At 64.0% G+C, this 87,044-nt stretch carries 66 protein-coding genes and 1 pseudogene; 43 read left to right on the top strand and 24 right to left on the bottom strand.

Annotation, left to right across the window (positions count from 1 at the left end; translation table 11 throughout):
• Positions 1-98: pseudogene (locus tag ACTU46_RS14145) on the bottom strand (superoxide dismutase); the annotation flags it as partial.
• A 272-nt stretch (positions 99-370) separates the two neighbouring features.
• On the opposite strand from ACTU46_RS14145, the gene msrA reads away from it, so the two are divergent.
• Positions 371-1,045, top strand: coding sequence for a peptide-methionine (S)-S-oxide reductase MsrA (gene msrA, locus ACTU46_RS14140; protein WP_443382884.1), 675 nt, complete (start codon positions 371-373; stop codon positions 1,043-1,045).
• A gap of 117 nt (positions 1,046-1,162) precedes the next feature.
• Positions 1,163-2,863 (top strand): alkaline phosphatase D family protein, encoded by a 1,701-nt coding sequence (locus ACTU46_RS14135; RefSeq protein ID WP_443382881.1) that lies wholly within the window; start codon positions 1,163-1,165, stop codon positions 2,861-2,863.
• On the opposite strand, the gene ACTU46_RS14130 is transcribed toward ACTU46_RS14135, so the two are convergent.
• Both ACTU46_RS14130 and ACTU46_RS14125 read right to left on the bottom strand, forming a co-directional pair.
• Entirely contained in the window at positions 2,860-4,713 is a 1,854-nt protein-coding gene (locus ACTU46_RS14130; RefSeq protein WP_443382879.1) for an alpha/beta-hydrolase family protein, read from the bottom strand. The genes ACTU46_RS14135 and ACTU46_RS14130 overlap by 4 nt on opposite strands.
• Positions 4,714-4,911: 198 nt before the next feature.
• Complete coding sequence (locus ACTU46_RS14125) at positions 4,912-5,853, bottom strand: GmrSD restriction endonuclease domain-containing protein (RefSeq protein WP_443382876.1); 942 nt, start codon at positions 5,851-5,853, stop codon at positions 4,912-4,914.
• A gap of 246 nt (positions 5,854-6,099) precedes the next feature.
• Between ACTU46_RS14125 and ACTU46_RS14120 the strand changes: the two genes are divergently transcribed.
• The 4 genes from ACTU46_RS14120 (at position 6,100) to ACTU46_RS14105 (ending at position 10,689) form a co-directional block, all read left to right on the top strand.
• The gene (locus ACTU46_RS14120) at positions 6,100-7,056 is read left to right on the top strand and encodes an L-lactate dehydrogenase (protein ID WP_443382874.1); all 957 of its coding nucleotides are present in this window, start codon (positions 6,100-6,102) and stop codon (positions 7,054-7,056) included.
• 116 nt (positions 7,057-7,172) lie between these two features.
• Complete coding sequence (locus tag ACTU46_RS14115; RefSeq protein ID WP_443382871.1) at positions 7,173-9,026, top strand: pyruvate kinase; 1,854 nt, start codon at positions 7,173-7,175, stop codon at positions 9,024-9,026.
• Positions 9,023-9,742 (top strand): glycerophosphodiester phosphodiesterase, encoded by a 720-nt coding sequence (locus ACTU46_RS14110; protein ID WP_443382868.1) that lies wholly within the window; start codon positions 9,023-9,025, stop codon positions 9,740-9,742. The genes ACTU46_RS14115 and ACTU46_RS14110 overlap by 4 nt, the downstream gene beginning before the upstream one ends.
• A gap of 26 nt (positions 9,743-9,768) precedes the next feature.
• Positions 9,769-10,689, top strand: a complete 921-nt coding sequence (locus ACTU46_RS14105; RefSeq protein WP_443382866.1) for a DUF5926 family protein — start codon at positions 9,769-9,771, stop codon at positions 10,687-10,689.
• A gap of 172 nt (positions 10,690-10,861) precedes the next feature.
• Here ACTU46_RS14105 and ACTU46_RS14100 read toward each other — a convergent pair whose 3' ends face one another.
• From ACTU46_RS14100 to ACTU46_RS14090, 3 genes are all read right to left on the bottom strand, one after another.
• A complete protein-coding gene (locus ACTU46_RS14100) occupies positions 10,862-12,190 on the bottom strand; it encodes an LCP family glycopolymer transferase (RefSeq protein WP_443382863.1) in 1,329 nt (442 codons plus the stop codon).
• Positions 12,191-12,271: 81 nt separating this feature from the next.
• Positions 12,272-13,045: a CPBP family intramembrane glutamic endopeptidase gene (locus ACTU46_RS14095; RefSeq protein WP_443382861.1), complete on the bottom strand. Its 774-nt coding sequence runs from the start codon at positions 13,043-13,045 to the stop codon at positions 12,272-12,274.
• Complete coding sequence (locus tag ACTU46_RS14090; RefSeq protein WP_443382858.1) at positions 13,042-14,271, bottom strand: amidase; 1,230 nt, start codon at positions 14,269-14,271, stop codon at positions 13,042-13,044. Before ACTU46_RS14090 ends, ACTU46_RS14095 begins: the two co-directional genes overlap by 4 nt.
• Positions 14,272-14,328: 57 nt before the next feature.
• Here ACTU46_RS14090 and pheA point away from each other — a divergent pair, with 57 nt between their 5' ends.
• Together pheA and ACTU46_RS14080 are read left to right on the top strand one after the other, a co-directional pair.
• Positions 14,329-15,270: a prephenate dehydratase gene (gene pheA / locus ACTU46_RS14085; RefSeq protein WP_443382855.1), complete on the top strand. Its 942-nt coding sequence runs from the start codon at positions 14,329-14,331 to the stop codon at positions 15,268-15,270.
• A 3-nt stretch (positions 15,271-15,273) separates the two neighbouring features.
• A complete protein-coding gene (locus ACTU46_RS14080) occupies positions 15,274-15,954 on the top strand; it encodes a histidine phosphatase family protein (protein ID WP_443382852.1) in 681 nt (226 codons plus the stop codon).
• A 12-nt stretch (positions 15,955-15,966) separates the two neighbouring features.
• On the opposite strand, the gene ACTU46_RS14075 is transcribed toward ACTU46_RS14080, so the two are convergent.
• The 4 genes from ACTU46_RS14075 to ACTU46_RS14060 all read right to left on the bottom strand — a co-directional run bounded on the left by ACTU46_RS14075 (position 15,967) and on the right by ACTU46_RS14060 (position 18,997).
• Entirely contained in the window at positions 15,967-16,125 is a 159-nt protein-coding gene (locus tag ACTU46_RS14075; protein ID WP_443382850.1) for a hypothetical protein, read from the bottom strand.
• Positions 16,126-16,624: 499 nt separating this feature from the next.
• Entirely contained in the window at positions 16,625-16,939 is a 315-nt protein-coding gene (locus ACTU46_RS14070) for a metallopeptidase family protein (RefSeq protein WP_443382890.1), read from the bottom strand.
• A gap of 51 nt (positions 16,940-16,990) precedes the next feature.
• Entirely contained in the window at positions 16,991-18,073 is a 1,083-nt protein-coding gene (locus ACTU46_RS14065) for a septum formation family protein (RefSeq protein ID WP_443382848.1), read from the bottom strand.
• A gap of 165 nt (positions 18,074-18,238) precedes the next feature.
• Positions 18,239-18,997: a GntR family transcriptional regulator gene (locus ACTU46_RS14060; RefSeq protein ID WP_443382846.1), complete on the bottom strand. Its 759-nt coding sequence runs from the start codon at positions 18,995-18,997 to the stop codon at positions 18,239-18,241.
• A gap of 128 nt (positions 18,998-19,125) precedes the next feature.
• Here ACTU46_RS14060 and serS point away from each other — a divergent pair, with 128 nt between their 5' ends.
• From serS to glpK, 4 genes are all read left to right on the top strand, one after another.
• Positions 19,126-20,385 carry a serine--tRNA ligase gene (gene serS, locus ACTU46_RS14055; RefSeq protein WP_443382843.1) on the top strand — a complete coding sequence of 420 codons (1,260 nt, stop codon included), beginning with the start codon at positions 19,126-19,128 and terminating at the stop codon, positions 20,383-20,385.
• A gap of 6 nt (positions 20,386-20,391) precedes the next feature.
• Entirely contained in the window at positions 20,392-21,399 is a 1,008-nt protein-coding gene (locus ACTU46_RS14050; protein ID WP_443382840.1) for a lysophospholipid acyltransferase family protein, read from the top strand.
• Positions 21,400-21,401: 2 nt separating this feature from the next.
• Complete coding sequence (locus ACTU46_RS14045; protein ID WP_443382838.1) at positions 21,402-22,229, top strand: HAD family hydrolase; 828 nt, start codon at positions 21,402-21,404, stop codon at positions 22,227-22,229.
• 215 nt (positions 22,230-22,444) lie between these two features.
• A complete protein-coding gene (gene glpK / locus ACTU46_RS14040; RefSeq protein ID WP_443382835.1) occupies positions 22,445-23,971 on the top strand; it encodes a glycerol kinase GlpK in 1,527 nt (508 codons plus the stop codon).
• Between the two features lie 96 nt (positions 23,972-24,067).
• On the opposite strand, the gene ACTU46_RS14035 is transcribed toward glpK, so the two are convergent.
• The gene (locus ACTU46_RS14035) at positions 24,068-26,194 is read right to left on the bottom strand and encodes an N-acetylmuramoyl-L-alanine amidase (protein ID WP_443382832.1); all 2,127 of its coding nucleotides are present in this window, start codon (positions 26,192-26,194) and stop codon (positions 24,068-24,070) included.
• Between the two features lie 322 nt (positions 26,195-26,516).
• Between ACTU46_RS14035 and glf the strand changes: the two genes are divergently transcribed.
• From glf to ACTU46_RS14010, 5 genes are all read left to right on the top strand, one after another.
• On the top strand, positions 26,517-27,686 hold the full coding sequence (gene glf, locus ACTU46_RS14030) for a UDP-galactopyranose mutase (RefSeq protein WP_443382830.1): 1,170 nt from the start codon (positions 26,517-26,519) through the stop codon (positions 27,684-27,686).
• 308 nt (positions 27,687-27,994) lie between these two features.
• On the top strand, positions 27,995-28,615 hold the full coding sequence (locus ACTU46_RS14025) for an arsenate-mycothiol transferase ArsC (protein WP_443382827.1): 621 nt from the start codon (positions 27,995-27,997) through the stop codon (positions 28,613-28,615).
• A gap of 212 nt (positions 28,616-28,827) precedes the next feature.
• Positions 28,828-29,085 (top strand): three-helix bundle dimerization domain-containing protein, encoded by a 258-nt coding sequence (locus ACTU46_RS14020; protein WP_443382824.1) that lies wholly within the window; start codon positions 28,828-28,830, stop codon positions 29,083-29,085.
• 125 nt (positions 29,086-29,210) lie between these two features.
• Positions 29,211-29,768 carry a phosphatase PAP2 family protein gene (locus ACTU46_RS14015; RefSeq protein ID WP_443382823.1) on the top strand — a complete coding sequence of 186 codons (558 nt, stop codon included), beginning with the start codon at positions 29,211-29,213 and terminating at the stop codon, positions 29,766-29,768.
• Between the two features lie 300 nt (positions 29,769-30,068).
• Positions 30,069-30,713 carry a three-helix bundle dimerization domain-containing protein gene (locus tag ACTU46_RS14010; protein ID WP_443382821.1) on the top strand — a complete coding sequence of 215 codons (645 nt, stop codon included), beginning with the start codon at positions 30,069-30,071 and terminating at the stop codon, positions 30,711-30,713.
• Between the two features lie 105 nt (positions 30,714-30,818).
• Here ACTU46_RS14010 and ACTU46_RS14005 read toward each other — a convergent pair whose 3' ends face one another.
• Positions 30,819-32,309, bottom strand: coding sequence for a DUF5129 domain-containing protein (locus tag ACTU46_RS14005; protein WP_443382818.1), 1,491 nt, complete (start codon positions 32,307-32,309; stop codon positions 30,819-30,821).
• A 235-nt stretch (positions 32,310-32,544) separates the two neighbouring features.
• Between ACTU46_RS14005 and ACTU46_RS14000 the strand changes: the two genes are divergently transcribed.
• The 5 genes from ACTU46_RS14000 (at position 32,545) to ACTU46_RS13980 (ending at position 39,413) form a co-directional block, all read left to right on the top strand.
• Complete coding sequence (locus tag ACTU46_RS14000; protein ID WP_443382816.1) at positions 32,545-34,536, top strand: glycosyltransferase; 1,992 nt, start codon at positions 32,545-32,547, stop codon at positions 34,534-34,536.
• Positions 34,533-35,039, top strand: coding sequence for a phosphatase PAP2 family protein (locus tag ACTU46_RS13995; protein WP_443382813.1), 507 nt, complete (start codon positions 34,533-34,535; stop codon positions 35,037-35,039). Before ACTU46_RS14000 ends, ACTU46_RS13995 begins: the two co-directional genes overlap by 4 nt.
• A complete protein-coding gene (locus ACTU46_RS13990) occupies positions 35,036-36,022 on the top strand; it encodes a decaprenyl-phosphate phosphoribosyltransferase (RefSeq protein WP_443382810.1) in 987 nt (328 codons plus the stop codon). The genes ACTU46_RS13995 and ACTU46_RS13990 overlap by 4 nt, the downstream gene beginning before the upstream one ends.
• 152 nt (positions 36,023-36,174) lie before the next feature.
• Positions 36,175-38,136 carry a flagellar motor control protein ZomB gene (gene zomB / locus ACTU46_RS13985; protein WP_443382808.1) on the top strand — a complete coding sequence of 654 codons (1,962 nt, stop codon included), beginning with the start codon at positions 36,175-36,177 and terminating at the stop codon, positions 38,134-38,136.
• A 251-nt stretch (positions 38,137-38,387) separates the two neighbouring features.
• Positions 38,388-39,413 (top strand): alpha/beta hydrolase, encoded by a 1,026-nt coding sequence (locus tag ACTU46_RS13980; protein ID WP_443382805.1) that lies wholly within the window; start codon positions 38,388-38,390, stop codon positions 39,411-39,413.
• 120 nt (positions 39,414-39,533) lie between these two features.
• Here ACTU46_RS13980 and ACTU46_RS13975 read toward each other — a convergent pair whose 3' ends face one another.
• Entirely contained in the window at positions 39,534-40,910 is a 1,377-nt protein-coding gene (locus tag ACTU46_RS13975) for an HNH endonuclease (RefSeq protein WP_443382803.1), read from the bottom strand.
• A gap of 577 nt (positions 40,911-41,487) precedes the next feature.
• Here ACTU46_RS13975 and ACTU46_RS13970 point away from each other — a divergent pair.
• The 13 genes from ACTU46_RS13970 (at position 41,488) to ACTU46_RS13910 (ending at position 62,354) form a co-directional block, all read left to right on the top strand.
• A complete protein-coding gene (locus ACTU46_RS13970; RefSeq protein ID WP_443382800.1) occupies positions 41,488-43,431 on the top strand; it encodes an alpha/beta hydrolase-fold protein in 1,944 nt (647 codons plus the stop codon).
• Positions 43,431-43,964: a DUF732 domain-containing protein gene (locus ACTU46_RS13965; RefSeq protein ID WP_443382797.1), complete on the top strand. Its 534-nt coding sequence runs from the start codon at positions 43,431-43,433 to the stop codon at positions 43,962-43,964. Before ACTU46_RS13970 ends, ACTU46_RS13965 begins: the two co-directional genes overlap by 1 nt.
• Before the next feature lie 4 nt (positions 43,965-43,968).
• Positions 43,969-44,877, top strand: coding sequence for a cutinase family protein (locus ACTU46_RS13960; RefSeq protein ID WP_443382794.1), 909 nt, complete (start codon positions 43,969-43,971; stop codon positions 44,875-44,877).
• 150 nt (positions 44,878-45,027) lie between these two features.
• Entirely contained in the window at positions 45,028-46,878 is a 1,851-nt protein-coding gene (locus ACTU46_RS13955) for a FadD32-like long-chain-fatty-acid--AMP ligase (protein WP_443382791.1), read from the top strand.
• 405 nt (positions 46,879-47,283) lie between these two features.
• Positions 47,284-52,092 carry a polyketide synthase Pks13 gene (gene pks13, locus ACTU46_RS13950; protein WP_443382887.1) on the top strand — a complete coding sequence of 1,603 codons (4,809 nt, stop codon included), beginning with the start codon at positions 47,284-47,286 and terminating at the stop codon, positions 52,090-52,092.
• 104 nt (positions 52,093-52,196) lie between these two features.
• Positions 52,197-53,747 carry an acyl-CoA carboxylase subunit beta gene (locus ACTU46_RS13945; protein WP_443382788.1) on the top strand — a complete coding sequence of 517 codons (1,551 nt, stop codon included), beginning with the start codon at positions 52,197-52,199 and terminating at the stop codon, positions 53,745-53,747.
• 10 nt (positions 53,748-53,757) lie between these two features.
• Positions 53,758-54,009 carry a hypothetical protein gene (locus ACTU46_RS13940; RefSeq protein ID WP_443382786.1) on the top strand — a complete coding sequence of 84 codons (252 nt, stop codon included), beginning with the start codon at positions 53,758-53,760 and terminating at the stop codon, positions 54,007-54,009.
• 152 nt (positions 54,010-54,161) lie between these two features.
• On the top strand, positions 54,162-56,429 hold the full coding sequence (locus ACTU46_RS13935; protein ID WP_443382783.1) for a GNAT family N-acetyltransferase: 2,268 nt from the start codon (positions 54,162-54,164) through the stop codon (positions 56,427-56,429).
• Positions 56,426-57,970 (top strand): flippase, encoded by a 1,545-nt coding sequence (locus tag ACTU46_RS13930; RefSeq protein WP_443382780.1) that lies wholly within the window; start codon positions 56,426-56,428, stop codon positions 57,968-57,970. Before ACTU46_RS13935 ends, ACTU46_RS13930 begins: the two co-directional genes overlap by 4 nt.
• Positions 57,954-58,748, top strand: a complete 795-nt coding sequence (locus tag ACTU46_RS13925) for a polysaccharide deacetylase family protein (protein WP_443382778.1) — start codon at positions 57,954-57,956, stop codon at positions 58,746-58,748. The genes ACTU46_RS13930 and ACTU46_RS13925 overlap by 17 nt, the downstream gene beginning before the upstream one ends.
• Positions 58,745-60,106: an O-antigen ligase family protein gene (locus ACTU46_RS13920; protein WP_443382776.1), complete on the top strand. Its 1,362-nt coding sequence runs from the start codon at positions 58,745-58,747 to the stop codon at positions 60,104-60,106. The genes ACTU46_RS13925 and ACTU46_RS13920 overlap by 4 nt, the downstream gene beginning before the upstream one ends.
• Before the next feature lie 2 nt (positions 60,107-60,108).
• Positions 60,109-61,248, top strand: a complete 1,140-nt coding sequence (locus ACTU46_RS13915) for a hypothetical protein (RefSeq protein WP_443382773.1) — start codon at positions 60,109-60,111, stop codon at positions 61,246-61,248.
• Positions 61,245-62,354 (top strand): glycosyltransferase, encoded by a 1,110-nt coding sequence (locus tag ACTU46_RS13910; protein WP_443382770.1) that lies wholly within the window; start codon positions 61,245-61,247, stop codon positions 62,352-62,354. The genes ACTU46_RS13915 and ACTU46_RS13910 overlap by 4 nt, the downstream gene beginning before the upstream one ends.
• Positions 62,355-62,359: 5 nt before the next feature.
• Here the strand turns inward: ACTU46_RS13910 and ACTU46_RS13905 are convergent, their stop codons facing one another.
• The gene (locus ACTU46_RS13905) at positions 62,360-63,391 is read right to left on the bottom strand and encodes a glycosyltransferase family 4 protein (protein ID WP_443382767.1); all 1,032 of its coding nucleotides are present in this window, start codon (positions 63,389-63,391) and stop codon (positions 62,360-62,362) included.
• Positions 63,391-64,767 (bottom strand): sugar transferase, encoded by a 1,377-nt coding sequence (locus tag ACTU46_RS13900; protein ID WP_443382764.1) that lies wholly within the window; start codon positions 64,765-64,767, stop codon positions 63,391-63,393. Before ACTU46_RS13900 ends, ACTU46_RS13905 begins: the two co-directional genes overlap by 1 nt.
• Positions 64,768-65,724: 957 nt before the next feature.
• Here ACTU46_RS13900 and ACTU46_RS13895 point away from each other — a divergent pair.
• From ACTU46_RS13895 to ACTU46_RS13885, 3 genes are all read left to right on the top strand, one after another.
• Positions 65,725-66,852: a glycosyltransferase family 4 protein gene (locus ACTU46_RS13895; RefSeq protein ID WP_443382761.1), complete on the top strand. Its 1,128-nt coding sequence runs from the start codon at positions 65,725-65,727 to the stop codon at positions 66,850-66,852.
• Positions 66,845-68,062: a cellulase family glycosylhydrolase gene (locus ACTU46_RS13890; protein ID WP_443382758.1), complete on the top strand. Its 1,218-nt coding sequence runs from the start codon at positions 66,845-66,847 to the stop codon at positions 68,060-68,062. The genes ACTU46_RS13895 and ACTU46_RS13890 overlap by 8 nt, the downstream gene beginning before the upstream one ends.
• Positions 68,063-68,647: 585 nt before the next feature.
• Positions 68,648-69,736, top strand: a complete 1,089-nt coding sequence (locus ACTU46_RS13885) for a cellulase family glycosylhydrolase (RefSeq protein ID WP_443382755.1) — start codon at positions 68,648-68,650, stop codon at positions 69,734-69,736.
• A gap of 376 nt (positions 69,737-70,112) precedes the next feature.
• Here the strand turns inward: ACTU46_RS13885 and ACTU46_RS13880 are convergent, their stop codons facing one another.
• The 5 genes from ACTU46_RS13880 to trmB all read right to left on the bottom strand — a co-directional run bounded on the left by ACTU46_RS13880 (position 70,113) and on the right by trmB (position 75,743).
• Positions 70,113-70,490, bottom strand: coding sequence for a DUF3054 domain-containing protein (locus tag ACTU46_RS13880; protein ID WP_443382752.1), 378 nt, complete (start codon positions 70,488-70,490; stop codon positions 70,113-70,115).
• The gene (locus tag ACTU46_RS13875) at positions 70,487-71,641 is read right to left on the bottom strand and encodes a lysylphosphatidylglycerol synthase transmembrane domain-containing protein (protein ID WP_443382749.1); all 1,155 of its coding nucleotides are present in this window, start codon (positions 71,639-71,641) and stop codon (positions 70,487-70,489) included. The genes ACTU46_RS13880 and ACTU46_RS13875 overlap by 4 nt, the downstream gene beginning before the upstream one ends.
• The gene (locus ACTU46_RS13870; protein ID WP_443382746.1) at positions 71,641-74,145 is read right to left on the bottom strand and encodes an MMPL family transporter; all 2,505 of its coding nucleotides are present in this window, start codon (positions 74,143-74,145) and stop codon (positions 71,641-71,643) included. Before ACTU46_RS13870 ends, ACTU46_RS13875 begins: the two co-directional genes overlap by 1 nt.
• Positions 74,146-74,156: 11 nt before the next feature.
• A complete protein-coding gene (locus ACTU46_RS13865) occupies positions 74,157-74,834 on the bottom strand; it encodes an NYN domain-containing protein (RefSeq protein WP_443382744.1) in 678 nt (225 codons plus the stop codon).
• Between the two features lie 144 nt (positions 74,835-74,978).
• Positions 74,979-75,743, bottom strand: coding sequence for a tRNA (guanosine(46)-N7)-methyltransferase TrmB (trmB, locus tag ACTU46_RS13860; protein WP_443382741.1), 765 nt, complete (start codon positions 75,741-75,743; stop codon positions 74,979-74,981).
• A gap of 113 nt (positions 75,744-75,856) precedes the next feature.
• On the opposite strand from trmB, the gene ACTU46_RS13855 reads away from it, so the two are divergent.
• The 3 genes from ACTU46_RS13855 (at position 75,857) to ACTU46_RS13845 (ending at position 79,459) form a co-directional block, all read left to right on the top strand.
• A complete protein-coding gene (locus tag ACTU46_RS13855; RefSeq protein WP_443382738.1) occupies positions 75,857-77,053 on the top strand; it encodes a hypothetical protein in 1,197 nt (398 codons plus the stop codon).
• Complete coding sequence (locus tag ACTU46_RS13850; protein ID WP_443382735.1) at positions 76,936-77,511, top strand: DUF6802 family protein; 576 nt, start codon at positions 76,936-76,938, stop codon at positions 77,509-77,511. Before ACTU46_RS13855 ends, ACTU46_RS13850 begins: the two co-directional genes overlap by 118 nt.
• A 118-nt stretch (positions 77,512-77,629) precedes the next feature.
• The gene (locus tag ACTU46_RS13845; protein WP_443382732.1) at positions 77,630-79,459 is read left to right on the top strand and encodes a phosphoenolpyruvate carboxykinase (GTP); all 1,830 of its coding nucleotides are present in this window, start codon (positions 77,630-77,632) and stop codon (positions 79,457-79,459) included.
• Positions 79,460-79,807: 348 nt separating this feature from the next.
• On the opposite strand, the gene ACTU46_RS13840 is transcribed toward ACTU46_RS13845, so the two are convergent.
• Positions 79,808-80,692, bottom strand: coding sequence for a hypothetical protein (locus tag ACTU46_RS13840; protein WP_443382729.1), 885 nt, complete (start codon positions 80,690-80,692; stop codon positions 79,808-79,810).
• A 603-nt stretch (positions 80,693-81,295) separates the two neighbouring features.
• Between ACTU46_RS13840 and ACTU46_RS13835 the strand changes: the two genes are divergently transcribed.
• Complete coding sequence (locus ACTU46_RS13835) at positions 81,296-82,813, top strand: MFS transporter (RefSeq protein ID WP_443382726.1); 1,518 nt, start codon at positions 81,296-81,298, stop codon at positions 82,811-82,813.
• A 23-nt stretch (positions 82,814-82,836) separates the two neighbouring features.
• Here ACTU46_RS13835 and sucD read toward each other — a convergent pair whose 3' ends face one another.
• The 3 genes from sucD to ACTU46_RS13820 all read right to left on the bottom strand — a co-directional run bounded on the left by sucD (position 82,837) and on the right by ACTU46_RS13820 (position 85,773).
• Positions 82,837-83,721, bottom strand: coding sequence for a succinate--CoA ligase subunit alpha (gene sucD / locus ACTU46_RS13830; RefSeq protein WP_443382723.1), 885 nt, complete (start codon positions 83,719-83,721; stop codon positions 82,837-82,839).
• Complete coding sequence (sucC, locus tag ACTU46_RS13825) at positions 83,702-84,889, bottom strand: ADP-forming succinate--CoA ligase subunit beta (RefSeq protein ID WP_443382720.1); 1,188 nt, start codon at positions 84,887-84,889, stop codon at positions 83,702-83,704. The genes sucD and sucC overlap by 20 nt, the downstream gene beginning before the upstream one ends.
• A gap of 104 nt (positions 84,890-84,993) precedes the next feature.
• On the bottom strand, positions 84,994-85,773 hold the full coding sequence (locus ACTU46_RS13820; RefSeq protein ID WP_443382717.1) for a class I SAM-dependent methyltransferase: 780 nt from the start codon (positions 85,771-85,773) through the stop codon (positions 84,994-84,996).
• Positions 85,774-85,849: 76 nt separating this feature from the next.
• On the opposite strand from ACTU46_RS13820, the gene ACTU46_RS13815 reads away from it, so the two are divergent.
• Entirely contained in the window at positions 85,850-86,959 is a 1,110-nt protein-coding gene (locus ACTU46_RS13815) for a glycosyltransferase family 4 protein (RefSeq protein WP_443382714.1), read from the top strand.
• Positions 86,960-87,044 lie beyond the last annotated feature (85 nt).

Below are 87,044 nucleotides of genomic sequence, written 5' to 3'. Positions count from 1 at the left end.
TGGTGCTTGGTGTGGTGCAGCTCCATGATTTCGGCAGCGATGTGCGGCTCGAGAGCGTCATAAGCGTAATCAAGTTCCGGAAGCTCGTAAACAGCCATGTGTGGAAGTTCCTCTCATCGAAAGTTCCGCAGCCGAGGATCCGGGGACCCTCACCGCGCTTGATCCCCATGATAGGCAAGTTCGGGGATTCGGCAATGAAATAGATCCAGGAGCCATTCAATGCTTCCCCCTGCTGCCTTCTGTTCGCGATGCGCCCGCTTGGCGAGGTCTGTCGGAAGTCCGGGGAAGTGGAATAAAGTCGGGTGGGAAAGCGTTGCAACAGGGGAGAAACCGCTGTACAACAGTCCCCGGAGAATCAGGAGTCGATCACATGGGTTGGATGTTTGCCCAAATCCCCGAACTCGTCCCGGCAGAGGACGCCCTCAAGGGCGGATCTCACCCGGTGCTGCCACAACCGCAGCCTCATACCGTGCTGGGTACCCCCATCACCGGTCCCTGGCTGCCGCACCAGAAATCCGTGATCATCGGCATCGGCTGCTTCTGGGGTGTGGAGAAGATCTACTGGGAGACCGAGGGAGTGGAGGGGACCTCCGTGGGTTACGCCGGCGGCGTTACCCCGAATCCCACCTACCGTGCGGTCTGCAGCGGTCGGACCAACCACACCGAAGTGGTGGAGGTGGTCTATGACCCGGCCAAGGTCTCCCTGGAGGAGCTGGTGGTCACCGCCATGGAGGCCCATGACCCCACCCAGGGCTACCGCCAGGGCAATGATGTGGGGACCCAGTATCGTTCCGCGATCTTCACCCAAGGTGAGAATGCCGCGGAAGAGGCTGAGCAGGTCTCCCGGATCGTCGCGCATTATGGCAGGCGCCTGGCGGAGAGTGGTTTCGGCCAGATCACCACTGAGGTCAAGCAACTCAGCGAGACCCCCTCGGGAAAGTACTTCCTGGCTGAGGATGAGCACCAGCAGTATCTGCACAAGGTGCCTAACGGTTATTGTCCGCACCACTCCACCGGAGTCGCCTGCGGCCCGGTCCCAGCCTGAGTCCACGCAGGTGAGCGCCCGGCAACGGGTATGAAGACTGCGTGAATCCTCCATGAAATAGCTGTTCCACGCGTGGCAGAAGGTGCGGGGCGGGGTGAGAATCAAGGCGTGCCTGCGATGATCCGCCCTTCCTGGTTCAACCGACGCGCCCTGCTGCGAAGCACACTCGCGCTCGGGGTGACCGCCGCGATACCCAGCTCCATGAGCCGGGTGGACGCCACCGGGTTCGGAAATAACCACCCGGAACTCGAGTCGCACCACGAACCCGTGCCCTATGACCCGCGGGAACATTCGATGTTCATGCACGGGGTAGCTTCCGGGGACCCACTGCCCACTTCAGTGATGCTCTGGACCAGGGTCACACCCTCCCCGGAAGCTGTCCCGGGTTCCGGGATCGGCCCGGACGTGCCATTGACCTGGGAGATCTCCACCAATCCGGAGTTTCTGGGGGACTTCTTCCAGGGGCAGGTCACCGCCACCGCCGCTCGGGACCACACCGTCCATGTGGACGCCTGGGGGCTGGAGCCAGCACAGGTGTACTACTACCGTTTCCTGAGCGCTGCGGGGATGTCCTCCCGGGTCGGTCGGACCCAGACCGCACCCCTGCCGGAGAGCTCGCCCGATCAGCTGCGGTTGGCGGTGACCTCCTGCGCGAACTATGAGTCCGGTTATTTCGCCGCCTACTCCGATATCGCTGAACGGGCTTGGGCCGGGGAATTGGATGTGGTGGTTCATCTCGGGGATTATCTCTATGAATACGCGAGTGGGAAATACGTCGGTAAGAACGGTGTCACCCGGCCACACCAGCCGACCTGGGGACTGCGGACCCTGGCGGATTACCGTTCCCGCTATGGCCATTACCGCCGGGATCACGGACTGCAGGCCGCGCATTCGGCGCTGCCCTGGGTGGTGACCTGGGATGACCATGAGATTGCCAATGATGCCTGGGAAGGTGGGGCCGAGAACCACGGCCAGCTGGACGGCGACTGGTCAGAGCGTCGAGACGCCGCGATGCAGGCCTACCTGGAATGGTTGCCGATCCGCGGCACCAGCCCCACCCGGGGCGGCCATATTTACCGCAGCCTGCGCTTCGGCACGCTGGCGGAACTGCAGATGCTGGACCTGCGGAGCTACCGCAGCGCGCCCGGCACTCTGAACACCCAGGTCCGCACTGATACCGAGCGCACCATCATGGGCTCGGAACAGTTCACCTGGCTCTCAACTCGACTGACCACCACCACCGCCCGCTGGAACCTCATCGGCACCTCGGTGATGATCTCCCCGCTCAACCTCATTGATCTGGATGCCACCGTCAAACCTCCGCTGCTGGGCATGACCGGGGCAGTCCCGGCGGGTACCCCGTTCAACGCTGACCAGTGGGACGGTTTTGCCGCAGACCGGGCCCGCCTGCTCGACCAGCTGGCCATCCAGCATGATCACGGCCGCACGGTCTTTCTCACCGGAGACATCCACTCCGAATGGGCGATGACGGTGCACCACCGGGGTGGGGTGATCGGTGCGGAAATGGTGTGTAGCTCCGTCAACGCCCCGAATGTCGACGATGTGCTCAACCTGCCGGTGGACAGCCCCCTCAGCCAGATCGCCGAGGCACACCTGCGCCGCCATAACCCACAGATCAGCCACGTCGATCTTGATGCCCATGGCTACAGCACGCTGCACATCACGGCCGCGGGCGTGGAGATGCTCTGGCATCGGGTGGTGGATATAGCGGAGGCGGGTTCCGCGGTGACACCCGGCCACCGGCTGCGCTATGACGGCGCTGAGCTCAGGGAACTGCAGTCGGCGCCGGTTTCCTAGCGTTTGATCCGGTTCTCCTGGATCCAGGTCACCGCCCGACGCTCCATCGCCGGGTTCAGCTTCACCGGTGTTCCCGGGCGGGTTCCCAGCACCGCCGCCCAATAAGACATGAATTCGCCGTGATAGTTATGGCCGTGCAGGCCCGGGGCCTTGATCGACATCGCCAGATCCAGGCCCACCTGCCAACCGGTGACGAAGGGGAACCACCGAAACCCCGGCAGGACATCCAGGTGCTGGGCGGCCGGCGCAGAGACCCCACGGGAGCCGGCCTCCCGCAACCAATCCGGACGCTTGTAGAGCAGGGATCTATCCCACCACACCACCGGATCTGAGGCATGCTGGCCGATGATCACCCGCGGATGCTGCCAGGCGTTGCGGTAGGGCAGGCCCGCGAAGTCCTGGGACAGATGCGCCGGATGTGCCACAAAGCGGACATGACGGCCACCATCGATCACCGGAAGCCGCTCCGGAGAGCCCGGGTCGCGGTCGGCGGTCAGCCGTCGCATCAGCTCGGTGAACCGGGGGGCGCCGGTGAGTACCGCGCCGTCGGTACGCGCGAGCAGATCCGCCAGGTCCTCGAAGGCTGACGCAGTGCCATAGGCCCCGAGCGACTCACCGGCGACAAAGACCTTCGGTGGGTTCGGCATGCCGTCCACCCGTGCCAGGATCTTCTCGATCAGGATTTTCCCCGCCTGGATCGCGATGTCCTTGTCGAGGTGGTAACTGACCGCGCTGGTGATGAAGGAATACTGCATCGACATGGTGGCGCAGTTGCCGCCGGTGAGAAATTCCGCTGCGGCCATTCCCCAGTCGGTGACCCAGCCGGTGCCAGCGGAGGTGTTGATGATCAGGCTGTCCCGGTGGAAGGCACCGGTACGGTCCATTTCCGCGAGCACCACATTGGCGGTGTTCGCCAGGCTGCGGCCGCGGACCATGCCGGCGAAAATGCGGATCGGCTCGTGCACCTGGGTGCGGGGCAGCCTGGTGACCTCGGCGATATCCCTCGCTCGCGGTCCACCCGAGAGGAGGGCACGACCCTGGGAACCCACTGCATGCCAGGGCTCCAGCGACCAGGGGCTGCCGGAGCGTTCCGGCTCCCAGGGCTGACTGGTGCCGGGGAACACCGCCTCATTGAGTTCCTCAGCCTTGCGGGTGATGTCCGCGATCAAACTTCGGAGCACCACCCGGTTACTGAGGAGAATCAGGGCATAGGTTGCCGCCCCGGCGGCGATCGGCCAGCCCAGCCAGCCAGGTAACCAGCGGTTTAAGAGGGCGCTGAAGCGATCTGTGGTGAACTGCGCGGTCTCGCCGATCAACAGTAAGGCGCCATATCCAGCGGTGCCCACCGCAATGCCGAGGGCCCCTTCACGGTAGCCACGATGGTGTGGATCATTGATCAACTTGGCCTGCTGCTGTTGTCCCTGCAGGCTGCGGACCGTGATCAGGGCGGTGAGGGCGGCGATCCCGATATGGGTGCCACTGCGGGAAGCGACGGTCAGTCCGGTGTTCAGGTTCTGCCGGTAGGGTGCGGGAATCTGACCAACTGACCAGCTCAAGCCGGATAGTGCGGCGTGCCCCACGGCCTGGCAGACCGCGATATTTGCGGCTGTCTGCCACCACCGGCGGGGCAGTAGGGAGGGTGAGAGTGCCACCCAGGAGGTGATCTCTGCGCCGAGGATTCCGGCACCCAGGATTTTGGGGATCCGGCGGCGGCGGGTAATTCGCAGCCCGGGGGAGATATCCGCGGCGATGTCGAGCACCGCCACCGTTGCTTTCAGTCCGCCAATGCTGGCACGCAGTGCCCCGTTGCGTAGTACCCGGAAAAGCTCTTCACGGCGGAGTGTAGCCATAAGGGTGATCTTGGCAGAACTCGGGCAGGTCTGCAGGGTGGCCACGGCTCTGCGGGGCGGAGAGTATGCCCAATATGTGTGGTTTCACGTGAAACCTTGCCTGCTTTGCCCCGAGATCCTGCTCAACCGCAGACTCAAGGAGCCGGAGGGGCCTAAGCCGGGACAGGGGCCGCTGAACAGCTGATCCCCCCGACCCGGTTACTCGCAGCTGATGCCGTCGTTGTCGCTGTCGCGGTACCAGTCGTATTCCGCATCAATTCCGGCGATGTAGGGGCCGTAACCTGCGTCCTTGGCCATCGTGCAGTTGCTGAACTGGGGATCGGTGCCGGACTGCGGATCCACAATGGACTGCGGGAGAACTTCCGGTTGCGGGGCCGGATCTTCGACGACCGGGGCCGGGGTGGCGGTGGTATCGGCCGCATCAGAGGTGGCGGCGGACTGCTCGGAGGGGAGGGGATGTCCGGAGCAGGTGCTCAGCTCCCGGGCCATGGCGTCCTTCTCTGCGCTGGTGACCCATAGGTGATAGCGCGCCTTGACCGCGATCTGCCGGGCGACGTAGTCACAGCGGAAGGCGTTATTTGGTGGTAGCCAGGTCGCGGCATCGCCGTCGCCCTTCTGCGAGTTGCTGGGGCCGTCCACGGCGAGGAGATTCAGGGGGTCATTGGCGAACAGGGTGCGTGTCTCCTTGTCGAGCTGCTGGGCACCCTTCTGCCAGGCATCGGAGAGCGCGACGACATGGTCGATCTGGACGGCGGTGGAGGTGTCCTGACCACGGAGGAAATGGATTTCGGTGGCGGTGAAGGGATCGGCGAGCACTCCGCTGAGCACGATGCAGTCATGGGTCCCCGGCCGGAAGGTCTCCTGTTCCAGGTCCCGGGCGAGGATGTCATTGCGGGTGTCGCAGCCGTTGTGGTCGGTATCGGACCAGGCGGGGCCGAACTGCTCGCGCTCGTAACCGGTCTTCGGGGCCCGACCCTTGACCGCCAGGGTCTCCAGCGTGGCTGCCGCACTCCCGAAGTCAACCCCGGTGGTGGTGTCCGATGCGGTGTCCGCCGCCGGATCCGGTGGCACACAGCTGGTGATGGCCATCGCCATGGCCAGCACCGCTCCGGAAACGGTGATCCAACGCCGCAACGTCATGGTGGTTCCTCCTACACAGTGGTGATCTGATCCCCATGATTCTTTCATGCGGAAAAATCCATCTAGCCAGCAGGTATGACTCACTCTTGCAGTCTGATCACCCGCCGCGTTTAGGAGTTCCCACGGTCCGCCCACCCCGCCCGTCCCAGAGGCCCTGCGGAACCTCCAGGAATCAGTGATACTTGGGCTGGAAACACGGAACATCGGAATGCAGCTTCAGTAACGGTCCACCGGAGGTCCGGGAACATGAAACAAAATGTCGGCAACAAGATTGTCCTCATCGGCGCCGGTGATGTGGGCGTGGCCTACGCCTATGCACTGGTCAACCAGGGAACCGTGGACCATCTGGTGATCATCGATATCGATGAGGCCAAGCTCGAGGGCAATGTCATGGACCTCAACCACGGGGTGGTGTGGGCGAGCTCCCGGACCCGGGTCACCGCCGGTACCTATGAGGACTGTGCGGATGCCGCCATCATTGTCCTCTGCGCCGGTGCCGCCCAGAAACCGGGGGAGACCAGACTGCAGCTGGTGGACAAGAATGTCGCCATCACCAGGTCCATCGTGGAACAGGCCATGGCCACCGGTTTTGACGGGATCTTCCTCGTGGCCTCGAACCCGGTGGACATCCTCACCTATGTCACCCTCAAGTCCTCCGGGCTGAAACCACACCGGATCATCGGCTCCGGGACCGTGCTGGATTCCGCCCGCTTCCGCTATATGTTGGGCGAGCTTTATGAGGTGGCACCCAGCTCGGTTCACGCTTATATCATCGGTGAGCACGGTGACACCGAGCTGCCGGTGCTCTCCTCGGCGACGATCGCGGGCATCTCCATGCGCCGGATGCTGGAGAAGGATCCGGCCCTGGAGGCACGTCTGGAGAAGATCTTCGAGGAGACCAGGGACGCCGCCTACCGGATCATCGACGCCAAGGGTTCCACCTCCTACGGCATCGGCATGGGCCTGGCCCGGATCACCAAGGCGATCATCCAGAACCAGGATGTGGCACTCCCGGTCTCGGCGCTGCTGCAGGGCGAATATGGGCAGGCGGATATCTGTCTGGGAACCCCGGCGATCATCAACCGGAATGGCATCCGGCGGGTGGTGGAACTCGAACTCACCGAGCATGAGATGGCGCGATTCACCCACTCCGCGGACACCCTCCGAGAGATCCGAGACCGCATTTTCCCCGACGGAGCATGAGGCTGAGTGTGAGCTGAATATTTCGGCCTGCCGATTAGTGTCGATGGGGGCAGAATGGGTGGGAGGAACGGCAGAAATTCCTTGAGGCCGTCAAACTGAAGGGCGTTGAAGATATCGTGGACTCCCGGCTTGAAGAGATGATCACGCAGGTGGACAGCCTGCTGGCTGCCTTGGACGAGGAGGCGGACCGGCATGCCGCAGAAATTGAGGCGGTCGCGTCAACGCATCGGGCCGGGGCGGTAAACCTGGTGCATTATGCCTACCTGCGCACCCAGGATGTCCGCGAGCTGCAGGCCGGCCTCGCCCAGATTGGCGCTACCCGGCTGACCACCACTGAGCCAGCGGTCAAGGCTCGGCTGGAGGCCGCGCGTGCCGTCATCGCTGCCCTGTCCGGTGAGGCCGAGACGAACCCGTGGGATATGACCGGGGATGCCTTCGTCCAGGCGGATGAGATCCTGGAGGAACATGCCAGCACCCTGCTCGGTGAGACCGAGGAGGACACCCACTCCCGCATCATGGTGACCCTGCCGACCGAGGCCGCCACCGACGTGGAGCTGGTCCGCGGGTTTGTCACCGCTGGCATGGAAATTGCCCGCATCAACTGCGCCCACGATGGGGAGCAGGCCTGGCAGGCCATGATCGACCATGTTCACACTGCCGCTCACGAAGCTGGCCGCGAGGTCCGGATCGCCATGGATCTGGCTGGCCCGAAGGTCCGCACCGGTGAGATCGCCGTTGGCCCGGCGGTGGGTCGCGCGCGGGTCACCCGAACCTTGGCCGGTGAGGTGATCTCCCCGGCGAAGTTGTGGCTTTCCCCGGCCGGGCAGGACGTCCCCGAGGTCCCTGAAACCCCAGGCCGTCCCACGCTGTCCCTGCAGGTGGATCTGGGCTGGTTCGATAAATTGGGGGAGGGCTCCGTGATCTCCCTGGTGGATAACCGGGATGCCCGCCGCGAGTTCGTGGTCACCCAAGTCACCGAGGGGGCGGTGCTGGCCGAGGGGCGGCAGAACGTCTATATCTCCGCCAAGACCCTGCTCGAGCATGACTATGAGAAGAGCCGGGTCCAGGGCATTGCGCCGCTGGAGCAGTCCTTGCGTCTCAAGGTCGGCGATCACCTGGTGCTGAGCACCGACCAGACCCCCTGCGACCCGGCGCAGGTCCCGCCGCGCATCGGCTGCACCCTGCCGGAGGCCGTCGAGGCGATCCAGGTCGGGCAGGACGTGCTTTTCGACGACGGCGCCATCGCGGCCCGCGTCGTCGATAAGCGGGTCGGCGAACTCGGGCACCGCGAGGTCGAATTGGAGATCACCCGGTCCAGTCCCAACGGGACCAAGTTGGCGGCCTATAAGGGCATCAATCTGCCGCAGACGGATCTGCCGCTGCCCAGCCTGACCGCCGATGACATCACCCACCTGCGGTTTGTATCCAAGTTCGCCGATATCGCCGATGTCTCCTTCATCCGCAACGCCGATGATGTCCGCTTTCTGCTGGAAACCCTCGAGGAGATCGCGCAGGAGTCCGAGGACCCGGAGCGGGTGCGCAACCTCGGCATCGTGCTCAAGATCGAGACCATCCCGGCCTATGAGGGGCTGCCGGCGATCCTGCTCGAGGGGATGCGCCACGCGAACCTCGGCGTGATGATCGCCCGCGGTGACCTGGCCGTGGAACTCGGCTTCGAGCGCATGGCGGAGGTGCCGCGCCTGATCATGTCGATCGCGGAGGCGGCACATGTGCCCACCATCATGGCCACCCAGGTGCTGGAAAACCTCGCGAAGACCGGGCTGCCGGCCCGTGCGGAGATCACCGACGCCGCTTATGCGCTGCGCGCCGAGGCGGTGATGCTGAACAAGGGGCCGCACATCACCGATGCCATCCGCACCCTGAATTCCATGTCAGAGAAGCTGGGTGCCTCCCAGCGTAAGAACCGGATGCTGCTGCGTCGCATTAAGAGCTGGGATAACGAACGTTGAAGCTGATCGCCCACCGCGGCCTGTCCTCGCTCTACCCGGAGCTGACCGAGACGGCCTTCGCCAAAGCCCTGGAATTGGACATCCACGGGGTGGAGACTGATGTGCGGCTCAGCCGGGACGGCACCGTGGTGTGCATCCATGACCCGATCATCGACCGGGTCTCCAATGGTCGAGGTCGGGTCTCGGAACTCAGCCTGCAGCAGTTGCGGCGCTATAATTTCGGCACCCCGGCGTTGCGGCAGCAGGTGCTCACCCTTGATGAGCTGCTCGAGATGATTGTCGCCCACGATGACAAACACCTCTATATCGAGACCAAACATCCGGTCCGCTTCTCCCGGATGCTGGAGGAACAGGTGGTGCTGCGGCTGCGCTACCACGGGCTGCTCGAGGATCCGCGTATCCACATCATCAGCTTCTCCGCGGCTTCGATCACCTGGATGAAAGAGATGGCGCCGCAGATCGACCGTATTCACCTGCGCCGGACCTGGGAAAAGTGGCTGAACCCGGTGCCGAAGTTCGTCGGACAACCCACCGGCCTGGGCATCTCGGTGGAACGGGCGAAGAAGAATCCGGAGTTCATCGGCAAGTGGGGTTTACCCACCTATGTGTGGACCGTGGACAATGCCACGGACATTCGCTGGGCCCGCGACATGGGGGTGGATATGCTCGCCACCAATGTTCCCGGCCGCGCTGCGGCACTGCTGTCCCGCAGCTGAGTTGTGAGACAGGTATCTTTGTATCCATGGCTAAGAAGAGCAAGAAGAATGAAGACCTGCCCGAGGGCATGAGCCGCCGTCAGGCCAAGCTCGCCGCCCGTGCCGCTGAGCGCGAGTCCCTAGAAAAGGACCCGCGCCCCTTCGGCGGCCTCGCGATGGAGACAGACCTGATCGCGCTCCAGGAGTTCGTTCCCGCTGCCTACGCGAAGCTGCCGGTGAAGGGGTTTGAACGCACCGTCTACGTGGCCACCGTGCTACCGGGCGCCGGCGCCGCACTGATCCGCGACACCGAGCACGGCGGCGAAGCCTTCGTCGCACTGCAGGCCAGCAGCCACTCCCAGAACCCCGGCCGTGACCTGGCCTATGCCCTGAACTGGGTCAAGCAGGCACAGCCGGGCCAGACCCTGTCCTCCACCATCGCTGACGGTACCCAGCCGGAGCTCGCTGAGCTGCTCGACGCTGAAGCCACCCTTGAGATCACCGAGGCCGATGACTTCAACTGGTGGATGCCGGAGGGCATGAGCATCGACCCGCAGATCACGGCCAGCCTGGAGGCCGCCAACGATGCCGTCGCTCCCTCCCGTCATATCGAGGCTGAGGTCCCCGGCTCCCTCTGGTGGGTCAACCCGGGTGGCGGCAAGGCCCATATCCGCTGGGTCCGTCCCGACACTGATGAGAACGCCCTGCTCAACGCCCTGGCACGCGTCGCTGCCCGTGGTGAGCTGAACCTGGGCGAGGAGACCAAGTTCGCCGGTGTCTTCCGCACCCACGGCAGCATCGTCCCGGTCTTCGACCTCGACCCGGCGCGCGCCGCCGATTCCTACGGTGCCGAGATCACCCGGGTCAGCCAGGCCCTCGAAGCGGAACTGGGCAATGACACCCAGCTGTCCACCGATGAGCACAAGCAGCTGCAGAACATCAAGTCCCGTCAGGTCACCATCCGCTAAGAGTTTTCTGCCTTCGGGCGTTGACACCCCCGCTCCGTCCGCATGGGTTGGCGGGGTCTTCGCCGTATTTAGCGCTTCGCGACGGAGCACCAACGGAAACACCAAACCCCCGGACTCTCAGTTGAGAGTCCGGGGGGTTAAGCTGCTGCTCAGCGGAAAACCGCTGCGGGGACTAACGCATCGAACTCCACAGCGCCTCGGCCCCGGCCTGATCCCAGAGCACCACATTGCCCACGTCATAGTCGGCGAAGCCGGCGAAGGGCACGGTCTCGGTCTCCACCCCGGTGCGCATCGCGAGTGCAACGCGGGCCAGGTGCCAGACATGGTCGTTCTCGCCGACGGTGAAGGTCGAGGCGGTGTCCGAGATCAGCGGGAACAGGCGGAAAGGGTTGGCGATGGTGCCGGGTGAGGTCACCTTATCCAGCAGGGCGGCGAAGAAGGCCCGCTGGCGTTCCACCCGGTCCAGATCGCCCAAGGCGGTGGCGCGGGTGCGCACATAACCCAGGGCGGTGGCGCCGTCGAACTCCTGGCAACCGGCCTGGATATCGAGGTTGGCCAAAGGATCCTGGATCGCCTCCGCGACACACATGTCGATCCCACCGACGGAGTTGACGATGTTGGCCAGCCCGCCCATGCCGATCTCGGCATAGTGGTCGATCTGCAGGTTGGTGTTCAGCTCCACGGTCTCGGTGAGCAGTTGCGGTCCACCGAAGGTGAAGGCGGCGTTGATCTTGTTCATGCCATAGCCCGGGATCTCCACATAGGAGTCACGGGGCAGGGACACCAGCCGGGCGGAGCCGGTCAGCGGGATATGCAGCAGCATGATCGTGTCAGTGCGGCCGATGCCGATATCACCGCCGGTACCCAGTTCCGCGATCTCCTCCTCGCTCAGCCCGGTGCGGGAGTCCGATCCGACGAGCAGCCAGTTGGTGCCGGCGGTATCCGAGATCTGGTTCTCCGGGGTGGACTGCACCCGGGTGAGCTTGGAGTCCGCCCACAGCGTGGTCACCACGCTCAGCACCAGGATGATGACGAGTAACCCGGCGATCGGGGTCAGGCAGCCCATCTTCGGCAGGCGGAAGTTCCGGCGCCGCTTCGGCGGCGCGGCGGCACGGGGTGCGGTCCGGCGGGGCGGGATCGAGGTGCCGGGGCGAGGACGAGCCGGCGGCTCCTGGTACTGGGGCTGTTGGTATGGGGACTGCTGCGGTGGCAGGTACTGCCGTGGGCGCTGCTGCTGGGGTGGCTGAGGAGTGCTCTCGAAGCGGGTCGGCTGTGGCTCCTGGCGAGGCCGCGGGGCGGCATCGCGACGGGGTGGGCGTCGGGTGGGGTCCGCATTGGGTCGGGGACGGTTGCGCACCGGGCGACCGAACCGGTCCACAATGGGACGCCCTTGATCGTCCCGGGCGAATTCGCCCTGATCCTGCCCATCCCGGGCGCTGGGGGACTGCTTCCCCCGGGGCGGTTGCCAGTTGCGCGGTTCGTCGCTGCCACGTGAATCCATGGGTCAAAGGATAACCTGCCCGCCTGATACTCCTGTGAGAAACCAGGGGTGTCCGTTTTAGCGGGCCCCTCGGCGGTAGCCCTAGAGACCCAGGAAGCTCAGGTCCCCACCGATCGCGGAGTAGCCGACAAAGGCGACCGCGTCGATGAGGAAGTGCGCCAGCACCAGTGGCCAGATGCGCCCGGTCCGGTGATAGAACCAGCAGAAGAGCACACCCATGGCAATATTGCCGAAGCCCGCGGAAGTCCCCTGGTAGAGGTGGTAACTTCCGCGCAGCAGGGCGGAGGCGAGGATGATCAGCGGCAGGGACCAGCCCAGCTGTTTCAGCCGGGTCATCAGCCAGGCGACCACCACCACCTCCTCGCCGAAGGCATTGGCCAGGGACCAGAGCAGCAGCACCGGAACCTCGAACCAGAGGTGCTCGAAGGCGCTCGGCACCACTTGACGGGACAGCCCCGTCTGCACCGCGAAAACATAGAGTCCCAGTCCCGGAATGCCGATCAACGCCGCCAGCCCGGCGCCGTAGAGCCAGTCCCGCCAGCGGGCCCCGGCGGTGCGGATGCCATCGCCGCTGAGCAGGAAGAGCGCCAGGGCACCGTAGCCGAAGAGCACCCCGGCGGAGCAGAGCTGCAGGCACAGATCCAGCCAGGGGAACTCGGACTGCGGTGCGTTGAGCACCACCTGCTGTTCATTGAGCGCGGCCTCCGCGAGCAGCCCATCGATCAGCCGGAGGATCGCCCGGACCCCGGAGATACCGAAGGTCACCAGCAGGACGACGCCGATCTCCTGCCGGAGTCGGCGGCGCTTCGCCGGGCTCAGCTTTTCCTGGAGACCTGCCATCACAGTGTTCATCATGCCTCCCAGGTGAGCTGCTCAAGCTGGGTGGCCAGGCCGAGAATCCGGGTGTTGTCGGTGCGGATGGCCCCGAGCTGAATGCTCACCGGCCGGGGGCCACCGACCTGCAGGGGCAAGCTGAGCGCCGCGCCGCCGCTCATGTTGAAGGTGGAACCCCAGGGGGACCAGCGGGTCTGGAACTCGAAGTCATCCGCTGGCCCCAACGCGCTGAAAGCGCCGATCTGGGGCGGTGCGAAAGCCAACATCGGGCTGAGCAGGACATCCACCTCCCAGGCACGGGCGAGTTCCCTCGCCGAGCCTTCCAGCCGTTCGATGGCCTCCACCGGGGTGTCGGTGCCGGCGGTCTCCCGGAACCAGGACACGATCTCACTGGCGGGATCAGAAACCCGGGATACCTTGTGGCTGAACACCTCCCGGAAACTCCGGAAGAGCCCCTCGGCATCCACCGCCGAGGCACGCAGCGGGACCAGATCATGCCCGGCGTCGGAAAGTACCCCGGCGGCCAGGTCCACCGCCTGGAGCGCGAGTGGATCCACGGGCGTGTCCGCCAGCAGCGGGTCGGTGAGTATCCCGATCTTCAACCGCTCGGGGGTGTGCAGCACGAGATTATGGGCAAAGGCCGTGTCCGCCAAGGTCCGGGTGATCATGCCCTGCACACTCAACGCCCCACCGACCGCCCGGTGGGAGGGCTTGAAACCGACCACGCCACAGGCCGCCGCCGGAATCCGGATCGAGCCGCCACCATCGGAGGCATGGGCGATATCCACCAGACCTCGGGCCACGGCGACGGCCGCCCCACCGGAGGAACCACCCGGGGTGCGGCGTTCTCCCGGCCACCGCGGATTCACCGGGGACGGCAGGCCCACCGGTTCGGTGTAGCCGGTCATCCCCAGCTCCGGGGTGGCGGTCTTGCCTGGGATGATCACGCCCTGGGCCAGCAGATACTCCACCAACTCCGAGGACTCGGTGGCCATCCGGGTGCGGTGCGCTGAACCGAAGGTGGTGGGCATCCCGGCGACATCCATCAGATCCTTGATCGGCACCAGCCGACCGTGCCAGGTCCCGCGCCGGGCGGCGGGGAGGGCGTCGAGAAGCTCGGCGCGCCGCAGTGCCCCCTCAATATCCAGGTGGCTGAAACCGTGTTCCGCCGGGCTGAGCCCGGCGATCGCCTCGGCGAAACGGCGGACGGTGGTGATCGCGCTTGCTGCCCCGGAAACTGCTGTCATGGCTACCACCCTAACCATTGCGCCGATGCCGGACGCTGCGGCGGATATGCTGGGAACATGAGCACAACCGTCGCCTATCTGGGCCCTGCCGGAACCTTCACCGAAGCCGCGCTGCTGAAGCTGGCCATGACCGGGGTCTTCGGTACCGAGGAAGTCAGCCCACTGCCGGTATCCAGCCCGGCGCAGGCGCTCGACGCCGTCCGTGAGGGGGCCGCGGACTTCGCCTGCGTGGCCATCGAGAACTCCGTCGACGGCCCGGTCACACCGACTTTCGACGCCCTCGCCGCCGAGGAAGGCGTCCAGATCTACCGCGAGATTGACCTCGACATCGCCTTCTCGATCATGGTCCGACCCGGCACCACCTTTGCCGAGATCAAGACGCTGGCTACCCACCCGGTGGGATACCAGCAGGTCAAGCAGTGGATGGCCGAGAATATCCCGGGAGCTGAGTTCGTCTCCGCCTCCTCGAACGCCGCCGGTGCCGAAGCCGTCGCGGAAGGACGGGTCGACGCCGCCGCCGCCCCGGATCGCGCCGCCATACTCTTCGGCCTGGAGACCATCGCCACCAATATCGCCGACTTCCACGGGGCCACCACCCGTTTCGTCGCGGTCGGCCCGCGCGGGGTGCCGACCCAGCGCACCGGCAATGACCGCACCTCCGTGGTCTTCAGCCTGCCGAATGAACCCGGCACCCTGGTCAACGCGCTCACCGAGTTCTCCCAGCGCGGCGTGGACCTCTCCCGCATCGAGTCCCGCCCCACCCGCAAGGAATTCGGCACCTATAACTTCCATATCGATCTGATCGGCCACATCGAGGACATCCCCGTGGCCGAGGCACTGCGTGCCCTGTGGCTGCGCGCCGAGGAACTGACCTTCCTGGGCTCCTGGCCCGCCGAGACAGGTGATGGCCGCGAGGATAGGCTGGCGGCGGACCTCGCACGACTTGAGCAGGCCACACAGTGGGTGAACAACGCCCGCGAAGGAAAGGACAATGGTTAAGCAATGAGCGGCAGAATTATCCTCCTCCGACACGGGCAGACCCACTCCAACGTCTCCCACATCCTGGACACCCGCCCGCCAGGTGCGGAACTGACCGAACTCGGCCGCGCCCAGGCCGGTGAAGTGGGCCGGGAACTCGCGGAACACCTCGGCGCCGGACACGGTAGCGAAGGCCGCCTCGGAGCAGTGATCAGCTCGGTGGCACTACGCGCCCAGCAGACCGCCGTCCTGGCCATGGCCGCCTATGAGCAGGCCGCGGCCAAGGGACCGGGCACCCTCCCCATCGAGGTACGCATGGGCCTGCACGAAGCCTTCGCCGGTGACTTCGAACTACGCAGCGATGAGGAGACCCACCAGGCTTATGCCCAGAACCTGCGCCGACAGCTGGAACGCGATGAAGCTGCCAGCCTGCCGAACGGCGAGACCTATCCTGAGGTGATCGCCCGGTTCCGGCCGACCCTGGATGTCCTGCGCGATGAAGTCACGGCACAGGACAAGGATGCGATCGTGGTCAGCCATGGCACCGCGATCCGTACGGTAGCCACCTACGCCACCGGAGTGGACGGCGATTTCGCCTTCGCCGGCTACCTGGCCAACTGCCGCTATATCGTCCTCGAGCCGGGTACCGCAGAGTTCGGCGCCTGGAAGCTGGTGCGCTGGGCGGATCTGGACCAGCAGATCTAGATTCGGATGCGCTCAGGGGGCCGAGGTCTGGTTGTGCCCCTTCGGGGCGTCGATCCGGCGATTGAGCTTGACCAGCGCCCTGATCCCCAGGCCAATGATAATGAGCACTCCTATTGCTGCTACCAGCATGAACAGCAGGATCGCGATCTCGAAGATGCCTATGGTCGGCATGGTGGGGGTTCTCCTTTGTCGGGGTTATTTTCAGGGTGTCGCGGGGCGTGTGGCGGCAACGAGTTCAAGTCGGAGGGTCACGGTGAATCGCTGCCTCCACTAGCTGAGCGTCTTCGTGACAGTGTTCTCAGTCGGTGTCAGTCGGTTTCAGCTCCTCCGCAGCGTGCAAGCACTGCAGCGGGGAGGAGAGAAGACTCTGACGCATCCTGTCACCCCTCGACTCACACACGTCACACAGGTGAGACTCACCCGGCAATCAGCTTAGGCCAGTGGTGTGACCCATGCTGGGGACGGTTGGTAGCTGCGGGTTTGCTGCGGGTTTTCCCATGTCGCCGGGTGAAGGGGAACGAAAGGTCCCCTGCTGTTGAGGGGCGGCCCTGGGGAGCCGCCCTGGGTAATCGACCAGGAATCCCGCATGTGGATACCGAGCCTAAGAAGGACTGCATCTAACTCGTGGCCTGGTCTTTCGCCGCAGCCAGATACCTGCGCCGCAGAGGAGCTAACCCCAGCCCAGGCTGTGCAGGTGCTCCTCGGACATCCCGAAGTAGTGCCCGATCTCATGGAGGACGGTGACACGCACCTCTGCGGCCAGGTGCTCTTCGGAGTGACAGATATCTTCCAGGGCTTCCTTGTAGATGGAGATCGCATCCGGCAGGAATCCGGTGTGGTCGAAGGTCCGCTCCGTCAGTGCCACCCCCTCGTAGAGACCGAGTAGCGAGGGTTCCTGTTGGTTGCGTTCGTGGATCAGGATCACGATATTGCGCATATGCGGCAGGAAGTGGTCGGGGATCTCATCGAGGGCATCATCGACCATCTCATCGAAGCGCTCCGCACTGACCGGGAATGCCACCTTAAATCACATGTCCTAGAGCTGGGGGATGGTGGCGTCGCCGGTGGTCTGCAGTGCACCCTCGCTGCCGGGGACGGCAGCTTCGGCGGGGGCTGCGCCCTCCGGGGAGGTCAGTGGGTCGCGCTCCGGCTGCGGTGCGGGGGCAGCCCCGTTAATGGTGAACTCGCCGGTGGCGGAGCCGTTGAGGACGGAGAACCCGCCCTCCGGGTGCGCGGACATCAGGGAGCAGTTCACCGAGTGGCTGCCACCGTTCCAGGAGGAGTCGGAGATCGTCGCCCAGTAGGGCTGGAGGGTCGACTGGTAGAGGATCTCCTCTTCGCCGAGGTAGTCGATCGCCGCCTGGGTGCACACCTCCGCCAGGTGCTGATCCTGTTCCTCAACGCTGGGGACCCGGTCCGGAAAGGTCTCCAGCAGGTTCACGATGGCGGTGGTCTCCAGGTGGTGATCCTCGGCGCAGTCGAAAATATGCGGGGCGCGGGCGTTATCGAAGAAGACGCACTCGCCGGGCTGGGCGACCCGGGCCTGGTCCTGTTCGGCGGCGACGCCGATGGTCAGGACCGGGTTGCCCACGCCATCGGTGGCCTGGACACCACAGAGCATGGTGCGGTCACCGGCCGCCCAGGCTTCCGCCGGCGGCAGGATCGGGGCGATGGAGTAGCGGCCCACCGGGTCAAAACGGCCATCCAGGTAGTGGATGGTGGCGGTCTGGCAGAGCTCCTCGCGGAGCTGCGCCTGGCGGGTCAGGTCAGGGGCGGCGGCTTCGGGGCCGAATTCGGAGGAGGGGTAGGTAGCCAGGTCCTCGCGGGCGGAGACCTCGAAGCGGTGCTCGCTATTGCAGGGGGTCTGCTCGAAGTTGCTGACATCCCCCTCGGCACTGATATCCCAGCTCATGCAGTCGCCGGAGTCGGCGGTGGTGAAGGGGGCGATGTCGACGACGGAGGTGGTGGTCGAGCCTGATGTGCCATTTTCGGTCCCGCCACCGGAATCAGCCATGCCATCGACATAACTGTAGGTTCCCACGGCGACGGTCGCGGCAAGCGCGGCGACCAGGCCGATGCGGAGGGCGGTGGCGGAACGCCAGGACTGCGAAGTTGACATGATGCACCTATCTTGCCGTCCGAGGTGCCAAAATGCACCTCCCAGGCCAGAACATAATGGAAATTAAGTGGAAATTAGGTTGTGTTCTTATACCTGGGACCACATGTGTCCCATGCGACACTCTGCTGTTCTTGGGTGACCCCGAAGGAGGGCGTGACCGAAGGCTCACTGGTCCAGCGCCCGGGTCACTTTGGTCTTCAGGTGGTAACGATCGGTGCGGTACACCGAATCACACCACTCGATCGGCCGGTCCCCGGAGCGGGAATGCCGCACGATCCGCAGCAGCGGCGCGCCGGGCGGAACCTCCAGAAGCGCGGCGGTGGTGTCATCTGCCGCAATGGCGGTGACGATTTGATCGGCATCAGAGATCGGTAGTCCGTAGCTGCGTTCCAGGATCGAATAGACGGAGTTGTAGACATCATTTTCCAGTAGGTCCGGCGCGAAATCGGCGTTGTACCAGGCATCGTCAATGGAATATGGGCGGCCGTCGCCCAGTCGCAGTCGACGCAGGTGAATGTGCTGCGACTGCGCCTCGCAGCCGAAGTACTCCTGCACCGGTGGCGGGGTGGCCGCGCGTTCAGAGAGCAGGATCTGGCTACTGGCGAAAACATCCTGCGCCTGCATCTCAGAGCTGAAGGATGCCAGGTGCAGCCGGGAGACCAGCGGGTTCGGGGCGACGAAGGTGCCTTTGCCGCGTTCCCTGGTCAACCTTCCACTGGCTACCAGGTCTCCGATGGCGCGGCGGACGGTGATCCGGCTGACGCCGTAGGTCTCTTCCAGGGCGCGTTCCCCGGGGAGGATATCTCCGGGGCTGAGGGAGGTGGTGCAGTATTCCTCGATGAGTTCCCGCAGCTGGGCGTGCTTGGGTTTCGGTCCGGCGCTCAGAGTCCGGGCGGGTAGTGCGGGACGGGCGGAATCGGGCATGTCCCAGATGATACCCCGGTGGTTATTACCAGTCTAGGGGTCCGGCAGGCACGGGCGTCGATAAGCGGGGGCAGGCTTGCCGGTGGTCCTCGGGACATCCGGGGGTGCCGCGCGGTAGGCTGCAGGGTGTGATTGATCTGAAATTCCTCCGCGAGAACCCCGACGTCGTCCGTGCTTCCCAGGAAACCCGTGGCGAAGACCCGCAGCTGGTGGACCAGCTGATTTCCGCCGACGAGTCCCGTCGCGAGGCGATCAAGGCCGCCGATGACCTGCGCTCCGAGCACAAGGCCTTCGGCAAGAAGATCGGCCAGGCCGCCCCCGAGGACCGCCCCGCACTACTTGCGGGCTCCAATGAGCTCAAGTCCAAGGTCAAGGCCGCCGAAGAAACCCAGAACGCCGCCGAAGCCGCTGTCAACGAGCTGCAGCTGAAGATCAGCAACATCGTTGCCGGTGCGCCCGCCGGTGGCGAGGATGACTTCGTCGTCCTCGAGCACGTCGGCGAGCCCCGTACCTTCGACTTTGAGCCCAAGGACCACCTTGAACTCGGCGAATCCCTCGGCCTGCTCGACATGAAGCGCGGCACCAAGGTCTCCGGCGCGCGCTTCTACTTCCTCACCGGCGACGGCGCATTCCTGCAGCTGGGCATGCTGACCCTGGCCGCCCAGAAGGCCCGCGCGGCCGGCTTCTCCCTGATGATTCCGCCGGTGCTGGTGCGCCCGGAGATCATGCAGGGCACCGGCTTCCTGGGGGAGCACTCCGATGAGATCTACTACCTCGAGCGCGATGACCTCTACCTGGTGGGCACCTCCGAGGTCGCGCTGGCGGGCTACCACTCCGATGAGATCATCGATCTTTCCAAGGGGCCCGCGAAGTACGCCGGCTGGTCCTCCTGCTTCCGTCGCGAAGCCGGCTCCTACGGCAAGGACACTCGCGGTATTCTGCGTGTCCACCAGTTCGACAAGCTCGAGATGTTCGTCTACTGCAAGCCGGAGGAGGCCGCTGCCCAGCACCAGGCCCTGCTGAACATGGAGCGCGAGATGCTCTCCGCCGTCGAGGTGCCCTACCGCATCATCGATGTTGCCGGTGGCGACCTCGGTTCCTCCGCCGCCCGCAAGTTCGACACCGAGGCCTGGGTCCCCACCCAGAACACCTACCGTGAGCTGACCTCCACCTCGAACTGCACCACCTTCCAGGGCCGTCGCCTGCAGACCCGCTACCGGGACGAGAACGGTAAGCCCCAGACCGTGGCCACCCTCAACGGCACGCTGGCCACCACCCGCTGGCTCGTCGCCATCCTGGAGAACAACCAGCAGGCCGACGGCTCCGTCATCGTCCCCGAAGCGCTGCGCCCCTTCGTGGGCAAGGACGTGCTGGAGCCGGTGAAGTAGCCCGCGATGTCCGAATACACCACCCGCGGCGGCATGTTCCGCGTACCGGCGGACCTGCCGAAGGTGCCCAAACACCCGGTCGAGTCGAAGGAACGCTTCTACAACGGCTTCATCATCAAGATGCTCAAGGGCATCATGCGTGCCCAAGGCATCAAGGTCACCATCTTTGGTGCGGAGAACCTGCCCACCGAGGGCGGCGCGCTGCTGGCGATGAACCACACCGGCTACTACGACTTCATCTTCGGTGAGGTGCCGGGCAATGTGCGTGGCAAACGCCTGGTCCGCTTCATGGCGAAGAAGGAGATCTTCGATATGCCGGTGGTGGGCACCCTCATGCGCGGCATGGACCATGTCTCCGTGGACCGCTCCGCCGGCCGCGGCTCCCTTGAGGAAGCCGTCAACCGGTTGCGCCAGGGCCAGATCGTGGGTATTTTCCCGGAAGCGACCATCTCCCGCAGCTTCGAGATCAAGGACCTGAAGACCGGGGCGGTGCGGATCGCCTCCCAGGCTGATGTGCCCCTGATCCCGATGGTCATCTGGGGCGGCCAACGGATCATCACCAAGGGACACCCGAAGCACCTCGGTCGGACGAACACTCCGGTGTTCCTCCGCCTGGGCGCGCCGGTGGATCCCGATGGATCCCCGGAGGAGGCCACACAGCGACTGCATGCCGCCCTGGTGGAACTGATGGACCAGACCCGCAGTGAATACGCCGCCGAGTATGGTCCCTTCCCGGCGGGGGAGTACTGGCTGCCGATCTCACTCGGTGGCACCGCGCCCACCCTCGAGGAGGCGCACCAGATAGACACCGCGGACAAGGCACAGAAAAAAGCCGCCAAGGAAGCCAAGCTGGCTGCCAAAGAAGAAAAGGAAGCCGCCAAGCTCAATGCGCGTGCCGACGCCGCGCTGCGCGGCCGGGACGGCAAGGGGCTACTGGCAACCGCCAGGCGCTATAGTGGCCGGGTCGCCGCTCGTATCAGCGGAATGATCAAAGGATTATCAGGAAGGAAGTAACGGTGGACACCGCCCCTAGGCTCGTGGCCAGCGATATCGACGGCACTCTGCTCAACTCGCAGGACCGTGTGATTCCACGACTCCGGGAGGTGATCACCCGGCTCGGTGGCACCGGTGCCCACCTGACCCTGGCCACCGGCCGACCCCACCGCTGGCTGGCCCCGGTGCTTGAGCAGCTTCCGGTCCGCCCGGTCTGCGTCTGCGCCAATGGGGCAGTCCTCTACGACTCCGCCTCTGACCGGGTACTGCGCTCCCACCTGGTGGAGCCTGCGGTGATGACGGCGGTGGTGGCCACCGCCAATGAGGCCCTCGCCGAGTTCGGCGGGGTCGGCGTCGCCGTGGAACGGGTCGGTGAAGGCGCCTTCGACCATGAGGCCAAATACTTCGCGGTCGCCCCCAACTACCTCCCGGCCTGGGAAGCCCCGGACTGCAGTGTCGAGGATGAGGAAGCGGTCCTGGCACAACCCGCCGTGAAACTATTGCTCCGCAATGAGAATCTCAACGCAGAGCAGATGTATGCCCTGGTCAGCCCAATGATTGATGAAGCCCAGGCGCATGTCACCTTCTCCATGTCCGAGGGCCTGTTGGAAGTCGCCGCCCCCGGCGTGACCAAGGCACTGGGCGTGGAGTTGCTCGGGGAGTACTACGACGTGCCGCAGGCGGAGACCATCTGCTTCGGCGATATGCCCAATGACATCGAGATGCTGCGTTGGGCCGGCATCGGTGTGGCCATGGGCAATGCCCGCCCGGAGGTCAAGGCCGCCGCGGATCACGTGACCACCACCAATGACGAGGGTGGCGTGGCGCAGGTGCTGGAACGCTGGTTTTAATTCCGGCTAAGCCCTGCCCGGCCCAGACTTAACCTCGGGGTTGCGTGGAGCTTGACGGGTAGGTCTCGAGGATCGGCCAGATTGTGCTCTGCGGTAGGTCATTGGCCTGATTCTCGAGACCTACCCTTCACCCTGGTTTTCTGGCCGAGGGCATGGGCCGGGACTCCTCGGCAATCCCTCCCCGGTAGCCCCGGCGACATGGCAGAATTTCAGGTGTGACTCATTCCGGTAGCCATATCGCAGCCATTGATCAGGGGACGACCTCCACGCGTTGCGTGATCGTCAATCATGAGGGCCAGGTGATCAGTTCCGCGCAATTCGAGCACCGGCAGATCATGCCCCAGCAGGGTTGGGTGGAGCATGACCCGATGGAGATCTGGGACAACACCCGCCGCGCCATGTCGATCGCGCTCTCTGATGCCGACCTCTCGGCGGATGACATCGCCGCCCTGGGGCTGACCAACCAGCGGGAGACCACCGTGGTCTGGGACCGGGCCACCGGTGAGCCGATCTATAACGCCATCGTCTGGCAGGACACCCGCACCACCGAACTCTGCCAGAAACTTGCTGGTGAAGGGGGAATCCGCCGCTGGCAGGACCGCACCGGACTGCTCATCAACTCCTATCCGGCAGGGCCGAAGATTTCCTGGATCCTCGACCACGTGGAGGGCGCCCGAAATCGGGCCGAGCGCGGTGAGCTACTCGCCGGAACCATTGACACCTGGTTGATCTGGAACATGACCGGTGGGCACGAGGGCGACCGCGGGGAACCTGCGTTGCACCTGACCGATATCACCAATGCCTCCCGCACCCTGCTGATGGATCTGCATAGCGGGCAGTGGGATGAGGAACTCTGCCGGGAGGTGGGAGTACCGCTGAACATGCTGCCGGAGATCCGGGCCTCAATCGGTGATTTCGGGGTGGTGCGCGAACGCGGCACTCTCCATGATGTGCCCTTGCGCGGGGTGCTCGGTGATCAGCAGGCCGCCATGTTCGGCCAGGGCTGCTTCCATGAGGGAAGCGCCAAGAACACCTATGGCACCGGGCTGTTCCTATTGCTCAATACCGGCGAGCAGCTCCGCTTCAGTGAACACGGATTGCTCAGCACCGTCTGCTACCAGATCGCGGGGCAGAAACCCGTCTATGCGCTCGAGGGCTCGGTGGCCATGGGAGGTGCCCTGGTGCAGTGGCTGCGCGATAGTCTGCAGATCATCCCGAATGCTGCCGCCATTGAGAAGCTGGCCCGGGAGGCCGGGGACAACGGTGGCGTCTATATCGTCCCAGCCTTCTCCGGGCTCTTCGCCCCACGCTGGCGTAGCGACGCCCGTGGCGTGATCGTCGGGCTGACCCGATTCGCCGACCGCCGCCACATCTGCCGGGCGGTGCTCGAGGCCACCGCCTTCCAGACCCGCGAGGTCGTCGAAGCCATGGTCGCCGACTCTGGGGTGGAGCTAGATTCCCTCCGGGTCGACGGAGGCATGGTCAACAATGAACTGGCCATGCAGATTCAGGCGGACATCCTCGGCACCGAGGTCACCCGACCGGAAAATATCGAGACCACCGCACTCGGAGCAGCCTTCGCAGCGGGCTATGGGGCTGGTTTCTGGGATTCGCTGGAGGAGCTTGCCGCCAAGTCCCAGGTGGATCGGCACTGGGAACCGAAGATGGAATCCACCGAGCGTGAACATCTTTATTCCGAGTGGAACCGGGCGGTGGAACGCTCCTACGACTGGGAAAAATAGTGCGCAGCTGCGCACCATGTTCAGGTTGTTTGCCGGCCCCGGAGACGTCGAAACCCGCATCGCCGAGGTGGCGATGCGGGTTCTGGTTCAGCCGTACTAGTTCTGCTGAATATCGACGGCGTTGGTGGCCGGATCGTAGGTGATGTAGCCGTTCTGGAAGTCCACCCGGGTCAGGTTCCCGGACTGGTACTCCTCACTGGTCGGCAAGCCCAGGGGGCCGAGATCATAACCCTGGCTGGCCCAAGCGTCACCGATCGCTCCCCAGAGGGCATGTGCACCGGTCTGATCGGAGTCGAGGATGATGCCGTTGTCGAAGAGGGCGTAGTTGATGCCGGAGTTGCCGTTGCGGTCGCCGGCGTACTGGACGCCACTGCGGGATTCGCCGAGCACGGGGCCGAGGACCGTGAGCAGGGTCTGTGCCAGCTGACCGATCTCGCTATCACCGCTGAGGGAAACCACGCCCTGCAGTACCGGCGGGATGTGTCCGAGCGTCAGGCCGCTGACTACTTCGACATCGCCGAGGTTGCCGATGCCGCCGACATCACCCTGGGAGAGGGCGAGTGAGAGTGCGACCACTGCGATGGTGCCGGCAGCGGCGATGATGGCGGACTGGTCGCCGTTGATCAGGCCCTCGATGTCGAGGCCACTGACGGAGGAGAGCTGGGCGGTGCCGGGCTCGTTATCCACCGGGGGAGTGACAATCGGCTCATCCGGGATCGGATCGGTGATCGGCGGGGTGGTGTTATCGTCCGGGATGCTGCCGCCACCGTTGCCGCCGGTGCCATTCTGGATGCCGTCGTAGGTGGTCTTGGCGATGCTGCGGATATTGCCCATCTGGGCATAACCCGCGTTACCCGGACAAGCGGTGTTGCCGACATCGCGGTGGGCGAAGATATTCGGCAGGGTCACCGCAGCGCCGTAGGGGTACTTGGCGTAGCTGGTTCCCTCGGAGTAGTGGACGTCGGAGCCGGTCGGATCGAACTGGGCGTCAGCGACGCTGGCCCGCCAGCCGGCGAGCTCGCCGACGGCCTGGATCGTCGCCGCGGAAGGCGTGACGTTGCTGTAATCACCCATCATCGAGATGGCCCAGGTGTTCTGGTTGAAGCCACCGGCGTGGGCGCCCTGGACCGCCTTGTTCAGGCCTCCGGCGCGTCCCTCGAAGATATTGCCGTACTTGTCCACCAGGGACTGGTAGCCGATATCGCACCAGCCCAGGGTCGAGGCATGGTACTTGTAGTAACCGCGCATCTGCGCGGCGGACCCCGCCTCGGTGTAGTTGTTGGAACCCGCGGTGTGGTGAATGGTGATGGCGGAGACGGAGTCATCGTAGGTGGGCGAGGAGCAGCGGAGGGATTCATCCGCACGCCAGCCCGCGCGGGAGATGACATTCGGCATGCCATAGGAATCGGACTCGGCAGCCAGAGCGATGCCGCCCTCTTCCTCGTTGCCGTCAATGAAGACTGCCTGAATATCGGCGGCATCAGAGACATCAGCGACAGGCTTGATATCGCCGTAGTTGGTGGGCAGCGGGGCAGTGCCGGCGCCAACCGGCGCCTCTGCGGCAGGAGCCGGTGCCTGCTCAACGGGAGCTTCGACTACGGGTGCCGGAGCCTCGACTACCGGTGCTTCCTCAGCGGGTGCTTCCTCAGCGGGTGCTTCAGCAACCGGAGCCTCAGCAGGAGCCTGCTCAGCTGCGGCTTCCTCGGCCGGAGCCTCGCCGGTTTCGGTGCCGATGATGTCCACGCCGGTCACGGAGACCTGGACTTTGGTGGTCGGCTCGATGTAGACCAGGTCGGTGCCGGACATGCCGGTGGGGCTGACTGCATCCATGGGCTCAGCGGCGTACCAGGGGCCCCAGCTGCCGTCGGCGGCTTCGGCGCGGACGAAGGGGGCGATATCGCGGTGGCCCTGCCAGGTCAGTGCGAACATGGAAAATTCCTGGTCGCGGGTGAATTCCTTCACCGTGCGAGCGGTCCCGCCGGCACTGGGTGCAGCTTCGCCTCCCTGGGCGGAGATGGCGGCATCTTCAACAACAATGTTTTCGCCCTCGGTGAGGGAGACGGATTCCTCAGAAGCGGAGACTGGTGCGGTACCGGCTTCCTGGGTCTTGAGGATGTCGTCGGTGTTGAGACCGACCACTACTGCGGCGACGATGACGATGGACATGATGATCGCCAGCGTGGGGCGCTGTCTGACCGCGGTGAGGCGTCGTCTTTGCTGCACTTATTTGCTCCCTGAATTTGATGGTGCGGCTGGGACTCCTTGAGTCGGAAGAAATGATAGTACAAGGATGTGGCCAATGATAGCCCTGAGGATACATCGCATGCATGTTATTGAATGAATCCACTGGGACGTGTGTGACTAATGGGAATAGTATTCCATGCTCCCACCTCGGGTGATGCTGTTCGGGGTGAAGAACTGGTGAATTTTTCCTGGGAGAGCGAGGTGTGACGGGGTCCGCGTCGGGGCCGCGGCGTCGATAAGCGGCACCTTGCGCGGGGTGTTGTCATGCTGCCTGCGACGGGGTCGATTAGGGTCAAGATTTATGACGGAAGCTAAGAATTATGATCTGATCGTCGTCGGCTCAGGGCTGTTCGGCCTGACCGTGGCTGAGCAGGCGGCCAGTGAACTGGGCAAGCGGGTGCTGATTGTGGAGCGCCGCAGCCATCTCGGCGGCAACGCCTACTCGGAGGCGGAGCCGGAAACCGGCATCGAAATCCACAAGTATGGCGCGCACCTGTTTCACACCTCCAATGAGCGGGTGTGGGAGTATGTCAACCGTTTCACCGGTTTCACCGGCTATCAGCACCGGGTCTTTGCGATGCATGATGGCACCGCGTACCAGTTCCCCATGGGCCTGGGCCTGATCAACCAGTTCTTCGGTAAGTATTACAGCCCCGAAGAGGCACGCGAGCTGATCAAGGAGCAGTCTGCGGAGATCAGTGCGGCCGATGCCACCAACCTTGAGGAGAAGGCGATCTCCCTGATCGGCCGCCCGCTCTACGAGGCCTTCATCCGTGATTACACGGCCAAGCAGTGGCAGACCGATCCGAAGAACCTGCCGGCCGGCAATATCACCCGCCTGCCGGTGCGCTACACCTTCAACAACCGCTACTTCAATGACACCTATGAGGGCCTGCCGGTTGATGGCTACGCCGCCTGGCTGAAGCGCATGGCTGATCATGAACTGATCGAGGTCCAGTTGGATACCGACTGGTTCGAGGTGCGCGATGAGATCCGGGCGGCGAACCCGGATGTTCCGGTGGTTTATACCGGGCCGCTGGACCGCTATTTCGATTACTCCGAGGGCAAGCTCGGCTGGCGGACCCTTGATTTCGAGACCGAGGTCCTGCCGACCGGTGATTTCCAGGGCACCCCGGTGATGAACTACAACGATGCGGATGTTCCTTTTACCCGTATCCATGAGTTCCGTCATTTCCATCCGGAGCGTGAGGACCGTTACCCGGCGGATAAGACCGTGATCATGCGTGAGTTCTCCCGCTTCGCCGATGATTCGGATGAGCCCTACTATCCGATCAACACCCCGGATGACCGCGAGATGCTCAAGAAGTACCGCGGGCGCGCCGAATCCGAGACCGCTGCTGCCAAGGTTTACTTCGGCGGCCGGCTGGGTACCTATCAGTACCTGGATATGCATATGGCGATCGCTTCGGCGCTGACCATGTTCGACAATAAGCTGCGCGAGGTTCTTTAGTACGCCGCTTATCGACGCCCCCGGGGGTCGAGCTCGCCGGAAGGGGGGTGGGGGGGGGGGGGGGGGGGGGGGGGNNNCCCCCCCCCCCCCCCCCCCCCCACCCCCCTTTGGCATGTCCGGTGTCGGGGTCGAAGATTTCCGGACCGAATCCACCAAGCTGTGACATTCTGCACATTAAGATAGGAATAGTGGGCTATCCAATTATTTCCGGCCAGCGTAATATGAACATCAAGTAAACGGTTTATGGACTGCAGGTGGCCTGCGAAAAGTGCTTCCGCGGGCGACGGCCATTGAGAGGAGTGGAAGAAATGAATAACGACCAATTCGACCTTGTTCGGAGCGATATGCACCGACGATTCGGCCAGATGTTCTCCCCTGAAACGATTGACCGGGTGCTTGATGAGGTCATCGATGAAAACGTCAGTCGCGCCAGGATCACCACTTTCGTGGCGGTCATGGTTGAGCGCGAAGCTTCGGAGCGCTTCGAGGAAATGGCTTCCGATGATCAGATTGCGGAGAAGCGCCGCAAGGAAATTCTCTTTGTCTGCCGTCGCAACGCCGGCCGCTCCCAGCTGGCCAGTGCGATCACCCGCGAGTTGGTCGGCAATCAGGTGCTCCATCGTTCGGTCGGGCTGGAGCCGGCTCCGGGGATCGATGAGACGGTCCTGGAGGTGCTGCGCGAGCGCGGCATCTCCACAGAGGGGTTGTATCAGAAGACGATCGTCCCGCGAACCATCCATGTCTCTGATGTTGTCGTCCTGATGGGCGTTGATGAGGTGCCGGGCGTGCCTGGTCATCGCTATCTGAGCTGGGATATTGAGGATCCTGAGGGGCAGCCCATTGGGAAGGTCCGCGAGATTGCGGATGAGGTAGAGCGCCACGTCCGTTCACTACTGAGTGATCTCAATCTTCTGGCGGCGGCTACATAGCTGCACTGCATGTCCGAATCTGGACGGGTACCCCTCCTGGTGGGGGTGCCCGTTCAATCTATTTTTCACCTCCCGACCTGGCCTTATGCAGGTTTCGTGATGCTCGACCTGGGGAAACGGGTTGCACATGACATGCCCATGACGCTAAAGTTAACGACAGGTTAACAGCAAGCACTTCAACATGAACCAGAATGAAAGAGGGGGTAACTGACATGTTCCCTATTAACAAGACCGCCGGCAATCGCAAGGACGTCCTGTGGAGCCTCCGTGAGGACCTCCAGGCACGTTTCGGTAACACTGTGGAGTCTCACCTGATCGATTCCCTGCTCGATTCCGTGGCAGCTGAGTTTGACCGCGAGGGTGGCATCGGCGCCTTCCGTAAGGTGCTCATCGAGCGCCGGGTCACCGCTGAGCTCGAGAGCGGCAGCGACCTGAACTACCTCTATGCGGACTTCGGTCACGCAGCATAAAACCTGCGCAGCATAAAACCTGCCATCTCCGCGCCTGGTTTCTGAACCTGGCAGCGTGAACATGGGGCCACCGGTATCAAGCCGGTGGCCCTTTGGCATGTCCGGGGGAGTTAATCTGGGCTGTCATGGATATCTCTGGCCTGGATGGCGCGGTGTGGGGCTCGGTCCTTGAGCTTCGGGCGGGACTGCCGCATGCCTGGGCCCTCTGGTGGGCCGAAATCTTCCGGCCCCGCTGGGTCGTGCTCTATGCGGCGGTCCTGAGTCTGTTTCTGTGGTGGCGGAGATCTTCCCGCTGGCTGTTCCCAGCCCTGGCGGTACTCTCTGCCACGGTGATCGGGCACCTGCTCAAGATGCTGATCGCCCGCCCGCGGCCGCCGGCGGAGTTCCGGCTGGCGGTGGAGGAGACCTTTGCGATGCCCTCGGGGCATGCCATTGCCGTCTTCTCCCTGGCCATGGTGATCACTCTCGGGTTCCGGGCTCCCGCCTGGCTGAGGTGGCTGGTCTGGCTCAATGCTTTTGGCGTCGCCTTCCTGCGACTCTATCTCGGGGTGCACTGGTTCAGTGATGTGCTGGTGGGTGCGGCGCTGGGGGTGTTGCTGTCCTGGTTGTGCTGGCGTTTATGTCGGGGGCTGGGCGTCGGGGGCGGGGTCTTGGGGGGTAGGGCCTCGGACATCTTTCGTTAACCTTGGCGGATTTCCCCTTCCGGGTCACTATTTCCATGGTTCCGGCAGGTCTGCGCGTTATTTGAGGGTGGGGTGGCACGGCTGAAGCTGGGTGAAAAAGTGCATTTCAGGCTGGTATTCTGGGGAAATTTTTGACCCTCAAGGTTGTGACCTGCGGAAATGACTTGCTTTTCCTGGAGGATCATGTAAAGTGAACATCAGGTTAACAAAGGGGAACCAAAAGAAGATATAGATTTGACGGGTTGGAATCACCGGCCCGTCAGCTTCCCCGTGCATTTCAGAAAGAGATAGGTGATCACCATGATGATCAACAAGTTCGACAATGTCCGCCTGGATCTTTACCGCCGTTTCGGCCACGTCTGCGACAGTCAGACCATCGATACCATTCTGGATGGTGTGATCGCAGAACGGACCGCCACCGCGAAGATCACGACGTACCTGCCGGTATTTGTCTTCCGCGATGCTGCAGAACTTATTCAGGACCACATCTGGGCCTCGGGAGATATCGGCACCCCGCGCAAGCGCATCCACTTCGTCAGTGGCGCCAACCCTGGCCAGTCCATCTTCGCTGCCGCCATCGCCCGCCACCTCAGTGACAACGGCGTCGTGGCCACCGCCGAAGCCGGCCATCCGGAAAATGATGCTGACCTCAAGGTTGAGTGGATTCTCTCCGAGCGCGAGCTGGACGCCCCGCGTCCCCGCCTGGCGGAGGTTGATGCCCGCGTTCTCGACGCCGCTGATGCCATTGTCCTGATGGGCGCGGAGGACACCCCGGATTTTGCGGGCCGTCGCTACGTCCGCTGGGATTTCAGCCATGACCCGGCTGCCAACCTGGCACAGGTCCGCACCCTCTGCGATGAGATCGAGATGCAGGTGTTCAATCTCCTCGTCGAGATGGGCGTGCCGATGACCGCACGCACCGCCGCGCAGGTGCTCGCCGCCTAGGCACGAGTCAGGCACAACACATATGAAGGGTGCGCCCGGAGGACGAGGAAGTCTCCGGGCGCACCCTTTATCCTTGCGGCACCCTTTCTTGCGGGAAGTCCTGAGTTAGAAGCTGCCGGATCCACCGCCACCGGAGAATCCGGAGGAGAAGCTGGTGTTGGCCGAGGGGCTGGAGCTCGAGGCGGCCGATTGTGCCGCACTGTAATCGGCCTGGTGCCAGGTGCTGAACAGCAGGAAGGGAACGTAATTGTGGTAGCCGATCCCCGGCTGCCAACCGCTCTGGTAGATCGTCGGCGCCTGGTGGGTGGTCGTCTGCTCCAGGTCGGCGTACATCTCCTGCTGCACCGCCTCGTTGAGCACCCGGGCGTCGGCCAGCAGGTCCGCGTAGCGGTCCATGAAATCGGTTGCGGCCAACTCGCCACGCAGCGCGAGCACCCGGCCGTCGAGCTCCCGTAGCCGTTGCGCCAGGGCACCATCGGAATCCTTGGCGGTGACCTCGGCTTCGAGGGTATCTTCGTGCAGCTGGGTCAGCTCCCGGCGGCGGGTGTCCTCATCGCCGTGTTCCATCTTCGCCAGTCGCTCGACATTCTCCTCGGCGGTCGCCATCTGGGTGACCGTCTCGTGGGCGGTCTCGATCTCCTTCGCCTTCTTCCGGAAGTCACTGTCCTTCGAGGAAGAGTCCAACCCGGAGAGCTGATCCATCTGCTCATGCAGGCCGAGGAAGCGGCCCTTCACATCCTCCCACTGGGTGCGCAGCGCATCATTGGCCAGGGGAGAGCTCAGGGAGTGGGCGCGAATGTCGATGGACTGCAGCTCCTGGGCCACCCGGCCGTAGTTGGCGGAGACATAATCAAAGCGTTCCCGGGCCTTTTCGCCCTTCTTCTTCTGGGAGTAACCCACCCCGGCGGCTGCTACGGCGCCACCGGCCACCGCCACGCCGCCGACGATCCCGGCCACCGCGCCACCGCTGAGACTGTTGTCCTCCCGAATCACGGTGGGATCTGCGGCAGCCTGGGTGCCGGCGAGCATGCCGGCGGCCCAGTTCCCCTGCCGCAGGGGCTCGCGCATCTGATCAAGGATCCCGTCAAGGCGGCTCTGGTCATAGATGCCGAGCTCATTGCAGACATCATCGCCGCAGTACACGCCCATGGCGTGTGGATCGAGCCCGACGGCCAGGATCAGATGCCCGGGGGCCCACTTCATATCCTCGTCCGGAAGTGAGGTGTCATTGAGAAGCTCCGGGGTAGTGGCCTTGGCGTACTCCAACACCGTGTCATTGAAGTTCTCGTCGTTCTCACTGAGGATCAGATAGTCCACGGTGGTCACTGAGGCTGGCAGCTCCACGCCTGCGGTGGACTCGGTGAGGAAGTCGATATCAGCCTCGGTGAGTTCCCCATCCGGGTTGTGGATGGCCACGGCCACCGCGGTGGTGGCGGGTGCTTGCGCGAGTACGCTCTCCGCGGCGGGGGCAGGGGCGGCACCGGAGATTCCCAGGCCGAGCAGGAGCGGTGCGGTGGTCAGTCCCGCGGCCGCGGCCAGGGCGAAAGCACGGCTGAATCGGGACCAGTGTGGGGCATTTCGGGTCGCGGGTTCCATGGTCCTGAGAGTACCGCCGGAACGGCCGTGGTCAGCGGATTTCGGCGGAACTTAACCGAAAGGAGATGCCTTTTCGGAGCGTGTTCTTCATCGCAGGTTGCGTGTCCGAAATGGCCCGCAGGTCTCAAGCAACTACGCTGATGGGTTGATACCGCCGTGATCACAACACTGCGGAATTTTAAGTGTCGGAACCCCCTGGGGTTCCGCAGATCTTTAGTCGACTCCTCGAAAGGCAATGGAACCAAACGTGAGCGACAGCGACCCGCAGTCACAGGCCGTGGAGCAGCTCCAGCGGATCCTGCTCCCCAAACGCGGCGAACCGCATGACGTGCGCATGCTCTACCTCATCGAGGCGGAGCATAACCGGGACCGGTTGTCCTGGGCGGACCGTTTCAGTGTGGATATCCCCGCCGGTGCGGAGGTGAGCTTCCAGACCTACTTCAACGCCTTCCCCGCCAGCTACTGGCGTCGCTGGTCCCAGCTGGAGAGCGTCATCCTGAAGCTGAAGATCAGCGGCACCGCCCGGGTGGAGGTCTACCGTTCCAAGATCGACGGCACCCGCGTCAACATCGAAGGCACCCTGGTCAGCGATGACACGGTCGAGTTCGATCTCTCGCTGGCCCCCTTCGAGGACGGCGGTTGGCTCTGGTTCGACCTGGCCGCCGAGACTGGCACAGTTGTGTCAGAGGCGGGTTGGTACGCGGACCGTGCCCCTGGTGTGCAGATCATGCCGGACGGCACCGAGGTCGGTCCCTTCGAGGCGCGTGCCACCATCGGCATCCCGACCTTCAACCGCCCGGCCGATGCGGTCGCCGCGCTGCAGGCACTGGGCTCTGACCCGACTGTCGACGCCGCGATCGACGCCGTGCTCATGCCCGACCAAGGCAATAAGCACCCGGCGGATGAGCCCGGCTATGAGGCGGCCGTCGCCCACTTCGGGGAGCGTTTCCATGAGTTCCGCCAGGGCAACCTGGGCGGTTCCGGCGGTTACTCCCGCATCATGTTCGAGGCCCTGGGCGGCGTCGACGGCAAGGGTGCGGCCGGTGCCGTGGAGAGCCCCTACATCCTCTACATGGATGATGACATCGCCATTGAGCCGGATTCGGTACTGCGCGCGATCCAGGTCGCCCGCTACGCCAAGTCCCCGATCATCGTCGGCGGGCAGATGCTCAACCTGCAGGACCGCGCCGAGCTGCGCTCCATGGGCGAGGTCATCGACGGTGCCGACTTCATGTGGTCCGCCGCCCCGCACTCGGACTACGACCACAACTTCGCCGAGTACCCGCTGTCCTACAAGGGCGCGAAGGGGGATGAGAAGGACCCGACCGCGAAGAACTCCCGTGACCTGCACCGCCGCATCGATGTTGATTACAACGGCTGGTGGATGTGCATGTTCCCGCGGGTGGTCGCCGAGCAGGTCGGCCAGCCGCTGCCGCTGTTCATCAAATGGGATGACACCGAGTACTCGCTGCGTGCCGGCAAGGCTGGTTTCCCCACCGCCACCTGGCCAGGCGTGGCCATCTGGCACATGTCCTGGGGCGACAAGGATGACGCCATCGACTGGCAGGCCTATTTCCACCTGCGCAACCGGCTGATTGTCGCCGCCCTGAACCATGATGGTCCGGTGGAGGGCCTGGTCAGGTCCATGCGCAAGTCCACCTTCAAGCACGTCATGTGCCTGGAGTACTCGACGCTGGCCATCCAGATCGAGGCGATGAAGGACTTCCTGGCCGGCCCGGATCAGCTCTTCGACATTCTCGAGTCCTCCCTGCCGCGGATCAATGCGATCCGCAAGGAATACTCCGATGCCCGGGTCATTCCCTCCGCGGCGAACCTGCCGAAGCCCTCGGGTGCGCCGGGCGTGCCCACCAAGGACATCGGTGGCCGCCTGGCCAAGATCAAGAAGGTGGCCTGGTTGGCCAAGGGGCTCAAGCACACCTTCTCCAAGGAAGACCCGGCGCACCATGAGGTGCCGCAGGTGAACCTCTCCCCGGCGGAGGCCCGCTGGTTCTCGCTCTCGCGTGTCGACGGCGCGACCGTGACCACCGCCGGCAACAACGGCGTGGTCTACCGCAAGCGCGACCGCGCCCAGGCCAAGGAACTGCTGGCGGAGACCCTGCGACTGCAGAAGGAGGTGGCGCAGCGCTTTGCTGAGATGCGCTCCGCCTACCGTGCCGCGCAGCCGCGACTGACCAGCCGTGAGTCCTGGGGGGAGATCTTCTCATGAGTGCCGCCGAGGTTAATGCCCTGGTGGGTATCCAGCAGGCGCTTCATGACGCCCCCGGCGTCCTTCCCACCGCGCGGGCGATGAGCCTGTTCGGTGAGCACGCCGCCGGCTGGCTCATCCTGGGCGCGGCCGGCGCGGTCGTCGATAAGCGTCGGCGTCGGCAGTGGGTGGCGCTGGGCGCGGCGGCCTTCACCAGCCATGCCGCCTCCGTGGTGCTCAAGCGGGTGGTGCGCCGGAAGCGTCCCCATGATCCGCGGATCCAGATCGGCGTGGGCACCCCCTCCCAACTTTCCTTCCCCTCATCCCATGCGACCTCCACCACCGCGGCGCTCGTCAGCCTGGCACACCTGAGTGGCAGCCCGCTGCCGCTGGCCGGTGTGCCGGTGATGATGGCCTCGCGTATGGTGCTGGGAGTTCACTACCCGACCGATGTCCTCGGCGGGGCGGCGCTGGGTGCCGCCACAGCCCAGGTCGTGCGAACCATAGAGAGGCGAAACGCGTGACATCGCAGAACCCCGGCTTCCTCGGCGGCCCTGAGCCGCATACCGAAGGAATCGACGACTCCAAGAAACGCAAGCCGCCGAAGAACCTTGCCGATGGCATGTTCAAGGCACTGCGCCCCAAACAATGGGTCAAGAACGCTCTTGTCCTCGCCGCCCCGCTGGCGGCCGGCGCTGACGCGCTCTTCCACACCCGCACCATGCTCGATGTGGTGCTGGCCTTCGTGGTCTTCTGCCTCGCAGCCTCCTCGATCTACCTGATCAACGACGCCCGCGATGTGGATGCCGACCGCGCCCACCCGACCAAGCGCTTCCGCCCGATCGCCGCCGGTGTGCTGCCGATCCAGCTGGCCTACGTCATGGCGGTGGTGCTCATCATCGCCGCCGTGGGACTGTCCTTCCTGGCATCCTCCGGTTTCGGCCTGGCGATCGTGGTGTCCGTCTACATCGCCCTGCAGCTGGGTTATTGCTTCGGCTGGAAGCACCAGCCGGTGATCGATATCGCCCTGGTCTCCTCCGGATTCATGCTCCGGGCGATGGCCGGTGGTGTCGCCGCCGGTATCGAACTGAGCCAGTGGTTCCTGCTGGTCGCGGCTTTTGGTTCGCTGTTCATGGCGGCCGGCAAGCGTTATGCGGAGATGCTGCTCGCGGAACGCACCGGCGCGAAGATCCGCCGTTCGCTGCAGGGCTACACCCCGACCTACCTGCGCTTTGTCTGGACGCTGGCCGCCACGGCCGTCGTCATGTCCTATGGGCTCTGGGGCTTCGAACTCTCCAATGAGTCCGGGGGCGCCGCCGCCATCTGGTACCAGGTCTCCATGGTTCCCTTCACCATCGCCATCCTGCGTTTCGCCGCGGATGTCGACCGTGGTCAAGGCGGTGCCCCAGATGAGCTGGCGCTGAGCGACCGGGTGCTGCAGATCCTGGCCCTGGCCTGGGTCGCCTGCATCGTCATGGCGGTCTACATCGTGCCGTCGTTGGGCTAGCTTCACTGTTCTTATCCGGCCCGTTCTCAGCGGGTGATTCACTGTGAACCTCCTCGAATCCCGGGGAGGTTCACAGCATTTCCGGGGTCTATCACGCAGGTCCCTGCGAGCCAGGAGTGCCACCGGAAACGCCGGTGCTAGCATTAACGCCCATGACGACAACGGTCTCCCGGGGGAAAACACCGGCTCGCCAGGGTATCTCTCTGACGCGGGCCACAGGTCTATTCAGCACCCTGGTGATCATCGTTCTCGCTTTTTGGGGCGGCTGGACCCGCCGCTGGATCTCCGATGACGGACTGATTGTCTTGCGCACCGTGCGCAACCTGCTGGCCGGCAATGGCCCCGTCTTCAACGCCGGGGAACGCGTCGAGGCGAACACCTCATCCCTCTGGCAGTACCTCATCTGGTTCCTGGCGCTGTTCACTGACGCCCGGCTCGAGATCATCGCGATGTGGTTGGGACTGCTGTTGACCACCGCTGCCCTGGCTATCGCGGTATGGGGATCGATGGTGATGTACCGCAGTAATAAGGCCCTGGTGGTGGTGCCCATCGGTGGCATCATCTACCTGACGCTTCCCCCCGCCCGGGACTTCGCCACCTCCGGGCTGGAGTGGGGCCTGTCCATCTTCTGGCTGGCGGTCCTCTGGTTGCTGCTGGCGCAGTGGTCCCAGCCGCGGCTCAAACCCGTCGGCCGGCATGCCCGTGGTGCGAGCTTTGACCGGGCGTTGTATTTCCTGGCGTTCTGGTGCGGCATCAGCTGGCTGGTCCGTCCGGAGCTGGCACTCTACGGTGGGTTGACCGGCATCCTGCTCATGGTCACCGCGAAGAATTGGAAGGTGATGCTCGGTATCCTGGCCTTCGCCCTGCCGGTGCCCGCCGCCTACCAGATCTTCCGGATGGGTTATTACGGTCTGATCACCCCACACACTGCGGTGGCCAAGTCCGCCTCGGATAGTGCCTGGGCCAGTGGCTGGGAGTACGTGCAGAACCTCACTGAGCCCTATGCCCTCTGGCTGGCGCTGGCCGTGGCGCTGCTCATCGGGGCGGTGGTGCTGTTGCGTGCCACCGAGCCCACGCGCCGCCCCTCCTTCGCGGAGGTGGGGGAGTTGCCGCAGGGGCGTTTCCGGGGCCGTTCCCGCCCGGTTGTGGTGGTGCTGGTCATCGTCTGCGCGCTGCTGCACTTCATCTATGTCATCCGGGTCGGAGGCGACTTCATGCACGGCCGGATGCTGCTGCTCCCACTCTTCGCGATCCTGCTGCCGCTCTCGCTGGTTCCGGTCTTCGACCTGACGCGGACCTCCCGCTGGCATGACCTGAGCCTCAGTGTCGGGGCACTGTTCATCGGCGGGTGGGCGATTTTCACCGTCCTCGGTGATTATGAGCACCCCATCGCCGATAGCGCCGGGGAACTGGGCATCGTCGATGAGCGTGGCTTCTGGACCCAGGCCACTGACCGTGAGCCGGGTGATCCGCCGCTGGTGGCCGCAGATTTCCTCGATGCCCCGATCATGCAGGACTACACCGATACCGTGGCCGCCGCCGATGCGGAGAACTCCGGCCTGATGCTGCAGATCGCTACCGGCAGTGACCCGGACACCTGGTCGTGGATCCATATTCCGCGCATGACGGAGGACTCTGATCTGCAGGACATTCCGCCGACGGTGTCCATGCTCAACCTCGGCATGACCGGGATGAATGCCCCGCTGGATATCCGCGTCATCGACAATGTCGGTCTGTCGAACCCGCTGGCAGCCCGCCAACCGCGGATCGACGATGGGCGTATCGGCCACGATAAGTGGCTCTCCCCGGCCTGGCAGGCCGCGGACTCCGCCACTGAGATTTCCGCCCTGCCGGGTTGGACCAAGCCGGAGGACGCCGAGCTGGCACGTGAGGCACTGCGCCATCCTGATTTCGTGGAGCTTTTCGAGACTTACCGGTCCCCGATGACGGTGGATCGTTTCTTCAGCAATATCAGGTTCTCCCTGACTACCGGGCGAACCCTGGAGTTCAGTGATGAACCTGAGGACTACCTGACGGGAATGCAAGACGGCCAGGTTTCTGAGGCTTCGCAGATTATGTGGCCAATATCAGTAAACCTGGATCAGCAGAGGTGAGAGGTTGGAAACCGCACCTTAAAGTCACGTTCCGATAACAAACGACTGAGTATTTTCTGCCTTAATGGTTTAGGCTGTCTCCCGACTGGCGAAAGGCTGGGTCGGGTACAGGCCTGATTGATTGGTTCGTCCGATCTGATTGATCATGTAACGCTCGCCTTTTGTCGCCCGATTAGGGGACAGTGTGAAAGTCGTGTCTGCCACCGAAGGCGGACAGGAGATGGAAGTAGTGAATTGAGTCGAGGAGAAGCATGACAACGTGGACCGATATGCGTTCCCTGGGACGCAAGAGCATCGCAGCCCTCGTGGCTGTGGTGATCGCCCTGGGCCTCATGGTGGTATCGGCCGGTGAAGCCTCCGCAAACCGCGGTTGGCTGCGCCCGGATGCCAACGGCGCCTGCGAGTGGGATGCGCACCAGTGGTGGGTGCAGCGCTGTGATGTCTGGTCCGAGGCGACCGGTCACAACATCACCGTTCAGATCCAGCCGGCCGCCCGCGGCGGCAACGCCGGCTTCTACCTGCTGGACGGACTGCGCGCGACCAACAACGCCAACGCCTGGACCGTCGACCGGTCCGCGCCGGCCACCTACGCCGACCACAACATCACCCTGGTGATGCCCGTCGGCGGCGCAGCTTCCTTCTACGCTGACTGGGAAGGCCCAGCCACCTATGACCTGAACAACCCGGTCAACTACCAGTGGGAGACCTTCCTGACCTCCGAGCTGCCGGGCTACCTGCAGCAGCACTTCGGCGTCAGCCCCAGCAACAACTCGATCGCTGGACTGTCCATGGGCGGCACCGCTGCCCTGAACCTGGCTGCCGCTCACCCGAACCAGTTCCGTCAGGCGATGTCCTGGTCCGGCTACCTCACCACCACCCTGCCCGGCGCTCAGACCATGCTCCGTGTCGCTCTCCTCGACGCCGGCGGCTTCAACCTCAACGCCATGTACGGTTCCATGGTGAACCCGCGCCGCTTCGCGAATGACCCCTTCCTCAACATGGGTCAGCTCAAGGCCATGGATGACATCTACATCTCCGCCGCCTCCGGTTTCCCCGGCCCGCAGGACGCTAACTACCCGATCCAGTACACCGCCTCCGGTATGCCGCTTGAGATGCTCGCCCGCCTCTCCACCACGGCTTGGGCATTGAAGGCCAAGGCTGAGGGGCTGAACTTCACCGAGGATTATCCGGCCACCGGTATCCACAACTGGACCAACTTCGGTTCCCAGATGGAGAAGACCAAGCCCCGCGTCCTCGACGTGATGAACGCCTGGTAGTTCTTTTTCACCGCGCTTCATAAGCTCCGCCTCCGGACCCGTTGGTTCGGCAGGCGGAACTTTTGTTTTGAGGGTGCGCCGCTGCACCTACTGCTTATCGATGGTGCGCGCCGCGGCGCGCTAGGCGGTCCCGAGGGCAGCATCATCGAAGGAGTCTCCCGAGATAAGCTCACCCTGAACATAACGCTGATCCTCGGCGACCCGGCCGGCAGCGCCACGACGGTGCGAGGCGTAGACCACCCCATCGGGGAAGAAGAACTCCAGCACCGCCGGATCCCGCGGGTGGATCTCAATCCGCAGCGTTCCCGCCGACACCAGAGCATGACAGGCCGAGCACAGTGGGATCAGATTATCGGGATCGGTGCCGCCACCGGCCGCCCAGGCCAGGATGTGATGGAACTCCAGGAACTGGGTGTGCACACACCCCGGGGTGGCACACTGGCCCTCCCACTGGGCCAGCAGCATCCTCTCCAGTGCCGCGTTGACTGTTCGTTTCGAGCGCCCGCAGAAGATCTGCACACCGCGTTCATCGATGACCTCGATCTGGCTGTGGGCATTGAGCAAGACCCGATGGAGGTATCTGAGCTCCGCCCCAGCCCGGCCCATGAGATGTGCGGGGCCGTCGAGCCCGGCCCGGAGGTGGACCTCGGCGCCGGGGGCGCGGACCTGGCTGCGTGGGGTGCTCCGGACCATCGCGACCATCATGAACAGTGAGTGCAGCAGGGTGGCGTGCCGGGGTGGACCGAAACGTGAACCACGACGCCGGGTGGGCTCCGGCGGGGCTTGGGGCTCAGCACCGGCACCGGGCTCATCCGCAGCCTCGGGCTCATCTTCATTCTCGGTCTGGTCGACCCGGTGGGAGGGGACGGTTTCCGGGGTCTCGGCGGCCTGGTCGAGCCGCTCATCGAGTTCATCGAGGGTCAATTGGGTGAGGTCGGAGTCGGTGATGGTTTTGTGGGAGGCGAGTTCGGCGATTTTCAGGGCGGCGAGTAGTTCGGTGGCCCGGTCGGGGTTCAGGCGTGCCCAGAGGGTCATGTGGCCGGTGTCGGGGCAGACACGGTAGTTGAGGTACTCGGTGGGGGTGGTGGTTTTCCCGGGGCGTTTACGTCCGTGGAGGGCGTGTTCGAGGTCGGGGTAGGTCAGGGTGCGGGCGAGGCCGACGAGTTCTTCTTCGTTGTCGGGGGTCAGGTAGCGCAGGAGGAGGCGGACTTTGGAGTAGCTCAGGGTTGCATGTTGGAAGTTTTCGCTCAGGAGGGGGAAACGGTGGAGTTTGGTGGCGATGTGGAGGTACTCCTGGGCGGTGCGTGGGGAGGCGCCGAGTTCGCGGATGAGCCAGGCAGTGGTGGTGCTGGATCCTTGGGTGCGGGCGAGATTGCGGGTGGTGAATTCGCCGAGCGTGATCAGGAAGGTGGCTTTGTGGGTGGTGAAGGCGGTGTGGTGGTGGATGAGGGTGGTGATGAGTTGGGTGTCGGACAAGGTGTCGGTGGTGGTGTGCATCTGGTCCCCAGAGTGACGGTTCAGTCGAAAGTATTTTCGATCACCGCCACCCTAGGGGGCATGCCGGACATGGCCACCCCCGGGTGGCCCCGTCTGGGCGGGGGGGCCGGTGGCCTGGGGTTTGTGGGTGTTGGGTGCGCGCCACGGCGCGCTTTTTGTGCCGGTCGGGTCGTGGTCGGCGCGGTTCCCGGGGGCGTCGATAAGCGGCCGCCTCACTGTATATATGGGGGCGATTCCGGCGAATGGATTTTGAGATAATCCCCCCACTGTGCGGCGCGTCCCTTTCGAAAGTCTCAACCTTAACTTAAGCTTGATCGTGAACTGCTCGGACGGCCTCAACACATACCCACATATGTTACGAGAACGTCAGTAGCGGCGATACTAAGACGACAATCAAATAAAGTGCTCCCAGGTCGGCGATCTGGAGACTGGGCAACGGTGCCGCCAATTCCGGAGGAGGGGAACCCTCGGAGTTGGCGGACCGGTGCGTATTGCAGTGTTCTGCACCGGTAACTCGTGTTTCCGCCTGGGATCCCTTGCTCTGCTCATAGTCACTTCGAATCACAAGGACAGATACATGCGCGACACCGCATCCCGTTTCTCCCGGCAGCGCTCCCTCTGGATTGCCGCTGCCGCCGTCCCTACCGCCGCGGCCCTCTCCCTGAGCCTGGCCGCCGGTCCCGCCATGGCCCAGAGCTCCGGCTCCTCGGGTGGGTCCAGCGGACTCAGTGACTACCTGCAGAGTGACACCCCGCCGGAGCGGTCCCCGATCAACACCGAATACCCGGAGGTTGAAGGCCTGCCCGCAGGTGTCTCCATCGACCGCGTCGAGTGGTACACCAACCGCCACATCTCCATCTTCATCAACTCCGCGGCGATGCCGGATTCCCCGATCCAGGTCCAGATGCTGCTGGCCCGTGACTGGCAGTCCAGCCCGGACCGCGACTTCCCGGAGGTGTGGGCCCTGGACGGTCTGCGCGCCCGCGATGACGAGTCCGGCTGGACCATCGAGACCAACATCGAGCAGTACTACGCCGACAAGAACGTCAACGTGATCATGCCGGTCGGTGGCGAGTCCTCCTTCTATTCTGACTGGCAGCAGCCCGACAACGGCAAGCACTACAAGTGGGAAACCTTCCTCACCAATGAGCTGGTTCCGGTCCTGGAGAACGGCTTCCGCTCCAATGGTGAGCGTGCCGTCACCGGTATCTCCATGGGTGGCACCGCGGCTGTCAACCTGGCTGAGCGCCACCCGCAGCTCTTCGACTTCGTCGGTTCCTTCTCCGGCTACCTCGACACCACCACCCCCGGCATGCCGCTTGCCATCTCCGCCGCGCAGCAGGATGCCGGCGGATACACCGCCGCTAAGATGTGGGGCCCGGTCGGCTCCCAGGACTGGATCGACCACGACCCGAAGCTGGGCCTCGCCGGGCTGCAGGATATTCCCGTCTACGTCTCCGCAGGTAACGGCACCGACGACTTCGGCCGTCCGGGTTCCGTGGCCAAGGGGCCGGCCAACTATGCCGGTAAGGGCCTGGAGGTCATCGCCCGGATGTCCACCCAGACCTTCGTCAACCGCGCGGAGGCCGAGGGCATCAACGTCATCGCCAACTTCCGCCCCTCCGGCGTGCACTCCTGGGAGTACTGGCAGTACGAGATGACCCAGGCCTGGCCGCACATGGCCGACGCCCTGAACGTCCCAACGGAAGACCGTGGTGCTGACTGCACCGCCGTCGGCGCCATCGGCGACGCCACCGCCTCCGGGATCATCGGCTCCTGCGTGAACAACGAGTACGACGTCGCCGACGGTGCCGGTAAGGCACAGGACTTCCGCGCTGGCACCGCCTACTGGTCCCCGGAGACCGGTGCCCAGGCACTCTTCGGCCGCATCAACGCCCGCTACTCCGAGCTCGGCGGCGCGGGCTCCTGGCTCGGTTTCCCGACCTCCGGTGAGCAGACCACCCCGGATGGCCAGGGCCGCTACGTCCAATTCCAGAACGGTTCCATCTACTGGACCGCCGCCACCGGTGCCTACGCCATCCCGCGCGATATGTTCCAGCACTGGGGCACCATCGGCTGGGAAGGTGGCGACCTGGGCTACCCGGTGGCCGAGGCCACCGAGTCCAAGGGTGGCTTCATCCAGGAGTTCGAGAACGGCTATGTCGTGCGCACCCCGGATAATGAGAACTACTGGGTCCGTGGCGTTATCGCCCAGAAGTACAAGGAGCTGGAGACCACCAACTCGGAGCTGGGCTACCCGATCTCTGATGAGAAGCTCGTCAATGGCGGTGCCTTCCAGGAGTTCGAGAATGGCTCCATCTACTGGTCCGCGGACACCGGCGCCCACTTCATCAAGTCCGGCGATATCTTCAACGCCTGGGGTGCGAAGGGCTGGGAGCAGGGTGAGTTCGGCTTCCCGACCGCCGATCAGACCGGCATCCTCTTCGGCGGCGAGATCGTCGAGTTTGAGAATGGCACGATCCGCCAGGTCAACGGCAAGGTCGAGGAGGAGCTCAACTAGTGCGGAATTCCCGGAAGTACGCCAGCCTGCTCATCACCTGTGTCGCAGCCCTGGGCCTCGCGGCCTGCGGTGGCGATGCGACCGTCGAGAATGATCCCGCCACGGAGCTGAGCTCAGTGGCGCCGCTGACGCGGGAGTCTGGAACGTCTTCCGCCAGCAGCGCGTCCACCTCCGCCAGCGAAGCCAGCGGTTCCACTTCCGCCCCGGGCACCAATGCACCGGTCCGGCCGGAGCCGTTGCCGCAGGATGGTGCCGCGGAGGAGATCGAGGAGATCCCGGAGCAGACCATCGAGCGTTCCCCCGAGGAAGAGGCCTTCCTCGGGGAGGTCGCCGAGGGTGAGATTGATATCACCGGCGTGGAGGAACAGCTGATCGGCGCTGCCGCCACCGTCTGTGAATCAGTCGAGAGTGGCAATGAAAACGTCATCGTACCTGCGGTGGCCGGCCAGCTGGTGGAGCAGGGTAAGACCCAGCTGCCGGCGGAGGAGGCGGCCACGCTGATTGAATCTGCGGCCGAGTCAGCGTACTGCTAGAACGATGAAGAAAGTTTTCACGGTTCTGGCCGTGCTGGTTGTGCTGGTGTTGATCGGTGTCGGAATTATGCAGTGGCAGCGGGGTTCTGTTGAGACTCCGCTGCCGCCGCTGGGCGGCGGCGAGACCACCACTGAGCAACCGGAAGGGTGCATCGACGTCCAGGTGATCTCCGCACCGGGCACCTGGGAGTCCGCTCCCAACGATGATCCGCACAACCCGACCGCCAACCCCTGGTCCTTCATGCTGAGCGTCACTCAGCCGCTGCAGGAGCGCTTCAACCCGGATCAGGTTGAGGTGTGGACGCTGCCGTACACCGCACAGTTCCGGAATATCAATGCGCAGCAGGAGATGTCCTATGACGACTCGCGCAATGAGGGGCTGGCCAAGGTGGAGGCGGAGATGGCAGCCACCCATGCCGAGTGCCCGCAGACCGATTTCATTCTCGCCGGCTTCTCGCAGGGCGCGGTGCTCCTCGGTGATCTTGCCAGCAAGATCGGCAATGGTTATGGCGTGGTCCCGGCCGACCGGATCAGGGGTGTCGCCCTGGTTGCGGACGGTCGTCGGGAACCTGGTGTGGGCCAGGTCCCGGGTGTCCAGGTCGACGGCGTCGGCGCGGAGATCACCCTGGAATCGCTGAACCTCCTGGTTCAGGCGGTGGTCCCCGGGGCGACCATGCGTGGTCCCCGGGAAGGTGGTTTCGGTGAGCTCAATGACCGGGTCTATGAGATCTGTGCCCCGGATGATTCGATCTGCGATGCCCCGCGCGATGCCGGTAATGCGATCGGCAGGGCGCAGGCCCTGGTCGCGGCGAACGGGGTGCATGCGATGTACGCCACCAACCCCGATGTGATCCCCGGAACGACCACAAATCAGTGGCTCGTGGACTGGGCTTCCCAACTGCTGCAGCAGTAGCGATAGCATCGGGAATGAGATCATCTCGGCTATGGCGGGGATGGTCTGAGCTGCTATATTTCAAAGTCAAAAGTAACAAATCGTTATTAATATGACGATGTCGTGGATGATGACGTGGTGGACACCCCACGCGAGGACTAGAGGAGAAGCATGGATCTGCAAGCGGCCATGGGCCAGTTTTTCAATGACAAGGGCGAGATCGCCCTTGCCCCGCAGCTGACCCTCTCGGGTCTGGCGGAACTGATGTACCAGGCGGACCTTGCCCAAGGCGGCGGTGACCGTAAGGTGCTGCGGTTCTGGGATTTCTCCGGTTCCCGCGAAGGTGAAGCCGTGGATTTCACCCGCACCGAGATCAATACCCGTATCAAATCCGTGGCGGCCCGCCTGCAGCAGGTGGGCAAGATGGGTGACCGCGTGGCTATCTTGGCCAACAATAGCCCGGAGTACATCTTCGGCTTTGTTGGTGCGCTCTATGCTGGCATGACTCCGGTTCCGCTCTATGATCCGACTGAGCCGGGCCACGCCGACCACCTCGACGCCGTCATCGGTGACTGCTCGCCGAAGTTCGTGCTGACCAACTCCAACTCGGCCGCCGCCGTGCGTGAGCACTTCGCGAAGACCCCCTCCCGGGAGCGTCCGCGCATCCTTTCCGTGGATTCCCTGCCGGATGCCCTCGCCACCAGTTATCAGAACCCGATGACCACCCTGGCCGGCCAGCAGGTCATGGCTTCCTCGCAGGTCATGCCGATCGATATGCCGGCCTTCCTGCAGTACACCTCGGGTTCCACCCGTAACCCCGCCGGTGTCATCCTCACCAACCGCTCCATCCTCACCAACGTGCTGCAGATCTTCACCGCCGCACAGCTGAAGATGCCGCTGCGGCTGGTGTCCTGGTTGCCCCTGCACCACGACATGGGCATCATCCTGGCTGCCTTCGTCACCATCCTGGGTCTGCAGAACGAGGTCATGAGTCCGCGTGACTTCATCCAGCAGCCCTCCCGCTGGGTCTCCCAGCTCAACCGCCGTGAGAGCGATAAGAACCTCTACACCGTGGTCCCGAACTTCGCATTGGAGCTGGCTGTCCGTTATGGCAAGCCGGCAGAGGGCGAGCAGCTGGATCTCTCCGCCGTCGACGGCATCATCATCGGCTCCGAGCCGGTGAGCAAGAAGTCGGTGGAGTCCTTCGCCGATGCCTTCGAGGCCTTCGGTCTCAAGCGTGATGTGCTGCGTCCCTCCTATGGTCTGGCCGAGGCTTCCCTGCTGGTGACCACCCCGCAGACCCCGAACCGCCCGGTCTTCGCGAGCTTCGACCGCGATGCCCTGGCACAGGGCCGCGCCGAGGTCATCGCTGCCGAGGATGAGAATGCCGTGGTCTTCACCTCCAACGGTCAGGTGGTGAGCCCGCAGGTCCTGACCCTGGTGGATCCGGCGACCCGCGCTGAGATCGCTGATGGTCTCGTCGGTGAGATCTGGGCCCACGGCCAGAACATGGCCGCCGGTTACCTGGACCGCCCGGAGGACACCGCAGATACCTTCCAGAACACCCTGGGTGAGCGCCTGGCGGAGAACTCCCGCGCGGCGGGTGCCCCGGACAGCGGCTGGATGGCCACCGGTGACCTGGGTGCCATCATTGACGGTGAAATCTACATCACCGGCCGCCTGAAGGACCTGATCGTCATCGCCGGCCGTAACCACTACCCGCAGGATGTGGAATACACGGTCAACCAGGCCTCCGCGCACATCCGCCCGGATTCCGTGGCAGCCTTCTCCATCGAAGGTGATGACGTAGAGAAGCTGATCATCATCGCCGAGCGTGACAACGGCAAGGATGCCGCTGATGATGCGGCCGCCGTCGCGGCCATCCGCACCGCCATCTCGGGTGCCCATGGTCTAGTGCCGGAGGAGATCCGGATCGTAGAGCCCGGTGCCATCGCGCGTACCTCCAGTGGCAAGATCGCCCGCCGTGTCAGCCGCAAGAACTACCTGGCACAGCAGCAGTAGGAGCGGCCATGCCTGCTCAGCCCTTCGTTCCGCTTCGGCGGGCCGCGGGGCTTTTGTGCTGAAAAGTCCAGGTGTGCCGGATATTTTCAGCCGGTCCCAAGCCCCGGCACAGGCCCGGGTTGGGCGCGGCGTCGATACGCACGTGTGTTGGACCCCGCGATGTATGGTTCCGGATTAAAACAGGGCACAATTGAGACCATGCAGAATTAGATAAGCATTGTGCCGCAGGGCACAGTGATGGAAAGTGCCCGGGGTTCAGCCCCGAGAGTCCGAATATGAAACGAATTGGTGGCTGCCGGAGATATACCTCCGATAGGAACTATCTTTGCTGCACCACCACGAGAATATGTCAAAGGATGAGACCTCCGTATGGATCAGAGCCAGTCTCCCGCGTCCCAGGCGCCCATGACCATCGAACAGCTTCGCGCCTGGCTGCGTGACTGGGTCATCGCCACCACCGGACTGCCGGCAGAGGAGGTCACCGATGATAAACCGATGGAGAGCTTCGGCCTGTCTTCCCGCGATGCGGTGGTGCTTTCCGGCGAGCTGGAGAACCTGCTCGATGTCCAACTCGAGGCCACCATCACCTATGAGTACCCGACGATCAACGCGCTGGCCAAGCGACTGATCGAGGGCGAGGACCGCGCCACCCGCGCGACCGCCACGAACTCCTCCCAGCGCCGCCTCGGTGGCGGCGCCCAGGGGCCGGGCAGCCACGACATCGCCATCGTCGGCCTGGCGGCCCGCTTCCCGGGTGCGGAGAACCTCGAGGAGATGTGGCAGCTGCTGGTCGAGGGCCGTGATGGCCTCGGTGCTCTGCCGATCGGCCGGTGGTCGGAGTACTCCGGCGATCAGGTGATGGCCAAGAAGATCGAGGACACCAACACCACCGGCGGCTACCTCAAGGACATCGCCTCCTTCGACACCGAGTTCTTCGGGCTGTCCCCGCTCGAGGCCGCCAACATGGATCCGCAGCAGCGGATCCTGCTGGAGCTGACCTGGGAGGCCTTCGAGAACGCCCATATCCCGGCCAATGAACTCCGGGGCGGCTCAGTGGGTGTCTTCATCGGTTCCTCGAATAATGATTACGGCATGATGATCGCCGCCGACCCGGCAGAGGCGCACCCCTATGCGCTGACCGGCACCGCCAGCTCGATCATCCCGAACCGGATCTCCTACGCCTTCGATTTCCGCGGTCCCTCCATCAGCGTGGACACCGCCTGCTCCTCCTCCCTGGTCGCGGTCCACCAGGCCGTGCGCGCCCTGCGCTCGGGTGAGGCGGATGTCGCCGTGTCCGGTGGCGTGAACATCCTGGCCTCGCCGTTTGTCTCCACCGGTTTCGGTGAGCTGGGCGTGTTCAGCCCCACCGGCAAGATTCACGCCTTCTCCGATGATGCCGATGGTTTCGTGCGTTCCGATGGCGCGGGCGTGCTGGTGCTCAAACGCGTCGAGGATGCCCTCGCCGAGGGCGATGAGATCCTCGCCGTGATCAAGGGCTCGGCCGTCAACTCCGATGGCCGCTCCAATGGCCTGACCGCCCCGAATCCTGATGCCCAGGTTGATGTCCTCGAGCGCGCCTACCTCGATGCCGGGGTGGCGCCGGAAGAGGTCGACTACGTCGAGGCCCACGGCACCGGCACCATCCTCGGAGATCCGATCGAGGCCACCGCCCTGGGTGCGGTCCTCGGCCGTGACCGCCAGGCCTCCCACCCGACCCTGCTGGGCTCCGCGAAGACCAACTTCGGCCACACCGAGTCCGCCGCCGGTGCGGCCGGGCTGATCAAGGTCGTGCTGGGCATCCACAATAATGTGATCCCGCCGTCCCTGCACTACTCCGATCCCAACCGCTACATCGACTTCGATGCCGAGCGCCTCGAGATCGTGGAGGATCCCCGCGAGTGGCCGACCTACTCGGGCCGCAAGCTCGCCGGTGTCTCCGGTTTCGGTTTCGGTGGCACCAACGCCCACGTCGTGGTCTCCGAGTTCGTGGCCGCCGACTATGAGGACACCCCGCGCCAGCGCGCCGCCCAGCTCAGCGATCCGGCGAACCCGAATGCCGTGGCGCTGCCGGTCTCCGGCCTGCTGCCTTCGCGGCGTCGTGACGCGGCCGCCGTGCTCGCCGACTTCCTGGAGGGCCGTGCCGATACCGACCTGGTACCGCTGGCACGTTCCCTGGCCGGCCATAACCACGGCCGTTCCCGCGCCGTCATCCAGGCCTCGAATATCGAGGAGGCCGTCAAGCGCCTGCGCCAGGTCGCCGAGGGCAAGGTCAGCGTCGGCATCGCCGCCGCCGACTCCCCGGACCAGGCCGGCCCGGTCTTCGTCTACTCCGGTTTCGGTTCCCAGCACCGCCAGATGGCCAAGGACCTGATCGAGCTTTCCCCGATCTTCGCCGCCCGTCTGCTGGAGTTGGATGAGCGGGTGGACTTCGAGTCCGGCTGGTCACTCATGGACATCGTCAACGACGATGAACAGACCTATGACACTGAGACCGCCCAGGTGGCGATCACCGCCATCCAGATCGCGCTGACGGACCTGCTGGCCACCTTCGGTGCCAAGCCGTCCGCCGTGATGGGCATGTCCATGGGTGAGATCGGGGCGGCCTATGCCGCCGGTGGTCTCTCCGCCGAGGACGCCATGCAGATCGCCTGCCACCGTGCCCGCCTGATGGGCGAGGGTGAGAAGTCCCTGCCGGAGGATCAACTCGGCGCGATGGCCGTGGTGGAACTGTCTCCTGCGGAACTTGCTGCACTGACCGCCACCGTCGAGGAACTGGCCGGCATCGAGCCCGCCGTCTACGCCGGCCCCGGCATGACCACCGTCGGCGGTCCGCAGTCGGCCGTCGATGCCCTGGTCACCCGCCTCGAGGACGCGGGGAAGTTCGCCCGCAAGCTCAACGTCAAGGGCGCCGGGCACACCAGCGCCGTGGAACCGCTGCTCGGTGAGCTGGCCTTCGAAACCGCCGGCATCACCGCCCTGCCGCTGCAGGTCCCGCTGTTCAGCTCCGTCGACGAAGGCGTGGTCTACCAGCCGGGCGCGATCGTCCACGACTCCGAGTACTGGCTGCGCTGCACCCGCCAAGTGGTCCACTTCCAGTCCGCCACCGAGCAGGCCTTCGCCGCCGGCCACAACATCCTCGTCGAGATCGCCCCGAACCCGGTGGCGATGATGGGCATGATGAACACCGCCTTCGCCGTGGGCCGGGCGGACGCCCAGTTGCTCTTCGTGCTCAAGCGCAAGGTCAATGCCGCCGACTCCATCCGTGACCTGCTGGCCAAGCTCTACGTCGCCGGGGCCCCGGTCGACTTCGCCCTGCTCTCCGGTGACGGCGCGCGTATCGACGCCCCGCATGTGCGCTGGAAGCACCAGCGCTACTGGACCAACGCGCGTCCCTCCTCCGGCGGTGCAACCCGCCTGCCGGGCACCAGGATCACCTTGCCAGGCGGCATCGTGGCTTTCGCGGCCAGCGCCGACCTCGCCCCTTCCGCACTGGCTGTACTAGAAGCCGCCGCTGCCGAGGCCCTGCCGGGCTCCCAGCTGGTGGCCTCCGAGGAACACGGCACCCTGCCGCCCAATGGCGAGCTGACCACCGTGGTCACCCGCAACCTGGGTGGCGCCTCCATCGCGGTGTACCACGTGGTGGATGAGCAGACCACCCTGGTGGCTGAAGGTTTCGCCGTCGGCGCCAATATCGCGCTCGGTGGGGCCACCCCGAACCTGGGGGTGCAGACCGTGACGCCCTCTGCCGCGCAGTCCGCCACCGCGGCGGAGTACAGCGACCTCACGGTTGAGGCGGTGCGTTGGGACTCGGCCACCGAGTCCGTTGAGCAGCGCATGAAGACCATTGTCTCGGAATCCATGGGATATGACGTTGATGACCTGCCGCGTGAGCTGCCGCTGATCGACCTCGGCCTGGACTCTCTGATGGGCATGCGCATCAAGAACCGCATTGAAAATGATTTCCAGATCCCGCCGCTGCAGGTCCAGGCGCTTCGCGACGCCTCCGTGGCCGATGTGGTCAAGCTCGTCGAGGAGCAGGTCGCCGGGCGGGAGCCTGCCGCAGCGGCAGCTCCGGCTACTCCGGCTACTCCGGCAGCTCCGGCTGAGGTCGCAGCTGGCGCAGCAGCCCAGGGTGGGGGCGGCGTGGGGGTCGCCCCGCGTGATGCTTCCGAGCGCGCTGTTTTCGGTACCTGGGCCGGTATCACCGGAACGGCGGCGGCAGGTGTGACCAGCCCGCTGCCGCAGATCGATGAGGCCACCGCCACCCAGATCGCCGAGCGACTGAGCGAGCGCGCCGGCCTGGAGATCACCACCGCCCAGGTGCTGGCCGCCGAGACTCTCGAGCCGCTCTCCGACCTGGTGCGCGAGGGCCTGGAGACCGAGGTTGAGGGCAATATCCGCGTCCTGCGGACCCGCCCGGAAGGCTCCACCGCGCCGGGTGTGTTCCTCTTCCATCCGGCCGGTGGTTCCTCCGTGGTCTACCAGCCGCTGATGCGCCGTCTGCCCGCCGAGGTCCCCGTCTATGGCGTGGAACGCCTGGAGGGTGGCCTGGAGGATCGTGCCGCCCAGTACCTTGATGAGATCCGCACCTTCGCTGCCGGGCAGCCGGTGGTCCTCGGTGGTTGGAGCTTCGGTGGTGCCCTGGCCTATGAGGTGGCGGAGCAGCTGCGTGAGACTGATGTCGAGGTGGCCCTGATCGCGCTGCTGGACACCGTCCAGCCGGCACATCCGGCCCCGGACACCATGGAGGAGACGAAGAAGCGTTGGGAGCGCTACTCCGCCTTCGCCGCCAAGACCTACGGCCTTGAATTCGATGTGCCCTATGAGCTGCTGGAGACCGCCGGTGAGGAAGCCATGCTGGCCATGCTGGAACAGTTCCTGGGCAGTGCAGATGCCTCCGCCCACGGCATTTCCGCTGGCGTGCTCGAGCACCAGCGCGCCAGCTTCGTGGACAACCGCATCCTGGACACCGTCGACTTCGCCCGCTGGGCACAGGTCAAGGTTCCGGTGCTGCTCTTCCGTGCGGAGCGCATGCATGATGGTGCCATCGAGTTGGAACCGGCTTATGCGGAAATTGACCTGGATGGTGGCTGGTCGACTATTGTGGATGATTTGGACATCATTGAGCTCCCCGGCGATCACCTCGCCATCGTGGACGAGCCTGCCATCGGTACGGTGGGTGCGCACCTGACCCGCCGGATCGGCGAGCTTTAGAAATTTAAGTCGGACTCTCGGTTCATTGTCCTGCGCGCCCCGCGTGTGCGGGGGTTGGCCGTCCGAGAGTGGCGCGAGATTTACGGAATCGAGATGGAGTAGACGTGACAGCCAGCACGACCGCGGAGAAGCTCGCGGACCTGCGTTCCCGCCTGGAAAAGGCACAGGACCCGGGCAGCGAGCGGGCTCGCGCCCGCCGCGATGAGGCTGGCCGCTCCACCCCGCGTCAGCGCATCAACCGCCTTCTCGACGACGGTTCCTTCATGGAGATCGGCGCGCTGGCCAAGACCCCGGGCGACCCGGACGCGCTCTACAGCGATGGCGTGGTCACCGGTTATGGGCGTATCGACGGCCGCCCGGTCGCCGTCTACGCGCATGATAAGACCGTCTACGGCGGTTCCGTCGGTGTGACCTTCGGCCGCAAGGTGTCCGAGGTCATGGACATGGCTATCCGGACCGGTTGCCCCGTCATCGGCATCCAGGACTCCGGTGGCGCCCGCATCCAGGATGCGGTGACCTCGCTGGCCATGTACTCCGAGATCGCGCGTCGCCAGATGCCGCTCTCGGGCCGGAGCCCGCAGATCTCGATCATGCTCGGCAAATCCGCCGGTGGCGCCGTCTATGCCCCGGTGACCACCGACTTCGTCATCGCCGTCGACGGCGAGACGGAGATGTACGTGACCGGTCCCAACGTGATCAAGGAGGTCACCGGCGAGCAGGTCACCTCCGCTGAGCTGGGGGGCGCCCGCCAGCAGGAGCTCAACGGCAATATCGCCGCCGTCCTCGCGAATGAGGAGGAGGCCTTCGAGTACGTCCATGAGCTCCTCGAGCACCTGCCCTCCAGCTGCTTCGATCCGGCCCCGGTCTTCGATGCCCCCAGCGATGCGGACGTCGCCGAGGACCTCGAGTTGGACTCCTTTATGCCGGATGACACCAACGCCGGCTACGACATGATGGACCTGCTGGCCAAGATCGGTGACGATGACGCCCTGGTGGAGATCCAACCGAACTACGGCCCGAACCTGATCACCGCCTTCGGGCGTATCGACGGCCGCGCCGTCGGCTTCGTGGCCAACCAGCCGCTGCAGTTCGCCGGCTGCATCGACGCCGATGCCGCCGACAAGGGTGCCCGCTTCATCCGCACCTGCGACGCCTACAACATCCCCATCGTCTTTGTCGTGGACACCCCGGGCTATCTGCCGGGCGTGGAGCAGGAGAAGTCCGGCCTGATCCACCGTGGTGCCAAGCTCGCCTTCGCCGTCGTTGAAGCCACCGTCCCCAAGGTGACACTGATTGTGCGTAAGGCCTACGGCGGGGCCTATGCCGTGATGGGTTCCAAGAACCTCTCCGGTGATATCAACCTGGCCTGGCCGACCGCCCAGATCGCCGTGATGGGCTCAGCTGCCGCCGTGGTGATGATCCAGGGCAAGCAGCTCGATGCCGCACCGCCGGAGCAGCGTGGTTACCTCAAGAAGGTCTTCATGGACTTCTATGACGAAAACATGACCAGCCCCTATGTGGCCGCCGAACGTGGCTTCATCGACGCGATGATCCAGCCACGGGAGACCCGCCTGGCCCTGCGTCGGGCACTGCGCCAGCTGGCCACCAAGCGCCAGGAAGACCTGCCGAAGAAGCACACCATCTCGCCGTTGTAATTCTGGTCTGGTGGTTGGTGAACTTCGGGACACCGGGCCCGGTGGCGAGGCTGAGCTGGGGCACCAACTCCTCCAGGACATCAGCAACCACGATGAGGGGTGGGGGATCACCACCTTTGGCACGATGATCGGCGGCAATGCCTACCGGCAGGAGTGGGTCGCATCCGGCTATGCGGCGGGCGCCCTGTGGTCGGTGCCGAAAAGCGTGCTGGTAATCGTTCCCAGGCCGCGAAGGGCCAATTGGTTTCCCTGCCAAAAATAGGGACAATAAACCGGGCGGGCATTTCAGTGACAATTAGTCTCTTTTAAGGCTATATTGACAACGGAAGTGTCGGCGGTCACACCCTCTGGCTTGATGTGGGACCTCGGTCGTCGATACCTCATGTGGATCATCGCCACGGAAAGGTCCTGGACATGCACCCCCGCCCGCCTCGTTTCCTCTTCATCAATGAAAATATCGGTGGTCACCGGACCGTCCATGCCTCTTTCCGGAAGATCTTCGCTGAGCGCGATGATGTCGAGGTGGAATTCTTAGATGGTCAGGATCCGGGGATCCTGGGTAAGATCCTCCGGGCCCCGATTCCGGGTCTGGCACGCCTGGATCTGGATCTGCAGCCGCTGCGCGGTCAGCTGGTGCACTCCTGGAATATGAAGCGGCGGGTCAAGAAACGCCTGGCCGCCGGTGATGTCGATGCCGTCCACCTCTATACCCAGAACACCATGCTCGGTGGGGCGAAGCTGCTGCGGGGGATTCCCACCGTGATCACCACGGACAGCACCGGCCGGCTCAATGTTTTCAGCATTCCCTACCGGAAACCCACCCGATTCACCGCACCGCTGAGCAAGCTCAACCTCTTCTTCGAGCGCCCTGTGTTGAAGTCCGCCACGAAGGTTTTCGCGAACACGAAGAAGGTGGTGGATTCACTTCGCTCGGCGGATTATCTGCTGGCCCCCAGCCAGGTTGAACACCTGGAGATGGGAATCCACTCGCCTTATTTCACCGCCCCGTTGCCGGCGCGGGATCCCGCCAAGCGCCCGAATATCGTTTTCCTCGGCACCAGTCTGGAGCGCAAAGGCGGCAACCTGCTGCTGGAGATCTGGCGGGAGGAGCTCAAGGGGAAAGCTGATCTGACCCTGGTCACCCTGGAAGAGGTGCCTCCGGAGGCGGGGCTGAGGGTGATCAATGATCTCACACCGGGGGAGGAGCGGCTCTGGGAGATTCTCGCTGCGGCCGACATCATGTGTTTTCCCTCGACGATCGATCAGGCCCCGAATGTCATCCTGGAGGCCATGGCTGCCGGTCTTCCGGTCATCGCGCATCCGAACGGCGCGATCCCGGAGATGATCGCCGAGGGCGAGACCGGCTACCTGGTGGACTGTCACCGGCGGCAACCCGTCGCTGAAGCACTACACCGGCTTATCGACGACCCCGAGCTGCGGGCGCAGCTGGGTCAGGCCGGGTATCACCGGGTCCGGGAGCGCTATAACCTCCGGGACTCCACCGAGGTGATTCTGCAGGAACTGCGGCGGGCCGCCGGATTCGATACTGCGTCAGCTCCGGAGCCGGTGGCCGATGCCGGGGCAAGGGAGGAGAGCTTCGGTCTGCATGCCACCCTGAGCCCGGAACTGAAGCGCCAGTGGGCGGAACTCGGGGAGCAGGTCTCCACCAAGTTCGCCTCCCGGCCTTCCTACGCCTGGACCTGGTTTGAGACCCTCGGCAAGGGAGAACTGGCTTTGGCTACCGTCCACCGGGGTAACCGGCTGGTGGCACTGCTTCCCCTGCACACCAGGAAGCGGGCGGGTATCACCTCCCACCGCTGGCTGGGCCATGGCCTGGGAACCATCGGTGAGGCATTGTTCGTCGATAAGTCCGCGTTAGGGTCTCTGGTATCCGGCATCCGCGATGCCGGGGTGCTGCTGGAACTGACCCATACCCCGGCGGATTCCCCGTTGCTCGCGGAACTGCTGGCGAGCGGGGACTGGATCGTCGACTTCCGGAGTGATGAGCGCTGCCCGGTGACGGACCTGCCACCGGGGAGCCGGGCGCGGGATTTCCGGAGCAAAAAGACCCTCAAGCGCCTGCGGGTGGCCCGAGATGCCATGGCCCGGGATATTGGTCCGGTGGAGTTCGAGGTCATCCGCACCCCGGCGGAACTTGCGGCCCGGTGGGAGGAGATCGTGCGGGTCACCGAGGTCGCCCGGGAGGCGGATGAGTCCGGAAAGCTCAATCTCCTGGCCGGCGCATATGGGGAGTTCGGTCGACGCTTTTTGCAGGAGGAGGCGGCGAACGGGCATTTGCTGCTGCTGGGACTGCGGGTGGATTCCACGATGGTGGCCATCGACGTCCAGTTTCAGTCCGGGGACCGTGAGGAAGCCTGGTACACCCGCTTTGATCCCGATTTCGGCAAGCTCGCCCCCGGACACCAGATGATCGAGTTTCTGGCCGATCATCACGATGATTATGGCATCTACCAGTCCGACCAGTTGATCGGGCAATCGAGTTATAAGGTGGATTGGCAGACCTCGGACTATGAGGTGGGCACTATTTTTGCCACGCCGCGGGAGAAGTCCTGGCAGCTTCCGGTTTCCCGGGTGATCGGGCGGGCCAGTGAGAAGAACTACCGTCGTTATCAGGAGTTCACACCGAAGCTGGTTGCGCTGGCCGGAAAGATCCGGCGATGAGTACCATCGATCCGCCGGGAGCAGCACCTTCCCCTGCGCTTGAGCAGCTGAAGCCGGAGAAGAGTGAGAACCGGCAGCTCTTGAGCAGCACCACCGCCATGATTGTGGGGCGGTTGAGTACCGCCGCCCTGGGCTGGGCGGGCAGCGTGATCATCGCCCGAACCCTGACCGGTGATGACTGGGGCCGCTACTCCTTCGTCTTCGCCCTGCTCGGCATCCTTGAGGTGGTCACGGACCTCGGGGTGGGGCGGGTGGTGCTGGCCCGGCTGAACTCCAGCAAAGCGGCGGAGGTCTCCCGGATCGCGGGTTCTTTCATCGTGCTGCGTGCCCTGCTGGGAGTGATCGGCTATCTGCTGGCGGTCGGCTACGCCTACTTCACCGGGCTGTCCCCCCTGGTGGTGGCCGCCGCGGCGTTAGCTGGGACCACGGTGGTGCTGGCGACCCCTGCCAATGCTTTTTTCGTGCTCTACCAGAGCAAACTCCGGCTGACCTATATCGCGGTCTGGGACATCCTCGGCCAGGTGGTGCAGTTCCTGTTGATCCTGCTGGTCGCCGCTTTTTCCCCCACCCTGTTGTGGTTCCTATTCCCTGCGATCATCAGGGAGGTGGTGGTCTTTGTCGGCCGTGGCATCGGAATTCCCCAGATCTACGAGAAGGACTTCCGTCCCTCCTTCCGGACCCCCTTCGCCCACTGGGGGGAGATGTTGCGGGAGGCACTGCCGATCTCGATCGGTTTCGCCTTGATTACCGCCCTGGAACGCATCGACATGCTGATGCTGCAGCGGCTGGACACCTTCGAAGCGGTCGGCCTCTACGCCATCGGCTATAAGTTCTCGGACCTGCTCGGCCTGGTGGTCGGGGCCCTCGCGGTGCCGTTCACCACGGTGCTGGTCAGAGCATGGCCGCACCATCCGGCGGAGTTCCAATCGCGGGTGTTTCAGCCACTGGCGGTGGCGACATTGCTGAGCGGCCTGGCCATCGTCTTGTTCTGGCCCGCCAGCGAATCGGTGATCACCCTGCTCTACGGGCAGGAGTTCATCGGGTCGGCGAACGCGGCGGCACTGATGGTCACCGCTGCGGGGCTCGGTGGTCTCACCTTTGTGGTGATTACCGCACTGGTGTCGGCGAAAAAGCTCAGGGTGTTCCCCTGGATCGCCCTGGCTGGTCTGTTCATGAATATCGGATTCAATATTGTGCTCATCCCGCTGTTCTCGATCAACGGTGCCGCCCTGGCCACGGTCGGCACCCAGGCCGTGATGCTGGTGGCCATGCTGGTGCTGCTGCGCTTCAGCCTGAAGATCCCCGGGGTTTCCCCCTGGGGACTGCTGATCCGGCAGACACTGATCATTACGGCGGTGGCGGTACCGGCCAGGATGCTGGCCGCAGACCTTGGTTTCCCCTGGATTTCGGTGACCATCGGGGCCGGGGTGAGTTATCTTCTCCTCGCCGCGTTGGCGGAAAGACACGGCAGCGCCATTCTCTGGGCGCAGCTCCGCAGAGCTTCGGGAAGGAACCTTAGTAGCCATGCCGAGAATCAGTAGCTTCATGCGGGGTGCGCTCACCCCGGTGGCGGATCGCTTCGGCGGCTCCGGAATTGTCCTGGCCTACCACGACATCATCGGCGATGAGGACACTCCGTATCAGTATGCGGTGCGGGTCTCAACCTTCCGGGAACAGCTCAAGCTGGTCCAGCAGTTGGGATATAGGTTCATCCATTTCTCGGAATTAACGGACCGGCTGCTGCGGGGGGACTCGGTGGCGGGCACAGCTGCGATCCTCTTCGATGATGCGCTGATCGGGGTGTACCGCAATGCGATGCCCCACCTCCTCGGGCAGGGTCTGCCCTGGACCCTGCTGCCGGTGACTGCGCGGCTGGGGGTGAAACCTCCCTGGTGGGAACCTGCGGAGCGCACCATGGACCTGGGCGAGATCCGAGAGTCGGTGGCCGCCGGGGCACAGCTGTGCGGGCACACCGCCACGCACCTTTCCCTGCCGGAGCTCACTCCGGCGCAGGTGGCGGCGGAACTGCTCCGTTCCCGGGAGCAGCTATCGATCTGGGGTGGCCGGGACGTCCGGGAGCTGTGTTATCCCTTCGGACATCAGAACGCCTGGGTCCGGGAGCAGGTCCGGAGTGCCGGTTATCGCAGCGGCTGGACCTTCACCAATGGGCGCTGCCATCCCGGGGATGATCCCTTCACCTTGCGGCGCATGGCCATGACCGAGGAACTGAGCGGGGTGAGCTGGGCGAAATCCCTGCTGCGTCCGCGGTGGACCTGGCCGGCACCGCCGGATACCTCGGCGACCGGGGGGCGATCATGATCTCCTTGATCGTCACTGCGGCCCTATGTCTGCTGGTTTTCCTGCTGTCGGTGAAACGCCCGCAGTGGGGCATCCTCATCATCGCCACCCTGGTGCCCTTTCACGGGGTGCTCTATATCGCCCCGGTGGCATCGTCATGGTGGAAGGAGGCGGCGGTCCTCGCGGTCGCCGGTGCCTGCATCTTTGCGACGCGCCCCCGGGACCGGATGACGCTGGCCCCCTGGTTGCCGGTGGCCCTGGTCCTGGTGGTCTTCGGCGTGATCTCCGGCGTGGCGGTGCTGGGGGCCGGTGCCGCCTTCCCGGTGAAGATCGCCTTCTTCTATTTGATTCCGACGGTGATCGTCTATTTCTTCCCCTTCACCCGGCGTGATAAGGATCTGTTGGTCACTTCGTTGCTGTGGACCGGTCTGAGCAGTGCGCTCTTCGGGCTATGGCAGCAGTTGGTCGGTGGTTGGGTGCTCGCCGATCTCGGTTATGACTGGAATGAGCACATCCGCTCGGCGGGTCCGTTGTTGCGCAGTTTCGGCACGTTCAACCAGCCCTTCCCCTTCGGCTTTTATATGATGGTGGTCCTGGTGATCGGTGGTGCCACCGCCCTGGCGGAACCCGGGAGGTGGCGCTCCAGGTTCTTCTGGCTCATCTCGCCGATCCTGCTGGTGAGTATGGCGACCTCGGTGGTCCGCGCCGCGATCATCGGGCTGCTGGCGGCGGTGATCGTGCTCGGAGTTGTGATGCACCGCTGGATCCTGCGAATCTGTGCCGCCATCGCCGGGCTCGGGGCGCTGATCCTGCCGCTGGTGCTGCTGATGGAGTCGGGCGGGGTGCTGGCCACGATGTTGTCACCGACCAGCTTGCTGGATCGTGGTGGGCACTGGTCCGCCATGCTGCCCCAGATGCTGATCCACCCCTTCGGTATGGGGTTGGGGACCACCGGTGCGGCGGCCGAGCGGGTGCACTCGCTCGCGGATTCGCTCTCCGGGGTGTACCAGCCGGATAACCAGTACCTCAAGATCGGGCTGGAGCTCGGTCTGCTGGGACTTGCCCTCTATGCGCTGGTGGTGGGGATCGCGCTGGTGGTGTTGCGCAGGTTGATCCTGATTCAGCGTGACCCGCTGGAGCGGGCCTTCACCGTGGGCGCCCTGGCGGTGACCGTCGCCGCGCTGGTGGCCGGCGCCTTCTCCACCTACCTGGAGATCTTCCCCCTCGACTTCTTCTTCTGGCTCTTGCTGGCCGTCGCGGCCTCGGTACCCTCGGCGGCGGGGGTGTCGCTCGGCGGGTGGTCGCCGCGGCGTCGCAACGCATCTTCGCCTCTCGCTAGCCCTGCACCATCTTCTTCAGCTTCACCTGAAAGGACCTGATTATGCCTGCTAGAACTCCCGTGCTGAACCCGGCACCCGCCCCGCTCAATCTGGGACTGATCTTCGCGGCTTTTCGCCGCGCCCTCCCGGGCTCACTAGCCGCCGCAGTAATCGTCGGTGGTCTCACCGCCGGGGTGCTCACCCAGGTTGATCCGGTCTTTGAGGTCAGGAGCCAGGTCTCGCTCGGTGCCCCCACGGACACCAGCGTGGACCCTGAAGCCATGGATAGTCTGGTGCCGCTCTATTCCACGATGATCACCGACACCATCACCGGGGCGGCGGTCACGGCGGAGACCGGGGTCGCCGAGCCGGAGATCGCCATCGCCGAAACCATTGTCCCCGGTGTCCTGGAGGTGGCTACCCGGGGTGAGAGCCTCGCGCAGGCGCAGCAGGTGGCGGATGCGGTCATGACGAACCTGAACACCCGGAGTGCCCAGCTCTACGCCGACTCGGTGAACAATCTCCAGGCGGAGGCCCAGCGTCGGATCGCCCTTATCCAGGGCCAGATTGATGCCCGGTTGGCGGCGGATCCCGAAGCTGATATCGCTGACCTGCAATCGGCGGTGGAGCAGGCAGCCGCGGAAAATAGTGAATCCCAGCTGCAGAACACCGAACTCCTGCTCCTCTCCCAGTCGAATAACGAGGGTTCGGCGGTCTGGCCGATGCCCCTGGCCACCGCCCTGGTGGCGGCACTGCTGGCCTTCCTACTGGTGGTCAGCCTCCTCACCCTGTGGTTCCTGCGGCGGACCGCCAGGGCGGATTCGCTCTGGCTCCGGATCCTGGGTCACCGCTACGGGGTGGACACCGAACTCGCCCGGGCGCTGGGAGTCTCCGGGCTCACCCCCAACGCCGAGGCCCGGGCCGCCGCGGCACTCTCGCGCGGGGAAGCGGTCCTGCTGCTTGGCGACGTCGTGATCGGCCACTCCTTCAAGGCCTATGACGAAGCCAAGATACACCAGGTCAGCTGGCAGGACGCCTGGTGGCGGGAGGTTGCCCCCGCCGGCGTCGGGCTGGGAATTGTGGTCATCGACAAGGGCGACAAGCGGGCGAAATACGCCGCCATCGCCCTGGAAAGACTCGTCGACAGCGGAATTCCCGCCTTCCTGACGGTCCGCGGTGGGAAACGGAAAGAGGAGTCATGAGCCCGAATATCGCGCTGGTCCATGAACGGCTGACCGATATCGCAGGCAGTGAACAGGTGCTCGCGGAATTGGCCAAAGAATGGCCACAAGCCCAGATCCACGTCCCCTTCGCCCGCTCCACCGGAATCCCGGCAGGCCTCGCGGGGCGGGTACAGACCGGCCCCCTGCAACACGCCTACACCGCGATCCGGGGCAAGAGCTACGCCCCGCTGCTGCCGCTGGTGCCGTGGGCGTTGAGACAGGGCAGCCTCCGGGGCACCACCCCCGATGCCGTGGTGGTCAGCCACCACGCCTTTGCCCTGGCCGCAGTCGGAGTCACCTGGGCCCCCTCGGTGGCCTATGTCCATTCCCCCGCACGGTGGGCCTGGGACGCAGGTTTCCGCCGTGATGAAGCCCGCGGATTCCCCAAAACCGCCGCGTTGCAGCTGCTGGCCCACCGGGCCCGGGCCAATGAAAAGAAATGGGCACCGCAGGTCACCGCGATCGTCGCCAACTCCACCGCCGTGGCGGAGCGCATCGAGAACTGGTGGCACCGGGAAGCCACCGTGGTCCACCCACCGGTGGACACCTCCTTCTTCACCCCGGACCCCAGCGTGAGCAAGGGCGACTACTTCATCATGGTCGGCCGCCTGGTGCCCTATAAGCAGGTTCCGCTGGGCGTGGCCGCGGCGGTCCGCGCCGGGGTGAGGTTGATCGTCGTCGGGGAGGGCCGGGATATGGAACGGGCCCAAGCACTCGCCGGCCCCGGGGTGGAATTCCGGGGTCGACTCCCCGGCGCGGAGATGCGCGACCTGGTGCGCGGCGCCCGCGCCCTGCTCATGCCCGGGGAAGAGGACTTCGGCATTGTCCCCGTCGAGGCGATGGCCTGCGGAACCCCGGTCATCGCCCTGGGTAGAGGTGGTGCCCGGGACACCGTGCGGCCCGGCATCTCCGGGGTGCTGGTCCAGGGCGAAACTGAGGAAGACGTGGTGGCCGCCCTGGCGGAAGCCATGACCGCCTTTGCCGACAGTGACTTCACGGTGTCCGGCCTGACCACCTGGGCCCAGGGCTTCTCCCCGGCGGAGTTCCGCCGCAAGATGCGCGCGGTCGTGGCGGGAGTCCTCTGAGCCCGCTAGAGCAGGGTGGCGTAGACCTTCGCCGTGGCGGCGGCCGTGGCCACCCAGGTCAACCGGCCGAGTTGCGCGGCCGCCGCGGCCCGCACCTGCCGGCGGGCCGCAGCGTCGTTAAGCAGCGGGAGCAGTGCCGCCCGCCAGTCCGCGGGATCCAGCCCCCGGACCACCACCGCACCCGCCCCCACCGCCTCGGGGATCCCTCCCACGGCACTGGCGACGACCACCGCACCACAGGCCATGGCCTCCACCGGAGGTAACCCGAAACCCTCATAGATCGAGGCATAGGCGACCACCTCCGCCGCCCGGTACAGGGCCGGAATATCCGCGAGATCGACATAGCCGAGACCGACCGAACCCGCCGGCCGCAAGGGCCCGTCAGTACGCCCACCCGCCAGCACCAACGGAACCCCCGAACCCAACAGCGCCTGAGCCACCACATCCGGCCGCTTCCGCGGCTCCAGGGTGCCCAACTGCAACACGAAACGCGGCGGCAGCTGATACTTCGCGCGAACCTCCGCCACCGCCTCCGCCGAGGGAATCCGGGCCCAGGGCGCCGGCGCCAGGGGCGTGACCGTCGAATCGCGGCCGATCAGCTCCCGCACCCGTTCCGCCGTGAACTCCGACACCGAAATGATCGCATCCGCCCGATGCAGACTACGGCGCAATAACGCCTGCTCACCCCGGGCACGCAGCTTCGACATCGCCCAAGGGGTGTCAAACACCGACAGATCATGCACCGTGGACACCGTGGGAGAACGCTGCGCCAGTGGAAGATCCACATCAAGGCTGTGGAAGAGCGTGGCGGACACCGGCGCCATGCCCTGCAAAGCGCGCCGGGCTCCGGCGGTGACCGGACGAGATAACGGTGCGACGCCCGGGGCGAGTTCATTCACGGCATCGGCCTGGACCACCGCCGCGAGGTCGGGCAGCCCCTCGATCCGGGCGAGCTCCCGGATCAGCTCGCGCTGGTAGGTCTGCACCCCGCTACCGTGGGGTCGCAGCGCCAGCGCACCGAGGACGAGGTTGTTCATTATCCGCCGCTCCCAGCGAGGACCGCCCAGACCGTGAGGATGATGATCTTGAGATCCAGCCAGGGGGACCAGTTCTCGATGTAGTAGTTGTCGTAGAGGACCCGCTCCCGGATGCTGGTATCGCCGCGCAGACCGTTGATGGCCGCCCAGCCGGTCAGCCCGACCGGAACCCGATGGCGGGCATGATAACCCGGAATCTCCATCCCGAACTTGTCCACGAAGTAGGGACGCTCGGGGCGCGGACCCACCAGGGTCATATCACCCCGCAAGACGTTGTAGACCTGAGGCAGCTCATCCAGGGAGTACTTCCGGAGGAAGGCACCCAGCCGCTTGAGCCGGTTATCGCCGGCGATATTCCACTGGGCATCCGACTCACCTGGATCCACCGGAGTCAGGGTGCGGAATTTCAGGAGCTCGAAGGGACGATCGTCGAGGCCGATGCGGGTCTGCCGGAAGAGAACCGGGGCACCTGGGGTGTCACGTTTGATCAGCAGCACCAGGAGCAGCAGCAGCGGAGAGAGCACCAACAAGGTGAAACCACTGACCACAATGTCGAAGGGACGTTTGCAGAACCAGGTGAGGGAACGGTGGGCCGCCCGGGATACATGGCGCAGCGGGAGCGCCCCGATCATCTCCGTGAAGTTGTCCCGGTCGTGATATTCGGGCAGGCGGGGGATGATGTAGAGCTCCGCATCCTCACGGATACAAGAGCGCAGAATCCGCAGCAGCCGCTCATCGTCATAGTGGCAGAAGGCGATGATCACGGTGCTGGCCTGATGATCACGGATCAGCGCCGGCAGATCGCCGCCAAAAGTCTGCAGGGCAACACCGGGGATGGCGGGGCCGGGCTCCAACTCATTGTCAAGCATGGCCACGGGACGCAGCCCATAAGCGGGTGAGTCCGCAAGATCCTGGCAGAGCTCCCTGGCCAGGGGGCCAGACCCGAGGATGAGGGCGCGGCTCAGCACCTCAGGGTGCCTGGTGCGGTGGATCCGCAGCGCCACCGACACAACGATCTTCGAGCCGACCAGAGCCGAGGCGATAGCCAGGGCGAAGATCGCCGAGTCACGTGGTGGCATCTCCGGGTTCAACAGGGAGGAAATGATGAAAGGGGAGATGGTGCCGACCAGGAGCAGTCGGGGAAGGTCATCGAGCACCGAGATGCAGAGTCGGAAACGATAGAGCTGGGGAACCGCCACCATCACCAAGATGATGGCCAGCGCAGTGAGGAAGGGGGGCATCTGAGCAAAAGCCAGGCAGACCGCCAGGACGGTGGCAGCATCAGCGAATCTCTGCAGTCGATCGGTGAGCCTTCTGCCGATGAGTGCTTGCCATCTACCCGTTGTGCGGACCTCAGCGAAAGAATTGTTGATCATGATCTGTCGTGCTGAGGCGCCGGGATTACCGGAAACCATAACTAGTCGACCTACCTTTGCCGATTAAAGACTGAGGGAGGGCCGGATGTGTCGGTACCGACCATGGCGGTACTGACCGTGGCGGTACTGACCGTGGCGGTACTCCGAAAACTCAAACCGGTGGACACCGGGGACCTCCTATGTTGAAGACCTCTGTTGGAATGATCCAGAGTGAGAAGTGGAACCACCGACGAGACCTGGGGGAGATCGGACCGGAAAGGTGGATACGCCAGGGTCTTCCAATTGTCGTGAGCTGTGACTGCCTTATTTCGATGGTGTCGGAAGAAGACAGAAACTGCGGCTAGTTTCCAATTACTTGGTCTAGCTGTTTTTCATCTCGAGCCAATTTTAAGCCTTAAACAGTATGAATTAATAGCTTATTAGCCACATTGACAAATAAGTAATATCGTTCAATTGAAAATGAATACCAATCTTTATAAGAGATGGCCATAATGCATTTGACTTCATGCATAAAAAATTAATTAAGTTACCGAAGGGATTTTGGCGGGGGTGGCCTTTTTGCTATGGCCCCTAAAACATGGGGCTCACCTGGGGTTTAAGGAATTAACAAGAGTAACTTTGCCCCCCGTTAAGGTGCCGTTATTCTAGGGGCCCCTAGAATTAGGGCCTCTAGTTCATCCGCAGTTAATCTTATTCATGTTGAAAACTATTTCAGTTTAGCTAGGAAATTCATCTAAAATTCTCAGTGGCGACGGACGTTATAGTGGGTAATTGTATTGTGAATACAGTTTACCCACACAATGTAGTGCCCCTCGTTTATGGGGGTTATTCTAAGGATGGTCAATTGCCCAGAAACGGCAACTTCCTGTCTCGTGCGCCTTTTTGCGCCAGAATGATGTTCAGGAAGAAAATCAGGATGAAGCAGTGTGATCGAAACTGAGAAAAGGGAGGTCCTCGATGCACCTGATTGCGGTGAATGCCGGCGCAGATGTCTCCGGCGCAGAAAGAGTGCTCGTGGATCTTCTCCGCCATGCGGTCTCGCAGGGAGACCGCGTCACGCTGGTCTGCCCTGAAGGTGCCCTCCCTGATCTGCTCAGCGGTCAGGTTGAGCATGTTCCGGTGGCGTTGAACCGACTGGGGCGGGCGAAAGGACTCCGGCGGTGGGGGGAAATCCTCCAGCTCCCACTCACCTGGTGGCGCGTCGGGCGGAAGCTCCGGAGGCTGAGTGCCGGGGCGGATGCCCTGATCTCCAACTCAACCTTCGCCCTACCTGCCATCGGTATGGCCTACCCCGGACGGTCTCTGAGGAGGCGTTCCGCTCCCTGGGTTTCCTGGCTGGTGCATGACACCATCCAGTCGGGAAAGCAGCGCATGGTGCTTCGGCTGGGGGCACCTGCCCTCGATGTGGCGGTCGCGGTGTCAGAGGTCACGGCAGCTTCGGTGCGACCGATGCTGGGAAAAGTCGGGGGACAGTCCGGGGGGAAAGTGGTGGTCCGGCCCAATGGAGTGGTGGTGCCGGCACAGCTGACCGGAACGACGCGGGCCAGGAAGGGCGCGCCGGTGGTGGGCATCCTGGCGGTGCTGACCTCCTGGAAGGGGCAGGATGTCCTGCTCGAGGCGGTGGCGAGACTGCCCGAAGTTTCCCTGGAGATCGCCGGCACCGTCTTCCCCGGCTCGGAGGACTTTGAAGCACAATTACGCTCCCGGGCGGCGGCACCGGACCTGGCTGGTCGGGTGAGGTTCCTCGGACAGGTTGACCGGGCCGAGGTGTTCCCCCGGTGGGATCTGCTGATCTCCGCCTCCACCGCCCCGGAGGCCGGCCCCCTCGGCGTCCTCGAGGCGATGGCTGCCGGGGTGCCCGTGATCGCCACCGATCACGGCGGCGCGGCAGAATACCTTCGCGATGGTGCCGGAACGCTGGTGGCCCCCGGCGATGCCGTGGCCCTGGCTGAAGCAATCCGGGAACTACTCGCGGATCCTAACCGGGTCCGCGAGCAGCGGGCGAAGGCGCGGTCGGTGATTCTGGAGCGGCATGACCTGCGCGATACGCTTCCCAAAATGCTGGCGGCGTTAACTCATGGCTGAGCCGGATTCGCGCCCCGTCGGAGATTCCGATCCGGCAGATTTGAGCAGGCACCGCCGGAACTGGGACGACGGTGGACAGGGGGACAGTAGCGGGCGCGAGGGGCAGGAACTCCCCGGCCGAAACTGGTTCGGGTGGTGTGTCGCGGTGCTGGCGGTGCTGGTGTCGATTGCTCTGGTGTGTGTGATTCTCAGTCTCAGCCGCAGGTCCGGTGAGGAGGTGGAAGTGGTGATGCCCGAGGTGTCCGCCGGGGGCTGCTCAGAACTGGGTATGGCCGGCCCGGCACAGTGGGACTGGATGGGTGAAGATGAATTTCAGGTCATGGTCGGGGAGCAGGTCACCCTGGGCGCGAAGTGGATCAGGATCTCGGCGAGCTGGCATGAGATCGAGCGGCAGCAGGGATCTTATTATTGGGATCAGCTCGACCAGCGGGTCAACGCCGCGGTCGATGCCGGGCTGACCCCGCTGCTGTTGCTCCACACCCTGCCGGACTGGGTTGAGGGTTTCGGGGTGGTGGATAGTGGGGCAGCACAGCACTACGGGGAATTCGCCGGGGCGGTGGCGCAACACTATGGCGATCGGGTGACTGCCTATGAGATCTGGAATGAGCCCAATATCGAGCGATTCTGGCCGAATCCAGATCCGGTGGCCTATGCGGAGTGGTTGGCGGTGGCATCGCAGAATATCGAGGCCGTGGACCCCGGGGCGGAGATTATTGCGGGCGGTCTGGCCCCCGCCTCGAATGTCGAGGGTATCTCCTACTCCGGATACACCTTTTTGGAGAGGCTCTATGAGCTCGAGGCGCTGAACTATGTCACCGCAGTGGCGGTGCACCCCTATTCCTATCCGGAACGGCCCTCCGGCATGGCGAGGTGGAACACCTTCCGGCAGCTGGGGCAGATCAAGGAGCTGCTCCGGGAAAATGGTGATGGTGGGAAGAAGATCTGGCTGACCGAATATGGTGCGCCCACCTCAGGGGAAGGTGGAGTCGGGGAGCGGGAGCAGGCGACGATGGTGAGCGAGGCGTTGCGCTTGGCCTGGATTGACCCGACGTTGGGGCCGATCTTCATCTACACGATGTATGACCTTGATTTCGGTGAGGACGACCGGGAATCACATTTTGGCCTGATGTATGGCCCCGGTGATCCGAAGGTGGCCTTCACCGCACTCCGGGAGGTGGCGGTTGAATGCGGTGCGGGGGCTGCAGGCTGACCGGTTGTGCTGTCCGGCAGGCGTCGAGGGTGGCGGGGGCGGGATGATGCCCAGGCGCTATCTGGGGGTTGACGTTTAGGTCTCGAGGATCGGCCAGATTGTATCTCTAGGAGGGTCATTGGGTCGATCCTCGAGACCTACCCTTCATGCCGGGGATCCCCGGGGGGAGTGGCCTCATCCGCCGGAGCGGTTTCCCGGGCTGGCGGCTCGATCTCCGCTCCACTTCCGCGCAGCTTGTGCTCAACCGCCACTATTTCCGCTATTTCGGTACGTGATTATCCTCACGTGAGCTGCCCCACCACCAGTTTCCATTTCATGTTCACTCAGAAATGATTTGCCGGGGAAGCCTTTGGCTGGTTGGGTTTAGGGGGCGGTTCGGGGGTAAGGCATGCTTTGCAGGCCTGTTGTTAATGCGTGTTATTCAAGACTTAACTGAGTTTCTGCTGTTGCGAAACTAACAAATGAAAATACATATCCAAGCAGCTCAGAGCGTATTTTTTAAGTGATCAGCACCATATGGGGGTTTGGGCTGGCCGGGTTTAGTATTGCCTGGAAACTCTTAACACGTGAAAGGTATTATATAACGTGAACAGCTTAACCCTCGCAGGGGCATCCTTCCTGATGGCCGCCGCCACCATGTTCGGCGCCATGAGTTCCACCTCCGGCAATACCGGTGTGGGCGATCCCGACAATGGGTACGGCGGTGGCCAGGAGGCCAACCCGGCGACCTGTCAGTCGGTGGGGGTGGCTGCTCCCGCGAACTGGGAGGACATGTCTGATGCGGAGTTCCGCAGCATGATCGATGAGCAGGTGTCCATGGGTTCCCAGTGGGTCCGGCTCGGTGTGATCTGGAAGGACATCGAATACCAGGATGGCCAGTACTGGTGGGATGGTCTGGATTCGCGCATGGACGCCGTCACTGACGCCGGCCTGAAGCCGCTGCTGCTCATCCACCAGTACCCGGATTGGGTTAATGGTTTCGGTGTGATCGGCAGCGGTGCCGCCGGGCACTACGCGGACTTCGTCGAGGTGGTGGCCGAGCGCTACGGCGACCGCGCTGATGCCTATGAGATCTGGAATGAGCCCAACCTCGAGCGCTTCTGGCCGAACCCGAACCCGGATGCTTTCGGTGAGTTGCTGGCCGCCGCTGGCCCGCGCATCCAGGCAGCTGATCCGGGGGCAGAGGTCATCTCCGGCGGCCTGGCGCCGGCCACCGATGATCCCGGCTACTCGATCTCCGGCAAGACCTTCATGAACCGCCTCTACGATATCGGTGCGAACCAGCACGTCACTTCCATCGGCATGCACCCCTACTCCTTTCCGGAGCGCCCCTCAGGTGATTCCGATTGGAACAGCTTTAACCAGCTGCACCGCCTCCAGGACCTGATGGAATCGCATGGCGACGGCAACAAGGAAATCTGGTTGACCGAGTATGGCGCGCCCACCGCCGGTGACCGCGGCGTCGGCGAGAAGGAGCAGGCTGCCATGGTGACCGAGGCTGTGGAGATCGCCGCCGAAGAGTCGAATCTGGGCCCGGTGTTCCTGTACACCATGTATGACATCGATCTCGGGGCCAATGACATGGAATCCCACTTCGGTCTGATGAAGGGCCCCGGCCAGCCGAAGCAGGCTTATCACGCGTTGCAGGATCTGACCGGTAGCTGCGCTGTCTAGGTGCTCGGCTGCTGGTCGACGCCGCGGTGTCCCCCGGGGTGGGGCCAGCGCGGCCAGGCTCTGCCGAAGCTCTATTAACCTCCTCTAAGTGCAGGTCAAGCCCACAATTATGTTTCGTGGACCTGTAATGAATGAGGGGGTCGGGGTCGATACACTCAGCAGAAGCCCGATTGAACCCATTGGAAGGAAACGCGCATGTTGAGCATTGCCCTGGATCTGAGCACCGAGATCATCAACTGGATCGTCATGATCGGCAACCAGATCGCCCACAGCTTCAGTAGCTAAGAGCCACATTCTGAAGGCACCGGCCCCTCCGCGCGATCTGTGCGGAGGGGCCGGTGTTTTTAGTGTGGGGTGACATTGGTACAGCGGGCGGTTAGCGCGGCTGCTTCTTTGTCCCCAGCTTGGCCAGGCCACGCCAGGCGAACATCAGGATGCCGGACATGAGGGTGGCCACCATGATGAAGGACCAGTGCGGGATATCGCCGTTGCGGATGGTCCAGATCACCAGGCCGACGACCACGGTGATGATCCAGGCACTCACCCCTGCGGGTATCAGCCGGCGACCCTCCCATTTCAGGGCGAGGATCAGGACCCAGCTCAGCACCACGCCGATGAGGAAGGGCCAGAGGGTGGAGAGCCAGCCGCCGAAGTTCAGCGGCATATCTTCACTCTGGTGTGCCATCCGGGCAAAGAGCGCGAAGAGGGCGATGGCCAGGATATCCAGGCCGAATGAGGTGGCGGGTTTGTTCACTTTTTCTCCTTCGAAGGCTGCTGTTCTGAGTCTAACGCTGCTTCTCGACGCTCCCGCGAGGCCGGCTCGGCTTCCTCTTCCGGCTCCGAATCTTCCTGCTCGGCCTCGGTGCCCCGGGCGCTGAAACCGCGGCGCACGAAGTAGGCGAAGTAGATGATCCAGCCGGACACGGCCATCAGCAGCAGGGTGATCAGGCGGTAGATGATCACCACAGCGGTAGCATCGATGACGGTCATGCCGGTGGCCACCAGGGTGGCGATCAGGGCCGCCTCCACCGGTCCGAGCCCGCCCGGGGTGGCCTGCACGGAGCCGGCGATCTTTGCGGTGACATAGGCGAGTAGCACCCCGACCACGGTGGTGTTATCGGCTTCGGGAGCCAGCACGGGAACGCTGCCGGTCACCGCCCACACACAGGCCCAGAGGGTGGCGACATCGAAGAGCCGGTTCAACAGGGACCAGATCGAGATGACCCCGAACTGTCCGAGTGAGAGCGTGACGCTATCCAGTTGCTTGATATGCCGCAGCACGGAACGGACACCGGCCTGCGGATCGCGGCGCAGCAACTTATTCACCCTGGGGAGAAAATCCTGGATGAAGGTGCCTATCCGGTGGGGATGCTGGGCTGCCCAATAGACCAGCCCGGCCAGCAGAATCATCCCGGCGAGGGTCAGACTCAATGACCACAGGCTGATATCCGCCCCGAGGAAAAACACCCCGGCGATTCCCAGGATGACCAGCCACATGGTGGACAATGCGGAGGACAACACGAAGAACCAGGAGCAGAGGATCACACTCGCACCCCATTGGCGCTGCACCTGGAAGCTGAGCACCGCAGCGAAAGCTGGTCCGCCGGGGAAGGTCACGGACCAGGCATTCGAGGCATGGGTCAGGGCGTTGGCGTCGATCCGACTGATATAGGTGCCGCCGGCGCGCAGCAGCAGGTGCATGACCTCGGACATCGCGAAGAAGGACACCATGATCATCAGGATCGCGGCGATGATGCCCGCCGGGTGGGCATCCTGGAGCGCTGAAAACCCCGCCCCGATGAAGTGCAGGCGGTCGCGGAAGAGGAAAGCCACCGCCACCAGGATGCCCAGCGGCACGAGCCACTGCACCCAGCGGTTGCCGATCACCCTCCGCAGTTGCCGCACTATTTCTCGATCTCTCCGCGCTTCAGTCGTTCCAACTCCAGCCGGTGCATCAGCTCGGCGAAGGGCACCGACTGCGCCGGCTGGCGGCGACGTCGGCCCTGGTAGTTCGACTCCTCCATGATCTCAGCCTCGTAGATGACCTCTTCCGGCTGCTTATCGACGCCGCGATCCGCCGGCTCGAGATCAGGTTCAGGATCGGGTTCCGGTTCCGGTTCCGGCACGGCGCGCAGCGGCGCGCGTTCCGGCTCCGGCTCTGGTTCCGCGCGCAGCGGCGCGCGCTTGGGCTCAGGCTGCGGTGTAGCCGCGGCCTCGGACGCAGCGGCCCCGACCAGGGCAGGCTCGGGCGTGGAGGCGGCGTCGTCAAGCGAGAGGCCGGCGGGCTCAGCACCGTGGCCGAGCTTCGCGTAGGCCTTTTTGACGAAGCCGGGCGCCCACCAGTTATCGTCCTGGAGCAGGTGCATGACCGCCGGGACGAGCAGCATGCGGATGACGGTGGCATCGAGGAAGAGTGCCGCGATCATGCCGAAGGCGATGTATTTCATCATCACGATCTCGGAGAAACCGAAGGCACCGGCCACCACAATCATGATCAGGGCGGCGGCGGTGATGATTGAGCCGGTGTGCGCCGTGCCGGTGCGGATCGCATCGTCGGTGGAGGCACCCTTGTCTCTGGCTTCGACCATCCGGGAGACCAGGAAAACCTCATAGTCGGTCGAGAGTCCGTAGACGATGGCGATGATCAGCACCAGAACGGGGCTCATCAGGGGGCCGGGGGAGAAGTTGAACAGGGAGGCGCCGACACCGTCGACAAACATCAGCGTCAGGATGCCCAAGGTGGCGCCCAGGCCCAGCACCGACATGATCACGGCCTTGGCCGGCAGAATCACCGAGCCGAAGACCAGTGCCATGAGGATGAAGGTGGCCACCACCATGTACAGCGCCATCCAGGGGAGCTTGTCAAAGAGCGCCTCGATGGACTCGACCTCCATGGCCGGGGTGCCGCCGATGAAGACCTCCACGCCCGCCGGGGCCTCGATCTGCCGTAGCTGATCAATGACATCGGCGTTCAGCTCGCGGTCGGTGATCCCCGCGGAGAGCACGGTAGTGCCGTCCTGGGTGGCGGTCGAGGGGGCGAACCGGGCGGTCAGGCCCTCGACCAGGTTGGCCTGTTGGTACACCTGTACCAATTGGTCGTTCGTGGCACCCGTGACCACCAGCTTGATGGGCTCGGTACGGAACTGCGGGAAGTTCTCATTGAACTGTTCCTGCGCCACCCGGGTCTCATTATTCGGCGGCAGGTAGGTCTCATTGATGCCGCCGAGCTTGATGCCGATGATCGGGAAAGTCAGGCCGATGAGTGCCAGCGCGATAGCGGCGGTGACCAGCTTGGCGTGTTTCATGGCCCAGGCCGGGACCTTGTACCAGATGGTGTCCTCGAGCTTGCGGGCGTTGCGCGGGGTACGGCGCACCGACCACTTGTCGATGTTCTTTCCCAGCATGCCGAAGATCGCCGGCAGCACCGTGATCGAGAGCAGGGCCGCCAGCGCCACCGCGGAGATCGCACCAAAGGCCACCGACTTGAGGAAGGCCTGCGGGAAGATCAACAGACTCGAGAGCGCCACCGCGACCATCGCCGCGGAGAAGACCACGGTGGAGCCGGCGGTAGCGGTGGTGACCACCACCGCCGATCTGACATCGCGGCCCTTGTCCAACTCCTCCCGGAAGCGGGAGACCATGAACAAGCCGTAGTCGATCGCCAGGCCCAGGCCCAGCAGGGTGACCACGGACTGCGAGAAGACGTTGATCTGGGAGACCCCGGCGATCAGCGAGAGGATGCCGAGTGAGCCGAGGATCGAGAGCACACCGACGAGCAGTGGCATGGCAGCCGCCACCAGTGAGCCGAAGACGAAGAGCAGCAGGATGGCGACCAGCGGCAGGGCGATGACCTCGGCGCGGAGGATATCGGCGGACATGCCGTCATCGAGGGCATCGGCCACCGAGGTAGCGCCGGCGACCGTGGTGGTCACCCCGGCCGGTGGATCACCGATCAGCTGGTCCTCCACCGCCCGGAAATCCTTCAGGGTCTGCTCACCATCGCCGACCAGCCCGATCGCGGCGAAGGCGGTACGGCCGTCCGCGGTGATCAGCTGGGCGTTGCGGGTATCAAAGTAGCTGGTGACATGGGCGATCTGATCCGGGTTCGCCGCCTTGAGCTCATTGAGGTGGGCGGCGAGCTCGGCGAAGATCGCCGGATCATTGAGGGTCATGCCCTCCGGCGCCTCGAACTGCAGGATCACATCGCCGCTGTCATCTCGGCCGAAGGTATCCAACTCGATGGTGGCGGCGATGGTGGAATCCGCGCCCGGATCTTCCCAGCCCTCCTGACTCATCCGCTCGCCCAGCTTCAGCCCGAAGGCAAGATAGACCGCCAGGATGGCGACGATGATGACCCAGGGCACCACCTTGCGGTGCCGGTAGGCAAATTCTCCCCATTTCTCGAACAAGACCGGCTCCTCTAGTGGTGGCGGTTCTGCAGAAGCGCAGACAGCGGACGGAAAGGCTGCAGCCAGGCACCCTCATCCGGCAGCGAGTCCAGGCTGATGCGCGGCAAGGGCTCACGGAAGACACCGGGGATGTCCTCCAGGTCAATAAATTCGATCGAATCCGCGGACACCGCCCAGGAGGCATGCTCGTGGAAACCGATGACGGTGACCTGCAGCCCCTCCTCTGCGAGTTCCTCCAGGATCTCACGGAAGTTCTGGCCGTCCGCACTGGCCACGACCACACCCTGCAGCACACCCTCAGCGTGACGGCGGCGGATATGCGCGAGCATGTCCGGATCGACGTCGGTGTCCTCCTCCAGCTTCGGCTTGGCGAAGACCGCGAAACCAACGTTGCGCAGTGCCTCGACCCAGGGGCGGATCACATCGGCGCCGCCGGGGGCGACATTGGTGAACACCGTGGCCTCGGGTTCAATGGTGGCGCCGGTGACGCGGGAAAGACTCGCGGACTCACCGAGCAACCAGCGGCCGATGGCATCAAACCGCGGGCGGTAGGCGGCGGTGGGACGGCCACCCAGAATTGCGCCGAGGCCCATATCCAGGTTCGGGGCATCCCAGACCAACAGCAGGTTCTGTGGGCCGGCGGTGGAACCCACCGAATAATGATGGGTGGTTTCGTGGAGATCGCTCATGAGTTGCGGACTTTCTGAAATATGAAATATGCGGGGAACCAGGCGAATCCGCCGGACTCCGGAACCTTTTTAAGGGGACCTACATGCCATGGTCCCAGAAAAGAGAGTGGACCGGCGCCTCTGCAGAGGTGCCGGTCCAGATATTTAGTCACTGGTGCGACGCCACAGGAATTCTGTGATGGTGTGGTCCAGGTTCAGGCCGCGTCCCTCGAACTTGGTGATGATCTGGCGATCGGTCAGTTGCGGGCACTCCGCCCAGGGCCAACCCATGTACTCCAACTGCGGTTCGACATGGACCAGTTCCTGGATCCACTCGGCGTATTCCGCGTGGTCAGTGGCCACGTGCAGCACCCCGCCCGGCTTCAGACGGGAGGCGATCAGGTTCAGGGTGCCGGACTGGATGATGCGGCGCTTGTGGTGGCGGGCCTTGGGCCAGGGGTCCGGGAAGAAGATGCGGACACCGTCCAGGGAGGCTTCCGGGAACATCCGGTTGAGCACCTCGACGCCATCGCCCCGGACCATGCGGACATTCTCGATGCCGCCCCGGACCACCGCGCCGAGCAGCTTGGCCAGGCCGGGGCGGTAGATCTCCACGGCGATGACATTATTGTCGGCCTCGACCGGTGCCATGGCGGCGGTGGAGGTGCCGGTGCCGGAACCGATCTCGAGGATGGTCCGGGAGCCCTCCCGGCCGAACCAGGCCGGGACGTCGATAAGTTCATCGGCGAGCTCACGACCCAGAATCGGCCAGTTGGCCTCCCAGGTGGCTTCCTGGTTCTCGGTCAGCGTGCCGCGGCGGAAGCCCACGGAGCCCATGCGCGGGTAGTCGAGCTCATCATTGAACGTGGACTGGATCGGGCGGCCGGTATTCCGGGCCTCGTTGTTATCGGGGATATCGGTGCTATTCATATCACCGCCATTCTTCCCTGTACATGCGAAGACTTCAATTTTCTTTTGAGATCTGTTGCAGGGCGCGCCCCGTTGGGTGAAGATGAACACGTCGAGGGAAGAGGGGGACTTCCATGGCGCCGGTTCCGGCGATCTTTGTGGCCACCGTCGATTGGGCGCAGGCCAGGCCTTTCGGATGCGTGGTGGGGCAGGCCATGCGCGATATCCTCGCGGAGCTGACCGGTCCGCCGCGGGTGGCCGCCTGCACGCTTGCTGCGGTGGTCCCGATGGAGATTCCCGGGGTGGTGGCGGTGCCGGCGCCGTGGCCGGTCGCCCAGCCAGGGGTCGACGTCTGCTTCCTGGTGCATCCCGGTGAACTCCCCGCACGGGTGCAATCACGCATGGCCAGCGGCCCGGTGGTGTTCATCCATACCCGGTCACCGGCCGAGATATCCCCGGATCTGATTGACCCCGAGCTGCTTATCGACGCCCGCGCCACAGCGCTGGCCGGGGAACTCGAGGCACTGGCGCTGCGACACCCCGGGCTGGCCGCCGAATTGCGGTCGCTGGCGCTGCTGCGGCCCCCGGCTCCCGTCGAGCGCCGGAGGCGGGTGGCGGTGATCGGGCCGGATCCAGCCGCCTGTGCGCAGCTGCGCACCGCGCTCGGCGACTTCAGGGTGGTGGATTCCGCCGATGTGGATGCTGTGGTGGCGGTGGCACCGGACACCGGTTGGAGCCTGACAGATGTACCGACGCTGCTCGATGCTCAGGAACGGGGCCGCCGGCTACTGAGCACCGCACCGCTGCCCGCTGGTTCCCCACCGGCAGTGGTCGCGCGTTCCGTGGCGGAGGTCCCAGCGCTGTTGGCGCGGCTCCTTGACCAGCCTGCCGTGGTGGTGGCCCCGGAGCTGGCGCGGGGCCAGGTGCAGCGGGCGCTGGGAATCCTGCGCCAGCGGGAGATAAAATACTTCCAATATGAGTTAAGTGAGTGCACGCAAACTTCGCAGCTGGTGGATATGGCCGAGCGGTGGGAACTGGGCCCACTACCCGCCCGGGGAGTGCGCCCGCTGGTGGAGGTGCTGATGTTCGCGGGACTATCCGTCGCGGCGATTGCTCGATTGGCGTGGCCACTCTCGCCGGCGCTGGCTATTCTGGCAGGAACACTGGCAGCAGGGATGGTCGCGGTGCTGCGCTGGCGCTCGGGGGAGCGGCAATGGGTGCGGGGGTTGGCGGCCGAACTGCGCCGCCGCTGGGACGAACCGGATATAACCAGTGGTCATGGTGGCAGCCCGAGCGGGTGGATGAAGCAGCAACTATCTCTGGCCGAATGAATTTGCATGATTCACATATTTTAGGGGTGGCGATAATGATGTGGTGGCTTGGTTTGCACGGTCTTCCTGAGGTATCGGAAGGTGTCGGGGGTATGGAATCTGGGGCGGAAATTCTTCACCTTCGGATCGGGGATCGGGAGTGGGAACTGGCGGCGCTGGGGGAGTCCGCCACCCTCGCCGACGCCAATGGGATGACCATTTATGCAGATATTGACGGTGATGGGGAGGTTGACCACATCTCAACAGTCCACGCAGACGGCACTTTTGAGGTCTGGTCCAGCGACCCGCATCTGGCCGCCTGGGGATTGCTCACCGAGAGGGGGTCGGGGGCTGCAATTGTGCCTGTTGGAGGGTTCGGTAACTGGGGACTCCCAGAATCAGGTACCCCCGAAATGGGTGTCCGGGAGGGCGGTGTAGATCACGTTAGGGGGGAGTGGCAATGTGTGGACCGGGGGTAAACCTGCTGGTAATGACATTAGCTAGGTACATCTCACCTATGAACGTTCCCCAAATTCCGGCTCAGTGGATAGTCTATGAGGTGAGAACTCTGCCGAGGACCCCAATCAGGAGATGACGATGACCACTGCGATCAAGGGACTGGAAGCCCCCGCGCCTACCGAGAACGAAGAACTGCTGAAGTGGATTGCTGAAGCAGTTGAGCTCTTCGAGCCGGAATCTGTGGTCTTTGTCGATGGCTCCCAGGGGGAGTGGGATCGCATGGCTGCAGAGCTCGTTGAGGCGGGAACTCTGATTAAGCTGAACGAGGAAAAGCGCCCTAATAGCTACCTCGCCCGTTCCAACCCCGCCGACGTCGCCCGTGTCGAGTCGCGGACCTTTATCTGCTCTGAGACTGAGGAGGGCGCCGGCCCGACCAACAACTGGGCACCGCCGGCCGCCATGAAGGAAGAGATGCGCACCCATTACAAGGGTGCGATGCGGGGCCGCGTCATGTACGTGGTTCCCTTCTGCATGGGCCCGATCAGCGACCCGGACCCCAAGCTCGGTGTCCAGCTGACGGACTCCGCTTATGTCGTCATGTCCATGCGCATCATGACCCGGATGGGTTCCGAAGCCCTGGACAAGCTGGGTACTGGCGGATCCTTCGTCAAGTGCCTCCACTCCGTCGGCGCTCCGCTGGAGCCCGGCGAGGAGGACGTCGCCTGGCCGTGCAACGACACCAAGTACATCACCCAGTTCCCGGAGACCAAGGAAATCTGGTCCTACGGTTCGGGTTACGGCGGAAACGCCATCCTCGCCAAGAAGTGCTACGCCCTGCGTATCGCCTCCGTCATGGCACGGGAAGAAGGCTGGATGGCTGAGCACATGCTCATCCTGAAGCTGATCAACCCGGAGGGCAAGGCCTACCACATCGCAGCGGCATTCCCCTCTGCCTGCGGTAAGACCAACCTCGCCATGATCACCCCGACCATCCCGGGCTGGACTGCCCAGGTCGTCGGCGATGACATCGCATGGCTGAAAATCCGTGAAGATGGCCAGCTCTACGCCGTCAACCCGGAGAACGGCTTCTTCGGTGTCGCACCGGGCACCAACTACGCCTCCAACCCGATCGCCATGCAGACCATGGAACCGGGTAGCACCCTGTTCACCAACGTCGCACTGACCGACGACGGTGACATCTGGTGGGAAGGCCTCGAGGGCGAGCACCAGCACCTCATCGACTGGAAGGGCAACGACTGGACCCCGGACTCCGATGAGAAGGCCGCTCACCCGAACTCCCGCTACTGCGTCAGCATCGAGCAGTCCCCGGCAGCCGCCCCGGAGTTCAACGACTGGAAGGGCGTCAAGGTCGACGCCATCCTCTTCGGTGGACGTCGCCCCGACACCGTGCCGCTGGTCACCCAGACCTACGACTGGGAACACGGCACCATGGTCGGCTCCCTGCTGGCATCCGGCCAGACCGCAGCATCCGCTGAAGCCACCGTCGGTGCCCTGCGCCACGACCCGATGGCCATGCTGCCCTTCATCGGCTACAACGCCGGCGAATACCTGCAGAACTGGATCGACATGGGCAACAAGGGTGGCGACAAGATGCCCCCGATCTTCCTGGTCAACTGGTTCCGTCGTGGCGAAGACGGCCGCTTCCTGTGGCCCGGTTTCGGCGACAACTCGCGCGTCCTGAAGTGGGTTGTCGACCGCATCGAAGGCCGCGTCGGCGCCGATGCCACCGTCGTCGGTAACACCGCACGCGCCGAGGACCTCGACCTCGACGGCCTGGACACCCCGATCGAAGACATCAAGGAAGCACTCTCCGCCCCGGCAGAGCAGTGGGCCCGCGACGTCGACGACAACGCCGAGTACCTCACCTTCCTCGGCCCCAAGGTCCCCGCCGAGATCCACACCCAGTTCGAGGCACTGAAGAAGCGCATCCACGACGCGCAGAAGTAGTTCTTCTAGTTTTGGTGGCTCTGGTGGCTTGACCCCTGTTTCCCGGTTATATATCGGGGAGCAGGGGTTTTGCTGTTGGGTTCTGGTGGGTTGGGCCTGGCCTGCCTGGTTGGCCTGGTTGGTTGTTTAGGGCTGCTGACCTGGCCTGGTTGGTTGGTTAGGGCTGCTGACCTGGCCTGGCTGGTTGTTTAGGGCTGCTGACCTGGGGTTTGACGTTTAGGTCTCAAGGATCGACCAGATTGCATCCCTGGGGAGGTCATTGGGCTGATTCTCGAGACCTACCCTTCATCCCGGGGTTTCTGACCAAGGGGCCGAGAGGCCAACGGGCCGAGGAGCCAGCCTCCGCAGTCAGCGCCGTAGTGATCCATACTTGGCTCGGCCCCAGGCCAAACCGGCTGATCTCCACTGGTTCTCCGGGAATGGTTCGCTGTGGCGCTTTCCCCATTCCAGTGCTTCCCAGAGATCGTCTAGCCAGGAACCATCCAGGAATGTCGACCGGGTGACACGAACCAGCCTGAGCCCGGCGTTTCCCATCAGCTTGGTCCTTCGCATCTCAGCTTCCGCTGCTTCTCTGGGGCTGAGGCTGAACCTGCCCTGGTATTTGCCGTCTCCGTCATATTCCAGCACGATCCAGAACCAGGGGAAGAAGTAGTCAGCGCGTCCGATGAAGATTCCGTATCTGTCCCGGATGATGGCCTGCAGGTGGGGTGTGGGGAAGCCGGCTTCCCATAATTTCAGCCGAAGTAGCGATTCCCGGGGACTTTCTGAGGCTGGATGTGCCAGATCGAGTGCCCGGGTGGCAGCGGACGCCCCGGTTTTCCCGTCGAGGAGTGGCAGCAGTCCCCTTAGTTGCTCTTTGGATATCAGTTGATGGTGAAGTGAGTGGTCGATTGCCTGTAGCGCATCTGAAAGTGGGTGCCACCTCGCGATATCGAGGAGGGATTGGGACAGCGAAGTGGCTCTTCCTGCGTCGAATGGTGGTGCGAGCTGTTGCAGAGGTTGGTCTGGGAGGGGGTCAATTTTCCTCATCTTGAGGAGGGAATCCCGGTCGCCGAAGGTCTGTGATTCGCTGCCCATTTCTATCCACATCGGCACCTCACCGAAGGGGATCCCCCAAGCTGTTGCTGCGGCTTTGCCGACCAGGAAGTTTGAAGGTCGGGCTATTGCCGCGGCGATGCAGTAGAGATCGTAGCGGTCCCAGCGTGGCAGTTCCCGGAATTGCTGGGCCGGCACATAGATCCCTTTGCGGAGTCGGAGGAGTTCACCGCCCCGACATTTTCGTTGCAACTGTTGTTGTTCCCGCTGACTATGCGCCCCCGCGATAATCAGCATCCCCCGATGTTGATTCATGCTGACAGCTAATCAGATCAGCGAACAGGTTTCGAGCGGTAGACGCACAATGTATCGCACAATTCCCCGGAACCGCCCCGGAACCGCCCCGGAACCGCCTCGGAACCGCCTCGAAACAGCCCTGAAGCACCACAACCAAAGCGCCACCGAACCACCCCGAAAATAGGCCAGCATTCCGGGTTTTATCAAAACGTAACCTAACTCCCAGAGTCGCTGTAAGAGGGCGCAATTGGGAGCATCTTTGCTGGTATGAACCACGAATGTGATTGGAGAACGCTGGGAAGCCCACGTACGGTCGGTTGGGTCGCTGTGACTGGGGCTACATCCCGGTGTATTCCCCCGGCCCCGCAGTCTCGATAGGAAGGCAAGAAGGAAGCAGACGGAGAGTATAGATAGGGACGCCGCCTAAGGGCCTGGTCGCCAGCCACCCCATGGGGAGTGTGCGGCTGAGTGCGTCCGAAAATTCGACACGAGAGGTATCTCCTCGTGAGCCCCATCAAGAACCCGATAAAACTTAAGAAGAAGAATCAACCGCGGCTGACCGTCGATGACGTCACCGTGGTGCCCCCGGAGAAGCTCCGCCCCGCCATTAAAGGCAGCACCGTGGGAAATTTCATGGAGTGGTACGACTTCGGCATCTATGGCTATCTGACCGTCACGATGACCGCGGTGTTCACCCAGGGCCTGCCCGAGAAGTGGCAGCTGTTGGCCGTGATGTTCGGTTTTGCGGTCAGTTATCTGGTCCGCCCGCTCGGCGGCATGGTGCTTGGCCCGCTCGGCGATAAGATCGGCCGTCAAAAAGTTCTGTATTTCACCATGGCCATGATGGCCATCGCCACCGCCCTGATCGGCCTGCTGCCGACTTCTGCCAGCATTGGTGGTTGGGCTCTGATCCTGCTGTATGCGCTCAAGCTGGTGCAGGGATTTTCCACCGGTGGCGAGTACGCCGGTGCCACCACCTACGTTTCGGAGTTCGCGCCGGACCGCAAACGCGGCTACTACGGCGCTTTCCTGGATATGGGTTCCTACCTGGGATTTGCCGCCGGCGCGACCACTGTTGCCCTGACCACCTGGCTCACCACGCATTATTGGGGTGCCACTGCGATGGAGGACTTCGGCTGGCGTATCCCTTTCCTGACGGCCATTCCGCTGGGAATTGTGGCGGTTTACCTGCGTACCCGCATCCCGGAGACCCCGGCCTTCGAAAGCAATGAGGAGGCGGGGAGCAAGGAGATCGCCAAGGATCCAGATGATCCCTATGCCCGTCTGGGGCTGCTCGGTGTGGTCCGCCATCATTGGCGTCCGCTGCTGATCGGAATCGCGATTGTGGCGGCGGCGAACACCGTCGGTTATGCGCTGACCAGTTATATGCCGGTTTATCTTGAGACCCAGATCGGCATGCACTCGGTGTCGGCCGCGATGGTCACGGTCCCGGTGCTGGTGGTCATGGCGCTGTGCCTGCCGCTGGTGGGCATGTGGTCTGATCGGGTCGGCCGAAAGCCGGTCTATGCGGTGGCCGTGGGCTTCACACTCGTCGCGATGATCCCAGCCTTCATGATCATGAACACCGGCACGCTCTTGGGTGTGGTGATCGCGCTCTCGCTGGTGGCGGTGTCCACCGGCATCTATGTCGCGCTTTCCGCCTCGGCGATCCCGGCGCTGTTTCCCACCGCGTCCCGGTTCTCGGGAATGGGGATCTCCTACAACCTGGCGGTGTCTCTGTTCGGCGGCACCGCACCGCTGGTCATTCAGTTCCTGTTGCAGCAGACCGGCCTGGATATTGTTCCGGCGCTCTACATCATGGCCTTCTCCGCGATCGCCGGCGTGGCGCTGATCTTCATGCCGGAGTCCTCGAAGAAGCCGCTGCTGGGTTCCTTCCCCACGGTGGGATCCCAGGATGAGGCCTGGGAGATCGTGGCCACCCAGGACGAGAATCCTGATATCGACACCGGTCACATGCCTTTCCCGAAAACCGAGGTCCTCATGGATCCCGTCAAGGTCTAAAGATTCCGCTTATCGACGCCACGCTAAAGCCCGGCGATGATCTCCTTCATCAGGTCCGCGGTCTCGGTCGGGGTGGTGCCCACCCGCACCCCGACAGCCTCGAGGGCTGCCTTCTTGGCCCGGGCGGTGCCGACTGAGCCGGTGACGATGGCACCCGCATGGCCCATGGTCCGGCCCTCTGGGGCGGTGAAGCCGGCGACGTAGCCGACGACGGGCTTGCTCACATTGGTCTTGATGAACTCGGCGGCGCGTTCCTCGGCGTCGCCACCGATCTCTCCGATCATGATGATCGCCTTGGTGTCGGGGTCGGCCTCGAAGGCGGCGAGCGCATCGATGTGGGTGGTGCCGATGATCGGGTCGCCGCCGATGCCGATGGCGGTGGAAAAGCCGATCTCGGCGAGCTCGAACATCATCTGGTAGGTCAGCGTCCCGGACTTGGAGATCAGTCCGATGGGGCCGGTTCCGGTGATGTTCGCGGGTGTGATGCCGGCCAGTGAGACCCCGGGCGTGATGATGCCGGGGCAGTTCGGGCCGATGATGCGGGTGCCGCCCACCTGCTGTGCATGGGCCCAGGCTTCTGAGGCGTCCTTGACCGGGATGCCCTCGGTGATGATCACCAGCAGCGGAATGCGCGCATCAATGGCCTCATCGATGGCTCCCTTGGCGAAGGCCGGGGGCACGAAGATCACCGAGACATTGGCACCGGTCTGCTCCATGGCCTCGGCCACGGTGCCGAAGACTGGCAGTTCGGTGTCATTCAGGGTGATGGTCTGCCCGGCTTTGCGTGGGTTGGTGCCGCCGACGACATTGGCACCGGAGGCGAGCATGCGGGTGGCGTGCTCGGAGCCCTCGGCACCGGTGATGCCCTGGATGATGATCCGGGAGTTCTCATCGAGGAAGATCGACATGGTTTTCTCCTGTGTTGTCCTGGGAGGCCACCACCGCGAGCTCGGCGGCCTCGTCCATGCTCTGCACCACTGTCACCAGCGGGTGGTGGTAGTCGGCGAGGATGCGGCGGCCCTCCTCGACATGGTTGCCGTCGAGTCGCACGATCAGGGGTTTGGTGGCTGTCTCCCCGAGGGCGCTGAGCGCGCCGACGATGCCCCGGGCCACGACGTCGCACGCCGTGATACCCCCGAAAACATTGACCAGGACGCTCCTGACCTGCGGATCACGGAGAATGATGTCCAGGCCGGCGGCCATGCTCTCGGCTGAGGCACCACCGCCGATGTCGAGGAAGTTGGCGGGTTTCTGGCCGCCGTGGCGCTGCCCGGCATTGGCGACGACATCGAGAGTCGACATGACCAGACCCGCACCATTGCCGATGATGCCGACCGAGCCATCGAGACTCACGTAGTTGAGATCGTGCTTCTTGGCCGCCAGCTCAAGTGAGTCGAGGCTGCCCGCGGCCTCGGCGAGCGCTTCGCGGTTGACGTGGCGGAAATCGGCGTTGTCGTCGAGGGTGATCTTGGCGTCGAGCGCGATGATCTCGCCCGCCTCTGTGAGCACCAGGGGATTGACCTCGACGAGGGTGGCATCCTCATCGCGGTAGACCTCGTAGATCTTCGTCAGGACCGGGCCCGCCTGGCTGGGAAGCCCGGTGGCGACCACGATCTCGCGGGCCTTCGCGGCGTCGATACCGATGAGCGGGTCGACCTCGATGTGGACGAGCGCCTCGGGTTTCTCCTCGGCGAGGTGCTCGATATCCACCCCACCCTCGAGCGAGCACATGGCCAGATAGGAGCGCTTCGCCCGATCCAGCAGAATGGAGAAGTAGTACTCCTGGCTGATCTTCACGCCCTGGGCCACCATGACCTTTTCCACGGTGTGGCCTTTGATGTCCATGCCGAGCATGTCGGTGGCCGCAGCGAAAGCCTCATCGGGATTCTTTGCGATCTTCACGCCACCGGCTTTGCCGCGCCCACCGACCTTGACCTGCGCTTTGATGGCCGTGACACCCCCGAGCTGGGCGGCCGCCGCGCGGGCCTCCTCAGGTGTGGTGGCCACAATGCCCGGCAGCACCGGAACATCATGGGCTTCGAAGAGGTCGCGTGCCTGGTACTCAAAAAGATCCACGTTGCATCCCATCCGCAGCCTGATTCCGGTTGCGCCAAGCGCTGCGCAACACCTCTAACTGTGAACCCTATCACTCAAAATTCCTGGGCGAATGGGAAAAGCGTTCAGAATTTCCGCAGCACCAGCACCAGGTTGCTCACCATAAATTCCCGCAGGACCGGAACCTTCACCATCCACCAAGCCCAACCTGGGTGGTAGCGGGGGAACGCAGCCACCAACTCCGCGCCCGTCACAGAACGGCCCCACTCCAGGCCCTCCGCGCAGGAGACCTTGAACAAGGAGGAACCGAAGACATTCTTCGGTGGATGCCCCTGCGTACGGGTGTAGCGGTCGCGGGCGAATTCCCCACCCACATAGTGCTGCCACAGCCCGGTCTCATGCCCGCCGAAGGGCCCCAACCAGATGGTGTAGCTATAAATGACAAGACCGCCGGGCCGGGTGACGCGCAGCATTTCCTCGCCCATCCGCCAGGGCTCGGGGACATGCTCAGCGACGTTGCTGGAGTAGACCACATCGAAGGAATCATCCCGGAAGGGCAGGTCCATCCCGGATCCCCGCACTGAGGCCGAGACCTCGATTCCGGCAGCGGCCATCTCGCCGACATCGGGTTCCACCGCGGTGTAGTACACCCCGTGGTTTTCAAACTCCTGCGCGAAATAGCCGGGCCCACCGCCCACATCCAACACGGAATGCCCCGTCAGCGGCACCCCGCAGACGTCATGCCACAGCGCTGAGATCAGGGAGGCGGTGTCCACGGCCAGGCCGCCGTAGAAAATATCCGGCCGGGTTTGTTCATGCCGGAAGGAGCTCAGCAGCCCCAAGGATCGCCGCAGACTCGCCCGTCGCCGCGAATATTCCAAAGACACAACCAGCCCCCAACTCATAGCAGGATATGAACACTCCAAGACTACAAGTAGGATTCCGCGGCTGGTCAGCGGCGCCGCTAGGCTTGGCTAGGACATGAAGATCCTTTTATTGTGCTGGCGAGATTCCACCCACCCGCAGGGCGGCGGCTCTGAGCGTTACTTGGAACGGGTCGGTGAATATCTGGCCAGGCAGGGCCACGAGGTGGTTTACCGCACCGCCGGGCATACCGATGCCCCGCGCCGCAGTATACGCGCGGGGGTGCGCTATTCCCGTAGCGGCGGGAAGTTCACGGTGTACCCGAAAGCCTGGCTGGGGATCTTGGCCGGGCGCCTGGGGATTGGCACACTCGGTCGGGTTGACGTGGTCGTCGATACGCAGAACGGCGTCCCCTTCTTCGCGCGGATCTTCGCGAGCGCGCCGACAGTGCTGCTGACCCATCACTGCCACCGGGAGCAGTGGCCGGTCGCCGGTCCCACGGTAGCCAGGATCGGCTGGTTCCTGGAGAAGTCCGTGGCGCCCAAGGTCTACCGCGGTGCGCCCTATGTCACGGTCTCCGGGCCGAGCGCAGAGGAACTCGTGGACCTGAAAGTCAGGGACGGGGACATCCACATCATCCGCAACGGCATCGACCCGATCCCCGAGCATCTGCCCCGGCTCGATGATGATGGGGCAACCCACCTGGTCACGCTTTCCCGGCTGGTGCCGCACAAGCAGATCGAGGACGCGATGGATGTGATCACCGCGCTCGGGGAGAAACAGAACCTCATTCTCGACGTCATCGGCAGCGGCTGGTGGGAGGAGGAGCTGCGCGAATACGCCCGCACCACCGGAGTAGCACACCGTATCCACTTCCACGGTCAGGTCACCGAGGACTACAAACACGCGCTACTCGCCCGCGCGGAGCTGCACCTGATGCCCTCGCGCAAAGAAGGTTGGGGGCTGGCCGTGATTGAAGCGGCCCAGCACGGTGTGCCCAGCATCGGCTACCTCAGCGCCGGCGGACTCCGCGACTCCATCAAACACGGGGACACCGGACTGCTGGTGAACGACCGGGCACAGCTGATCACCGCCACCGGGCAGCTCCTGGAAGATGCTTCCCGACGCCGCGCCCTCGGTGCCGCCGCCCGCGACCTCGCCGCCAGCTACTCCTGGGAGGAGACGGGGCAGCGGTTCGAGGAACTGCTGGTTGGGCTGGGTACTTAGTCTGGTTGACCTGGCTGGGCTGCTGGGCTGGGGTACTGGGCTGGGTTGCTTAGTCTGGCTGACCTGGGGTTTGACGTTTAGGTCT

Source organism: Corynebacterium sp. A21, from assembly GCF_052266655.1.
GTDB lineage: Bacteria > Actinomycetota > Actinomycetes > Mycobacteriales > Mycobacteriaceae > Corynebacterium.
The sequence above is the reverse complement of the archived record's forward strand: the minus strand, read 5'-3'. Positions and strand labels throughout refer to the sequence as shown.

Coding starts and splice junctions, on each gene's coding strand:
- ACTU46_RS14095 (WP_443382861.1), bottom strand. CDS start 13,045: ATGATGAACACTGTGATGGCAGGTCTCCAGGAAAAGCTGAGCCCGGCG.
- zomB (WP_443382808.1), top strand. CDS start 36,175: ATGACGACAACGGTCTCCCGGGGGAAAACACCGGCTCGCCAGGGTATC.
- ACTU46_RS13920 (WP_443382776.1), top strand. CDS start 58,745: ATGATCTCCTTGATCGTCACTGCGGCCCTATGTCTGCTGGTTTTCCTG.
- ACTU46_RS13905 (WP_443382767.1), bottom strand. CDS start 63,391: ATGAACAACCTCGTCCTCGGTGCGCTGGCGCTGCGACCCCACGGTAGC.
- ACTU46_RS13845 (WP_443382732.1), top strand. CDS start 77,630: ATGACCACTGCGATCAAGGGACTGGAAGCCCCCGCGCCTACCGAGAAC.
- ACTU46_RS13975 (WP_443382803.1), bottom strand. CDS start 40,910: ATGCACACCACCACCGACACCTTGTCCGACACCCAACTCATCACCACC.
- ACTU46_RS14065 (WP_443382848.1), bottom strand. CDS start 18,073: ATGTCAACTTCGCAGTCCTGGCGTTCCGCCACCGCCCTCCGCATCGGC.
- ACTU46_RS13970 (WP_443382800.1), top strand. CDS start 41,488: ATGCGCGACACCGCATCCCGTTTCTCCCGGCAGCGCTCCCTCTGGATT.
- ACTU46_RS14070 (WP_443382890.1), bottom strand. CDS start 16,939: ATGGTCGATGATGCCCTCGATGAGATCCCCGACCACTTCCTGCCGCAT.
- ACTU46_RS13815 (WP_443382714.1), top strand. CDS start 85,850: ATGAAGATCCTTTTATTGTGCTGGCGAGATTCCACCCACCCGCAGGGC.
- ACTU46_RS13960 (WP_443382794.1), top strand. CDS start 43,969: ATGAAGAAAGTTTTCACGGTTCTGGCCGTGCTGGTTGTGCTGGTGTTG.
- ACTU46_RS13820 (WP_443382717.1), bottom strand. CDS start 85,773: ATGAGTTGGGGGCTGGTTGTGTCTTTGGAATATTCGCGGCGACGGGCG.
- ACTU46_RS14020 (WP_443382824.1), top strand. CDS start 28,828: ATGTTCCCTATTAACAAGACCGCCGGCAATCGCAAGGACGTCCTGTGG.
- glf (WP_443382830.1), top strand. CDS start 26,517: ATGACGGAAGCTAAGAATTATGATCTGATCGTCGTCGGCTCAGGGCTG.
- ACTU46_RS14010 (WP_443382821.1), top strand. CDS start 30,069: ATGATGATCAACAAGTTCGACAATGTCCGCCTGGATCTTTACCGCCGT.
- ACTU46_RS14100 (WP_443382863.1), bottom strand. CDS start 12,190: ATGGATTCACGTGGCAGCGACGAACCGCGCAACTGGCAACCGCCCCGG.
- ACTU46_RS13855 (WP_443382738.1), top strand. CDS start 75,857: ATGGCGCCGGTTCCGGCGATCTTTGTGGCCACCGTCGATTGGGCGCAG.
- ACTU46_RS14000 (WP_443382816.1), top strand. CDS start 32,545: ATGGAACCAAACGTGAGCGACAGCGACCCGCAGTCACAGGCCGTGGAG.
- ACTU46_RS14025 (WP_443382827.1), top strand. CDS start 27,995: ATGAATAACGACCAATTCGACCTTGTTCGGAGCGATATGCACCGACGA.
- trmB (WP_443382741.1), bottom strand. CDS start 75,743: ATGAATAGCACCGATATCCCCGATAACAACGAGGCCCGGAATACCGGC.
- ACTU46_RS13850 (WP_443382735.1), top strand. CDS start 76,936: ATGGGTGCGGGGGTTGGCGGCCGAACTGCGCCGCCGCTGGGACGAACC.
- ACTU46_RS14005 (WP_443382818.1), bottom strand. CDS start 32,309: ATGGAACCCGCGACCCGAAATGCCCCACACTGGTCCCGATTCAGCCGT.
- ACTU46_RS14075 (WP_443382850.1), bottom strand. CDS start 16,125: ATGCCGACCATAGGCATCTTCGAGATCGCGATCCTGCTGTTCATGCTG.
- ACTU46_RS13910 (WP_443382770.1), top strand. CDS start 61,245: ATGAGCCCGAATATCGCGCTGGTCCATGAACGGCTGACCGATATCGCA.
- ACTU46_RS14125 (WP_443382876.1), bottom strand. CDS start 5,853: ATGACGTTGCGGCGTTGGATCACCGTTTCCGGAGCGGTGCTGGCCATG.
- ACTU46_RS13930 (WP_443382780.1), top strand. CDS start 56,426: ATGAGTACCATCGATCCGCCGGGAGCAGCACCTTCCCCTGCGCTTGAG.
- ACTU46_RS14120 (WP_443382874.1), top strand. CDS start 6,100: ATGAAACAAAATGTCGGCAACAAGATTGTCCTCATCGGCGCCGGTGAT.
- pheA (WP_443382855.1), top strand. CDS start 14,329: ATGAGCACAACCGTCGCCTATCTGGGCCCTGCCGGAACCTTCACCGAA.
- ACTU46_RS13935 (WP_443382783.1), top strand. CDS start 54,162: ATGCACCCCCGCCCGCCTCGTTTCCTCTTCATCAATGAAAATATCGGT.
- ACTU46_RS13915 (WP_443382773.1), top strand. CDS start 60,109: ATGCCTGCTAGAACTCCCGTGCTGAACCCGGCACCCGCCCCGCTCAAT.
- ACTU46_RS13900 (WP_443382764.1), bottom strand. CDS start 64,767: ATGATCAACAATTCTTTCGCTGAGGTCCGCACAACGGGTAGATGGCAA.
- ACTU46_RS14105 (WP_443382866.1), top strand. CDS start 9,769: ATGGCTAAGAAGAGCAAGAAGAATGAAGACCTGCCCGAGGGCATGAGC.
- ACTU46_RS14135 (WP_443382881.1), top strand. CDS start 1,163: ATGATCCGCCCTTCCTGGTTCAACCGACGCGCCCTGCTGCGAAGCACA.
- ACTU46_RS14090 (WP_443382858.1), bottom strand. CDS start 14,271: ATGACAGCAGTTTCCGGGGCAGCAAGCGCGATCACCACCGTCCGCCGT.
- pks13 (WP_443382887.1), top strand. CDS start 47,284: ATGACCATCGAACAGCTTCGCGCCTGGCTGCGTGACTGGGTCATCGCC.
- ACTU46_RS13890 (WP_443382758.1), top strand. CDS start 66,845: ATGGCTGAGCCGGATTCGCGCCCCGTCGGAGATTCCGATCCGGCAGAT.
- ACTU46_RS13925 (WP_443382778.1), top strand. CDS start 57,954: ATGCCGAGAATCAGTAGCTTCATGCGGGGTGCGCTCACCCCGGTGGCG.
- ACTU46_RS14130 (WP_443382879.1), bottom strand. CDS start 4,713: ATGGCTACACTCCGCCGTGAAGAGCTTTTCCGGGTACTACGCAACGGG.
- ACTU46_RS13980 (WP_443382805.1), top strand. CDS start 38,388: ATGACAACGTGGACCGATATGCGTTCCCTGGGACGCAAGAGCATCGCA.
- ACTU46_RS13995 (WP_443382813.1), top strand. CDS start 34,533: ATGAGTGCCGCCGAGGTTAATGCCCTGGTGGGTATCCAGCAGGCGCTT.
- ACTU46_RS14080 (WP_443382852.1), top strand. CDS start 15,274: ATGAGCGGCAGAATTATCCTCCTCCGACACGGGCAGACCCACTCCAAC.
- msrA (WP_443382884.1), top strand. CDS start 371: ATGGGTTGGATGTTTGCCCAAATCCCCGAACTCGTCCCGGCAGAGGAC.
- ACTU46_RS14060 (WP_443382846.1), bottom strand. CDS start 18,997: ATGCCCGATTCCGCCCGTCCCGCACTACCCGCCCGGACTCTGAGCGCC.
- sucD (WP_443382723.1), bottom strand. CDS start 83,721: ATGTCGATCTTCCTCGATGAGAACTCCCGGATCATCATCCAGGGCATC.
- ACTU46_RS13955 (WP_443382791.1), top strand. CDS start 45,028: ATGGATCTGCAAGCGGCCATGGGCCAGTTTTTCAATGACAAGGGCGAG.
- ACTU46_RS13895 (WP_443382761.1), top strand. CDS start 65,725: ATGCACCTGATTGCGGTGAATGCCGGCGCAGATGTCTCCGGCGCAGAA.
- ACTU46_RS14050 (WP_443382840.1), top strand. CDS start 20,392: ATGTCCGAATACACCACCCGCGGCGGCATGTTCCGCGTACCGGCGGAC.
- ACTU46_RS13865 (WP_443382744.1), bottom strand. CDS start 74,834: ATGAGCGATCTCCACGAAACCACCCATCATTATTCGGTGGGTTCCACC.
- ACTU46_RS14015 (WP_443382823.1), top strand. CDS start 29,211: ATGGATATCTCTGGCCTGGATGGCGCGGTGTGGGGCTCGGTCCTTGAG.